General features: G+C 72.7%; 106 protein-coding genes (2 of these 106 cut by a window edge). 65 read left to right on the top strand and 41 right to left on the bottom strand.

Going from position 1 to position 112,188, the window contains the following annotated elements:
- Both AC3A3L_RS03555 and AC3A3L_RS03550 read right to left on the bottom strand, forming a co-directional pair.
- Positions 1–614, bottom strand: the 5' end (the start) of a protein-coding gene (locus AC3A3L_RS03555; protein ID WP_487638660.1) for a citrate synthase. The gene continues 691 nt to the left of window position 1, outside the view; only the first 614 of its 1,305 coding nucleotides appear in the window; the start codon lies at positions 612–614; its stop codon lies beyond the left edge, outside the window.
- A gap of 112 nt (positions 615–726) precedes the next feature.
- On the bottom strand, positions 727–2,052 hold the full coding sequence (locus AC3A3L_RS03550) for an NAD(P)/FAD-dependent oxidoreductase (protein WP_487638659.1): 1,326 nt from the start codon (positions 2,050–2,052) through the stop codon (positions 727–729).
- A gap of 237 nt (positions 2,053–2,289) precedes the next feature.
- Here AC3A3L_RS03550 and rplM point away from each other — a divergent pair, with 237 nt between their 5' ends.
- From rplM to AC3A3L_RS03530, 4 genes are all read left to right on the top strand, one after another.
- On the top strand, positions 2,290–2,733 hold the full coding sequence (gene rplM / locus AC3A3L_RS03545) for a 50S ribosomal protein L13 (protein WP_172258237.1): 444 nt from the start codon (positions 2,290–2,292) through the stop codon (positions 2,731–2,733).
- Between the two features lie 17 nt (positions 2,734–2,750).
- Positions 2,751–3,251: a 30S ribosomal protein S9 gene (rpsI, locus tag AC3A3L_RS03540; RefSeq protein ID WP_268109967.1), complete on the top strand. Its 501-nt coding sequence runs from the start codon at positions 2,751–2,753 to the stop codon at positions 3,249–3,251.
- Between the two features lie 119 nt (positions 3,252–3,370).
- A complete protein-coding gene (gene glmM / locus AC3A3L_RS03535) occupies positions 3,371–4,720 on the top strand; it encodes a phosphoglucosamine mutase (protein ID WP_487638658.1) in 1,350 nt (449 codons plus the stop codon).
- A complete protein-coding gene (locus tag AC3A3L_RS03530) occupies positions 4,717–5,250 on the top strand; it encodes a hypothetical protein (protein WP_487638657.1) in 534 nt (177 codons plus the stop codon). The genes glmM and AC3A3L_RS03530 overlap by 4 nt, the downstream gene beginning before the upstream one ends.
- Here AC3A3L_RS03530 and AC3A3L_RS03525 read toward each other — a convergent pair.
- Positions 5,247–5,597: a GatB/YqeY domain-containing protein gene (locus AC3A3L_RS03525; RefSeq protein WP_487638656.1), complete on the bottom strand. Its 351-nt coding sequence runs from the start codon at positions 5,595–5,597 to the stop codon at positions 5,247–5,249. The genes AC3A3L_RS03530 and AC3A3L_RS03525 overlap by 4 nt on opposite strands.
- 85 nt (positions 5,598–5,682) lie before the next feature.
- Between AC3A3L_RS03525 and AC3A3L_RS03520 the strand changes: the two genes are divergently transcribed.
- Positions 5,683–6,681: a GNAT family N-acetyltransferase gene (locus AC3A3L_RS03520; RefSeq protein WP_487638655.1), complete on the top strand. Its 999-nt coding sequence runs from the start codon at positions 5,683–5,685 to the stop codon at positions 6,679–6,681.
- Positions 6,682–7,124: 443 nt separating this feature from the next.
- Positions 7,125–7,892: a hypothetical protein gene (locus tag AC3A3L_RS03515; protein ID WP_487638654.1), complete on the top strand. Its 768-nt coding sequence runs from the start codon at positions 7,125–7,127 to the stop codon at positions 7,890–7,892.
- Between the two features lie 119 nt (positions 7,893–8,011).
- On the opposite strand, the gene coaA is transcribed toward AC3A3L_RS03515, so the two are convergent.
- Positions 8,012–9,004: a type I pantothenate kinase gene (coaA, locus tag AC3A3L_RS03510; protein ID WP_487638653.1), complete on the bottom strand. Its 993-nt coding sequence runs from the start codon at positions 9,002–9,004 to the stop codon at positions 8,012–8,014.
- A gap of 65 nt (positions 9,005–9,069) precedes the next feature.
- Here coaA and glmS point away from each other — a divergent pair, with 65 nt between their 5' ends.
- The 9 genes from glmS to tsaD are packed head-to-tail and all read left to right on the top strand — an operon-like array spanning position 9,070 to position 17,961.
- Positions 9,070–10,914, top strand: coding sequence for a glutamine--fructose-6-phosphate transaminase (isomerizing) (gene glmS / locus AC3A3L_RS03505; RefSeq protein WP_487638652.1), 1,845 nt, complete (start codon positions 9,070–9,072; stop codon positions 10,912–10,914).
- Between the two features lie 14 nt (positions 10,915–10,928).
- A complete protein-coding gene (locus tag AC3A3L_RS03500) occupies positions 10,929–11,282 on the top strand; it encodes a holo-ACP synthase (RefSeq protein WP_487638651.1) in 354 nt (117 codons plus the stop codon).
- Positions 11,283–11,291: 9 nt separating this feature from the next.
- Positions 11,292–12,692 carry an NAD(P)H-hydrate dehydratase gene (locus AC3A3L_RS03495; RefSeq protein WP_487638650.1) on the top strand — a complete coding sequence of 467 codons (1,401 nt, stop codon included), beginning with the start codon at positions 11,292–11,294 and terminating at the stop codon, positions 12,690–12,692.
- Positions 12,693–12,700: 8 nt separating this feature from the next.
- Positions 12,701–13,870 carry an alanine racemase gene (gene alr, locus AC3A3L_RS03490; protein ID WP_487638649.1) on the top strand — a complete coding sequence of 390 codons (1,170 nt, stop codon included), beginning with the start codon at positions 12,701–12,703 and terminating at the stop codon, positions 13,868–13,870.
- Complete coding sequence (locus AC3A3L_RS03485) at positions 13,867–14,934, top strand: alpha/beta fold hydrolase (RefSeq protein WP_487638648.1); 1,068 nt, start codon at positions 13,867–13,869, stop codon at positions 14,932–14,934. The genes alr and AC3A3L_RS03485 overlap by 4 nt, the downstream gene beginning before the upstream one ends.
- Positions 14,931–15,821: a tRNA (adenosine(37)-N6)-threonylcarbamoyltransferase complex ATPase subunit type 1 TsaE gene (tsaE, locus tag AC3A3L_RS03480; RefSeq protein ID WP_487638647.1), complete on the top strand. Its 891-nt coding sequence runs from the start codon at positions 14,931–14,933 to the stop codon at positions 15,819–15,821. The genes AC3A3L_RS03485 and tsaE overlap by 4 nt, the downstream gene beginning before the upstream one ends.
- Positions 15,822–15,831: 10 nt before the next feature.
- On the top strand, positions 15,832–16,470 hold the full coding sequence (gene tsaB / locus AC3A3L_RS03475) for a tRNA (adenosine(37)-N6)-threonylcarbamoyltransferase complex dimerization subunit type 1 TsaB (RefSeq protein WP_487638646.1): 639 nt from the start codon (positions 15,832–15,834) through the stop codon (positions 16,468–16,470).
- Positions 16,467–16,922, top strand: coding sequence for a GNAT family N-acetyltransferase (locus AC3A3L_RS03470; protein ID WP_487638645.1), 456 nt, complete (start codon positions 16,467–16,469; stop codon positions 16,920–16,922). Before tsaB ends, AC3A3L_RS03470 begins: the two co-directional genes overlap by 4 nt.
- The gene (tsaD, locus tag AC3A3L_RS03465; RefSeq protein ID WP_487638644.1) at positions 16,915–17,961 is read left to right on the top strand and encodes a tRNA (adenosine(37)-N6)-threonylcarbamoyltransferase complex transferase subunit TsaD; all 1,047 of its coding nucleotides are present in this window, start codon (positions 16,915–16,917) and stop codon (positions 17,959–17,961) included. The genes AC3A3L_RS03470 and tsaD overlap by 8 nt, the downstream gene beginning before the upstream one ends.
- 61 nt (positions 17,962–18,022) lie before the next feature.
- On the opposite strand, the gene AC3A3L_RS03460 is transcribed toward tsaD, so the two are convergent.
- A complete protein-coding gene (locus tag AC3A3L_RS03460) occupies positions 18,023–19,507 on the bottom strand; it encodes a hypothetical protein (protein ID WP_487638643.1) in 1,485 nt (494 codons plus the stop codon).
- A complete protein-coding gene (locus AC3A3L_RS03455) occupies positions 19,507–19,953 on the bottom strand; it encodes a hypothetical protein (protein WP_487638642.1) in 447 nt (148 codons plus the stop codon). The genes AC3A3L_RS03460 and AC3A3L_RS03455 overlap by 1 nt, the downstream gene beginning before the upstream one ends.
- 117 nt (positions 19,954–20,070) lie before the next feature.
- Here AC3A3L_RS03455 and AC3A3L_RS03450 point away from each other — a divergent pair, with 117 nt between their 5' ends.
- The gene (locus AC3A3L_RS03450; RefSeq protein ID WP_487638641.1) at positions 20,071–20,733 is read left to right on the top strand and encodes a hypothetical protein; all 663 of its coding nucleotides are present in this window, start codon (positions 20,071–20,073) and stop codon (positions 20,731–20,733) included.
- 19 nt (positions 20,734–20,752) lie between these two features.
- On the opposite strand, the gene AC3A3L_RS03445 is transcribed toward AC3A3L_RS03450, so the two are convergent.
- Together AC3A3L_RS03445 and AC3A3L_RS03440 are read right to left on the bottom strand one after the other, a co-directional pair.
- Positions 20,753–21,997 (bottom strand): hypothetical protein, encoded by a 1,245-nt coding sequence (locus tag AC3A3L_RS03445; protein ID WP_487638640.1) that lies wholly within the window; start codon positions 21,995–21,997, stop codon positions 20,753–20,755.
- Positions 21,994–22,551 (bottom strand): SigE family RNA polymerase sigma factor, encoded by a 558-nt coding sequence (locus AC3A3L_RS03440; protein WP_487638639.1) that lies wholly within the window; start codon positions 22,549–22,551, stop codon positions 21,994–21,996. The genes AC3A3L_RS03445 and AC3A3L_RS03440 overlap by 4 nt, the downstream gene beginning before the upstream one ends.
- Before the next feature lie 135 nt (positions 22,552–22,686).
- On the opposite strand from AC3A3L_RS03440, the gene AC3A3L_RS03435 reads away from it, so the two are divergent.
- Both AC3A3L_RS03435 and AC3A3L_RS03430 read left to right on the top strand, forming a co-directional pair.
- Positions 22,687–23,817 (top strand): S-(hydroxymethyl)mycothiol dehydrogenase, encoded by a 1,131-nt coding sequence (locus AC3A3L_RS03435; protein ID WP_487638638.1) that lies wholly within the window; start codon positions 22,687–22,689, stop codon positions 23,815–23,817.
- A complete protein-coding gene (locus AC3A3L_RS03430; RefSeq protein WP_487638637.1) occupies positions 23,817–24,452 on the top strand; it encodes an MBL fold metallo-hydrolase in 636 nt (211 codons plus the stop codon). Before AC3A3L_RS03435 ends, AC3A3L_RS03430 begins: the two co-directional genes overlap by 1 nt.
- A gap of 15 nt (positions 24,453–24,467) precedes the next feature.
- Here the strand turns inward: AC3A3L_RS03430 and AC3A3L_RS03425 are convergent, their stop codons facing one another.
- On the bottom strand, positions 24,468–25,067 hold the full coding sequence (locus AC3A3L_RS03425) for a helix-turn-helix domain-containing protein (protein ID WP_487638636.1): 600 nt from the start codon (positions 25,065–25,067) through the stop codon (positions 24,468–24,470).
- Between the two features lie 268 nt (positions 25,068–25,335).
- Here AC3A3L_RS03425 and AC3A3L_RS03420 point away from each other — a divergent pair, with 268 nt between their 5' ends.
- Positions 25,336–25,794 carry a GNAT family N-acetyltransferase gene (locus tag AC3A3L_RS03420; RefSeq protein WP_487638635.1) on the top strand — a complete coding sequence of 153 codons (459 nt, stop codon included), beginning with the start codon at positions 25,336–25,338 and terminating at the stop codon, positions 25,792–25,794.
- 2 nt (positions 25,795–25,796) lie between these two features.
- On the opposite strand, the gene AC3A3L_RS03415 is transcribed toward AC3A3L_RS03420, so the two are convergent.
- Positions 25,797–27,299 (bottom strand): ATP-binding cassette domain-containing protein, encoded by a 1,503-nt coding sequence (locus AC3A3L_RS03415; RefSeq protein WP_487638634.1) that lies wholly within the window; start codon positions 27,297–27,299, stop codon positions 25,797–25,799.
- 230 nt (positions 27,300–27,529) lie between these two features.
- Here AC3A3L_RS03415 and AC3A3L_RS03410 point away from each other — a divergent pair, with 230 nt between their 5' ends.
- Positions 27,530–29,335 carry a glycoside hydrolase family 3 N-terminal domain-containing protein gene (locus AC3A3L_RS03410; RefSeq protein ID WP_487638633.1) on the top strand — a complete coding sequence of 602 codons (1,806 nt, stop codon included), beginning with the start codon at positions 27,530–27,532 and terminating at the stop codon, positions 29,333–29,335.
- A 13-nt stretch (positions 29,336–29,348) separates the two neighbouring features.
- On the opposite strand, the gene AC3A3L_RS03405 is transcribed toward AC3A3L_RS03410, so the two are convergent.
- On the bottom strand, positions 29,349–30,533 hold the full coding sequence (locus AC3A3L_RS03405) for a class I SAM-dependent methyltransferase (RefSeq protein WP_487639820.1): 1,185 nt from the start codon (positions 30,531–30,533) through the stop codon (positions 29,349–29,351).
- Between the two features lie 195 nt (positions 30,534–30,728).
- Here AC3A3L_RS03405 and groES point away from each other — a divergent pair, with 195 nt between their 5' ends.
- Both groES and groL read left to right on the top strand, forming a co-directional pair.
- A complete protein-coding gene (gene groES / locus AC3A3L_RS03400; protein ID WP_056605525.1) occupies positions 30,729–31,022 on the top strand; it encodes a co-chaperone GroES in 294 nt (97 codons plus the stop codon).
- A 100-nt stretch (positions 31,023–31,122) separates the two neighbouring features.
- Positions 31,123–32,745 carry a chaperonin GroEL gene (gene groL, locus AC3A3L_RS03395; RefSeq protein ID WP_487638632.1) on the top strand — a complete coding sequence of 541 codons (1,623 nt, stop codon included), beginning with the start codon at positions 31,123–31,125 and terminating at the stop codon, positions 32,743–32,745.
- Between the two features lie 81 nt (positions 32,746–32,826).
- Here groL and AC3A3L_RS03390 read toward each other — a convergent pair whose 3' ends face one another.
- The gene (locus AC3A3L_RS03390) at positions 32,827–34,359 is read right to left on the bottom strand and encodes a hypothetical protein (RefSeq protein WP_487638631.1); all 1,533 of its coding nucleotides are present in this window, start codon (positions 34,357–34,359) and stop codon (positions 32,827–32,829) included.
- A gap of 47 nt (positions 34,360–34,406) precedes the next feature.
- On the opposite strand from AC3A3L_RS03390, the gene guaB reads away from it, so the two are divergent.
- Together guaB and AC3A3L_RS03380 are read left to right on the top strand one after the other, a co-directional pair.
- Entirely contained in the window at positions 34,407–35,909 is a 1,503-nt protein-coding gene (gene guaB, locus AC3A3L_RS03385) for an IMP dehydrogenase (protein ID WP_487638630.1), read from the top strand.
- Positions 35,910–36,041: 132 nt separating this feature from the next.
- A complete protein-coding gene (locus AC3A3L_RS03380; RefSeq protein WP_487638629.1) occupies positions 36,042–38,039 on the top strand; it encodes a DVUA0089 family protein in 1,998 nt (665 codons plus the stop codon).
- Positions 38,040–38,046: 7 nt separating this feature from the next.
- Here the strand turns inward: AC3A3L_RS03380 and AC3A3L_RS03375 are convergent, their stop codons facing one another.
- On the bottom strand, positions 38,047–39,684 hold the full coding sequence (locus AC3A3L_RS03375; protein WP_487638628.1) for a CHAP domain-containing protein: 1,638 nt from the start codon (positions 39,682–39,684) through the stop codon (positions 38,047–38,049).
- Positions 39,685–39,831: 147 nt separating this feature from the next.
- Positions 39,832–41,052: a GAF domain-containing protein gene (locus AC3A3L_RS03370; RefSeq protein WP_487638627.1), complete on the bottom strand. Its 1,221-nt coding sequence runs from the start codon at positions 41,050–41,052 to the stop codon at positions 39,832–39,834.
- 111 nt (positions 41,053–41,163) lie between these two features.
- Between AC3A3L_RS03370 and AC3A3L_RS03365 the strand changes: the two genes are divergently transcribed.
- The 5 genes from AC3A3L_RS03365 to AC3A3L_RS03345 all read left to right on the top strand — a co-directional run bounded on the left by AC3A3L_RS03365 (position 41,164) and on the right by AC3A3L_RS03345 (position 47,657).
- Positions 41,164–43,005: a flavin-containing monooxygenase gene (locus AC3A3L_RS03365; protein ID WP_487638626.1), complete on the top strand. Its 1,842-nt coding sequence runs from the start codon at positions 41,164–41,166 to the stop codon at positions 43,003–43,005.
- A 74-nt stretch (positions 43,006–43,079) separates the two neighbouring features.
- On the top strand, positions 43,080–44,003 hold the full coding sequence (locus tag AC3A3L_RS03360) for an L-lactate dehydrogenase (RefSeq protein ID WP_487638625.1): 924 nt from the start codon (positions 43,080–43,082) through the stop codon (positions 44,001–44,003).
- Between the two features lie 21 nt (positions 44,004–44,024).
- Complete coding sequence (locus AC3A3L_RS03355) at positions 44,025–44,708, top strand: TetR/AcrR family transcriptional regulator (RefSeq protein WP_487638624.1); 684 nt, start codon at positions 44,025–44,027, stop codon at positions 44,706–44,708.
- Positions 44,709–44,802: 94 nt separating this feature from the next.
- On the top strand, positions 44,803–45,912 hold the full coding sequence (locus AC3A3L_RS03350) for a GuaB3 family IMP dehydrogenase-related protein (protein WP_487638623.1): 1,110 nt from the start codon (positions 44,803–44,805) through the stop codon (positions 45,910–45,912).
- A gap of 32 nt (positions 45,913–45,944) precedes the next feature.
- Entirely contained in the window at positions 45,945–47,657 is a 1,713-nt protein-coding gene (locus AC3A3L_RS03345) for a glycerol-3-phosphate dehydrogenase/oxidase (protein ID WP_487638622.1), read from the top strand.
- On the opposite strand, the gene AC3A3L_RS03340 is transcribed toward AC3A3L_RS03345, so the two are convergent.
- Positions 47,654–48,178, bottom strand: coding sequence for a hypothetical protein (locus tag AC3A3L_RS03340; protein ID WP_487638621.1), 525 nt, complete (start codon positions 48,176–48,178; stop codon positions 47,654–47,656). The genes AC3A3L_RS03345 and AC3A3L_RS03340 overlap by 4 nt on opposite strands.
- Before the next feature lie 122 nt (positions 48,179–48,300).
- Between AC3A3L_RS03340 and AC3A3L_RS03335 the strand changes: the two genes are divergently transcribed.
- From AC3A3L_RS03335 to guaA, 3 genes are all read left to right on the top strand, one after another.
- The gene (locus AC3A3L_RS03335) at positions 48,301–49,917 is read left to right on the top strand and encodes a succinic semialdehyde dehydrogenase (RefSeq protein WP_487638620.1); all 1,617 of its coding nucleotides are present in this window, start codon (positions 48,301–48,303) and stop codon (positions 49,915–49,917) included.
- Between the two features lies 1 nt (position 49,918).
- Complete coding sequence (locus tag AC3A3L_RS03330) at positions 49,919–51,628, top strand: GMC oxidoreductase (RefSeq protein ID WP_487638619.1); 1,710 nt, start codon at positions 49,919–49,921, stop codon at positions 51,626–51,628.
- Positions 51,629–51,873: 245 nt separating this feature from the next.
- Positions 51,874–53,451: a glutamine-hydrolyzing GMP synthase gene (guaA, locus tag AC3A3L_RS03325; RefSeq protein WP_487638618.1), complete on the top strand. Its 1,578-nt coding sequence runs from the start codon at positions 51,874–51,876 to the stop codon at positions 53,449–53,451.
- A 1-nt stretch (position 53,452) separates the two neighbouring features.
- Here guaA and AC3A3L_RS03320 read toward each other — a convergent pair whose 3' ends face one another.
- Entirely contained in the window at positions 53,453–53,809 is a 357-nt protein-coding gene (locus AC3A3L_RS03320) for a hypothetical protein (protein ID WP_487638617.1), read from the bottom strand.
- 26 nt (positions 53,810–53,835) lie between these two features.
- A complete protein-coding gene (locus tag AC3A3L_RS03315; protein WP_487638616.1) occupies positions 53,836–54,453 on the bottom strand; it encodes a pyridoxamine 5'-phosphate oxidase family protein in 618 nt (205 codons plus the stop codon).
- 70 nt (positions 54,454–54,523) lie between these two features.
- Between AC3A3L_RS03315 and AC3A3L_RS03310 the strand changes: the two genes are divergently transcribed.
- From AC3A3L_RS03310 to AC3A3L_RS03250, 13 genes are all read left to right on the top strand, one after another.
- Positions 54,524–54,907, top strand: coding sequence for a VOC family protein (locus AC3A3L_RS03310; protein WP_487638615.1), 384 nt, complete (start codon positions 54,524–54,526; stop codon positions 54,905–54,907).
- A gap of 99 nt (positions 54,908–55,006) precedes the next feature.
- Entirely contained in the window at positions 55,007–56,722 is a 1,716-nt protein-coding gene (locus AC3A3L_RS03305; RefSeq protein WP_487638614.1) for a sodium:solute symporter family protein, read from the top strand.
- Positions 56,723–56,735: 13 nt separating this feature from the next.
- Complete coding sequence (locus AC3A3L_RS03300; RefSeq protein WP_487638613.1) at positions 56,736–57,065, top strand: hypothetical protein; 330 nt, start codon at positions 56,736–56,738, stop codon at positions 57,063–57,065.
- Between the two features lie 22 nt (positions 57,066–57,087).
- Entirely contained in the window at positions 57,088–58,347 is a 1,260-nt protein-coding gene (locus AC3A3L_RS03295) for a DUF6986 family protein (RefSeq protein WP_487638612.1), read from the top strand.
- Positions 58,348–58,355: 8 nt separating this feature from the next.
- Positions 58,356–59,204: a factor-independent urate hydroxylase gene (gene pucL / locus AC3A3L_RS03290; RefSeq protein ID WP_487638611.1), complete on the top strand. Its 849-nt coding sequence runs from the start codon at positions 58,356–58,358 to the stop codon at positions 59,202–59,204.
- Positions 59,201–59,719 (top strand): 2-oxo-4-hydroxy-4-carboxy-5-ureidoimidazoline decarboxylase, encoded by a 519-nt coding sequence (uraD, locus tag AC3A3L_RS03285; protein ID WP_487638610.1) that lies wholly within the window; start codon positions 59,201–59,203, stop codon positions 59,717–59,719. Before pucL ends, uraD begins: the two co-directional genes overlap by 4 nt.
- A complete protein-coding gene (gene uraH / locus AC3A3L_RS03280) occupies positions 59,719–60,039 on the top strand; it encodes a hydroxyisourate hydrolase (RefSeq protein ID WP_487638609.1) in 321 nt (106 codons plus the stop codon). The genes uraD and uraH overlap by 1 nt, the downstream gene beginning before the upstream one ends.
- Positions 60,029–61,366: an allantoinase AllB gene (gene allB, locus AC3A3L_RS03275; protein ID WP_487638608.1), complete on the top strand. Its 1,338-nt coding sequence runs from the start codon at positions 60,029–60,031 to the stop codon at positions 61,364–61,366. Before uraH ends, allB begins: the two co-directional genes overlap by 11 nt.
- Entirely contained in the window at positions 61,363–62,208 is an 846-nt protein-coding gene (locus tag AC3A3L_RS03270; protein ID WP_487638607.1) for a bifunctional allantoicase/(S)-ureidoglycine aminohydrolase, read from the top strand. The genes allB and AC3A3L_RS03270 overlap by 4 nt, the downstream gene beginning before the upstream one ends.
- Positions 62,209–62,339: 131 nt before the next feature.
- A complete protein-coding gene (locus AC3A3L_RS03265; protein WP_487638606.1) occupies positions 62,340–63,740 on the top strand; it encodes a xanthine dehydrogenase small subunit in 1,401 nt (466 codons plus the stop codon).
- On the top strand, positions 63,737–66,124 hold the full coding sequence (locus AC3A3L_RS03260; protein ID WP_487638605.1) for a xanthine dehydrogenase molybdopterin binding subunit: 2,388 nt from the start codon (positions 63,737–63,739) through the stop codon (positions 66,122–66,124). Before AC3A3L_RS03265 ends, AC3A3L_RS03260 begins: the two co-directional genes overlap by 4 nt.
- A 1-nt stretch (position 66,125) precedes the next feature.
- Positions 66,126–66,953: a xanthine dehydrogenase accessory protein XdhC gene (gene xdhC / locus AC3A3L_RS03255; protein ID WP_487638604.1), complete on the top strand. Its 828-nt coding sequence runs from the start codon at positions 66,126–66,128 to the stop codon at positions 66,951–66,953.
- Positions 66,954–67,017: 64 nt separating this feature from the next.
- A complete protein-coding gene (locus AC3A3L_RS03250) occupies positions 67,018–68,409 on the top strand; it encodes a guanine deaminase (RefSeq protein ID WP_487638603.1) in 1,392 nt (463 codons plus the stop codon).
- Here AC3A3L_RS03250 and aceB read toward each other — a convergent pair.
- Positions 68,366–69,946, bottom strand: a complete 1,581-nt coding sequence (aceB, locus tag AC3A3L_RS03245) for a malate synthase A (RefSeq protein ID WP_487638602.1) — start codon at positions 69,944–69,946, stop codon at positions 68,366–68,368. The genes AC3A3L_RS03250 and aceB overlap by 44 nt on opposite strands.
- Positions 69,947–70,149: 203 nt before the next feature.
- Here aceB and AC3A3L_RS03240 point away from each other — a divergent pair, with 203 nt between their 5' ends.
- From AC3A3L_RS03240 to map, 6 genes are all read left to right on the top strand, one after another.
- Entirely contained in the window at positions 70,150–71,250 is a 1,101-nt protein-coding gene (locus AC3A3L_RS03240) for a sugar ABC transporter substrate-binding protein (protein WP_487638601.1), read from the top strand.
- Between the two features lie 113 nt (positions 71,251–71,363).
- Entirely contained in the window at positions 71,364–72,140 is a 777-nt protein-coding gene (locus AC3A3L_RS03235) for an ATP-binding cassette domain-containing protein (RefSeq protein ID WP_487638600.1), read from the top strand.
- 20 nt (positions 72,141–72,160) lie between these two features.
- A complete protein-coding gene (locus tag AC3A3L_RS03230) occupies positions 72,161–73,456 on the top strand; it encodes a sugar ABC transporter permease (protein ID WP_487638599.1) in 1,296 nt (431 codons plus the stop codon).
- An 8-nt stretch (positions 73,457–73,464) separates the two neighbouring features.
- The gene (locus AC3A3L_RS03225) at positions 73,465–74,697 is read left to right on the top strand and encodes an ROK family protein (RefSeq protein ID WP_487638598.1); all 1,233 of its coding nucleotides are present in this window, start codon (positions 73,465–73,467) and stop codon (positions 74,695–74,697) included.
- Positions 74,698–74,748: 51 nt separating this feature from the next.
- Positions 74,749–75,438, top strand: coding sequence for a hypothetical protein (locus AC3A3L_RS03220; RefSeq protein ID WP_487638597.1), 690 nt, complete (start codon positions 74,749–74,751; stop codon positions 75,436–75,438).
- 10 nt (positions 75,439–75,448) lie between these two features.
- Positions 75,449–76,219 carry a type I methionyl aminopeptidase gene (gene map / locus AC3A3L_RS03215; protein ID WP_487638596.1) on the top strand — a complete coding sequence of 257 codons (771 nt, stop codon included), beginning with the start codon at positions 75,449–75,451 and terminating at the stop codon, positions 76,217–76,219.
- A 3-nt stretch (positions 76,220–76,222) separates the two neighbouring features.
- On the opposite strand, the gene AC3A3L_RS03210 is transcribed toward map, so the two are convergent.
- The 4 genes from AC3A3L_RS03210 to AC3A3L_RS03195 form a co-directional block, all read right to left on the bottom strand.
- Entirely contained in the window at positions 76,223–78,373 is a 2,151-nt protein-coding gene (locus tag AC3A3L_RS03210; protein ID WP_487638595.1) for an MMPL family transporter, read from the bottom strand.
- A 91-nt stretch (positions 78,374–78,464) separates the two neighbouring features.
- Entirely contained in the window at positions 78,465–79,577 is a 1,113-nt protein-coding gene (locus AC3A3L_RS03205; protein ID WP_487638594.1) for a hypothetical protein, read from the bottom strand.
- Complete coding sequence (locus AC3A3L_RS03200) at positions 79,574–80,503, bottom strand: glycerophosphodiester phosphodiesterase family protein (RefSeq protein ID WP_487638593.1); 930 nt, start codon at positions 80,501–80,503, stop codon at positions 79,574–79,576. The genes AC3A3L_RS03205 and AC3A3L_RS03200 overlap by 4 nt, the downstream gene beginning before the upstream one ends.
- A complete protein-coding gene (locus tag AC3A3L_RS03195) occupies positions 80,500–82,356 on the bottom strand; it encodes an AMP-dependent synthetase/ligase (RefSeq protein WP_487638592.1) in 1,857 nt (618 codons plus the stop codon). The genes AC3A3L_RS03200 and AC3A3L_RS03195 overlap by 4 nt, the downstream gene beginning before the upstream one ends.
- 159 nt (positions 82,357–82,515) lie before the next feature.
- Here AC3A3L_RS03195 and AC3A3L_RS03190 point away from each other — a divergent pair, with 159 nt between their 5' ends.
- The gene (locus tag AC3A3L_RS03190) at positions 82,516–82,644 is read left to right on the top strand and encodes a hypothetical protein (protein WP_487638591.1); all 129 of its coding nucleotides are present in this window, start codon (positions 82,516–82,518) and stop codon (positions 82,642–82,644) included.
- A 49-nt stretch (positions 82,645–82,693) separates the two neighbouring features.
- On the top strand, positions 82,694–83,230 hold the full coding sequence (locus AC3A3L_RS03185; RefSeq protein ID WP_487638590.1) for a DUF2243 domain-containing protein: 537 nt from the start codon (positions 82,694–82,696) through the stop codon (positions 83,228–83,230).
- Here AC3A3L_RS03185 and AC3A3L_RS03180 read toward each other — a convergent pair.
- A complete protein-coding gene (locus AC3A3L_RS03180) occupies positions 83,190–83,699 on the bottom strand; it encodes a metallophosphoesterase family protein (RefSeq protein ID WP_487638589.1) in 510 nt (169 codons plus the stop codon). The two genes, AC3A3L_RS03185 and AC3A3L_RS03180, sit on opposite strands and share 41 nt — an antisense overlap.
- Positions 83,700–83,732: 33 nt before the next feature.
- On the opposite strand from AC3A3L_RS03180, the gene AC3A3L_RS03175 reads away from it, so the two are divergent.
- A complete protein-coding gene (locus tag AC3A3L_RS03175; RefSeq protein WP_487638588.1) occupies positions 83,733–84,014 on the top strand; it encodes a hypothetical protein in 282 nt (93 codons plus the stop codon).
- Between the two features lie 212 nt (positions 84,015–84,226).
- Positions 84,227–85,414 carry a hypothetical protein gene (locus tag AC3A3L_RS03170; protein ID WP_487638587.1) on the top strand — a complete coding sequence of 396 codons (1,188 nt, stop codon included), beginning with the start codon at positions 84,227–84,229 and terminating at the stop codon, positions 85,412–85,414.
- On the opposite strand, the gene AC3A3L_RS03165 is transcribed toward AC3A3L_RS03170, so the two are convergent.
- Both AC3A3L_RS03165 and AC3A3L_RS03160 read right to left on the bottom strand, forming a co-directional pair.
- Complete coding sequence (locus tag AC3A3L_RS03165) at positions 85,332–85,748, bottom strand: HNH endonuclease (protein WP_487638586.1); 417 nt, start codon at positions 85,746–85,748, stop codon at positions 85,332–85,334. The genes AC3A3L_RS03170 and AC3A3L_RS03165 overlap by 83 nt on opposite strands.
- 37 nt (positions 85,749–85,785) lie before the next feature.
- Positions 85,786–86,400: a maleylpyruvate isomerase N-terminal domain-containing protein gene (locus AC3A3L_RS03160; protein WP_487638585.1), complete on the bottom strand. Its 615-nt coding sequence runs from the start codon at positions 86,398–86,400 to the stop codon at positions 85,786–85,788.
- A gap of 53 nt (positions 86,401–86,453) precedes the next feature.
- On the opposite strand from AC3A3L_RS03160, the gene AC3A3L_RS03155 reads away from it, so the two are divergent.
- Both AC3A3L_RS03155 and AC3A3L_RS03150 read left to right on the top strand, forming a co-directional pair.
- Positions 86,454–86,771, top strand: a complete 318-nt coding sequence (locus AC3A3L_RS03155; protein ID WP_487638584.1) for a hypothetical protein — start codon at positions 86,454–86,456, stop codon at positions 86,769–86,771.
- 73 nt (positions 86,772–86,844) lie between these two features.
- Positions 86,845–87,561, top strand: coding sequence for a hypothetical protein (locus tag AC3A3L_RS03150; RefSeq protein ID WP_487638583.1), 717 nt, complete (start codon positions 86,845–86,847; stop codon positions 87,559–87,561).
- Between the two features lie 3 nt (positions 87,562–87,564).
- On the opposite strand, the gene AC3A3L_RS03145 is transcribed toward AC3A3L_RS03150, so the two are convergent.
- Both AC3A3L_RS03145 and AC3A3L_RS03140 read right to left on the bottom strand, forming a co-directional pair.
- Positions 87,565–88,191 carry a CG0192-related protein gene (locus AC3A3L_RS03145; RefSeq protein ID WP_487638582.1) on the bottom strand — a complete coding sequence of 209 codons (627 nt, stop codon included), beginning with the start codon at positions 88,189–88,191 and terminating at the stop codon, positions 87,565–87,567.
- A 159-nt stretch (positions 88,192–88,350) separates the two neighbouring features.
- Positions 88,351–89,625: a hypothetical protein gene (locus AC3A3L_RS03140; RefSeq protein WP_487638581.1), complete on the bottom strand. Its 1,275-nt coding sequence runs from the start codon at positions 89,623–89,625 to the stop codon at positions 88,351–88,353.
- 263 nt (positions 89,626–89,888) lie between these two features.
- On the opposite strand from AC3A3L_RS03140, the gene AC3A3L_RS03135 reads away from it, so the two are divergent.
- The gene (locus AC3A3L_RS03135) at positions 89,889–92,357 is read left to right on the top strand and encodes a purple acid phosphatase family protein (protein WP_487638580.1); all 2,469 of its coding nucleotides are present in this window, start codon (positions 89,889–89,891) and stop codon (positions 92,355–92,357) included.
- Positions 92,358–92,466: 109 nt separating this feature from the next.
- Positions 92,467–93,408, top strand: coding sequence for an NAD(P)/FAD-dependent oxidoreductase (locus AC3A3L_RS03130; RefSeq protein ID WP_487638579.1), 942 nt, complete (start codon positions 92,467–92,469; stop codon positions 93,406–93,408).
- Here AC3A3L_RS03130 and AC3A3L_RS03125 read toward each other — a convergent pair.
- Genes AC3A3L_RS03125 through AC3A3L_RS03115 form a run of 3 tightly spaced genes read right to left on the bottom strand, consistent with a single transcriptional unit; the run spans position 93,401 to position 96,287 of the window.
- The gene (locus tag AC3A3L_RS03125; protein WP_487638578.1) at positions 93,401–95,038 is read right to left on the bottom strand and encodes a RecQ family ATP-dependent DNA helicase; all 1,638 of its coding nucleotides are present in this window, start codon (positions 95,036–95,038) and stop codon (positions 93,401–93,403) included. The genes AC3A3L_RS03130 and AC3A3L_RS03125 overlap by 8 nt on opposite strands.
- A 57-nt stretch (positions 95,039–95,095) precedes the next feature.
- Positions 95,096–95,467, bottom strand: coding sequence for a hypothetical protein (locus AC3A3L_RS03120; RefSeq protein ID WP_487638577.1), 372 nt, complete (start codon positions 95,465–95,467; stop codon positions 95,096–95,098).
- 22 nt (positions 95,468–95,489) lie between these two features.
- A complete protein-coding gene (locus tag AC3A3L_RS03115; RefSeq protein WP_487638576.1) occupies positions 95,490–96,287 on the bottom strand; it encodes a DinB family protein in 798 nt (265 codons plus the stop codon).
- Positions 96,288–96,342: 55 nt separating this feature from the next.
- Between AC3A3L_RS03115 and AC3A3L_RS03110 the strand changes: the two genes are divergently transcribed.
- Both AC3A3L_RS03110 and AC3A3L_RS03105 read left to right on the top strand, forming a co-directional pair.
- Entirely contained in the window at positions 96,343–97,227 is an 885-nt protein-coding gene (locus AC3A3L_RS03110; protein WP_487638575.1) for an alpha/beta fold hydrolase, read from the top strand.
- Positions 97,228–97,276: 49 nt separating this feature from the next.
- Positions 97,277–98,104: an NADPH-dependent oxidoreductase gene (locus tag AC3A3L_RS03105; protein WP_487638574.1), complete on the top strand. Its 828-nt coding sequence runs from the start codon at positions 97,277–97,279 to the stop codon at positions 98,102–98,104.
- An 18-nt stretch (positions 98,105–98,122) separates the two neighbouring features.
- On the opposite strand, the gene AC3A3L_RS03100 is transcribed toward AC3A3L_RS03105, so the two are convergent.
- Positions 98,123–98,338, bottom strand: coding sequence for an amphi-Trp domain-containing protein (locus tag AC3A3L_RS03100; protein WP_487638573.1), 216 nt, complete (start codon positions 98,336–98,338; stop codon positions 98,123–98,125).
- 32 nt (positions 98,339–98,370) lie between these two features.
- Positions 98,371–99,519 (bottom strand): acyl-CoA dehydrogenase family protein, encoded by a 1,149-nt coding sequence (locus AC3A3L_RS03095; RefSeq protein WP_487638572.1) that lies wholly within the window; start codon positions 99,517–99,519, stop codon positions 98,371–98,373.
- Positions 99,520–99,607: 88 nt separating this feature from the next.
- On the opposite strand from AC3A3L_RS03095, the gene AC3A3L_RS03090 reads away from it, so the two are divergent.
- Positions 99,608–100,129: a hypothetical protein gene (locus AC3A3L_RS03090; protein WP_487638571.1), complete on the top strand. Its 522-nt coding sequence runs from the start codon at positions 99,608–99,610 to the stop codon at positions 100,127–100,129.
- 20 nt (positions 100,130–100,149) lie between these two features.
- Here the strand turns inward: AC3A3L_RS03090 and AC3A3L_RS03085 are convergent, their stop codons facing one another.
- The 7 genes from AC3A3L_RS03085 to AC3A3L_RS03055 form a co-directional block, all read right to left on the bottom strand.
- A complete protein-coding gene (locus AC3A3L_RS03085; protein WP_487638570.1) occupies positions 100,150–101,037 on the bottom strand; it encodes an oxygenase MpaB family protein in 888 nt (295 codons plus the stop codon).
- Positions 101,025–102,065 (bottom strand): LLM class F420-dependent oxidoreductase, encoded by a 1,041-nt coding sequence (locus AC3A3L_RS03080; RefSeq protein WP_487638569.1) that lies wholly within the window; start codon positions 102,063–102,065, stop codon positions 101,025–101,027. Before AC3A3L_RS03080 ends, AC3A3L_RS03085 begins: the two co-directional genes overlap by 13 nt.
- A gap of 42 nt (positions 102,066–102,107) precedes the next feature.
- Positions 102,108–103,856, bottom strand: coding sequence for an ABC transporter ATP-binding protein (locus tag AC3A3L_RS03075; protein WP_487638568.1), 1,749 nt, complete (start codon positions 103,854–103,856; stop codon positions 102,108–102,110).
- Positions 103,853–105,595 (bottom strand): ABC transporter ATP-binding protein, encoded by a 1,743-nt coding sequence (locus AC3A3L_RS03070; protein WP_487638567.1) that lies wholly within the window; start codon positions 105,593–105,595, stop codon positions 103,853–103,855. Before AC3A3L_RS03070 ends, AC3A3L_RS03075 begins: the two co-directional genes overlap by 4 nt.
- Before the next feature lie 58 nt (positions 105,596–105,653).
- Positions 105,654–106,325 (bottom strand): alpha/beta hydrolase, encoded by a 672-nt coding sequence (locus AC3A3L_RS03065; protein WP_487638566.1) that lies wholly within the window; start codon positions 106,323–106,325, stop codon positions 105,654–105,656.
- The gene (locus AC3A3L_RS03060; RefSeq protein WP_487638565.1) at positions 106,322–106,903 is read right to left on the bottom strand and encodes a hypothetical protein; all 582 of its coding nucleotides are present in this window, start codon (positions 106,901–106,903) and stop codon (positions 106,322–106,324) included. Before AC3A3L_RS03060 ends, AC3A3L_RS03065 begins: the two co-directional genes overlap by 4 nt.
- 76 nt (positions 106,904–106,979) lie before the next feature.
- Positions 106,980–107,522 carry a YbaK/EbsC family protein gene (locus tag AC3A3L_RS03055; RefSeq protein ID WP_487638564.1) on the bottom strand — a complete coding sequence of 181 codons (543 nt, stop codon included), beginning with the start codon at positions 107,520–107,522 and terminating at the stop codon, positions 106,980–106,982.
- Positions 107,523–107,599: 77 nt separating this feature from the next.
- On the opposite strand from AC3A3L_RS03055, the gene AC3A3L_RS03050 reads away from it, so the two are divergent.
- Together AC3A3L_RS03050 and AC3A3L_RS03045 are read left to right on the top strand one after the other, a co-directional pair.
- Positions 107,600–108,628 (top strand): glycerophosphodiester phosphodiesterase family protein, encoded by a 1,029-nt coding sequence (locus AC3A3L_RS03050; RefSeq protein WP_487638563.1) that lies wholly within the window; start codon positions 107,600–107,602, stop codon positions 108,626–108,628.
- Complete coding sequence (locus AC3A3L_RS03045) at positions 108,625–110,391, top strand: aminotransferase class V-fold PLP-dependent enzyme (RefSeq protein ID WP_487638562.1); 1,767 nt, start codon at positions 108,625–108,627, stop codon at positions 110,389–110,391. The genes AC3A3L_RS03050 and AC3A3L_RS03045 overlap by 4 nt, the downstream gene beginning before the upstream one ends.
- Here AC3A3L_RS03045 and AC3A3L_RS03040 read toward each other — a convergent pair.
- On the bottom strand, positions 110,383–110,694 hold the full coding sequence (locus AC3A3L_RS03040) for a hypothetical protein (RefSeq protein WP_487638561.1): 312 nt from the start codon (positions 110,692–110,694) through the stop codon (positions 110,383–110,385). The two genes, AC3A3L_RS03045 and AC3A3L_RS03040, sit on opposite strands and share 9 nt — an antisense overlap.
- Before the next feature lie 11 nt (positions 110,695–110,705).
- A complete protein-coding gene (locus AC3A3L_RS03035; RefSeq protein ID WP_487638560.1) occupies positions 110,706–111,992 on the bottom strand; it encodes a PspC domain-containing protein in 1,287 nt (428 codons plus the stop codon).
- 143 nt (positions 111,993–112,135) lie between these two features.
- Between AC3A3L_RS03035 and AC3A3L_RS03030 the strand changes: the two genes are divergently transcribed.
- Positions 112,136–112,188: the start of a PspC domain-containing protein gene (locus AC3A3L_RS03030; RefSeq protein WP_487638559.1), read on the top strand. The gene runs 1,306 nt beyond the window's last position; only the first 53 of its 1,359 coding nucleotides appear in the window; it begins with the start codon at positions 112,136–112,138; its stop codon lies beyond the right edge, outside the window.

Below are 112,188 nucleotides of genomic sequence, written 5' to 3'. Positions count from 1 at the left end.
AAGTTGGCGGTGTAGCCCAGGTCGTTGTCCGGGTAGACGTAGGGCTTGCCCTGGGCGTGGCGGAACGACCAGGCGCCGAGGGTCGGCATCTTCGCGATCATGCGCACGATCTGCATGTGCCGGTTGTCGGCGTCGCTGATGTTGCGGGCGTCGGGGTAGAACGTCGACAGGGCGCCGACGGAGGCCATCAGCATGCCCATCGGGTGGGCGTCGTAGCGGAAGCCCTGCATGAACGACTTCACGTTCTCGTGCACGAACGTGTGGTAGGTGATCTCGTGCACCCACGCGTCGTACTGCTCCTTGGTGGGCAGCTCGCCGTGGACGAGCAGGTAGGCCACCTCGAGGAAGTTGGACTTCTCCGCGAGCTGCTCGATGGGGTACCCGCGGTACTCCAGGATGCCCTTGTCGCCGTCGATGTAGGTCACCGACGAGCGGCACGAGGCGGTGTTGACGAACCCGGGGTCGTAGGTCGCGAGGCCGGGCTGCTCGTCATCGAGGCGGATCTGCCCGAGGTCCTTGGCTGCGATCGTGTTGTCGGTGATCGCGATGTCGTACGTCTGACCGGTCCGGTTGTCGGTGACAGTCAGGGAATCCTTGGCCGCAACGTCGGTCACGTCGGCTCCTGTTCATACGTCTATGTACGTGTCTGTGGGGTCCCCTCAACCTAGTCCGGTGTCCGCGAGGACCGCGAATCAGGTGTCCAGCCCTGAGATCCGGACCACGGAATCAGCGGCCCGCCACCCGGTTCGCCAGCCGGGCGACGCGGCTGGTGCGTGGGAGGCCCGCGTCCTCGCGCCGGTCGGCCGCGCGGTAGAGCCGGTACAGCGCGTGCACGCCGGCCCACCTCAGCGGCTCCGGCTCCCACCTCCGGACCCGGTGCCCGGTCCACGGCAGGCGGGTCAGGTCGGTGTCCTGCCCGAGCACGAGGTCGCGCAGCGTGCGGCCGGCGAGGTTGGTCGCGGTGAGGCCCGAGCCGACGTAGCCGCCGGCGTGGCCTAGGCCGGTCGCCGGGTCGTACGACACGCTGGCGCTCCAGTCGCGCGGGACGCCCAGCACGCCGCACCAGGCGTGGTCGAGCCGGACGCCCGAAAGCGACGGGAACAGGCTCGTCAGGGTGGCGCGCAGCTGCTCGACGGTGCGGTCCTGGGTGCGTCCGTCGACGTCGGTGCGCGAGCCGAAGCGATAGGGGACGCCCCGGCCGCCCATCGCGATGCGACCGTCGGCGGTGCGCTGGGCGTAGCAGTAGGCGTGCGCCTCGTCGCCGAGCAGCTCCTGACCGTCCCACCCGATCACCCGCCACTGCGCGTCAGTGAGCGGCGCGGTCACGACGATCGCGGAGTTCATCGGCAGCCAGTCACGGCGGTGGCCGGTGAGCCCGGCGGTGAAGCCCTCCAGGCAACGCAGCACCACTGGGGACCGCACCGTCCCGCGGTCGGTCTCCACCGTGCCCGGGGAGATCGCGGTGACGCGGGTGCCCTCGTGGATGCGTACGCCCCGCTCCCGCACGACGCGTGCGACGCCGCCCACGAGCTTGGCCGGGTGCACGCGGGCGCAGTCGGGGTCGAGGTGGCCGGACACGGCGCCGGCCACCTGGATGCGGTCGGCCACCTGCGCTGCGGTGAGCTCGCCGCCGAGTCGCTGCCGCTGCGCCTCCGAGCGGGCGACGGTCAGGACGCCGCTGCGCACGATGTCGGCCTCCACACCCTCGCGGGCGGTCACCCCGATGACCTCGTCGACCGTCGCGCGCAGGGCGTCTCGCAGCCGCTGGACGCCCTCGACGCCGGCCACGGCGGCGTACGTCCGCTCCGAGCCGGCGAGCTCGCTGGACAGCCAGCCGCCGTTGCGCCCCGAGGCGCCGAAGCCGGCGAACTCGGCCTCGAGCACCCGGACGTCGAGGGTGGGGTCGGCCTCGTGCAGGTAGTACGCCGTCCAGAGGCCGGTGAGGCCACCCCCGACGATCGCGATGTCGCAGGTCGTGTCACCCTCGAGGACGTCGGAGGGGGAGGGGATCCCGACCTGCTGCCACCAGAAGGACACGCCGCCGTTGCGCACCCGCCCATTGTGGCGCCCCGCCGTTTTGACCCTCCCGCTCGGCGCGCCGTAACCTTGCTGGTCGCGACTCCTGCCGCGTCCACCCTCTCCGGGGGTGGGTGCAGATCCGGACGTCATCCCCAGTCTCCGCCGAGCGGAGCCGGGGAGCGAACCGGGCCGTGTTCGTCAGAAGCCGCAGCAGCACCAGCCGGCCCTCGTCCGGGGGCCGGGACCAACGAACCAGAACGGGATACCGCCGTGCGCACGTACAGCCCCAAGCCCGCTGACATCCAGCGTGAGTGGCTCGTCATCGACGCCACCGACGTGGTCCTGGGCCGCCTCGCCGTCCAGACCGCCAACCTCCTCCGCGGCAAGCACAAGCCGACCTTCGCTCCTCACATGGACATGGGCGACTTCGTGATCATCGTGAACGCCTCCCAGGTGTCGCTGTCGGGGACCAAGAAGACCACCAAGATGGCCTACCGCCACTCCGGCTACCCGGGCGGCCTCTCGGCCACCCCGTTCGGTGAGCTCCTCGAGAAGGACGCCCGCAAGGCCATCGAGAAGGCCGTGTGGGGCATGCTCCCGAAGAACAAGCTCGGTCGCCAGATGCTGAAGAAGCTCAAGGTCTACGCCGGCCCCGACCACCCGCACGCGGCCCAGAAGGCCATCCCGTTCGAGATCTCCCAGATCTCCCAGTGACGACTGAGGACGCACACATGACTGAGAACACCACCGAGGTCGAGGAGACCTTCGAGACCGGCGCCGACGGCGTGGCCTACACCTCCGAGAGCGACGCCTCGGCCGACACCCCGGCCCGCCCGGCCACCATCGCGCCCGCCGGCGCCACCGGCCGCCGCAAGGAGGCCGTCGCCCGCGTCCGGATCGTCCCGGGCACCGGCGAGTGGACCATCAACGGTCGTTCGATGGACAGCTACTTCCCGAACAAGCTGCACCAGCAGATCGCCAACGAGCCGTTCGTCGAGCTGCAGCTCGAGGGCCGCTTCGACGTGATCGCCCGCATCCACGGCGGCGGCATCGCCGGCCAGGCCGGCGCCCTGCGCCTCGGCGTGGCCCGCGCGCTCAACGCCGTCGACGTCGAGGCCAACCGCCCGGCGCTGAAGAAGGCCGGTCTGCTCACCCGCGACGCCCGCGTCGTGGAGCGCAAGAAGGCCGGTCTCAAGAAGGCCCGCAAGGCCTCGCAGTTCAGCAAGCGCTGACCCCGCCTGCACCTCGAGGCCCGCACCGTCGTCCGACGGTGCGGGCCTCGTCGCATGTCGGGTCGCGCGTCCGCCCTCATTTCTGCGCCGGACGCGCCCGACCCGTAGGCTCCCGGGCCATGACGCGACTCTTCGGAACCGACGGCGTGCGCGGCCTGGCCAACGCCGACCTCACCGCCGAGCTCGCCCTCGAGCTCTCGGTGTGCGCCGCTCACGTCCTCGCCGACCGCGGCGAGTTCGAGGGCCACCGCCCCCTCGCGGTGGTCGGCCGGGACACCCGCATCTCCGGGCAGTTCCTCGAGGGCGCGGTCGTCGCCGGCCTCGCCTCGGCCGGTGTCGACGTGCTCCTCCTTGGTGTGCTGCCGACGCCCGGGGTGGCCTACATGACCGACAAGCTCGACGCCGACCTCGGCGTGATGCTGTCGGCGTCCCACAACCCGATGCCCGACAACGGCATCAAGTTCCTCGCCCGGGGCGGCCACAAGCTGGACGACGCGATCGAGATCGCCATCGAGCGCCGCATGGGCGAGCCGTGGGAGCGACCCACCGGAGGCGCCGTCGGCCGCGTCCAGGTGTACGACACCGCGGTGGAGGAGTACGCCGCCCACCTCGAGAGCACGATCAGCCACCCGCTCGTGGGGCTGAAGGTCGTCCTCGACTGCGCCGAGGGCGCCGCCCACGCCGCCGGCCCGCGCGCGCTCGAGGACGCCGGTGCGACCGTGGTCGCGATCCACGCCGACCCCGACGGCATCAACATCAACGACAACTGCGGCTCGACGCACCTCGGTGACCTGCAGAAGGCCGTCATCGAGCACGGCGCCGACGCCGGCTTCGCCCTCGACGGCGACGCCGACCGCTGCCTGGCGGTCGACGCGGAGGGCAACGTCGTCGACGGCGACCAGATCCTCGCGATCCTGTCGCTCTCGCTGCTCGAGCAGGGGCGGCTGGCGAAGGACACCGTCGTCGCCACCGTGATGAGCAACCTCGGCTTCGTGCAGGCCATGCGCGCCGGCGGCGTCGGCGTGCGCCAGACCAAGGTCGGCGACCGCTACGTCCTCGAGGCGATGAAGGTCTCCGGCTACAACCTCGGCGGCGAGCAGTCCGGCCACGTCATCCTCAGCGACCATGCCACCACCGGCGACGGCATCCTGACAGCGCTCCACGTCATGGAGCGGATGGCGACGACCGGCCGGTCGCTGGTCGACCTCGCCTCGGTGATGTCCCGGCTCCCGCAGGTGCTGCTCAACGTCTCGGGCGTCGACAAGTCGCGCGCCGACGAGGACGCCGTGCTGGCCGCGGCCGTCGCCGAGGAGGAGGCCGTGCTGGGCGAGCGCGGTCGCATCCTGCTCCGCCCGTCGGGCACCGAGCCGATCGTGCGCGTGATGGTCGAGGCGCCCACCGAGGACGAGGCCCAGGGCGTCGCCTCGCGGCTCGCCGACGTCGTACGACGTCAGCTGGCCCTCACGTGACCACCGACCTACGGCCGGGCTTCGAGGAGCACGAGCCACCGCACCGCCCCCCGTGGATGTCGCCGGGCGACGTCGCCCTCGGGATCGGGATGGGCCTGGTGCTCGCCGTGGTGCTGGTGGTCCTGATGCCCGGCACGCGCACCCACCTGCTGGGCGGCACCGAGGAGCGCGAGACGACGGTCGTCGCCGTGCGCGAGGGCCACCGATCGGGGGACCTCGACCAGGAGCTCACGTCCTACGACCTGCGCTGGTCCGAGGGCGAGGGCGTGCAGACCGCGACCCTGCGGCGGTCGGGACCCCCGCAGCGCGAGGTCGGCGACACGTGGACGCTGTGGGTCTCACCCGACGGCTCCTCCGTCGAGACCTCGTCGCCGCTGTCGACCTGGCTCTGGCTGGGGATCGGCATGCCCGCCTTCGTCCTCGTGATCGGAGCGCTCGTGCGATGGCGGGGGCGCGTGATGGCGCGCTCGGCCGTGCGCGAGGCCGAGCGGATCGAGGCGGCGCGGCGACGCCGAGCCGCTCGCTCCTAGGCCTCCCGCAGCGCGTCGAGACGGCGTGCGGCCTCGCGGGCCGCGGCCGCCCGCTCGGGGACCGAGCCGGCATAGGCCCGGCCGGCCTCCTCCAGCGAGGCGATCTCCGCGTCGAGGACCGCGAGCTCGTCGGCGTCGCTGAGCACGCGACGCTCGGCCTCGGCCGACCCGGCGCCGACGGGTGAGTCCTCCAGCGCACCGGCGCGGGCGCCGGTCGGCACGGCCTCGGCGTTCTCCAGCGCGGCGAGCGCGGTCCGCAGGGTCGACACGGTCGCGGCGTCCCTGGCCCGGCGGGCCTCCAGGAGGGCGGCGCGCAGCCGGGTGCGCAGCGGTGAGTCGGTCGTCATGCCACGACCCTGCCGCAGCGGCGACGTCGTACGCACCCTGTTATCCCGGTGCGGGTCGTGGTGCCGGGCCACTAGCGTCACGGGGGTGGGCGTCGACATCGAGCAGTTCAACCCGCACAACCAGACCGCGCTCCGCGCCTGGTGGGAGGTCGGGCACGCCGCCACCGCCGACCGTCCCGGCAGGCCGTGGCCGCTGTGGGAGCAGAGCTGGGTCGCGCTGCCGACCCCCAACCCGGAGCGGGGCGTCACCCTGGTGGTTGCGATCGACCGCCGCGAGATGGTCGGGGCGGGGCTCGTGGTCCGCCCGCTGAAGGAGAACCTGCACACCGCCATGGTGTTCGCGTACGTCCGGCCCGACCGCACCCGCGAGGGAATCGGTCGCCGGCTGGTGGAGGAGCTCGAGGTGATCGCGGCGGGCGACCGGCGTACGACGTTGCAGAGCGAGGCCTACCTCCCGCCCGGCGGGTCCGGCACCGGGCCCGAGCTGTTCGCGCGGGCGATGGGCTACGACGTGGCCAGCCGGGAGTCGATGAAGGAGCTCGCCCTGGCCGACTTCGTCGCCCGCCGCGACGCGCTCGCGGCGTCGGCGCCGGTCCCGGACGGCTACCGCGTCATCACCTTCGACACCGTGTGCCCCGAGGAGCACCTGGCGTCGTTCGGGCGCCTGCTGGGCCTGCTGCTGTCGGAGGTGCCGCTCGGCGAGCTCGACCTCGAGGACTCCGAGTGGTCCCCGGAGCGCATCCGCGGGGCCGAGGAGCGGCAGGTGTCGGTGGGCCGGCACGTGCTCACGGCGATGGCGATCGCCCCGGACGGCTCCGTGGCCGGCGTGTCCGACGTGCGCGTCGACGACAACGACCCGGAGCACGGCCTGGTCGGCATCACGATCGTCGACCCCGCCCACCGCGGCAGGCGGCTCGGGCTGGTGCTGAAGACCGCGACCCACGACCTGGTGGTCGCCGGCTGGCCCGCCCTCGTCACCGTCGACACCTCCAACGCCGAGGTCAACACCTGGATGAACGCCGTCAACGAGGCGCTGGGCTACCGCACGATCGAGACGCTGCTGGAGCTGCAGAAGAAGCTGTGACCAGCGGACGTCGTGAGAACGCGGAGGACGTCATGGCGAGCGGTTGCTCTGGCGACCGTCTGCCATGACGTCCTACGACAGCGTCATGGCGGTTGGTCGCCTGAATGACGTCACGCCATGACGTCACGGTCGTACGTCGGCGGCACCCCGTCGCGAGCGAAGCCACGAGGCTTCCACAGGACTGCTGTGGTCGGTCTTGTCCACAGGCTCGAGACGCGCACGTCGTCCGCTCGCGTTCGTACGACGACGCTGACGGCATGCAGCCAGTCGCGAGAAGGCACGGTCCGCAGGAGCGGCAACGCATCCGAGCGCGCCTGTCGACGCTGGCAGACAGCCAGGGCGGCGTCGTGTCACGGGCTCAGGCCTTTGAAGCCGGCCTCACCCGCGGCGAGCTGAGGGCCCAGGTCAAGGCACGGCGCTGGCAGCGGGTGTGGACGCGTTCCGTGTGCCTTCACACGGGGCCGGTCTCCGTCCTCGGTCGCCAGTGGGCCGCCGTCTTCGAGGGCGGCGACCGCGCGATGCTCGACGGCGAGGCGAGCCTGGTCGCGTCCGGACTCGCGAACTACCAGTCGTCGGTCCTCCGTGTGTCCGTGCCTCGCGGTGTGAAGCCGCTGACGGGGGCCGGGCTGGACATCCGGCGGACGCGACGCTGGTCTGCTCTCGACCGCGTCGCGACCGGCGTGCCCCGGACGCGAGTGCCTGTGGCTGCGGTGCGTGCCGCGATGTGGGCGAGGAGTGACAAGCAAGCCGCACTCGTGTTGACGATGCCGGTCCAGCAAGGGCTGGCCACCGCCGAGCAGGTCGGCCGCGCACTGCTCGCCGTCCGACGCGATCGGCGCCGTGAGCTGATGCACGCGGTCGTCACCGACCTGCTCGGTGGCGTGCGGTCCTTGGGCGAGCTCGACTTCGCCCGCGAGTGTCGCCGGCGCGGGCTCCCGGAGCCCGACCGCCAGCGGATCCGTCGGGGGAAGGACGGGCGCTACTACCTCGACGTGAGCTGGGACGACTTCCACCTGGTGGTCGAGATCGAGGGAATCCATCACTCCTGGGCGACGTCGGTCGTCCCCGACGCGCTGCGCCAGAACGAGGTCAGCCTCGGCAGGTCCACCGTCCTGCGCCTTCCGCTCCTCGGGCTGCGGGTCGCCGCCGACGACTTCTTCGACCAGGTCGAGCGGGGGTTGCGCAGCGGTGGGTGGATGGCCGCGACCTGAGCGCACTCGACGTACGTCATGGCGAGCCGTCGTCCCCACCGCCGGCCTCCATGACGTCATCGGACGACGTCATGGCGAGTGGTCGTCCCAGCCGCCATCGCCCATGACGTGCGGGCGGGTCAGAGCTTGCGCAGCCGCACGTAGCGGACGGAGTGGTCGGCGTCCTTGCGGAGGACGAGGTTGGCGCGGGAGCGGGTGGGGGCGACGTTCTGGACGAGGTTGGGCTCGTTGATGGAGTCCCAGATGCGGGTGGCCTGGTCGACGGCCTCGTCGTGGGAGAGGGCGGCGTACTTGCGGAAGTAGGACGCCGGGTCGCGGAAGGCGGTCTCGCGGAGGCGGAGGAAGCGGTCGACGTACCAGCGCTTGATGTCGGTCAGCGCGGCGTCGACGTAGACGGAGAAGTCGAAGAAGTCGCTCACCGCGAGGCCGGTGCGACCGTCGTCGCGCACCCGCGCCGGCTGCAGGACGTTGAGGCCCTCGATGATGACGATGTCGGGGCGCTTCACCACGACCTTCTCGTCGGGCAGGACGTCGTAGACGAGGTGGGAGTAGATCGGCGCCTCGACCTCGTCGCGGCCGGACTTGATGTCGATGACGAACTTCAGCAGCGCCCGGCGGTCGTAGGACTCCGGGAAGCCCTTGCGGTGGAGGATGCCCCGGCGCTCGAGCTCGGCGTTGGGCAGCAGGAAGCCGTCGGTCGTGACCAGCGCGACGTTGGGGTGCTCGGGCCAGTGGGCGAGCATCTGCTGCAGCACGCGGGCGGTCGTCGACTTGCCGACCGCCACCGAGCCCGCGAGCCCGATCACGAACGGCGTACGCGGTGGGGTGACGCGGTGCAGGAACTCCTCCTGCTCGCGGTGGAGCCGGGAGTTGGCGGCGACGTAGAGGCTCAGCAGGCGCGACAGCGGGAGGTAGACCTGCTCGATCTCGCGCAGGTCGAGCTGGTCGCCGAGGCCGCGGAGCCGGGCCACCTCCTCGCGCGTCAGCGTCGTCTCGGCGGTGCCGGCCAGCTCCGCCCACGCCGCCCGCTCGAGCTCGACGTAGGGAGAGGTCTCGCTGCCCGACGAGGTGCCGGAGGTCGTGCCGGGGGAGGGCGGTGCGACCTCGGACATGGGTGCGATTGTGGCACCGCACGGGGGCGCAGCCGTGCAGCGGCCTGCCGATAGACTCCCCGGCCATGTGCGGAATCGTCGGGTACGTAGGGGCCAAGCCGGCTGAGGACGTCGTGATCGAGGGCCTGAGGCGACTGGAGTACCGGGGCTACGACTCGGCCGGGATCGCCCTCGTCGACGGCGGCACGATCGTGTCCGACAAGCGCGCCGGCAAGCTGGCCAACCTCGAGAAGGCGATCGCCGACTCCCCGCTCCCACAGGTCACCACCGGCATCGGCCACACCCGCTGGGCCACCCACGGCCCGCCGACCGACCGCAACGCCCACCCGCACCTCGGGCGCGAGCGCCGCGTCGCGCTGGTCCACAACGGGATCATCGAGAACTTCGCCGAGCTGCGCCAGCGCCTGGAGTCCGAGGGCGTCGAGATGGCCTCCGACACCGACACCGAGGTGGCCGCCCACCTGCTGGAGGAGCAGCTCGAGACGGGCGTCGACCTGACGGTCGCCATGCAGAACGTCTGCCGCGGCCTCGAGGGCGCCTTCACCCTCGTCGCCGTCGACTCCCAGGACCCCGACCGTGTCGTCGCGGCCCGCCGCAACAGCCCCCTCGTGGTCGGCATCGGGGAGGGCGAGAACTTCCTCGGCTCCGACGTCGCGGCGTTCATCGAGCACACCCGCGAGGCGATGGAGCTCGGCCAGGACCAGGTCGTCACCATCACCCGTGACGGCGTGAGCGTGTCCGGCTTCGACGGCACGCCCGCCGAGGGCACGCGCTACCACGTCGACTGGGACCTGTCGGCCGCCGAGAAGGACGGCCACGACTGGTTCATGCGCAAGGAGATCTTCGAGCAGCCGCGCGCGGTCGCCGACTCGCTCCTCGGCCGGCGCGGGACCGACGGGCTGCTCCAGCTCGACGAGATGCGCCTGTCCGACCAGGACCTGCGCGACATCGACAAGATCATCATCATCGCCGCCGGTACGTCGTTCTACGCCGGCATGGTCGCCAAGTACGCCATCGAGCACTGGTGCCGCATCCCCGTCGAGGTCGAGCTCGCCAGCGAGTTCCGCTACCGCGACCCGATCCTCACCGCCTCCACGCTCGTCGTGGCCATCAGCCAGTCCGGCGAGACCGCCGACACCCTGCAGGCGATCCGCCACGCGCGCGTGCAGCGCTCGAAGGTGCTCGCCATCTGCAACACCAACGGCTCGACGATCCCGCGCGAGTCCGACGGCGTCATCTACACCCACGCCGGCCCCGAGATCGGCGTCGCGTCGACCAAGGGGTTCCTCACCCAGCTGGTCGCCTGCTACCTCCTCGCGCTCTACCTCGCGCAGGTCAAGGGCACCCGGTACGGCGACGAGATCGCCCAGGTCATGGACCAGCTCGAGGAGATGCCCGACCACATCGAGACGGTGCTCGCGAAGGCCGAGGAGGTCTACGCCCTGGCCCGCGACCACGTCGACAACCGCTCGGTGCTGTTCCTCGGTCGCCACGCCGGCTACCCGGTGGCCCTCGAGGGGGCGCTCAAGCTCAAGGAGATCGCCTACCTCCACGCCGAGGGCTTCGCCGCGGGCGAGCTCAAGCACGGTCCGATCGCGCTCGTCGAGGAGGGCCTGCCGATCCTGTGCGTGGTGCCGCCCCGCGGCCGCGACCAGCTGCACGACAAGATGATCAGCGGCATCCAGGAGGTCCGGGCCCGCGGCGCCCGGACGCTCTGCCTGGCGGAGGAGGGCGACACCACGATCACGCCGTACGCCGACGTGCTGATCACGCTGCCCCAGGTGCCGGTGCTGCTCCAGCCGCTCGTCGCCGTGGTGCCGCTGCAGCTGTTCGCGTGCGAGCTGGCCACCCAGCTCGGCCACGACGTCGACCAGCCCCGCAACCTCGCCAAGTCCGTCACGGTCGAGTAAGGCAGGGGACTCGGGTGCCGGTCATCGGCGTGGGCATCGACGTGGTCGACATCGACCGCTTCGTGCAGTCGCTCGAGCGCACTCCCTCGCTGCGCGGCCGGTTGTTCACCGACGCCGAGGCGTCGCGACCACCGGCCTCGCTGGCCGCGCGGTTCGCGGCCAAGGAGGCGATCGCCAAGGCACTCGGCGCTCCCGTCGGGATGGCGTGGCACGACGCCGAGATCGTCTCGGAGGAGACCGGGCGCCCGCGCTTCGAGATCCGCGGCACCGTCGCCGCCCGGGCCGAGGCCATGGGGGTCGCCCACGTCCACGTCTCGCTGTCCCACGACGCCGGGATCGCCTCGGCCGTCGTGGTGCTGGAGAGCTGAGGAGCTGACGTGCTGCGCGCCCACCTCGTCGACGACGTACGCCGTGCGGAGGCGGCCGCGATGGCACGCCTGCCCGACGGAGCACTGATGCAGCGCGCCGCCGCGGGCCTGGCCGCGGCGGTCCTCGACCTGCTCGGCGGTGGCTACGGCCGGCGCGTGCTGCTGCTGGTGGGCCCCGGGGACAACGGTGGCGACGCGCTCTGGGCCGGAGCTCGGCTCGCGGCGCGGGGCGCCGCGGTGGAGGCACTCCTCCTGGCCGACAGCGTGCACGACGCGGGGCTCGCGGGCCTGCGGGCCTCTGGCGGCCGCGCGACCCGCGACCTCGACGCGCTCGACCCGGCCCCCGACGTGCTGGTCGACGGAATCGTCGGCATCGGCGGTCGGCCCGGTCTCCGCCCCGGCGCGGTGGCGGCGCTCGAGCGCTTCGCCGCGGTGCCCGTCGTCGCGGTCGACGTGCCCTCCGGTGTGGACGTCGACGGCGGCACACTCGACGGGCCGCACGTCCGCGCCGACCTGACCGTCACCTTCGGCACCCACAAGGTCGCCCACCTCGTCGACCCCGCCTGCCTCGCCAGCGGTGCCGTCCACCTCGTCGACCTCGGCCTCGACGCCACTGACCTCGGCCCGCCGGCCGTCGAGGCGCTCCAGCCCGACGACGTACGTGCCCTGCTGCCCCGGCCCGGCTTGGACGCACAGAAGTACACCCGCGGCGTCGTCGGCGTGCGCGCCGGCTCGGGCACCTACCCGGGTGCCGCCCTGCTCGCCGTCGCCGGCGCCAGCTGCGGCCTGGTCGGCATGGTCCGCTACGTCGGCCCCCGCGCGATCGCCGACACGGTGCGCAGCACGCACCCCGAGGTCGTCGGCGACGGTCGGGTCCAGGCCTGGGTCGTAGGCCCGGGTGGCGGTGACGACGCCGGCTCGATGCTCGCCGAGGCCCGCGCCGACGACGTACCAGTGGTGGTCGACGCCGACGCCCTGCGGCACGTGGGCGGGACGATGACGGGCTGCGTGCTCACCCCGCACGCCGGAGAGCTGGCCGCGATGCTCGACGTCGACCGCGAGGAGGTCGAGGCCGCGCCGCTGGAGCACGCCCGCACCGCGGCGACCCGCTTCGGCTGCGTGGTGCTCCTCAAGGGGCACCACACGCTCGTCGCGCACCCCGACGGGCGCGTCCGCGTGACCACCACCGGCGTGCCGTGGCTCGCCACCGCCGGCGCCGGCGACGTCCTCTCCGGGCTGGTCGGGTCGTTGCTCGCGGCAGGACTCGAGCCGTACGACGCCGCGTCCGTCGGCTCGTGGGTGCACGGCGCCGCCGCGACGAGCGCGTCCGCCGGCGGACCGCTGACCGCGAGCCGGGTCGCGGTCCAGATCCCGCGGCTGGTGCGCGACACGCTCGCGGGTTTGGGATGATCGCGACCATGACCGATCCCGTGCCGCATCGCGCCGAGATCGTGGTGGACCTCGCCGCCGTCCGGCACAACGTCCGCATCCTCAAGGACCTGGTGAGCGTCGACGGTCCCGTGCAGCTGATGGCGGTCGTCAAGGCCGACGGCTACGGCCACGGCATGGTCGAGGTGGCCGCCGCCGCCCGCGACGCCGGCGCCGACTGGCTCGGGGTGGCGACCATCGACGAGGCGCTCGCGCTGCGCGCCGCCGGTGACCACGGCCCCCTCCTGTGCTGGCTCAGCGCACCGGGGGACGACTTCGCGGCCGCGGTGGCGGCCGGGGTCGAGGTGACGGCCTACTCGGTCGCCGAGCTCGAGGAGGTCGCGGCGGCCGGCCCCGCGCGGGTGCAGCTCAAGGTCGACACCGGCCTCTCGCGCGGCGGCGCGCCGCGGTCGGAGTGGCAGCACCTCTTCGCGACGGCCAGCGACCTCGAGCGGAAGGGGCGGATCACCGTCACCGGCATCTGGTCGCACTTCGCCGCGAGCGACGAGCCCGCCCACCCCGCCAACGACGCCCAGGAGGCGGCCTTCCGCGAGGCGCTCGCGCTGGCGGACGCGGCCGGCCTCGACCCGGACGTCACCCACCTCGCCAACTCGGCCGCGACGATCCTGCGCCCCTCGTCCCACTTCGACCTGGTCCGGTGCGGCATCGCGACCTACGGCCTCGACCCCGCGCCCGGCGTCACCCCGCGGCTCGGCCTCCGTCCCGCCATGACCGTGCGCGCCCGCCTCGTGATGAGCAAGGTGGTCCACGCCGGTGAGGGCGTCTCCTACGGGCACACCTGGCACGCCGACGAGGACACCACCGTCGGTGTCGTGCCGGCCGGCTACGGCGAGGGCGTGCCGCGAGCCGCCGGCAACACCGCGCACGTGTGGGTCGAGGACTCGCAACGTCCGATCCGCGGGCGCGTGTGCATGGACCAGCTCGTCGTCGAGCTCCACGGCGAGCTGCCGCCCGCCGGGACCGAGGTCGTCCTCTTCGGTCCGGGCGACCTCGGCGAGCCCACCGCCCAGGACTGGGCGGACGCCGTCGACACGATCAGCTACGAGATCGTGACCCGCGTCGGCGGCCGGCTGACCCGCAGGCACGTCGACACGGACGCAGGATCAGACGCAGTGGACACCGGAAGGACCACCCGTTGAGCATCAAGGGCCGCATCTTCGGCACCGTCGTGGGCGCAGCCGGTCTCGCGGCTGCCGCCGGAGCCGTGGGCATCGCCCGCCAGAACCGCATCATCGGCAACCGCGCGGCCGGGGAGGAGGTGGCCTTCGGTGAGCTGCACAGCCCGCCGCGGGTGGTCGTCGCCGACGACGCGGTCGACCTCCACGTCGAGATCGACGAGCCGGAGGACTTCGGCGGCGAGCCCGCCACCGACGACGACCTGACGGTCGTCTTCGTGCACGGCTACTCGCTCAACCTGGACTCCTGGCACTTCCAGCGCGCCGCCTACCGCGGCCAGGTGCGCACGGTCTTCTACGACCAGCGCAGCCACGGGCGGTCGGCCCGCTCCGAGGAGGAGCACTGCACGATCGAGCAGCTCGGCCACGACCTGCGCCGCGTCATCGAGCACACCGTCCCGGGACGGTGCGTCGTCGTCGGCCACTCGATGGGCGGGATGAGCGTCATCTCGCTCGCCGAGCAGCATCCCGACCTCTTCGGCGACAAGGTCGTCGGGGCCGCCCTGATCTCGACCACGGCGGGGGGTCTCGACGCGGGCCGCATCCTGTTCCCGATGCTGCCCCTCGGCCTCGGCGGCCGCTTCCTCGGCAGGGCCGTGCGCACCCTCGACCGCGGCCACAGGATCGTCGACCGCGCGCGCACCTGGGGCCACGCCGTCGCCGACGTCGTCACCGACCGCTACGCCTTCGGCACCGACCCCGTCCCCGCCTCGTACGTCGAGTTCGTCTTCTCGATGCTCAACGCGACGCCGTTCGCCGTGGTCGCGGACTTCTACCCCGCCTTCGCGACCCTCGACCACTTCGAGCACCTCGAGCCGCTGAGCCGGGTGCCGACGTCGATCATCTGCGGCACCGAGGACAAGATCACCTCCATCGGGCACAGCCGCAAGCTGCACAGCCGCATCCCGGGTTCCAGCCTGCTGGAGTGCGAGGGCGCCGGTCACATGGTGCTGCTCGAGCAGCACAAGCAGGTCACCGCCGAGCTCGACGACCTCATCTCGCTGGCCCAGGGGGAGGGCCTGCTGTGAGCGTCGCCGTACGCCGGGTGGGCCCGGAGGCGGCCGCCGACGTCCTCGCGGTCGTGCAGGAGGCCTTCGGGGCGCGTCCGGCCCTCGACCCGCCGGCGGACGCGCTCGGCGAGGACCTCGACTCCGTCCGGCGTCTCCTAGCCCGGCGGGGCGGCCTGCTGGCCCTGCTCGACGACCGTCCCGTGGGCTGCGTCGTCCTCGACCCCGGTCCCGACGGGCTCGTGCTGCGCCGCTTCGGCGTGACGCCCGCCGCGCAGGGCAGGGGAGTGGCGTCGGCGCTGGTCGAGGCCGCGGTCGAGGTGGCCGTGGGCCGCTCCGCGGTGCGGGTGGTCGCCCGCGAGGAGCTGCCGGGCACCGTCGCCTTCTGGGAGGCCCACGACTTCGTCGTCACCGGCGGGACGAGCCCCTACGTCGAGCTCGCCCGGTGGCTCGGCACTACCTTCGACGCCCCTGATGCGGAGACGATGCGCGAGCTCGGTGAGCGCGTCGGAGCCGGTCTGGCCGCCGGCGACCTCGTGGTGCTGACCGGCGAGCTGGGCGCGGGCAAGACCACCTTCACCCAAGGCCTCGGCGAGGGGCTCGGCGTCCGCGGCGGCGTCACGTCGCCGACGTTCGTGATCGCCCGCGTGCACCCGTCCCTGGTCGACGGGCCCGACCTGGTCCACGTCGACGCCTACCGCCTCGGCGGGCTGGACGAGCTCGACGACCTCGACCTCGACGCGTCGCTCGACTCGGCCGTGACCGTCGTGGAGTGGGGCGCCGGGCTGGCCGAGGGACTGGCCGACTCGCGCCTCGAGGTCGTGATCGAGCGGACCGTCGGTGCCGCGCCCGTCGGCGACGAGCTCGATCCCCGCCGGGTTTCGCTGCGCTGGATCGTCGGACAGTAGCCTCGACGCCGTGCTCCTCGCCTTCGACACCGCGACCCCGCTGGTCTCCGTCGCCCTCCACGACGGCGAGCGTGTCGTGGTCGAGCACTCCTCCGAGGTCCCGATGAAGCACGGCGAGCACCTCGCCCCGCTCATCGAGCGCTGCATGGACGAGGCGGGCGTCGTACGACAGGACCTCACCGCCGTCGCCGTGGGGGTCGGCCCCGGCCCCTTCACCGGCCTCCGCGTCGGGGTCGTGACGGCACGCACCCTCGGCTTCGTGCTCGACATCCCGGTCTACGGTGTCTGCTCCCTCGACGCCGTCGCACTGGAGGTCGTCGGGACCGGGACCGCCCACGACGGCTTCCTCGTCGCCACCGACGCCCGGCGCAAGGAGGTCTACCTGGCCTCGTACGACGCCGACGGCCGGCGCCTCGAGGGCCCGGTGGTGACCCGCCCCGCCGAGGTCGCCACCGACGCGCCGGTGGCGGGCGCCGGTCCCGAGCTCTACCCCGACTCGTTCCCTCGCGCGATCGCGCCTGCGCGCCCGAGCGCCGGCTGGCTGGCTGCGGGCGTCGTGTCCGAGCTCGTAGGATTGCTGGACCCCGAGCCCCTCTACCTGCGCCGCCCCGACGCGGTCGCCGGCGCACCCAGAAAGCCCGTCTCGTGATCCGTCCCGCCACCCTCGCCGACCTGCCGGCGCTCCGTGCCCTCGAGCAGGAGCTGTTCGGGCCCGACGCCTGGAGCGAGGACCTGATCCGCCAGGAGATCGAGGGCCTCGGGCGGCGGTTCGTCGTGGCCGACGACCTCTCCGGCTACGCCGTGACGATGACCGCGGGCGACATCGTCGACCTGCTGCGGATCGGCGTCCGCCCCGACGCGCGCCGCACCGGCATCGCCTCCCGCCTGCTCGACGAGCTCCTGGTCGACACCGAGGGCGCGTCGCGGATGCTGCTCGAGGTGAGCGTCACCAACGCGTCCGCGCTCGGGTTCTACGTGGCCCGGCAGTTCAGCGTCATCGACGTGCGGCCGCACTACTACCGCGACGGGTCCGAGGCGCTGGTGATGTGCCGCTGGCTCCCCGGCGCCGCCCGCGAGCACACGGCGACGGCCCATGACTGACGAGCCCCTGGTCCTCGGGATCGAGACTTCCTGCGACGAGACAGGGGTCGGCATCGTCCGCGGCCACACCCTCCTGGCCGACACGGTCGCCAGCAGCGTCGAGGAGCACGCCCGCTTCGGCGGCGTGGTGCCCGAGGTCGCCAGCCGCGCCCACCTCGAGGCGATGGTCCCCACCATCGAGCGGGCCGCCGAGACGGCCGGCGTCGCGCTCAGCGACATCGACGCCGTGGCCGTCACGAGCGGTCCCGGCCTGGCCGGTGCGCTGCTGGTCGGCGTGGCCAGCGCGAAGGCGCTGGCGCTCGGCCTCGGCAAGCCCATCTACGGCGTCAACCACCTCGCCGCCCACGTCGCGGTCGACCAGCTCGAGCACGGACCCCTGCCCGAGCCGTGTCTGGCCATGCTGGTCTCCGGCGGCCACTCCAGCCTGCTCGAGGTCACCGACGTCACCGTCGGGGTCGAGCCGATGGGCTCGACCATCGACGACGCGGCGGGGGAGGCCTTCGACAAGGTCGCCCGGCTGCTGGGGTTGCCGTTCCCCGGCGGGCCCCACATCGACAAGCAGGCGCGCAGCGGCAACAGCGTCGCGATCGACTTCCCGCGCGGTCTCACGAGCCGTCGCGACCTCGAGCGGCACCGCTTCGACTTCTCGTTCTCCGGCCTCAAGACCGCCGTGGCCCGGTGGGTCGAGACCCAGCAGCGCGAGGGCGCGACCATCGACGTCGCCGACGTCGCCGCCTCCTTCCAGGAGGCCGTGTGCGACGTGCTGACCCGCAAGGCGATCGACGCGGCCACCAGCCGCGGGATCGAGGACATCCTCATCGGCGGTGGCGTGGCCGCCAACAGCCGGCTGCGCGCGATGGCCGAGGAGCGTGCGGCGGCGCAGGGCATCCGGGTGCGCGTGCCGCGTCCGGGCCTGTGCACGGACAACGGCGCCATGGTCGCGGCCCTCGGGGCCGAGCTCGTCGCCCGCGGCCGTACGCCGTCGCTGCTCGACCTGCCGGCCGACTCCTCGCAGCCGATCACGACCGTCGTCGCCTGATGACGAAGGTCCCCGCCCGAGAGCGGGGACCTGCATCACGAACACTCGAACGAGGTGGACCTCAGTCGAGGACTCCGGGTGCGACGTCGTCGTCGCCGAGCCAGTCCTGCTCGTAGACGAGGCTGTCGCGCTGGGCGGCCTCGTCGCGATCGCCCTTGCGGCCGCCGCGTCCGTTGGCGCTGCCTGCAGCGCCGCGGGCGCCGCTCGACCCGCGTCCACCGGACCGTGAGCCGGAGCCGGAGGCCGAGCCGCGGCCACCCGCCGACCCGGCGCCACGACCACCGGCCGAGCCGGCGCCACGAGCGCCGGCGGAGCCGGCGCCACGAGCGGCGGACGATCCGGCTGCTCCGCGGGAGGCGGGGCTGCCGGCCGATCCGGCTCGAGCCGCAGCCGAACCGGGAGCGCCGGCCGCTCGGGAGAGCGCACCCGCGCTGGCGCTGCGCCCGGTCGCGCCGATCGCGCGGGCGGGAGCGCTGCCTGCCGACGCAGGCGCTGCGCCCGCCCGGATGCCACCCGCCATGCCGCTGGCACCGCCGGCGGCACCTGCGGCGCCCATCGCGGCGGCGTTCATGCCTCCGCCGACCGACCCCCCGGCGCTCGCGCCGGCCGGGGCCTGGCCCGCCGTCGGGTTGTAGGTGACGCCGTTCTGCGACGAGCCCGTCACGGTGCTGGTCTCACCCGGCACGTGGTGGGTCGGGTGGCCCGGGTCGGTGATCGGGTCGCGCGGCGGCTGCGGGTGGACCGGGTCGGGCTTGTCCGGGTCGACCGGGTCCGGCTTGTCCGGGTCGACGGGGTCGGGCCGGTCCGGCTTGTCGGGCTTGTCCGGCTTGTCGTCGTCCTTGTCGTCGTCGCGGTCCTTGTCCGGGTCCCTCGGGTCGGTCGGTTCGGGGGTGCCGGGGGTGCCGGGAGTGCGTGGTCCGGTCGGCGGCAGGGACGGGCTGCTCGGGCTGGTGGGCACCGACGGCGGCGGCTCGGTCGGGTCGGGCTGCCCGTGGATCGCCTTCATCGGCGGGATCGCCCCGAGGAAGGCGGCGTCGAGCTTCTGCGTCCACTGCGCGGCAGCGGCCTCCTGCTGGGCGCGGGCGGTGTTGTAGGCCGCGCGCTCCTGGTTGGCAGCCTGGCGCTTGTTGCCCTCGGCCTGGATCTGCTCCGGCGTCGGGGTGTAGCCCGGGTCGTAGGTGGGTGGGGTGTAGGCGGCGGGCTGGTTCAGGTCGGCCATGCTGGCCTCCGCAGCCTGGGCCTTGCTCATGACCTGCGCCGTGTCGCGGAGGGTGTCGCCGGCCGTGATGAGCCGGGTGCCCTTCTCCTGCATCGACTCGGCGGACGCCTGGAAGGCGGCAAGGACGGCGTCAGCAGTCACGCCGGACAGCCCGCCCTTCTTCCCGTCGCCCTCACGGACCTTCGTGGCGCCCTTGCGGAGGGCGGCTGCCGTCTCGTCCAGGATCTCGCCGCACGTGCGCCAGTTCAGGCCGGCGGAGTCGGTGGCCTCGTGCTTGGCGCCGGAGAGGTAGGAGCGCAGCCGGGCGCGCTCGGGACCGTCGGTCATCAGGAGCCTTCCTCGTTGGCCGGGGGCTCGGTGTACTGGCCGTCGCCCATGGTGCTGCTCGAGGACTGGTCGCGCGCGTCGTCGAGCGTGGTGTTGACCTGCGACAGTGCTGCGGCGCGCATGGTCATCTCGGCGTTGGTGGTGGCGTCGACGTCGCGGACCTCGTCGGCCCACAGACGGATCGCCTCGCCGTAGGCGCGCAGCGAGTCGGCGAGCTTCTGGAACTCCTGCTCGGCCTCCTGGTGCGCCATCTGCGCGTTGACCCCGATGCGGTGCCCGGTCGTCGACCCGCCGAACCAGTCCGGCGCCACAGCAGTCACCGACGTGCCGTTCAGGCCCTCGGAGTTGCTGTTGAGCAGCGCCACGATCTCGGCGATGAGGTCCTCGTCCGCGTTGATGCCCTTCAACACGGTCGTCACGAGTCCTACGTCTGCAGCGGTCAGCATGCGTCCCCCATTCCCGCCGCCCCGCGCGGCGAAACCACTTGTTGCCACCATTTTCACAGACCCGGTCGCAACGATGCGAAACGCGATGCGCGCTGCAGGGTCCGCTACGGTCTGGGCGTGCGACGACGACTCGGGGGTACGACGATGGGCGGGCGCGGAGCCGCGGTGGGGGCGATCTCGCTGGCCGCGGTGCTGGTGCTCGGCGGGTGCGGCAGCGACGAGGCGGCCGGCGAGGACGAGCCCTCCGGTGCCGAGACGTCCAGCGCCACCACCGGCGACCCGACGGACACGTCGACGGACACGCAGACGGAGACCGAGAGCCCAACCGAGGACCCGGAGCCGACGGTCGAGCCGGCGTCAGGACCGGAGCTCGAGGTCAGCGGCTTCCGGGTCAACGCGCCGAAGGGCTGGCAGCAGACCTTCTCGTCGGTCTTCGTCGACACCGCCCTCGGGCGCGTCGACCACCAGAGCGGCGGGCTGATGCTGAGCGTGGCGTCCCTGGGTGGGGACTCCCTGACCCCTCGGCAGGCCGAGCGCTACTTCTGGAACCCCGGCGACAAGCCGCCCAACTACGAGCGCCAGGAACCGGTCGTCATGGGGGGCAACAGGGCCGGCTACTACACCTCGCGCGACCGGTTCGACGACATCCACTCCGTCACGCTCTGGGACGGCAACCACGTCGTCAAGGTGGAGGTGTCGTTCGGCCAGAAGGTCGCCGAAGCCACGCAGCAGGAGCTGCTCGACTCCGTCATCGCGAGCTACTCGAGCCCGCCGGCCTGACCGTTCCCGGCCCGGCTGCTCATCTCTGGAGGACGCCCGGGGCGGAGAACACGAGCGCCACGTCTCCCGGCCGGGTGTCGACCCCCTCGCCACCGACCCGCTGAACCGTGCCGTCGAGGCCGAGGCGGACGACGTACTGACGGTTGCCGGTCACGAGCGTGGCCACGAAGGTGTCGTCGTCCTCCCACGCGACCTCGGGGTTGATCCCGACCACGCCGGTGCGTGAGCCGACCAGCTCGAAGTCGAGCAGGCGCTCGCCGGTCGCCGCGTCGAGGACCGCCAGCGTCGGCGAACCGTCAGGGGTGAGGTAGTCGGTGAAGCCGAGCACGTAGCGCCCGTCGGGGCTGAAGCCCAGCAGCGAGTAGTCGCACGTCCGCCAGACCTCGGCGCCGCCCGTGCCGGCGTCACGCACCTGCCAGCACGAGCCGTCACCGGTGAACCTCGTCTGGACGGAGTAGAGCCCGCTCACCTCCGACGACGAGCCCACGCGCAGGGAGCCGGGGAGGGGCGAGGTGGTCCCGTCGGGGCCGACGACGAGCGCCGACTCGCGTCCGGTGACCGGGTCGGTCGTGGCCGCCAGGAGCGCCTCGCCGGGGAGGAAGCCGACCGGGCGGACGCGGGCGTCCTCGGGCCCGGGAGGCAGCGCGGTCCAGCGCTCCTCGCTCGCTCCCTCGCGGTCGAGCTCGACGAGGGTCCAGTGGTCGCCGTCGTACCAGGCGTATGCGATCCGGGTGCCGTCCGCCGACGCGGCCAGGTGGCTCGACGGCGCGACGGCGTCGATCACCTCGAAGTCGGGGCCGAGCACCTCGACCCCCAGGGCGCCCTCGTCCTTCGGGTCGACGAACGTGATGCCGAGCCAGCCGTCCATGTAGGGCGTCAGCTGGTCGTACAGGCGGGGGAGGTCGACGGTCTCGCCGTCGACGGTCAGGGTCTCGTCGTCGACGTTGAGGAGGGGGACGGCGAGGTCGGCGCCGACCGGTGCGGTGAGCGGGTCGATGCGGACCGTCCCGGTGATCCGGGGTGCGGGCGGCTCGGTCGCCGGCGGGACGTCGCTGCGCGGGGACGGTCCGACAACGCTGGCGCCGAGCGGGACGGCGATCGCCAGGACGGCAGCGACCGCGGCGCCGGCCACCGCCGTACGACGCCGCTGGATCCGCCGGGCGCGCGAGCGGACGTCGGTGACCGTGAACGGGGCGCGGTGCAGCGGGTCGGCGGTGTGGTGCAGCGCGTCGTGCACCTGGTCCTCGAGGGGAGTGGGGCTCATCGTGCATCGTCTCCGGACGCGTGGGGGTTGAGGGAGTGCGGGGCACGGGCTCGCAGCGCGGCCAGCGCGCGGCTCGCCTGCGACTTGACGGTGCCGACGGAGATCCCGAGGACGTCGGCGATCTCGGCCTCGCTCAGCTGCTCGTAGTAGCGCAGCACGACGACCGAGCGTTGCTTGGGTGGCAGGGTCTGCACGAACGACCAGAGCGCCCCACCCATGCCGTCGTCGTACGTGTCGACCGCGCCCGTCTCGGGCATCGTGTCGGTCGAGTGCTCGCGGCGCTTCCAGGCCCGCCGCCACAGCGAGTTGTTCTCGTTGACCATGATCCGCCGGACGTAGCCGTCGAGCGCCTCCCGGTCGCGGATCCGGTCCCAGGAGAGGTAGAGCTTGGCGAACGCGACTTGGAGGAGGTCCTCGGCCCCGGCGTGGTCGCCGGCGAGGAGGTACGCGGTCCGGTAGAGCGCCGCCTGGCGAGCCGACATGTACGCCGAGAAGTCGGCGTCCTTGTCGGCCTGCCGGTCGTGCGCGCCCATGTCGACGAGTGTCGCGCTCATCGTCCACCTCCTGTTCGTCCGCGTGGTCTTCCGTGTGGCGTGTCGGGGTGAGGACGCGACTCGTCGGCAGGTGGTTGCATCTGTTTGGCTTGCGTTGCAAGGCTCTCGTCGACCCGATCCACAGGAGGCACACCGATGCAGCAGGTCCAGGCCGTCGTCGCGCTCGCGAAGGGCGAGCCGGTGCAGCTCACCACGATCAACGTCCCCGACCCGGGCCCGGGCGAGGCGGTGGTGAAGATCCAGGCCTGCGGGGTCTGCCACACCGACCTGCACTACCGCGAGGGCGGGATCAACGACGACTTCCCGTTCCTCCTCGGTCACGAGGCAGCCGGCGTGGTCGAGTCGGTCGGTCCGGACGTGACCGGGCTCGAGCCGGGCGACTTCGTGGTCCTCAACTGGCGCGCGGTGTGCGGCGACTGCCGCGCCTGCAACCGCGGCGAGCCGTGGTACTGCTTCGCGACCTTCAACGCCACCCAGAAGATGACGCTCGCCGAGGGCGACCTCGCGGGCACCGAGCTGTCGCCCGCCCTCGGGATCGGGGCCTTCGCGGAGAAGACGCTGGTCGCCGCTGGTCAGTGCACGAAGGTCGACCCGTCGGCCCGCGCGGCCGCCGTCGGTCTCCTCGGGTGCGGCGTGATGGCCGGCCTCGGCGCGGCGATCAACACCGGCAACGTCGGGCGTGGCTCCACCGTGGCCGTCATCGGCTGCGGTGGCGTCGGTGCGGCCGCGATCGCCGGTGCGGCGCTGGCCGGAGCGGCGCGGATCATCGCCGTCGACATCGACGACCGCAAGCTCGAGCGGGCGCGCTCGATGGGCGCGACGCACACGGTGAACTCGAAGGAGGTGGACCCGGTCGAGGCGATCAGGTCGCTGACGCCTCCGCCGGACGGCACGGGCCACGAGGGCGGTGCGGACGTGGTGATCGACGCCGTCGGTCGCCCCGAGACGTGGAAGCAGGCGTTCTACGCGCGCGACCTCGCCGGGACCGTGGTCCTGGTCGGCGTGCCCACGCCGGACATGACGGTGCCCGAGATCCCGCTCATCGACGTCTTCGGCCGCGGGGGGTCGCTCAAGTCCTCCTGGTACGGCGACTGCCTGCCCTCGCGTGACTTCCCGATGCTGGTCGACCTCTACCAGCAGGGCCGGCTCGACCTCGACGCCTTCGTGACCGAGGAGATCGGCATCGGCGACGTCGAGGCCGCCTTCGAGAAGATGCACGGCGGTCCTGACTCGGAGACGGTGCTGCGTTCGGTGGTGGTCCTCTGATGGCCGGTTCCTCAGTCCGGGTCGACCACGCCGTCGTCTCCGGCACCTTCTCCCTCGACGGGGAGACCCACCAGGTCGACAACAACGTCTGGGTGATCGGCGACGACGAGCAGTGCCTGGTCGTCGACGCACCCCACGACGTCGACGCGATCCTCGAGGTCGTCGCCGGTCGCACCGTGAAGGCGATCGTGTGCACCCACGCCCACGACGACCACGTGCGCGTCGCACCGGCGCTGCGGGTGGCGACCGGGGCGCCGATCCTGCTGCACCCCGACGACAGGCCGCTGTGGGAGCTGACCCACGGTGGCGACGAGGAGGGGGCCGAGCTGTGGGACGTCGACCTGGCCGACGACCAGAAGCTCACGATCGGAGGCGCCGCCGTCAAGGTGATCCACACGCCGGGTCATGCGCCCGGCGCGGTGTGCCTCTACGTCCACGACCTCGGCTGCGTCTTCACCGGCGACACCCTGTTCCAGGGTGGTCCGGGTGCGACGGGCCGCTCCTACAGCGACGCCGACGTGATCGAGGACTCGATCCGGCGACGCCTCTTCGAGCTCCCGGACGAGACGGTCGTGCACACCGGTCACGGCCCCGACACGACGATCGGCGCTGAGCGCGAGGGCCTGGCCGGCTGAGCGGCGACTGAGGCGCTACGCCGCCCGGCGCTGTCCGAGCCGGGCGGCCCGCACCTCGTCGAGGTGCACGGCCTCCGCCACCAGCTGGTGCGGGGCCGGGTGGTCGACGGGCGTGCCGAACACGAGTCGCTGCAGCCGCCGCAGGTAGCGGGACGTGTGGTGCCGCACGCGCGGTTCCTCCAGCTCGCGTGAGCGCCGACGCCACCTGGCGGGCTCAGCAGTGCACTCGAGGCCACGCGGGACGTACCACCCGGTCACCGTCAGGTCGACGTGCGCCGGGTAGCGCCGGTCCGCGCGGTCGCGAGCGCCGTCGTCGCGCATCGGCTCGACCACCTCGCCGGTCTCGGCGTCGTGCACCGCGGCCCGGAGGCCGGCGAGCCTGAAGAGCAGTTGCACCATGCTCACCCGCGGGCTGGTCCGGCCCGTCTCCCACCGCGCCACGACGGACTGCGACACCCCGATGAGCGCCGCGAGCCCGCGCTGGGACACGTCGAGGATCCGCCTGATGCGGCGTACGAGCCCGGGCACGCCTCCCTCGAACGGCCCCATCAGGTACCACTGGACCTCCTCCGCGCTCCACTCGCACGCGGGATCCCACTCGTCGTCCGTCCTCATCCGCTGCTCCGTTCTCTCGTCGATGTCGTCCCGTCCGACCAGTGCAGCCGCAGGCACCGACAACCGCGGCGGCTTCTCCACAGGCCCGCTCCCGCCCCCCACCGCCACCGATCCATCCGCTGGCACCTGAGTCGCTCGGAGACTCAGGTGCCAGCGGAGCAATGGGGGGGCCGCTCGGCCCTGTTGGACGGCTGAGTCGCTCGGAGACTCAGGTGCCAGTGGGGGAAAGGGCGGGCGCGCGGCGGCGTGTCGGGGCTACGGTCGCCGGATGACGACGACCGAGTTCGTGCCCCAAGACTTCGAGCCGCCGACGTCGCTGGTGGGGGACGGCTTCGTGCTGGAGCCCCTGGGGCCGCAGCACAACGAGTCGGACCACGCCGCGTGGTCGGGCAGCATCGAGCACATCCGCGGGACGCCGGGCTTCCGGGACGGCTCGTGGCCGCCCGTCGGCGGGATGTCGCTCGAGGACAACCTCGGCGACCTCACCCGCCACGCGGCGGACTTCGAGTCACGAGGCGGGTTCACCTTCACCGTGCTCGAGCCGGGCAGCCGGGACGTGATCGGGTGCGTCTACCTCTACCCGAGCCGGTCGGAGGAGCACGACGTCGACGTCCGGTCGTGGGTCCGCGCCGACCGGGCCGGGCTCGACCGGCCGCTCGCGGACGCCGTGGCCACCTGGCTCGAGGAGGACTGGCCCTGGGAGCGCCCGGACCGCCACGGACGGTGAAGTCATCCCGCCGACAGGTCGAGGCGTGGCCAGTCGGCAAGGTCGGCGAGGAGCTGCCGGTCGTGGGTCGCGACGACGACGGCGGCGGGCGTACGACGCACCGCGCGCGTGAGCTCGTCGACCAGCGTGGCGGACAGGTGGTTGGTCGGCTCGTCGAGGAGCAGGACGTCGGGTCGCCGCCGCAGGAGCGCTGCGAGCACCCGGCGCCGCGCCTGTCCGGGGGAGAGGTGCCCGTCCGGTTCGTCCTCCTGGCGCAGCAGCCCGACCTCGGCGCCGGGCTGGATGTGCACGGCGCCCGAGACGGGGGAGAGGTGGCGCGCCAGCACTGCCAGGAGCGTCGACTTGCCGGCCCCGTTGGCACCGGTGACCACCAGGCGTTCGCCCCCGGCCAGCGCCACGGAGACAGGGACGGGGAGCCGTCCCCGGACCGACACGCCGTCGGCGCGGAGCAGCGGGGCACCTCTGCGGGTGTCGGGCTCGGGCCAGTGCCACGCGGCCGGTGGGGGCGGGGTGGTGACGCGGGCCGCCTCGAGCAGCTCCTCCCGGCGGCGTACCGCCTGGACGACGCCGGGGGCGTGGGACTGCCGTTGGTGCCTGCCGGTGCCCTTGCCGGGGCGCCAGCCGGTGCTGAGCCGTGATCGGGCCTCGTCGGCCGCCCGCGCCAGCCGGTCCCGGTCGGCGACCTGGTCGGCATGGACCTGGCGCCAGCGTTCGAGCTCGCGTCGCCGGCCCTCCTGCCAGGCGGCGTAGCCGCCAGCATGGAGACGGGGACGCCCGTCGTGCGTGGGATCGAGGTCGAGGTACTCCGTGCCGACGTCGCGGAGCAGGGCCCGGTCGTGCGACACGACGAGGTAGCCCCCGGCCCGTTCCTGGAGCGCCCGGGTGAGGAACGAGAGGCTGCTCGCGTCGAGGTGGTTCGTGGGCTCGTCGAGCAGCAGCAGGTCGTCCGACCCGCCGAGGACGGTCGCCAGGCGCACCCGGTAGCGCTGCCCGACCGACAGCGTCGCGAGCCGACGTCCACGGTCGGTGCACGCGTCGAGGCCGGCGAGCGCGACGTCGACCCGGCGTTCGACGTCCCAGGCGTCGAGGCGGGTGGCCAGGTCGAGGGCGTCGGCGTACGCCAGGTCGGCGCCCGGCTCGTCACACGCCAGGGCAGCAGTCGCGGCGTCGAGGGCGGCGAGCGCGGCCCGGGCGTCGGCGGTCGCGGCGGCCACGAGCGAGCCGACCGTCGCTCGGCCGCCCGCCGGCATCGACTGCTCGGCCGTCGCGAGGGTCCCGTCGCGCTCGACGCTGCCCTCGTCGGGTTCGAGGGAGCCGGCGAGCACGCGCAGCAGCGTGGTCTTGCCGCGGCCGTTCTCGCCGACGACGGCGAGGCGCGAGCGTGGGGTGAGTGTCACCGACACGTCGGTGAGGACGCGTCGGCCGCCGAGGACGACACCCACGTCCCGGGCGCGGACGGACGGCAGGGCGGACGGGGTCGGTGAAGAAGCGTTGAACGTGGGCACGGGGTAGCTCCGTAGGTCGCTGGGGCGACCGGGCAGCACGCGGAGGGGTCACCGGGCTGCCCGGCCGAGGGGCCGGGGGACGGACCCGGACGCGGCGACGGCCGGCGTCGGGTCTCCGTCAGCGGAGGCGGAGCAGCAAGGTCCCGGAGTGCACGACCACAGGCTAGAGGGGCAGTGCATCCCGGGTCATCCGAATTCTCCGGTGCTGCACCGCGTGCCACCATGGCGTGATGCGCCCCCGCTCCGTCTCGCCCCTGGTGGGACTGGGGGCGTCGCTGGTGCTCGTCGCGTCGCTCGCTGCGTGCGACGGGCAGGACGCGGGTGGCGACGGGGAGCGGCCGGCGGAGACCGCACCGGCAACGAGCACGCCCACCGTCCCGCCGACGCCGTCGGAGGCGCTCGGGCTTGCCGAGGGGTGGGGTCCCACACGCGCCGAGCTGGACCGGGCCGCACGGGTCGTCGACCGGATGAGGCTGCCCGACCTCGCCGGACAGGTCATCGTCGCCGACTGGCAGGGGACCGCCGCGCCCGTGCGGATGGTCCGTGACCTGCACCTCGGCGGGGTCATCGCCTTCAGCGCCAACGTCTCCTCGGCCGAGCAGGTCAGGGCCGTCAACCGGGCCCTGACCCGCCAGGTCCCCCGGAAGTGGCCGCTCTTCCTCGGCGTCGACCAGGAGGGCGGCGTCGTCGAGCGACTGCGCGGCGCGGCAACCCGGTTCCCGGCCTTCATGAGCACGGGCGCCGCCGGCGACCCGGGGCTGACGCAGGAGGCGTACGCCGCCGGCGCCGCGGAGATGCGCGGGCTCGGCTTCACCGTCGACTTCGCCCCCGACGCGGACGTCACCTCGGGCCCGGGCGACCCGACGATCGGGTCACGGTCCGCCTCGTCGCGACCGGAGGCGGCCGCGGAGCAGGTCGTCGCCGCCGCGACCGGCTTCAGCACCTCGGGGGTGATGCCGGTCGTCAAGCACTTCCCGGGCCACGGGTCCGTACCGGCCGACAGCCACCTGACGCTTCCGGTCCAGGACAGGACCAGGGCGGAGCTCGAGGCGTCCGACCTCGTGCCGTTCGCCCGCGGCATCGAGGCCGGCCTGCCGGCGGTGATGGTCGGGCACCTCGACGTGCGCGCCGTCGATCCCCGCGTGCCGTCGTCGCTGTCGCGCAAGGTGGTCACCGGCCTGCTCCGCGACGAGCTCGGCTTCGGCGGCCTCGTGGTGACGGACTCGCTCGAGATGGCCGCCGTCACCCGCGGCCGCGACCCCGGCCGCACGGCCGTGCAGGCCCTCCGTGCCGGCGCCGACGTCCTGCTCATGCCGCCCTCGCCCGCCGTCGCCAGGGCCGCGGTGGTGCGCGCCGTGCGCGGCGGCACCCTGCCCCGCCGGCGCCTGGAGCAGGCGGCCGCGCGACAGATCGCCCTGCTCACCCACCTCGCCGCGCAGGGGACGAAGCCGTCGGCGAAGGCGGCGGGCACGGCGGCGGACGCCTCCCGCCGGCTCTCAGCCGCCGCGGTGACCGTCACGGACGGCGCCTGCACGGGCCGACTGGTCGGCGACGTCGTGCACGCCTACGGCGACCCGGGTGCGGTCGCGACGTTCACCCCGGCGGCCCGGGCCGCAGGGATCACCGTGCTGGCGCGCCGCTCGCCCCCGGCCGCGCTCACGACGGCGGAGCAGCGGCCGGAGCGGAAGAAGAAGGAGCGCAAGCGCGCCTACCAGCGGCGCGTCAAGGCGTGGCAGAAGGCGGAGGCCCGCCGCGAGCGTCGCCTCGCCACGTGGCAGGCGGCCGAGGACGCGCGGCTCGCAGCAGGGACGCAGGTCGGGTTCACCGGGTTCCGGGACGCCCCCGTCGACGGCGAGGTCGCGGTGGCCACGGACACGCCCTGGGTGCTCGGTCAGGTGGCGGCGCCGACGCGGATCGCCACCTTCGGTGACACGCCCGCGGCGATGCAGGTGCTGGTCGAGGTGCTCACCGGGCAGGCGACGGCGCCGGGCCGGCTGCCGGTCACCGTCCGGGGAGTGGCCCGACCGGGCTGCTGAACGCGCGCGTCGTTCAGAAGGGCTCGACGAGCAGGGCGGTGCCCTGCCCGGCGACCCGGGTGAGCACGAGCGTCGCCTCGCGGTCGCCACGCAGGGCCAACCGCTTGCGCAGCTCCTCGGGCACGACCTGCACCCCGCGCTTCTTGATCGCGAGCCGGCCGATCCCGCGCTCGTGCAGGGCCGCGCGCAGCTGCTTCTCGCGGTAGGGCAGGTGCTCGACGACCCGGTAGCCACGCGCGAAGGGCGTGCGGAACGAGGCGTCGCTCGTGACGTAGGCGATGTGGGGGTCGACCAGCCCACCACCGACGCCGGAGGCGACCGCGGTGACCAGTCCGGCACGGATCACGGCGCCGTCGGGCTCGTAGAGGAAGGCCCCCACCTCGCGGGCCTCGGTCCCGGGCTCGCCGTCGGCGGGGGAGTCCTCGTCGGTGAGGGTGGCCAGGCCGTGCTCGCCGATCACGGTGGCCCGGCGGTCGGTGGTGGCGAGCGCCGGCGACCAGAGCACGGCCTCCTTGACCTCCCCGCCGTCGCTGACCCACTCCGCCTCGACGCCCTGCGGCACCAGGTCGTGACCGATGCCCGGGGCGACCTTCACCACCGCGCGGCGGGCGAGCAGGTCGAGCACCCACGGCCACGGCGGAGTCCACCCCTCGACGTCGAACACCCGGCCCCGGCCGCCCCGGCGGGCCGGGTCGGCGAAGGCGACGTCGAAGGCGGCCGGGTCGATCGTGGTGGCGTCACCCACCTGCACGGCTCCGGCGAGACCGAGCTCCTCGAGGTTCGCGCGCGCCATCGACACCCGCACGGGGTCGAGGTCGACGCCGGCCGCGACGAGCCCGGCCCGCGCGAAGGCGAGGAGGTCGCCGCCGATGCCGCAGCCGAGGTCGATGACGCTGCCGCCGGGGAAGGCGGCGGCCACCCGGGCGGCGCGGTGGTCGGCCACCCGCAGCCGCGTCGACTGCTCGAGCGCGTCGGGGGTGAAGTACATCCGGTGCGCGGCCTCGCCGAACTTCGCGACGGCCCTCGCGCGCAGCTGGGCCTGTGTGGTCGCGGCCGCTGCCTTCTCCGCGTCGGGCTCGAGACGTCGTACGACGGCCGCGACCCGCACCGGGTCGCCGGCGTGGTCCACCCAGGCGGCGGCTGCATCGGCCACCAGCCGGGCGCCCTCGGCGGTGCGCAGCCAGTCCAGGGTCTCCATCTCCACGCCGTCATCCTGTCAGCGGCGACACCGGCTAGCACTCGATTGGGCAGAGTGCTAGCGTCTGCTCTGGCACTCTCGCCCCGAGAATGCCAACGCTCGTGAGCCTGGCACGACCCCCGCGACGGCGTGCCGCCGGACCGCGAGCCCACGTCCTGAAGATCTCTTGTTTGAGAAAGTGGAGGTTGATCCGAAGTGTCGGTCAACATCAAGCCCCTCGAGGACCGCATCGTCGTCCAGACGCTCGAAGCCGAGCAGACCACCGCCTCCGGCCTGGTCATCCCGGACACCGCCAAGGAGAAGCCCCAGGAGGGCGAGGTCGTGGCGATCGGTCCCGGTCGCATCGACGACAACGGCAACCGCGTCCCGCTCGACGTCGCCGTGGGTGACAAGGTCATCTACAGCAAGTACGGCGGCACCGAGGTCAAGTACGCCGGCCAGGAGTACCTGATCCTCTCCGCGCGCGACATCCTCGCCGTCGTCTCCTGATTCCCCTTTCGCCCGGAACGTCATGGCCCCGGGTCGCTCGCGCGACCTCCGGCCATGACGTCCGGGCGAATCCCTTTGACCTGTTCCTAGGAGCTCACTGATGCCCAAGATCCTGGAGTTTGACGAGAACGCCCGCCGCGCCCTCGAGCGCGGCGTCGACGCCCTCGCCAACGCCGTCAAGGTGACGCTCGGCCCCAAGGGCCGCTACGTCGTCCTCGACAAGAAGTGGGGCGCCCCCACGATCACCAACGACGGTGTGACCGTCGCTCGCGAGGTCGAGCTCGACGACCCGTTCGAGAACCTCGGTGCCCAGCTCACCAAGGAGGTGGCCACCAAGACCAACGACGTCGCCGGTGACGGCACCACCACCGCCACCGTCCTGGCCCAGGCCATGGTCCACGAGGGCCTGCGCGCCGTCGCGGCCGGCGCCAACCCGATGGGGCTCAAGCGCGGCATGGACGCAGCGGCCGAGGCCGTCGGCGACGCCCTGCGCGAGGCGGCCCGCGAGGTCGAGTCCCGCGAGGACATGGCGTCCGTCGCGACGATCTCCAGCCGCGACAGCCACATCGGCGACCTGCTCGCCGAGGCCTTCGACAAGGTCGGCAAGGACGGCGTGATCACGGTCGAGGAGTCCAACACCATGGGCACCGAGCTCGAGTTCACCGAGGGCATGCAGTTCGACAAGGGCTACATCTCGGCCTACTTCGTCACCGACCCGGAGTCGATGGAGGCCGTCCTCGACGACCCCTACATCCTCCTCCACCAGGGCAAGATCTCCTCGATCCAGGAGCTGCTCCCGGTGCTCGAGAAGGTCATCGCCACCGGCAAGCCGCTCTTCATCCTCGCCGAGGACGTGGACGGCGAGGCGCTGTCGACGCTGGTCGTCAACAAGATCCGCGGCACCTTCAACGTCGCCGCGGTGAAGAGCCCGGCCTTCGGTGACCGCCGCAAGGCGATGATGCAGGACCTCGCCATCCTGACCGGCGGCCAGGTCGTCGCCCCCGAGGTCGGCCTCAAGCTCGACCAGGTGGGCCTCGAGGTGCTCGGCCAGGCGCGTCGCGTGGTCATCACCAAGGACAACACCACGATCGTCGAGGGTGCGGGCGACGCCTCCGCCGTCGAGGGCCGCGTCAACCAGATCAAGGCCGAGATCGAGAACACCGACTCCGACTGGGACCGCGAGAAGCTCCAGGAGCGCCTCGCCAAGCTCGCCGGTGGCGTCTGCGTGATCAAGGTCGGCGCCGCCACCGAGGTGGAGCTTAAGGAGAAGAAGCACCGCATCGAGGACGCCGTCTCCGCGACGCGCGCCGCGATCGAGGAGGGCATCGTCCCCGGCGGTGGCTCCGCGCTCATCCACGCCGTGTCGGTGCTCGAGGACAGCCTCGGCCTCACCGGCGACGAGGCCGCCGGTGTCCGCGTGGTCCGCAAGGCGGCCGACGAGCCGCTGCGCTGGATCGCCGAGAACGGTGGCGAGAACGGCTACGTCGTGACGTCCAAGGTCCGTGACCTCGGCGTCGGCAACGGCTACAACGCCGCGACCGGCGAGTACGGCGACCTGGTCGCCCAGGGCGTGCTCGACCCGGTCAAGGTCACCCGCTCGGCGCTCGTCAACGCGACCTCGATCGCCGCGATGCTGCTCACGACCGAGACCCTCGTCGTGGACAAGCCCGAGGAGGAGGAGCCGGCGGCCGCCGCCGGCCACGGTCACGGCCACGGCCACTGATCGACACGCCTCTCGCACGGCCCGCTCCGCCACTTGGCGGGGCGGGCCGTCGGCATTTCTCGAGCAGGTCGACCGCCGCCGTCAGCGTCCCCAGATCGTCCGGAACGGCGTCGAGCAATCGACGTCGACCTCCACCGGATCGACGGTGTTGAGGTGGTAGATCCTGTAGCGCCGGCACGCGGTCTGGACGAACTCGTACTTGCGGATCAGCGAGCCCTGGATCGGGACGGTGCCGAGCTCGCTCCAGGTGTTGATGTAGGTCGCCTCGACGAACCACGTCGGCGGGTTGCTCCCCGTCAGCACCTCCTCGAGGTCCTCCAGGCCCGGGTCGAGGGTGCGCATCGGCAGCGACCAGAGATAGGGGTACGGCGACTGGGTGCCGGTCGCCCACTGGATGTCGGCGCGCCCGCCGTAGACCAGCACCCGGTCGCCGGGCCACGCGGCCGCCGCGATCGCCTCCCCGGTGCGTACCTCGACGGGGACCCGGCCCTTCACCCACGCGCCCGTCCAGCCGGCCATCGCGACGATGCTCGAGAGCACCACGAAGCCGACGGCGAGCGGGGTGACCCGGTGCCGGACGCGGTCGAGGTGGTCGTGCGCCACCAGCACGGCCAGCGCGAGCGCGAGGCCGGGGAGCAGCACGAACAGGTACGGCGACCAGAAGCTCCCGCTCAGCGCGACCCCGAGCAGGTCGAGCCCGAGCATCACGGCGATCGCGACCACCGGCACGGGGTCGTGCCGCAGGAGGCCGCGGAGCCGGACGGCGAAGAGGGCCCCGACGAGGAACATGCCGGTGCCGACGAAGATCAGCAGCAGCACCGAGATCCGCTCGGTCGCAGCCGTGGACGGCTGGGACGCGAGGACGTGGTTGGCGTCGGAGCGGAAGGCGACGACGTCGTACCACAGCGTCTGCAGGCGTACGCCGGCCCCGACCGCCCAGGCCACGACGACCACCACCGGCACGGCGGCCCCGGCGGCAGCGGCCCCGGCGCAGCGGAGGCCGTCGCGCGGTCCGACCTGTCGCGCGACGACCGACCCGGCCAGCAGGACGGCGCCGAAGACGAGGCCGCCGACGATGCTCTGCTTCATCCCCACCGCGAGCATCGCCAGCAGGCCGGCGAGGAACGCGTCCGGGGGTGACACGCGGCGCACGGCCCGCAGCGCGAGCCAGCACGAGGCCATCACGAGCGGGATGCCGAACAGCTCGCCCTTGGCGCCGACGGGGTCGATCTCGGCGTTGGTGACCAGCGCGGCGGTCGCCACCGCGACCCACCCCGCCAGGCGGCGGACCGCGGCGGGGTCGAGCACGCCGGCCCGGACCGCCACCTCCCGCGCGGCTGCGGCAGCGGCCAGCACCAGCAGCGAGCACGCGAGCCCGCCGACCAGGCGGTGGGCGTACGGCCCCCCGAGCCTGTCGGTGGCCTGCACCAGCCAGATGATCGGCGGCGGCCGGTCGACCCAGTAGCGCCCGTAGAGCGAGTCGGGCTCCGGCTGCCAGCTGCGGGCGACCATCAGGAAGCCTGCCTCGTCGGGTCGCAGCGGCCACAGCAGGGACGGGAAGCGCGCGAGGAACGCCACGGCCGCCGCTGCCCAGACCATCCGTCCCGCCCCCACCCTTGCCACTGTCCCAGAGCGCTCCGAACCGCCCGTAGAATGGCGGCGTGGAGATCCCGGAGAAGTTCGCTGCGCTCGGCCTCACCTACGACGACGTGCTCCTGCTGCCGGGGGAGTCGGACCTCGCGCCCAGCGACATCGACACGACCACGCGCCTCACGCGCGAGATCTCGATCCGCGTGCCGCTGATCAGCGCGGCGATGGACACCGTCACCGAGGCGCGGATGGCGATCGCGATGGCGCGCGAGGGCGGCATCGGCGTGCTGCACCGCAACCTGTCCATCGAGGACCAGGCCCGCCAGGTCGACCTGGTCAAGCGGACGCAGACCGGCATCATCTCCAACCCGGTCACCATCGGCCCCGACGCGACGCTCGAGGAGCTCGACCGGCTGTGCGGCGAGTACCGCGTCTCCGGCCTCCCGGTCGTCGACCTCGACAACCACCTGCTCGGCATCATCACCAACCGCGACCTGCGCTTCACCCCGGTCGCGGAGTGGGCCACCACCAAGGTCAACGAGGTGATGACCAGCGAGGGCCTGATCACCGGCGACATCGGCATCTCGCGCGACGACGCCACCTCGCTCCTCCGGGCCCACAAGCGCGAGCGGCTCCCGCTCGTCGACGGCGAGGGGCGCCTCGGTGGCCTCATCACGGTCAAGGACTTCGTCAAGGGCGAGCAGTTCCCCCACGCGTCGTACGACGGCGACGGCCGGCTTCTGGTCGGCGCCGCCATCGGCTACTTCGGCGACGCCTGGGAGCGGGCCACCACCCTGGTCGAGGCAGGCGTCGACGTGCTCGTCGCCGACACCGCGCACGGCCACGTCCACCTCCTGCTCGACATGGTCCGCCGGCTCAAGACCGACCCGGCCACCAAGCACGTGCAGGTCATCGGCGGCAACGTCGCCACCCGCGAGGGCGCCCAGGCGTTCGTCGACGCGGGCGCCGACGCGGTCAAGGTCGGCGTCGGGCCGGGCTCGATCTGCACCACCCGCGTGGTCACCGGGGTGGGCGTGCCGCAGGTCACCGCCGTCTACGAGGCGTCGCTGGCCACCAAGCCGGCCGGCGTCCCGCTGATCGCCGACGGCGGCATGAAGCACTCCGGCGAGATCGCCAAGGCCCTCGTCGCCGGCGCGGACGCGGTGATGGTGGGCTCGATGCTCGCCGGCTGCGAGGAGTCGCCCGGTGACGTCGTCTTCGTCAACGGCAAGCAGTTCAAGTCCTACCGCGGCATGGGCTCGCTCGCCGCGATGAGCAGCCGCGGCAAGAAGTCCTACTCCAAGGACCGCTACTTCCAGGCCGAGGTCGCCAGCGACGACAAGATCGTGCCCGAGGGCATCGAGGGCCAGGTCGCCTACCGCGGGCCGCTGTCCGCGGTCGCCCACCAGCTCGTCGGCGGCCTCAACCAGTCGATGTTCTACGTCGGCGCGCGGACCATCCCCGAGCTGCAGGACAAGGGCCGGTTCGTCCGGATCACCTCGGCCTCGCTGAAGGAGAGCCACCCGCACGGCGTGCAGATGACGGTCGAGGCTCCCAACTACAGCGGCTCGTGATCGCGACCTAAGTAGCATTCCCGGCCGGGCCGGGTGGGCCTACCTTGACGAGAGTCAGGGGATCGGGCCCCGCGACGACTGATCATCGGCACGTGGTGCTCGATCCCGTTCTATCTCGGGAGGAGCGCTCAAGTGCGCAGAAATTTCGTGGTCGCGACCGGATGTGCCGGTCTGCTGGCCGTCGTCACCCCAGCCCTGTCCGTCGCCGCACCGGCCGGTGACGACGGGGTCAGCCCGGCCCAGCAGGAGGCCCTGGGCCTGGGCATCCAGGTGGCCCCCAAGGAGACCGACGCCGCCCTGACGGCTCGGACCAACCCGAACCCCTACCTCGCCAACCTGCCGGACATCGCCGACGCGAACTACTTCGCCTGGAACAAGCGGATGCACGAGCAGGCGGCGCGTCGCGCCGACTCCGCCAGGCTCGTGGCCAACCGTCGTACCGCCTTCGGCGCCGACGGGCGGGGTGTGAACGCCCGCGGCGTGCTGACGCCGTTCGTCCACGACGAGGAGGAGCCCGCCGGGACCCGGGGGTCCAACGACTCCCACCTGGACGCCGAGCCGATCCCCGGGTTCGGCACGGCCGCGGCTCGCATGCCCGCCGTCCGCATCCTGGGTGAGCTGGCCGCCCCGCCGGGAGCACCGCGCACGGTGACCACCACCGAGGACCAGGGCGCGATCCCGTTGGCGACGTCCACCGGCATCACCGCCGCCGGTGGCTCCTCGGTGACGAGCTCCGTGCTCGGCGACGGGCCGCACGGTCCGGTCGCCTCCGGCGGCGACGGCACCAACGACTTCGACTTCTTCTCCGTCGAGGTCGGGGCCGGCCAGACGCTGACGGCGGACACCGAGGGCAGCGCCGCCGGCACCGACACGATCCTCGTCGTCTGGGACGCGGCGGGCGAGCCCGTGGCCGCCGACGACGACAGCGGGACGGGGGTCCTGAGCTCGCTCAGCTACACGCCCGAGGCTCCGGGCACCTACTACGTGATGGTCGGCGGCTATGCCCTCGACCCGCTGCCGGACGACCCGTTCGACTCCGGCAGCGGCGCCGGGGGCGCCGACACCGGCGCCTACCGCGTCTCCATCGCGAGCCGGGTCCTCGACACCGACTACTACTCCGTGCGCCTGCGCCCCGGTGACGTCGTCGGTGCCGGTGCGGAGGGCTCGGCGACCGGCCTCACGGTGCGGACCCCTTCGGGCGAGCAGCGGGTGGGCGGCGTCGGCACCGACGCCTCCTCGCTCTACCCGCCCACCTCGCCGCTCATCGGCGGCGGCAACACCGCCATCGCCTACGTCGCCGAGGAGGCCGGCTGGTACACCGTGCAGGTGACCGGCGGCAGCGGTGCGTACGACGTGACGGTCGAGGGCTACCGCCCCGGCACCCAGGGGGACCGCGGCCGGCGGCAGACCGTGCTGCTCGACTTCGCCCCCGGTCGGGTCAACACCGCCACCTGGGGCGGTCCCGGCCAGCGCAACGTCTCGCCGTTCGCAGCGTTCGTGCCGCAGTGGGGCATCGCCCGCACCGAGGCCCGCCGGATGGAGAACCGCATCCTCAACCAGGTGCGACGCAACCTGCAGGCCGAGATCGCCGGCACCAACCCGGCGGTCACCGTCGACGTCCTCAACGCGCGTGACAACCAGGACCTGATCGGGCAGGAGAACGTCTCGCGCATCTACGTCGCCGGCACGATCGCCGAGACGGGCATCAGCACCATCGGCATCGCGCAGTACATCGACCCGGGCAACTTCGGCCACCAGGACGAGGCGATCGTGCTGCTCGACGTGCTGAGCGCGCCCGCGGGCCCGGCGTCGTCGCTCAACACCTACATCAACGCGAGCAGCGACAGGATCGCGTTCGTCACCGCGGCGGTGGCCAACGTGACGGCACACGAGGTCGGCCACACCATCGGCAGCTACCACACCGACAACGCCGACGAGATCCACAACATGATGGACTCCGGCGGCGCCAACTTCGGTCAGAACCTCTACGGGGTCGGTCCGGACGACGTGGGCGGCACCGCCGACGACGAGAACATCGAGTTCGAGACCGACACCTATGCGCCCGTCGAAGGGTTCACCGGCCTCGAGGACACCGAGAACGTGACCTCCTGGGCCTACGCCGGGCGCTGAGGCGCAGTCAGGGACGGAAACCCGGTCGCGCCGGACGGAGGTCGTCGACCCGCGGCGCGGCCGGGCGTGCGACGAGGCGCGACCCGGTGCGCGCCACGACGACGAGTCCTCGGGTGCGGCGGGTGACCAGTCCGGGCGACCGGGTGGGGTCGCCCGCCGGCCCGAGGCGTCGTGACGGTCGTCCGGGCACGGCGCTGACGACCACGACTTCGCCGGCCCGGTCGGTCGCGGCCACCTGCAGGCCACCGGCGGCCTCCGCGACGGCGGGCGAGGCGTACGGCGACCACTGGCCCGGCAGCGTCGTCGTACGACTCCACCGGCGACCGTCGAGCGTGCGTGTGCCGAGCCGGCCCGTCGCGTCGACCTGGTGCAGCCAGGTCGTCCCGGACGCGGTGGTCAGCGCGGGAGTCGAGGTGGGCGACGCGGCCGGGCCGAGCAGCCGCACGAGACGACCGCGCTCGAGGGACTGGGCGTACGTCGCGCCGCGCGCCCCGACGGCCACGAGCCACGTGCGGCCGGTGGCGTCGTTGCCCAGCACCGGCGCGGCGTGGGTGGACCACGACGCCGGCCTGCCGACACGGGCGGGAGCAGTCCAGCGTCCCTCGCGGATGAGTCGCCTGGTGACCAGCGTGCCCTCGCTCGTGATCGCTGCGAGCACGGGGCGCCGGGTCCGCGACTGGGCGAGCGCGGGGCTCGCGGTGGGGGCGGAGGTGCCGACGTCGCGGAGGACCACGCGCCCGCGTCGCGTCGTACCGGCCAGGACGCGTCCGTCGCGTGCGGTCGCGGCCACCCAGGGCCGACCGTGGTGGTCGAGGCTCAGCGCGGGTGCCACCACGGGGGTGAAGGCGCCCCGGCGACCGACCTCCCGCGTCGGTCGGCCGGGGGCGGTCAGGAGCAGGGTGCCGCGGTCGTCGACGCGCGCGGTCCACGACCCGCCGAGGCCGTCGGCCACCGACACGACGGGCCGGTCCGAGCCCACGAGCGGGGAGGGCGCGACGTCGGCGAGGTGCAGGTAGCGGAAGTCGCCGACGGGGACGGTGCGGGTGCCGTAGCCACCCGGGGTGCCGTAGTTGTACTCCTCGACCGTCACCGTGCCGGGGCCGATGTCGCTGACCCACGCGACGTGGCCGACCCGTCCCGCATCGGTCTGGGCGACGGCGCCGATGGCGGGCACCGAGTCGACCCGGTAGCCGAGCCGGCGCGCGACGTCGTCCCAGTTGGCGGCGTTGCCCCAGTGGCGGCTCCCGAAGTGGTTGCCGAATCCCGCCAGGCCGTTGCGCTCGTGGAGGCGCCAGGAGACGAAGCTCGTGCAGTTGCGGAGCACGAAGCCCCACGAGTCGCCGATCGAGCCGTTGATCGACCACACGTGGCGGGCGCAGGTCGGCCGCGGGCCGCGCGGGTCGTAGAGGTGGCCGGACACCGGGTCGAGGACCGGCGGCGGTGGCGGCGGCGGAGGCGGCGTCTCGACAGCGGGTGTCTGCCCGGGCTGCCCGGGCTGCCCGGGCTGTCCCGGCCCGGGTGCGGGCGGGGGAGCAGGAACGGGAGCCGGGTCGGGCTCCTCGATCGGTGCCTGCGGCACGATCGGGCACTGGCCCTGCCACGCCCACGGATAGTCGTCGGCCGCGTGCGCTGCCGCGCCGCCCACACCCAGCACCCCACTCGCCAGGCAGGTCGCCGCGACAGCGCGCGCGAGCCTTCTGCTCCCTCGTCCCCCCACCCGATCGACGGTAGGCAGCGCGTGAGGGGCACGTGACCGGCTTTGCCGAGCTGTGCACGAGCCGTTGCCGAACGCTCACGCGCCGGTGCGCCAGCGACGTACGACCGGGGCGGACGAGCGAGGCAGCGCGGACGCGCGATCCCCGCGGGCCTCGGTGGCCAGGCCGGGCGCCAGCCGGTAGGGGCCGGAGAGCAGCAGGCTGCCCGCAAGCCGCCGCAGGCGGGACATCTCGGCGCGCACGGTCACGGTGCGACCCGGGTCGGCGAAGAGGTCCTCGGAGAGCTGGCCGGCCGTGCGGCCCGCATGGCCGGCCTCGAGGAGGGAGAGCAGGATCTCGGCGTGGCGGGGCGAGAGGGCGCGCGACCACGACCCGCTCGGACCGGAGACCACCAGCCGGGACTCGCCGTCGAGCTCGAGCACCAGCGTGGACGTCGCGGCGTCCGTGGTCTCGCCGGACTCCAGGCGCAGCAGCCAACCGCCGTCCAGCGGCTCGGCGGTCGCGTGGCCGAGCGTCGGCAGCCAGACCCGGCCGGCGGTGAGCCGGTCGGGGAGCGCCACCCGCTCGGGGCTGCGGCTGCCGATGGCGGCGGCGAGGTGGCCGGCGTGGTCGATCGCGAGCGCGTCCCCGCTCAGCCCGGCGAGGAGCGGCGCGGCCCGGGCGCGGAGCCGGTCGAGGGCCGCGCGGTGCCGGGCCACGATCTCCGACATCGTCATCCGTGCGGCGAGCTGGACGAGCGCGAGCTCGGCCGGGTGCATGCCGCGGCTCGGGCCGCTGACGTCGAGCACGCCGAGCGTCCGCCCGGTCCACGGGTCGACCAGCGGCGCCGCGGCGCACCCCCAGCGGGTGTGCGACTCCACGAAGTGCTCCGGTCCCTGCACGTGCACGGCCGTCCCGAGCACGAGAGCGGTGCCGATCGCGTTGGTGCCGACGTTGGCCTCGGTCCACGCCGAGCCGCCCACGAAGCCGAGGTCGTCCGCCAGGCGTCGTACGCCGCTGCTACCGAGACGCCACAGCACCCGGCCCTCGGCGTCGGCGACGACGACCAGCTGGCCGGCGTCGACGACCGGCGCCAGCGACTCCGCCAGCCGCGGCACCACGTCGGCCAGCCCGCTATCGACCCGTCGTCGTTCGAGCCCGGCTGCGTCGATCGGCGGGATGTCGGCACCTGATCCCGGGTCGAGCCCGGTGGCCGCCACCCGCCGCCACGAGGCTGCGATCTCGGTGCGGGGGAGGGGAGCCCGCCCGCCACCGGCGAGCGCGGCCTCACGGCTGCGGTGCAGCTCGCGGTCGGTCATGCAGTTCCCTCGGGGTCCTCCGGCCGAGCGGTTGCAACCTCTCGCAACCCTGTCGGAGCCCGGCTCCGGCGGTGTGTGCTCGGTCACACCAGCGTAGTTGAAGGAGAACCGATGACCCAGACCCTGGATCCCGCGACCGGCGCCGACCCGACCACCCCGGACCCGCAGGCGCGCGTGGACTCGTGGCTCGCCCGCTTCGAGGCGGCCCTCGCCGCCGGTGACGCGACCGCAGCCGCCGACCTGTTCGCGACGGAGTGCTACTGGCGCGACCTGGTGGCGTTCACCTGGAACCTCAAGACCGTCGAGGGCCGTGACGGCGTCGCCGACCTCGTCGGCGCCGCCGGTGCCCGCTCGGGTGCGGAGGGATTCGGGACCAGCGAGCCGCCCGACGAGGCCGACGGCGTGGTGACGGCATGGATCACCTTCGAGACCGGCACCGGCCGCGGCAACGGGCTGCTCCGGCTGAAGGAGGACGACGGGGAGGACCGCGCGTGGACGCTGCTCACCGCGCTCTACGAGCTGAAGGGCCACGAGGAGCCGCGCGGCACTCACCGGCCGATGGGCACCCAGCACGGCGCCTTCAAGGACCGGGTCACGTGGAAGGAGCAACGCCAGCAGGAGGCGGAGAGCCTCGGCTCGACCACGCAGCCGTACGTCCTGGTCATCGGCGGCGGGCAGGGCGGCATCGCCCTCGGCTCGCGCCTGCGCCAGCTCGGCGTGCCCAGCCTGGTGATCGACAAGCACCCGCGCCCTGGCGACCAGTGGCGCAACCGCTACAAGTCGCTCTGCCTGCACGACCCGGTCTGGTACGACCACCTGCCCTACCTGAAGTTCCCGGACAACTGGCCGGTCTTCGCGCCCAAGGACAAGGTCGGCGACTGGCTCGAGTCCTACGTGAAGATCATGGAGGTGCCCTACTGGTCGAGCACCACTGCCACCAGCGCCACCTGGTCGGAGGAGACCCAGGAGTGGACCGTCGAGGTCGAGCGCGAGGGCAAGCCGCTGACGCTGCGGCCCCAGCAGCTGGTCTTCGCCACCGGCATGAGCGGCAAGCCGCGGATCCCGGACCTGCCGGGCACGGACGTGTTCCGCGGCGACGTGCACCACTCGTCCGCGCACCCCGGCCCCGATGCGTACGCCGGCAAGAAGGCGGTCGTCATCGGCAGCAACAACTCCTCCTTCGACATCTGCGGCGCGCTCTGGGAGCACGACGCCGACGTGACGATGGTGCAGCGCTCGTCGACCCACATCGTCAGGAGCAGCAGCCTGATGGAGATCGGGCTGGGTGATCTCTACTCCGAGCGGGCGCTCGCCGCCGGCGTGACGACCGAGAAGGCCGACCTGATCTTCGCCTCGCTGCCCTACCGGATCCTGCACACCTTCCAGATCCCCGCCTACGAGGCGATGGCGGAGCAGGACAAGGACTTCTACGACCGGCTGGAGAAGTCGGGCTTCCGGCACGACTGGGGCGACGACGGGTCGGGCCTGTTCATGAAGTACCTCCGGCGCGGGTCCGGCTACTACATCGACGTCGGTGCCGCCGAGCTGGTGGCCAACGGCGACGTGAAGCTGGTGCAGGGGCAGATCGACCACCTCACCGAGGACGCCGTCGTGCTCGAGGACGGCACGACGCTGCCTGCCGACCTCGTGGTGCTCGCCACCGGCTACAACTCGATGAACGGCTGGGTCGCCGACCTGATCGACCAGGAGACCGCCGATCGCCTCGGCAAGTGCTGGGGCCTGGGCTCGGAGACCACCAAGGACCCCGGCCCGTGGGAGGGCGAGCAGCGCAACATGTGGAAGCCGACGCAGGTCGACCACCTCTGGATGCACGGCGGAAACCTCCACCAGTCGCGGCACTACTCGCTCTACCTCGCGCTCCAGCTCAAGGCGCGGCACGAGGGGATCGAGACGCCGGTCTACGGCCTGCAGGAGGTGCACCACACCGGCTGAGCCGGGCGGAGCCCGACAGGGGCCGGACCCCGACGGCCCCTGTCCCCCGAGGGCGCCGGCTGCCACGATGAGGCGTGTCCTCCGCGAAGATCGCCATCGTCGGCGCCGGCGCCGTCGGCTCCACGCTCGCCTACGCCTGCCTGGTCCGCGGCGTCGCCACCACCGTCGCGCTGCACGACGTCGACGCGGCGAAGGTGCGGGCCGAGGAGCTCGACCTCCGCCAAGGCCTCCAGTTCCTGCCGACCGCCCACGTCGAGGGGTCGGCCGACGTCTCCGTGTGCGCCGGGGCGCAGGTCGTCGCGGTGACGGCAGGCGCCAAGCAGCAGCCCGGGCAGACCCGTCTCGACCTCGCGGCCTCGACCACCAGCATGCTGCGCTCCCTGATGCCGGCCCTGGTGGAGGCGGCCCCGGACGCCCGCTTCGTGATGGTCACCAACCCCGTCGACGTGGTGACGTACGCCGCCCAGAAGCTGACCGGTCTCGGCACCGAGCAGCTCTTCGGCTCGGGCACCGTGCTCGACTCGGCGCGGCTGCGCGGGCTGGTGGCGGCACGCTGCGGCGTCGCGGTCCAGAACGTCCACGCCTACGTCGTCGGCGAGCACGGCGACAGCGAGATCCCGCTGTGGAGCAGCGCGAGCATCGGCGGCGTGCCCGTCACCGACCTGGTGGCGGCCGACGAGCGGGACGCGATGGCGGCCGAGGTGGTGGGCGCGGCCTACGAGATCATCAAGGGCAAGGGCGCCACCAACTACGCCATCGGCGTCTCCGGCAGCCGGATCATCGAGGCGGTGCTGCGCGACGAGAAGCGGGTGCTGCCGGTCTCCACGCTGCTGGCCGACTACCACGGCATCAGCGACGTCTGCCTCTCCGTGCCGACGGTGGTCGGATCGGGCGGTGCCGAGCGGCGGCTCGAGGTCCCGATGGTCGGTGCCGAGCTCGCGGGGCTGCGCGAGAGCGCCGACCGCATCCGTGCCACCGCCCGCGACCTCGGCTTCTGAGGCGTCGCCTAGGCTCGCGCCGTGGAGCAGGACAGCGGGCCCGAGCGCCGCTCGTACGACGCCAGCGGGCGCCGCGCGGCCGCCGAGCGACGGCGGCTCCAGGTCGCGGAGGTGGCGGCGCGGCTGTTCGCCGAGCACGGCTGGAACGGCACGACCCTCGCCCTGGTCGCGGCCGAGTCGGGCGTCTCGGTCGAGCTGGTGACCAAGACCTTCGGCGGCAAGGCCGGCGTGTTCATGGCGGCCTTCCGGTCCGCCGGGTTCGGACGCCGCGGGGGGCTGCTGGAGGCCTTCACCGACCTGCGGCTCGGCGACGAGCCCGACCTCGAGGTGCGGCTCGACCGGTTCGTCGAGTTCACCTGCAGCATCGTCGTACCGATGGGTCCGCTGGTGTCGGTGCTGGCGCACGGCGCCGAGCAGGACCCCACCCTGCGCGAGCTCGTCCGCAGTGCGCACCTCGGCCACGCCGCGCTGTGCGACGACGTCGCGCGCCTGCTCGCGCACGGGGAGCCGGCGCCGGACGCCGTCGACGAGGTCTACCTGCTGACGCGCGCGGAGACCTACGTGACCCTCGCGCAGCACCGCGGCTGGACCGTCGAGAGGTACGCCGCGTGGTTGCGCCGGTCGCTGCTCGCGGCCGTCGACGGGCCGCCGGCGAGCCATCACTCCGGAATGGCACCACTCGCTCCGGAATTGGGTACTATCTGACCGGATCCAAACGTGGGGTATGGATTCCGGGTACAGAAGGTCCGGTCGGGTGGGGGCCCGGCCGGACCTGCTGCTCGCCGATAGGCTTCCCGGCATGAGCGAGATCGAGATCGGCCGCGCCAAGCGCGGTCGCCGCGCGTACTCCTTCGACGACATCGCGATCGTGCCCTCGCGGCGCACCCGCGACCCCGAGGAGGTCAGCACCGCCTGGCAGATCGACGCCTACCGCTTCGACATCCCGGTGCTCGCCGCGCCCATGGACTCGGTCATGTCGCCCTCCACCGCGATCGCGCTGGGGCAGATGGGCGGCCTCGGGGTGCTCAACCTCGAGGGTCTCTGGACGCGCTACGACGACCCGACCGGTCTCCTGGAGGAGGTCGCCGGGCTGTCCGGGCACGAGGCCACCCGACGGATGCAGGAGATCTACACCGAGCCGATCAAGCCCGAGCTCATCACCGAGCGCCTCGAGGAGGTGCGCGCCGCCGGCGTCACCGTCGCGGGCTCGCTCTCGCCGCAGCGCACGAAGGACCACGTCAAGGCCGTCGTCGACGCCGGCGTCGACATGTTCGTCATCCGCGGCACCACGGTCTCGGCCGAGCACGTGAGCAGCCAGGCCGAGCCGCTCAACCTCAAGGAGTTCATCTACGAGCTCGACGTGCCGGTCATCGTCGGCGGGTGCGCGACCTACCAGGCCGCGCTCCACCTGATGCGCACCGGCGCGGCCGGCGTCCTCGTCGGCTTCGGCGGGGGGGCCGCCCACACCACGCGCACGGTCCTCGGCGTCGCCGTCCCGATGGCGAGCGCCGTCGCCGACGTCGCCGCCGCCCGCCGCGACTACCTCGACGAGTCCGGCGGCCGCTACGTGCACGTCATCGCCGACGGCTCCATCGGCAGCTCCGGCGACATCGCCAAGGCCGTCGCCTGCGGCGCCGACGCGGTGATGATCGGCTCGCCCCTCGCCCGTGCCGTCGAGGCACCCGGCCGCGGCTTCCACTGGGGGAGCGAGGCGACGCACGCCCAGCTGCCCCGCGGCGAGCGCGTCGGCTTCGAGCCGGTCGGGTCGCTCGAGGAGATCATGTTCGGCCCGTCCCGCGTCGCCGACGGCACGATGAACCTCATCGGCGCGCTCCGCCGCGCGATGGCCACCACCGGCTACACCGAGCTCAAGGAGTTCCAGCGCATCGAGGTCGTCGTCCAGCACTGAGCGCGGCTGGCACCGCCTGAGAGACTCTCTGCATGACGCTCGCCAAGGCCCTCGACGCCGACCAGCGCGCGGACGCGCTCGAGCAGCTCGGGTCGGGTGAGCTCGACGTGCTGGTCGTCGGTGGCGGGATCGTCGGCGTGGGGGCGGCGCTCGACGCGGTGACGCGCGGGCTGAAGGTCGGCCTGGTCGAGCAGCGCGACCTGGCCTCGGGGACGTCGTCGCGCTCGTCCAAGCTGGTGCACGGGGGGCTGCGCTACCTCGAGATGTTCGACTTCGCCCTGGTCAAGGAGGCGCTGGAGGAGCGCGGGCTGCTGCTGACCCGGCTCGCCCCGCACCTGGTCCGCCCGGTGCCGTTCCTCTACCCGCTCGAGCACGCGTGGGAGCGCCCCTACGTCGGTGCCGGGGTCGCGCTCTACGACACCATGGCGATGACCGGCAGGTACGACATGGGTGTGCCGAAGCACAAGCACGTCTTCCGCAAGCAGCTCGCCCGGATGGCCCCCGACATCCGGACCGAGGGCATGCACGGGGCGATCCGCTACTACGACTGCCAGGTCGACGACGCGCGGCTGGTGATGACCATCGCCCGCACGGCCGCCAACAACGGCGCCCACGTCGCGACCCGCACCCAGGTGACCGGCTTCCTGAGGGACGGCGACCGCGTCGTCGGCGTACGCGCCCGCGACCTCGAGGGCCAGCGCGACCTCGAGATCCGCGCGCGCGTGGTCATCAACGCGGCCGGGGTCTGGACCGACGTGGTGCAGGAACTCCTGGGCGGCGAGGCCCAGCTCGACGTCGACGCCAGCAAGGGCATCCACGTCGTCGTGCCCAAGGACCGGATCCGGTCCGAGTGCGGGTTCATCACCAAGACCGAGAAGTCGGTGCTGTTCGTGATCCCGTGGGGCGAGTTCTGGATCATCGGCACCACCGACACCGCGTGGGACCTCGACCTCGCCCACCCCGCCGCCAGCAGGACCGACATCGACTACGTCCTCGAGCACGCCAACCGGCTCCTCAAGGACCCGCTGGACCACCGCGACGTCGTCGGGGTGTACGCCGGGCTCCGGCCGCTGCTCAAGCCGACGCGCAAGGAGGGCGAGATGGGGGAGACCACCAAGCTCTCCCGCGAGCACACGGTGGCCAACCCCGTGCCCGGCCTGGTGCTCGTCGCCGGCGGCAAGCTGACGACGTACCGCGTGATGGCGCGCGACGCCGTCGACCACGCGATCCGGGACTTCGACGCCACCCCCTCCTCGATCACGGACCGGGTGCCGCTCATGGGTGCATGGGGCCACGAGGCCCGGACCAACCAGCGGGTCGCGCTCAGCCGCGCCTCGGGCCTCGAGATCGGGGTGGTCGACCACCTGCTCGGGCGCTACGGCGGGCTCGTCGACGAGCTGCTGGCCCTCATCCACCGGCGCCCCGAGCTGGGTCAGCCGCTGCCGGGGGCCGAGCACTACCTGCGGGCCGAGGTGCTCTACGCCGTCACCCACGAGGGTGCCCGCCACCTCGACGACGTGCTGGCGCGGCGCACGCGCGTGTCGATCGAGACCTTCGACCGCGGGATCGCGGCCGCGCGGCCGGCCGCCGAGCTGATGGCGGAGGCGCTGGGCTGGGACGACGCCCAGCTCGAGGACGAGGTCGACCACTACCTGCGCCGGGTCGAGGCGGAGCGGCAGAGCCAGCTCATGCCGACCGACCAGGAGGCCGACGAGGCGCGGGTCAAGGCGCCTGACATCGTCTAGAGCCGCTGGACGGGTCCCGGCGCCGCCCCGAACGCCTCGCGCAGGCCGGACGGCTTGCCGCCGGCCTCGAGCGCCTCGGCCACCTTGCCCACCGACCGGGCGCCGGGCCAGACGTGCACGACCATCAGCACGAGCGAGACGACCGCGCCGCCGAGGTAGGTGAGGATGCTGCCGTCGGGGAGCACGAACGCGGCGGCGACCGAGGCGATGGCGACGAACTCCGCGACGGCGAAGCGCATGATCATCAGTGCCTGCCAGCGGGTGCGGGCCTGGGCTGCCGCGTCGTCGTCGCTGAGGGAGGTGGACAGGGCCGGGGTCCGGTAGCCGACCGCCTCCAGCAGCACGTGCGCCACGACCCCCGCCAGCACCTGCACCAGCAGGGGCGCCAGCGGGAACGAGTCCGGGGCCGGCAGCACGACCGACAGCGCGACGCCGATGACGACCAGGGCACCCATGAGCGACCCGGCCAGGATGCGGGTGGACAGCGCGAAGGGCGCGGACGTGGGCATCGGCGTCGACATGCGGCGAGCCTAAGACGCCGCGGTCCGGCCCGACCGTTGGACAAATTCGGCTGATATGTCGAATGCTGGGATGAAGTGACCAACCAGTAGCAACGGCGTCGGCAGCGACCTACGCTGCAGGGATGAGTGAGCAGACCCCCGCCTCGGGCCCCGTCACCGACGGCCCCGCGGACCCCGAGCACGACGCCACGGCGGCCTACGGCCTCGACCGCTCGTACGTCGCCAGCCTGACGCGGCGCCTCGTCAGCACCACCGGGGAGACGGTCGCCGTCTCCTCGCCGATCGGCGGCACGCCGCTCGCCCACGTCCCGCAGTCCAGCCCCGCCGACGTGGCCGAGGCGTTCGCCCGAGCGCGCCGGGCGCAGGCGTCGTGGGCGGCCACCTCCGTGGACGACCGGGCGGCGGCGCTCCTGCGGCTGCACGACCTGCTGCTCGACCGGCAGGAGGAGCTCATCGACCTCGTCGTGTGGGAGTCGGGCAAGGCCCGCAAGGACGCCTACCTCGAGGTCGCCCACCTCGCGCTGACCGCGCGCTACTACGCCCGCACCGCTCACGAGCACCTCGACACCCGCCGCGTCAGCGGCATGTTCCCGGTGCTCACCCGGGCCGAGGTCAACCGCGTGCCGAAGGGCGTCGTCGGCATCATCTCGCCCTGGAACTACCCGCTCACGATGGCGCTCTGCGACGGCATCCCGGCACTCCTGGCCGGCAACGCGGTGGTGTCCAAGCCCGACGCGCAGACGGTGCTGACGGCGCTGCTGGCCGCCCAGCTGCTGGAGGAGGCGGGCTTCCCGCCGGAGACCTGGCAGGTCGTCGCCGGTCCCGGTCCCGAGGTGGGCGGCGCCATCGTCGCGAACGCCGACTACGTCTGCTTCACCGGCTCCACCGCCACCGGCCGGGTCATCGCGCGAGGGTGTGCCGAGCGGCTGATCGGCTGCTCGCTCGAGCTCGGCGGCAAGAACCCGATGCTCGTCCTCCGCGACGCCGACGTCCACCGGGCCGCCGAGGGTGCGACCCGAGCGGTCTTCTCCAACGCCGGGCAGCTGTGCGTGTCGATGGAGCGCCTCTTCGTCGCCGACCAGGTCTACGACCGCTTCGTCGACGCCTTCGTCTCGCGCACACAGGCGATGACCCTCGGCGCGAGCCAGGACTGGTCGGTCGACATCGGGTCGCTGATCTCGCAGGCCCAGCTCGACACCGTCACCCGCCACGTCGAGGACGCCGTCGCCAAGGGCGCCCGCGTGCTGACCGGTGGCAAGCACCGGCCCGACCTCGGCCCTTTCGTCTTCGAGCCCACCATCCTCGAAGGTGTCTCGGCCGACATGGAGTGCTTCGGCAAGGAGACCTTCGGTCCGGTCGTCTCGCTCTACCGCTTCCACAGCGAGGACGAGGCGGTCGAGCGCGCCAACGACGGCCTCTACGGCCTCAACGCCTCGGTCTGGACCCGCGACACCGCGCGCGGTCGCGCGCTGGCCCGTCGCATCGCGTGCGGCACGGTCAACGTCAACGAGGCCTACGGGGCCACCTTCGGCTCGCTGGGCGCGCCGATGGGCGGGATGCGCGAGTCGGGCCTCGGCCGTCGGCAGGGGGCGGAGGGCATCCACCGCTACACCGAGGCGCAGTCGGTGGCGGTCCAGCGGCTGGTCCCGATCGCGCCGATGTTCGGGATGTCGGAGGAGACCAACGCGAAGGTGATGACCGGGGCGCTGCGCCTGCTCAACAAGCTGGGCATGGCGTGAGGTGACGGTCCACTACGACGTCCTCGTCATCGGGTCGGGCTTCGGCGGCTCGGTCACGGCCCTGCGGCTGACGGAGAAGGGCTACACCGTCGGCGTGCTCGAGGCGGGCGCCCGGTTCGCCGACGACGAGCTGCCCGAGCACGGCGGTGACGTGAAGAAGTTCCTCTTCCGACCGGAGGTCGGCCTCTACGGCATCCAGCGCATCGACATCGTCCACGACTGCTTCATCCTCGCCGGCGCCGGTGTGGGAGGTGGCTCCCTCAACTACGCGAACACCCTCTACGAGCCCCCGGAGCCCTTCTACCAGGACCGGCAGTGGTCGCACATCACGGACTGGCGGTCCGAGCTCGCGCCCTACTTCGACCAGGCCAAGCGGATGCTGGGCGTCACGACGTACGCCAGGACCACGCCCGCCGACGTGGCGATGAAGAAGGTCGCCGACGAGATGGGGGTCGGCCACACGTTCGTGCCGACGCCCGTGGGCGTCTTCTTCGGAGAGCCCGGCCAGGCCGAGGGCGAGACGGTGCCCGACCCGTTCTTCGGCGGAGCCGGGCCGGACCGGTCCACCTGCATCAACTGCGGCTCGTGCATGACCGGCTGCCGGCACAACGCGAAGAACACCCTGGTCAAGAACTACCTCCACCTCGCGGAGGCCAACGGAGCCGTCGTGCACCCGCTGACCACCGTCACCGACGTACGACCCCGCGCCGAGGGCGGGTACGAGGTCACGGCCCGCTGGACCAAGGCCAAGCTGTCGCGCAGGCGAGCTGTCAGGACCTTCACCGCCGACCACGTCGTCTTCTCGGCCGCCGCGATCGGCACGCAGCGCCTGCTGCACCGGCTCAAGGCCGAGGGCTCGCTGCCCGGGATCTCCGACCGGCTCGGCGTCCTGACGCGCACCAACTCCGAAGCCATCCTCTGGGCCACCGCCAACGACGACGCCGTCGACTGGACGGAGGGCGTCGCGATCACCTCGAGCTTCCACCCCGACGAGCACACGCACGTCGAGCCCGTCCGCTACGGCCGCGGCCGCAACGTGATGCCGCTGATGGCCACCGTGCTCGTCGACGAGGTGCTCGGCGAGAAGCGGTGGCGCACCTGGGGCAAGGAGCTCTGGCGCCAGCGCGACGGGCTGCGCGACCTCTACTCGCTCGACACGTGGTCGCGTCGCACGGTGGTCGCGCTCGTCATGCAGACGCTCGACAACTCGATCACCACCGTGTGGCGCAAGCGCGGCGGTGTCGGCTACCTGTCGTCGACCCAGGGCCACGGTGCCCCCAACCCGACCTACATCGCGTCGGCGTACGACGCCGTACGCCGGCTGGCGCGCGTCATGGGCGCCCGCCGGGCCTACGGCGCGATCGGCGAGCCCCTCGGGATGCCGTTGACCGCGCACTTCATCGGGGGCTGCGCCATCGGTGACTCGTCCGCCACCGGTGTCGTGGACCCCTACCAGCGCCTCTACGGCTACGACGGCCTGCACGTGGTCGACGGGTCGGCGGTGTCGGCCAACCTCGGGGTGAACCCCTCGCTCACCATCACCGCGCAGGCCGAGCGCGCGATGGCGTTCTGGCCCAACAAGGGCGAGGCCGACCCGCGCCCGGCGCTCGGGTCGGCCTACCGCCGCCTCGCTCCGGTGGCGCCCAAGAACCCGGTCGTGCCGGAGGCCGCACCCGGGGCGCTGCGGCTGCCGATCGTCGGCGTCGGCTGAGCGACGCAGCTGCGGCGGACCCGGACCGGAAGTTGGTCCAGACCGGACCGTAACCACCCCTCGCAGAGGTCGTTGGGCCGGGTAGAGGGGCCCGGCAGTCATGCTCCCTCCCAAGGGCCGGGTCTCTCGTCTCGGCAGCTGTTCGCAGTGGCTGGGAGCCAAGCCCCAGGGCCTGATCACCCTCCCTCCCCGATCGGGCCCTGGGGCGACTCCTGCACGAGGTCCTGCGTCGATAGACTCGCCGCGTGACGCAGCCTGGAGAGCACGACCTGGTCCTCGTCGTCGACTTCGGGGCGCAGTACGCCCAGCTGATCGCGAGGCGGGTGCGCGAGGCGCGGGTCTACTCCGAGATCGTGCCGCACACGATGCCGGTGGCCGAGATGCTGGCGCGCAAGCCCAAGGCGATCATCCTGTCCGGCGGCCCCTCGAGCGTCTACGCCGAGGACGCCCCCGGCATCGACGACCACGTCTTCACGGCCGGGGTCCCGGTGTTCGGGATGTGCTACGGCTTCCAGCTCATGGCCAAGGGCCTCGGCGGCGAGGTCGCCCACACCGGCGCGCGCGAGTACGGACGTACGCCCGTCTCCGTCTCCGAGCCGGGCACCCTCCTCGAGGGCATCCCGGCCGAGCACAAGGTCTGGATGTCCCACGGCGACTCCGTCGCGCGGGCGCCCGAGGGCTTCACCGTGCTCGCCTCCACCGAGGACACCCCGGTCGCCGCGTTCGAGGACGTCGGCCGCGGTCTCGCCGGTGTCCAGTGGCACCCCGAGGTGCTGCACTCCGAGCACGGCCAGAAGGTGCTCGAGCACTTCCTCCACCACATCGCCGGCGCGCGCCAGACGTGGACCATGCTCAACATCGCGGAGGAGCAGATCGAGCGCGTCCGCGAGCAGATCGGCGACACGGGCCTGGCCATCTGCGGCCTGTCCGGCGGCGTCGACTCCGCCGTCGCCGCGGCCATCGTGCAGCGCGCCATCGGCGACCGGCTGCACTGCGTCTTCGTCGACCACGGCCTGCTCCGCGAGGGCGAGGCCGAGCAGGTCGAGCGCGACTTCGTCGCCGCGACCGGCGTCAACCTCCACGTGTACGACGCCCGCGAGACCTTCCTCGCCGCCCTCGCCGGGGTCACCGACCCGGAGGAGAAGCGCAAGATCATCGGCCGCGAGTTCATCCGCGCCTTCGAGGCCGCCGAGGTGCAGGTGCTCGGCGAGGCCGCCGAGCACGGCGACAAGGTCGGGTTCCTCGTGCAGGGCACGCTCTACCCGGACGTCGTCGAGTCCGGCGGCGGTGCCGGCACCTCCAACATCAAGTCGCACCACAACGTCGGCGGCCTGCCGGAGGACCTCGAGTTCGCGCTCGTCGAGCCGCTGCGCACCCTCTTCAAGGACGAGGTCCGCCTCGTCGGCGAGCAGCTCGGCCTGCCGGCCGAGATGGTGTGGCGCCAGCCCTTCCCGGGTCCGGGCCTCGGGATCCGCATCATCGGCGAGGTCACCGCCGACCGTCTCGACATCCTCCGCCGCGCCGACGCGATCGCGCGCCAGGAGCTCACCCGCGCCGGCCTCGACCGCGACATCTGGCAGATGCCCGTCGTGCTGCTCGCCGACGTCCGCTCCGTCGGCGTGCAGGGCGACGGCCGCACCTACGGACACCCCGTCGTCATCCGTCCGGTCACCTCCGAGGACGCGATGACCGCCGACTGGGCCCGCCTGCCCTACGAGGTGATGGAGCGCATCTCCACCCGCATCACCAACGAGGTGGCGGAGGTCAACCGGGTCACCCTCGACATCACCTCGAAGCCGCCGGGCACCATCGAGTGGGAGTGAGCTAGCCCGACTCCTCGAGGCAGGTCGACCGGTCGACGTCGCGCGGGCAGCCGCGGAGGTCCGAGCCGATGACCACGCCGGTCACGAGCGAGGTCACCAGCGCGAGAGTGAGCGCCCCGAGCGCCAGGCCGCCGCTGCGTCGGACGAGCGCGTAGGTCGCCAGCGGCAGGGCCGCCGCCAGGCCGGTCACGGCCAGCAGCACGAGGGTCGAGTCCGGGTCGGTGGACACGCCGAAACCGCCGCCGGAGCAGCCGGAGACCCCGCAGATCGTGATCGCGGACAAGATGGCGGGGGCGATCGCCAGCGCGAGGCCGAGCACGACGAGGACAGCTGCCACGCGTCCCGAGACACGGTTCATCCCGCCACCCTGCCAGAGCGTCCGGGTCAGAAGCGGGGAATCGAGGGGGCGCTCGGGTTCGTCCCGTCCAGTGCCGGGTCGCCCGCGGGCAGAGTGCCCTCGAACCACTCGTCCAGCTTCCAGTCCGGCACCGGCGGCTGCACTCCCTCGACCGGCACGAAGACGGACCGTCGCGTCGGGCCGTGCGTGTGGACGTACCTCCGGCAGTTGGGGAACACGGCGCGGGCGCGGACCCGGACGACGAGCCTGGCGCCGGGGAAGGTCGCGACGAGCGGGTCGGCGGGATCGACCGTCGCCTCGCCGTTGACACGCAGGCGGGACCCGTTCTCGAAGTCGATGAAGAGCAGTCCGACGAGGTGGTTCTCGGTGACGTTGCCGACGGTGAGGAACATGCCGTTGCCGTCGTAGACCGGGAACGCGATCGTGTGCTTGTCGACAACCCGGACGAAGCCCGGGTCGCCGCCCTTGTAGGAGCTCTGCGGCTGCCCGTCGGCGTCGGAGGTCGCGATGAAGAACATGTCGCGCGCCTCGATGAACTCCCGGAATCCCGAGACGTCGTCGCCCGCGACGCTGGCGAGGCGGTCGGCGAGCCGGCGCGTGTCGAAGGTGTCCTGCAGGGCGCGGTGCGAGTCTCGGTAGTCCATGGCGGTGCCTCTCCAGATCGAGGATCGCACCACCGCCACCTGCGAGGAAGGCTGGTCTAGGTTGGCGTCCATGCCGCGCGCGCTGCACCACCTCGACCTCTGGGTCGCCGACGTCGAGGTCGCCGAGGGCGAGTGGGGCTGGCTGCTCGTCGCGTGCGACTGGCAGCGCACGGAGGGCGCCCTGTCGTGGCTGCACCCGGACGGGACGTACGTGTTCATGGAGCACTCGCCCGACCAGCACGGTGAGCACGACCGACTGCGACCGGGCGTCAACCACCTCGCGCTCACCGTCGACACCCGCGGCGAGCTCGACCGGATGCGGGCCGAGTCCACCGAGCACGGCTGGCACGAGCTGTACGCCGACCGCTACCCGCACGCCGGCGGCGAGCAGCACGTCGCGCTCTACCTCGAGAGCTCCGAGGGCTTCGAGGTGGAGGTCGTCGTCGGCGAGTAGCACCTCACACGCCGGACCGACCCACCACGGGGTGGTCGCGCGGGGGAGGGGAGGGGTCTAGGTTGCTGGATGGCCCACACATGAATCTTGGGAGGTGACATGTCGTCCGACACCCTGATCGACGCGACCTGGCTGGACTACCTGCTGGTCGCGATCTACTTCGGCTTCGTGCTCGGCATCGGGGTGATGGCCCGGCGGTCGGTGTCGGACTCGATCGACTTCTTCCTGTCCGGTCGTTCGCTGCCGGCGTGGGTGACGGGCCTGGCGTTCATCTCCGCCAACCTCGGTGCGGTCGAGATCATGGGCATGTCCGCCAACGGTGCGGAGATCGGGCTGCCGACGGTCCACTACTTCTGGGTCGGCGCGGTGCCGGCGATGCTGTTCCTCGGCGTCGTGATGATGCCGTTCTACTACGGCTCGAAGGTCCGCTCGGTCCCCGAGTTCATGTTCCGGCGTTTCGGCACGGGCGCCCACCTGGTCAACGCGCTGAGCTTCGCCGTCGCCCAGCTGCTGATCGCGGGCGTCAACCTCGCGCTGCTCGCGGGCATCCTCCACGCGCTGCTCGGCTGGCCGATCTGGATCGCCCTCGTGGTCGCCGGCGCGATCGTGCTGTCCTACATCACGCTCGGCGGCCTGAGCGCGGCGATCTACAACGAGGTGCTGCAGTTCTTCGTCATCGTCGCCTCCCTGCTGCCGCTGACCCTCATCGGCCTGAACCGCGTCGGGGGGTGGGACGGCCTCACCGACAAGATCACCGCCGCGGCCAACGGTGCACCGGCCGACGCGGCCGTCGCCCCCGCCAGCCAGCAGCTCGAGTCGTGGCCCGGGCAGGCCCTGTCGGGCTTCGACTCCCCGTTCTTCTCGGTCGTCGGCATCGTGTTCGGCCTCGGGTTCGTGCTGTCCTTCGGCTACTGGACGACCAACTTCGTCGAGGTGCAGCGGGCGATGGCGTCCAACTCGATCTCCGCGGCCCGCAAGACGCCGATCATCGGGTCCTTCCCGAAGATGTTCATCCCCTTCATCGTGATCGTTCCGGGCATGATCTCGGCGGTCCTGGTGCAGGAGATGATCGACCTCAAGAACGGCGGCAGTCCCGAGGGCGGGGCGAGCGGGGAGGGAGTCGCCTACAACGACGCGCTCCTGCTGCTGATGCGCGACGTGCTGCCCAACGGCCTGCTCGGCCTGGCGATCGCCGGACTCCTGGCGGCGTTCATGGCGGGCATGGCGGCCAACATCTCGGCGTTCAACACCGTCTTCTCCTACGACCTCTGGCAGCGCTACATCCGCAAGGACCACTCCGACGACTACTACCTGCGGATCGGGCGACTCGCCACTGTCGCGGCGACGATCATCGCGGTGTTCACCGCCCGGATCGCGATGGGCTACGACAACGTCATGGACTACCTCCAGACGCTGTTCGGGTTCTTCAACGCACCGCTGTTCGCGACGTTCATCCTCGGCATGTTCTGGAAGCGGATGACGCCGACCGCGGCGTGGGTCGGCCTGGTCGCCGGCACGCTGTCGGCGGTCGCCGTCGACCGCCTGGCCGCCGCCGGTGTCATCGACCTGCCGGGACAGGGCGCGGCCTTCCTCGCCGCGTCGACGGCCTTCGTCGTCGACTTCGTGCTCAGCATCGTCGTCTCCCTCGTGACCAGGCCCAAGCCGGCCTCCGAGCTCAAGGGCCTCGTCTACTCCGAGACGCCGAGGGAGGACCGCATCGATCCCGAGGAGGCGTCCTACCCGTGGTACCGCCGCACGGTCCCGCTCGCCGCCATCTCCCTGGCGATGGTCATCGTCCTCAACATCGCCTTCTGAGAGAGGGGCCACCATGTCCGACACGACTGACACGTCCGGGAAGTCCGGCAGCACCGGCGCTCCGCACAAGGCCGGTGCCTTCGACATCCGCAACATCATCGGCCTGCTCATGGGCCTCTACGGCATCATCCTGGTGCTCGCCGGGATCTTCGCCGACCCGGAGCTGGAGAAGACCGGGGGCGTCAACGCCAACCTGTGGACCGGGCTGGCGCTGATCGCGGTCGCAGCGGTCTTCATCGGCTGGGCGCGCCTGCGACCCATCGTCGTGCCGGAGCACTTCGACCGGCCCGACGACGACCCGACCCGCCCGGCGCCGCAGCGGAAGCGCCCCCCGGCGCACTGACGCGGGTCTAGGGTCTCTCCCCATGGAGAGCCTCGACCACCTCGTCGGTGGTCTGACGAGCGAGCTCGACACGCGACTGGCGATCGTCGACGCGCAGCTCGCGGCGCGCTACCCGGGCGAGCGCGCGGGGCGCCAGCCCGTGCACACGGTGTACGTCCCGGCCGACCGCTTCCACGCCGACCTCCTCCCGGACCACGGTGCCGCTGCCCTCGCCGCGGTGGCCGAGCACGGCGACCGGCTGCTCGGGCTCGTCGACGGCGACCGCGACCTCGTCGAGCGGGTGCGCGCCAAGCTGGCGAGCGAGCCCGTCGAGGACCTGCGCATCGACTTCGAGGACGGCTACGGCACCCGCTCCGACGAGGAGGAGGACGGCGACGTACGACGTGCGGCGAAGGACCTGCGCGCCGCGCTCGACGCCGGGACCGCGGCCCCCTTCACCGGCATCCGGTTCAAGGGATTCGAGGCACCCACCCGCAGCCGTGGGCTCCGCACCCTCGCGCTGTTCGTGGCGGGGCTGGTCGAGGACGGCCCGTTGCCCGGCACCTTCGTCGTGACGCTCCCCAAGGTCACCGCGGTGGAGCAGGTCGAGGCGCTGGTCCACGTGGCTGCGCGGCTGGAGTCCGGGCTCGGTCTCGCGGACGGCGCGCTGCGCTTCGAGATCCAGGTCGAGACACCGCAGTCGATCCTCGGCCCGGACGGCAGCGCCCTCGTCGCCCGCATGGTGCACGCCTCTGGCGGCCGCTGCACCGGCCTGCACTACGGCACCTACGACTACTCGGCCTTCTGCGGCATCGCGGCCGCGCACCAGAGCCTCGAGCACCCCGTCGCCGACCACGCCAAGGCCGTCATGCAGGCCGCGGCGGCCGGCACCGGCGTACGCCTCTCCGACGGGTCGACCAACGTGCTGCCGGTCGGCGGGGCGGACGAGGTGGCTGCCGCATGGGCCAACCACCTGCGGCTCGTCCGCCGCTCGCTGGAGCGCGGCTACTACCAGGGGTGGGACCTCCACCCCGCCCAGCTGCCGACGCGGTTCGCGGCGACGTTCGGGTTCTACCGCGACGGGCTCGCGGCCGCGGTGGGCCGGCTGCGGACCTATGTCGGGCGCCGGGAGTCCGGCGTCCTCGACGAGCCGGCGACGGCCCGCGCGCTCGCCGACTTCCTGCTGCGCGGGATCGACTGCGGCGCCGTGTCGCAGGACGAGGTGACGGAGGGGAGCGGGCTGGACGCACGCCGGCTCGCCGGGCTGGCGCACCGCGCCACGGAGACGGGAGGACGAGAGTGACAGGCATCGTGCTGGGACCGAACCGCTACGGCAAGGCGGAGTCGCGCGTCGTACGCATCGTGCGCGACACGGCGCGCCACGAGATCCGCGACCTCAACGTGTCGACGTCGCTCCACGGCGACTTCGCCGCTGCGCACACCGACGGCGACCAGTCGCAGGTGCTGCCGACCGACACCCAGAAGAACACGGCGTTCGCGTTCGCCAAGCGGCACGGCATCGCCTCGCCCGAGGACTACGCGATCGCGCTCGGCACCCGCCTGCTCGAGGCCACGCCGGCGGCGGAGGGAGCCGTGGTGCGGGTCGAGGAGTACGCGTGGGACCGGATCCCGGTCAACGGCTTCGGCCACGACCACGCGTTCGTGCGCCGCGGCGGCGAGGTCCGGACCACATCGGTGGAGGTGACGTCCGCGGGCGCCGCGGTCTCATCCGGGCTCGAGGACCTGGTGGTGCTGAAGTCCACCGGCTCGGAGTTCAAGGGCTTCCTCCGCGACGAGTACACGACGCTCCCCGACGCCGACGACCGCATCCTCGCGACCGCGCTCCGGGCGCAGTGGCACTACCGGGCCGGCGCGCAGCCCGACTGGAGCACGACGTACGAGTCGGTGCGGGCGCTGCTGCTGGAGACGTTCGCGACGACCTACAGCAGGGCCCTGCAGGAGACGCTCTACGCGATGGGCCGGGCCGTGCTCGCCGTCCATCCGGACATCACCCGCATCGCGTTCGCGGCTCCCAACAAGCACCACTTCCTGGTGGACCTCGAGCCGTTCGGCCTGGACAACCCCGGCGAGGTCTTCATCGCGGCCGACCGCCCCTACGGGCTGATCGAGGCCGAGGTGCTCCGGGAGGGGACGCCGTGAACGTCGCGGGCTTCAACGCGGCCGCCGACGACGACGGCCGCCGGCTGCTGCTCACCTGCCTCGACGCGCCGCAGTGGGCCGACCGGGTGCTGGCCGGGCGGCCCTACGACACCGTCGGCCAGGTCGAGGCAGGCATGGTCGCGGCGTCGGCGACCATCTCCGACGACGAGCTCGAGCAGGCGCTCGCACGGCACCCGCGCATCGGGGAGCGTGCCGACGCGGACCGGCACGACGCCGCCCACTCCACCCGCGAGCAGTCCGGCGTCGACCGGGACGACGCCGACCTGGCCCGGCGCCTCGAGGAGGGCAACCGGGCCTACGAGGACCGCTTCGGCCGGGTGTTCATCGTCCGGGCCGCGGGCCGCAGTGGCGAGGACATCCTCGAGCACCTGCACCAGCGCCTCGACAACAGCGACGAGCTCGAGCGCGCCGCGACGATCGACCAGCTGACCCAGATCGCGGTGCTCCGGATGAGGCAGCTGGTGGAGGAGACGGAGCAGGAGGGAGCGTCCTGATGGCGTCGCTCAGCACCCACGTCCTGGACACCTCGACCGGGCGTCCGGCCGCCGGGGTCCGGGTCAGCCTCGAAGCCGCGGACGGCACGGTCCTCGCCACCGGTGTGACCGACGCCGATGGCCGGGTCGGCGACCTCGCCGCCGACCTGCCGCGCGGCGACCACCGCCTTCGCTTCGACACCGGCTCCTGGTTCGCGGCCGCGGGCGTCACCGCGTTCTACCCCGAGGTCGTCGTCGCCTTCACCGTCGCCGCGGACGAGCACCACCACGTGCCGCTGCTGCTCAATCCCTACGGCTACTCGACCTACCGTGGCAGCTGACCTCGTCGTCCGCGCCCGGCGTGCCGTCGTCGGTGGCACCGAGCGAGCCGTCGCCGTCGAGGTGACGGACGGGGTCGTCACCGCCCTCCACGAGCGCGACGCCGAGGTGGAGGCCGCCGCCGTCCACGAGCTCGCCGACGACGAGGTGCTGCTGCCGGGCCTCGTCGACACCCACGTGCACGTCAACGAGCCGGGCCGCACCGACTGGGAGGGCTTCGCCAGCGCGACCCGCGCGGCCGCAGCAGGCGGGGTGACGACGATCGTCGACATGCCGCTGAACAGCATCCCGCCGACCACGACGGTCGCCGCGCTGGAGGTGAAGCGCGAGGTCGCGAGCGGCCAGGCGTGGGTCGACGTCGGCTTCTGGGGTGGCGCGGTCCCGGGCAACGTCGCCGACCTCGCGCCGCTGCACGACGCCGGGGTCTTCGGCTTCAAGTGCTTCCTCCTCGACTCGGGCGTCGAGGAGTTCCCCCACCTCTCACCTGTGGAGCTCGCCGACGCCATGACCGAGGTGGCGCGGATCGGCTCGCTGATGGTCGTCCACGCCGAGGACGCCGCCGAGGTCGCCGAGTGCGCCCACGGGACGGCGTACCGCGGCTTCCTGGACAGCCGGCCCGACGCCGCCGAGGAGCGGGCGATCGCGCTGGTCGTCGAGACGGCCCGGCGCACGGGTGCTCGTGCCCACGTCGTGCACCTCAGCGCCTCCGGTGCCGTGCCCGCGCTGCGGGCCGCCCGCGCCGACGGGGTCGACGTCTCCGTCGAGACGTGCCCGCACTACCTCCACTTCGACGCCGCGGCGATCGCCGACGGGGCGACCGAGCTCAAGTGCTGCCCGCCCATCCGCGGCGCGGCGAACCGCGACGCGCTGTGGCAGGCGCTCGTCGAGGACGACATCGACCTCGTCGTCACCGACCACTCGCCGTGCACCGCCGACCTCAAGCTCCGCGACACCGGCGACTTCGCCGACGCGTGGGGCGGCATCGCCTCGCTCCAGCTCGGCCTCCCGGTCGTCTGGACGGGAGCCCGCGAACGAGGGGTGCCCCTCGCCGACGTGGTGCGCTGGATGGCCACGGCACCTGCCCGCCGGGTGGGGCTGGCCGGCAAGGGCGAGATCGCCGTGGGCGGTGATGCGGACCTCTGCGTCTTCGCGCCCGAGGAGGAGTGGGTCGTCGACGCGGCGGCGCTGCACCACAAGAACCCGGTCACCCCCTACGCCGGGCGTACGCTCACCGGCACCGTGCGCCGGACCTGGCTGCGAGGGGCGTCGATCGACCTGATGGGCCCGCCCCGCGGCCAGCTGCTGAGAAGAGGAGTGCCGCTGCGATGACGTACTGGGTCCCGAGGGGCGGCCTGCCGCCGCAGGCCGACCTCACCACCGGCCAGTCCGGTCGCGCGGTCTTCACCGAGGCCTACGCCGTGCTGCCGCGCGGCACGATGACCGACATCGTCGCCAGCCGCCTGCCGCACTGGGACGACACCCGGCTCTGGGTCATCGCCCGACCGCTGTCCGGCTTCGCCGAGACCTTCTCCTGGTACGTCGTCGAGGTGGCGCCGGGCGGCGGGAGCGAACGACCCGACGACGACCCTGACGCGGAGTCCGTGCTGTTCGTCGTGGGCGGGCGGGCGACGCTGACCCTCGGTGACGAGACGCACTCGCTCGCGCCGGGCAGCTACGCCTTCCTGCCACCGGCGACGGCCTGGGCGCTGCGCAACAGCGGCGTCGGCGACGAACCACTGGCCCTCCACTGGATCCGCAAGGCCTACGAGCGGGTGGACGGCGTCGAGGTCCCGGGGCCGTTCGTCGTCCACGAGGACGACGTCGCCGTCGAGCCGATGCCCGACACCGACGGCGCCTGGGGCACCCAGCGCTTCGTGGACCCGCTCGACGTGCGGCACGACATGCACGTCAACATCGTGTCCTTCGAGCCCGGGGGAGCGATCCCGTTCCCGGAGACCCACGTGATGGAGCACGGCCTCTACGTCCTGGAGGGCAAGGCGGTCTACCTGCTCAACCAGGACTGGGTCGAGGTCGAGGCCGGCGACTTCATGTGGCTGCGCGCGTTCTGCCCGCAGGCCTGCTACGCCGGCGGCCCGGGCCGGTTCCGCTACCTGCTCTACAAGGACGTCAACCGGCACCCGCGCCTCCACCCGAGGTCCACCCCGGCGTGAGAGCGATGTGACTGACGATGTGACCCGGGTCACGTAGGATGGCTGCTGGCAGGTCGTCGTTCGGCATGGACAACCGGCGGCCCGTGACTCCCTGAACCATGCAACGTTCGGCTTGCCCGAGGGGAGAGCACGTGCCGGATCCGCAGGTCACCGTCAACGGGCAGCCGCGCCCGCTCGCCGGCACGCCCACCCACACCAACGCCCTCGACTTCCTGCGCGGGATCGGGCTCACCGGCGCCAAGGAGGGCTGCGCGGAGGGGGAGTGCGGCGCCTGCGCGGTGATGGTCGCCCGACCCGAGGGTGCCGGCAGCCGCTGGACCCCGGTCAACTCCTGCCTGGTGCCGGCCCTCGCGCTCGACGGCCAGGAGGTGGTCACCGCGGAGGGCCTCGGCACGCCGGAGCAGCTGCACCCCGTCCAGGCCGGGCTGGCGGCCGCCGGCGGCTCCCAGTGCGGCTACTGCACGCCCGGCTTCGCCTGCGCGATGGCCGCGGAGTACTACCGGCCCGACGCAGGGGTCGAGGGTTTCGACCTGCACGCGATCGCCGGCAACCTCTGCCGCTGCACCGGCTACCGCCCGATCCGCGACGCTGCTCGCGCCCTCGGCAGCCCCGCACCCGGGGACCTCCTGGCCGAGCGGCAGGGGCGTCCCGCGCCCGCGGCGGTGCCGACCCGGGTCGAGGGGTTCGCCCGTCCCGCCGACCTCCCCGAGGCCCTGTCTCTGCTGGCGGAGCACCCGGGCGCCGTGGTGGTCGCCGGGTCGACCGACTGGGGGGTGGAGGCCAACCTGCGCGGTCGCCGCGCGTCGTACCTCGTCGCGGTCGACCGGCTGCCCGAGCTGCGCGGGCTCTCTATAGACGGCACGGTCGAGATCGGTGCCGCGCTGACCCTCAGCGAGGTGGAGGCCGCGCTGGGCGACACGGTGCCGCTGCTCGCGGAGGTCTGGCCGCTCTTCGCCTCGCCGCTGATCCGCAACGGCGCCACCGTCGGCGGCAACCTCGCGACGGCGTCGCCGATCGGTGACCTCGCCCCCGTCCTGCTCGCCCTCGACGCGACGCTGGTGCTCGCCTCGGCCTCCGGCGACCGGGAGGTCGCCCTGGCCGACTTCTTCACCGGCTACCGCGAGACGGTCATGCGGGCCGACGAGCTGATCCGGGCGGTGCGGGTGCCGACGCCCCTCGCCGCGCACACCACGTTCCGCAAGATCGCCAAGCGGCGCTACGACGACATCTCCAGCGTTGCCGTCGCTGCCGCCCTCGACGTCGTCGACGGGACGGTCGCGAGGGCGTGCATCGGCCTCGGCGGGGTGGCCGCGACGCCCCTGCGCGCCCGTGCCACCGAGGCCGCCCTGGAGGGACGGCCGTGGACGGCGGACACGGTCGAGGCGGCGTCGCGCGTGCTGGCGGGGGAGGGCACGCCGATCGACGACCAGCGGGCCAGCGCCGCCTACCGCTCGGCGATGCTGGGCAACGCGCTCAGGGCCTGGTGGGACGAGGAGTGGTACGAGGAGTGGGACGAGGAGCAGTCCCGGTGAGCCACCTGTCCGAGCGCCCCGACGACGCGGTCGTCGGCCTCGCCCTGCCGCACGAGAGCGCCGCCCTCCACGTCACCGGCCGCGCGCTCTACACCGACGACCTGGTGCACCGCACGCCGCACGTGCTGCACGCCCACCCGGTCTGCTCGCCCCACCCGCACGCCCGGGTCACCCGCGTCGACGCGACGGCGGCGCTCGCCGTGCCCGGGGTCGTCCGGGTGCTGACGGCCGAGGACGTGCCCGGCATCAACGACGCCGGGGTCAAGCACGACGAGCCGCTCTTCCCCGACGTCGTGATGTTCGTCGGGCACGCCGTCTGCTGGGTGCTCGGCGACACCCTCGAGGCCGCACGCCGTGGCGCCGCTGCGGTCGAGGTCGACTACGAGCCTCTCCCCGCGATCGTGTCGCTGGCCGAGGCGATCGAGGCCGAGCACTTCCAGGGAGGTCGGCCGGTCGTCGCACGTGGTGACGTCGAGGCCGGACTGGCGGGCGCGACCCACGTCTTCAGCGGCGTCACCGAGATGGCCGGGCAGGAGCACTTCTACCTCGAGACGCACGCCTCGCTCGCGCTCGTCGACGAGGGCGGCCAGGTGTTCGTGCAGAGCAGCACGCAGCACCCGAGCGAGACGCAGGAGATCGTCGCGCACGTGCTCGGCCTCGACAGCCACCACGTGACCGTGCAGTGCCTGCGGATGGGTGGCGGCTTCGGGGGCAAGGAGATGCAGCCCCACGGGTTCGCCGCCGTCGCCGCGCTCGGCGCCGTCCTCACCGGCCGGCCCGTGCGGCTGCGGCTGAGCCGCACCCACGACATGACGATGACCGGCAAGCGCCACGGCTTCCACGCCCAGTGGCGGGTCGGATTCGACGGCGACGGACGGCTGACCGCGCTCGAGGCGACCCTCACCTCCGACGGCGGCTGGAGCCTCGACCTCAGCGAGCCGGTGCTGGCGCGGGCGCTGTGCCACGTCGACAACGCCTACTGGATCCCGCACGTGCTCCTCCACGGCCGGGTGGCGCGCACCCACAAGACCTCCCAGACCGCGTTCCGCGGCTTCGGCGGGCCGCAGGGGATGCTGGTGGTCGAGGACGTCCTGGGCCGCTGCGCCCCGCTGCTCGGGATCGACCCCGTCGACCTGCGCCGACGCAACTTCTACGTCGAGGGCCAGGCCACCCCCTACGGGCAGGTGGTCCGCCACCCCGAACGGGCCGTGGCTGCGTGGGAGCAGGTGCTCGCCAGCGGGGACGTCGTACGCCGTCGCGCGGAGGTGGCGGCCTTCAACGCGGCGAACCCCCACCGCAAGCGCGGCCTCGCGGTGACGCCGGTGAAGTTCGGCATCTCCTTCAACTTCACGGCCTTCAACCAGGCCGGCGCGCTGGTGCACGTCTACAAGGACGGCTCGGTGCTGATCAACCACGGCGGCACCGAGATGGGCCAGGGCCTGCACACGAAGATGCTCCAGGTCGCGGCGACCACCCTCGGGGTTCCCCTCGCCAGGGTCCGCGTGGCGCCCACCCGCACCGACAAGGTCCCCAACACCTCCGCGACCGCGGCGAGCTCGAGCGCCGACCTCAACGGCGGTGCGGTCAAGGACGCCTGCGAGCAGGTCCTGGCGCGCCTGCGCGAGGTCGACGCGGGACGCGGCCTGGCCTGGGAGGAGCTGGTCCGCGAGGCCTACTTCAGCCGGGTGCAGCTGTGGGCGGCCGGCTTCTACCGGACCGAGGGGATCCACTGGGACTCCACGCAGATGAGCGGCCACCCGTTCAAGTACTTCGCCTACGGCGTCGCCGCGGCGGAGGTGGAGGTCGACGGCTTCACCGGTGCCCACCGCACGCTGCGGGTCGACATCGTGCACGATGTCGGCGACAGCCTGTCCCCGCTCGTCGACCTCGGCCAGGTCGAGGGCGGCTTCGTGCAGGGGGTGGGCTGGCTGACGATGGAGGACCTGCGGTGGGACGAGTCCGACGGTCCCGGGCGCGGGCGGCTCACCACGCAGTCCGCCAGCACCTACAAGCTCCCCAGCCTCGGCGAGCTGCCCGACGAGCTCCACGTCGCGCTGCTCGAGCAGGCGCACGAGGACGGCGTGGTCTACGGGTCGAAGGCGGTCGGCGAGCCGCCGCTCATGCTGGCGTTCGCCGTCCGTGAGGCGCTGCGCGAGGCGGTCGCGGCGTTCGGGCCGGAGGGCACGAGCGTCGACCTCGCCTCCCCGGCCACGCCCGAGGCGGTCTTCTGGGCGGCGGAGCGCGCCCGCGCCGCGGCCCCCGCCCACGCTCCCGGGGGTGTCGTCGAGGGCCTGCCGGGAGCGGTGCCCGACCGACCCGACCCGGCGGCGCCGGCGCTGCACCCGGAGTCCGAGCGGGCGGCCCACGCGGCGGGGGAGGCCTGACGTGCACTGGCTGGGAGCAGTCGAGCGGCTGCGGGAGCAGCGGCTCCCCGGCGTGCTGGTCACGATCGCGGACGTGCGCGGGCACGCCCCACGCGACGCCGGCGCCAAGATGGTCGTCGCGGCGGAGGGGGCGTGGGGCAGCGTCGGCGGCGGCAACCTCGAGGAGACCGCCCTCGTCCGCGCCCGGACGATGATCGACGAGGGGACCGACGCGCCCGAGCAGATCGTGCTCGGCCTGACCGACAAGGCCCGTACCGACCACGGTCGCCAGTGCTGCGGTGGCGAGGTCACCCTGCTGCTCGAGCCGCTGCCGGTGGTGGGGTCCGTGGCGATCTTCGGGGTCGGCCACGTCGGTCTCCAGCTCGCCCGGATCCTCGCCGCCCACGACCTCGACCTCCACCTCGTCGACTCACGCTCCGGCCTGCTCACCGAGGAGCGCCTGGCGCTGCCGACGGATGGCGAGGCGCGGGTGCGGGTGCACCACTCGCCGGTCCCGGAGCTCGCGCTCGGAGCGGTCCCGCCCGGCACCCACGTCCTGGTGATGACCCACGACCACGCCGAGGACTTCGCGTTGTGCGACGCCGCGCTGCGCTGCACCCACCTCGGGTCGGTCGGGCTGATCGGCTCGACCGCGAAGTGGGCCCGGTTCCGCAGCGGCCTCGCGGTCGAGGGGCACGACGACGCGACCATCGACCGGATCCGCTGCCCGATCGGGCTGGCCACCACCCCCTCGTCGGCCACCAGCAAGGTGCCGGCCGTGATCGCGGTCTCCGTCGTCGCCGAGCTGATGGACCTCCTGGCCGCCGACCGCGCCCGGACCACCGCATGAGGACCACCCCACGGCGTTCTTCTCCGCCGCTTCGCTCCCCCGAACAACACCGCGGGGACCCCGGATGAGCGGGGCCGGGGTCGTCTACCGGGCCCGCGCCTACGACGCCCCCGACGACCCGTTCACCACGAGCGGCCCGGCCTTCCGCTACGACGACGACCTCGGGCTCGCCGTCGCCGACGACGGGGTGATCACCGACCGGGGCGCCTTCGCCGCGGTGGCGGCCGCACGCCCCGACGCGCCCGTCATCGACCTCCGCTCGGGCCTGCTGCTGCCCGGGCTGGTCGACACCCACGTCCACTTCCCCCAGGTGCGGGTGATCGGCGCGCTTGGCATGCCGCTGCTCGAGTGGCTCGAGCGGTGCGCCCTGCCGGAGGAGGAGCGCCTCGCCTCGACGTCGTACGCCGCCACGGTGGCCGCCGAGCTCGTCGCCGGCCTCATCGCCGCAGGGACGACGACGTCGCTCGTCTTCGGGTCCCACTTCGCGCCCGCGGTCGACGCGCTCTTCGCCGAGGCCGAGCGCTACGGACTGCGGATGACCAGCGGACTCGTGGTCAGCGACCGCGTCCTGCCCGAGCCGCTGCTGACGACGCCCGAGCGCTCCCACGACGAGTCCGTCCGGCTCGCGGCTGACTGGCACGACCGGGAGCGTCTCCGCTACGCCGTCACGCCGCGCTTCGCGCTCTCGGCCTCCGACGCGATCCTCGCCGCGTGCGCCGACGTCCTCGCCGTGGTCGACGGCGCCTGCTTCACCTCCCACGTCAACGAGAACAATGCCGAGGTCGCGACCGTCGCCGACCAGTTCCCGCACCGCGACCACTACGTCGACACCTACGACCACCACGGGTTGCTCGGTGGCTGCTCGGTGCTGGCCCACAACGTGCACCCCACCGACGCCGAGCTCGACGTGCTCGCGGCCCGCGGGACGGCGGTGGCCTACTGCCCGACGAGCAACGCGGCGCTCGGCTCGGGGATGTTCTCGCTGCGGCGCCACGTCGCGGCCGGCGTGCGCGTCGCGCTGGGCAGCGACGTCGGCGCGGGCACCGGCTTCTCGATCTTCAAGGAGGGGCTGCAGGCCTACTTCCTGCAGCACCTGCTCGGCGCCGACGGGCTGCCGCTGGCCGCGGGCCACCTCCTGCACCTCAGCACAGCGGCGGGTGCTGCGGCGCTCGGGCTCGGCGACGTCACCGGCGACCTGAGCCCCGGCAAGCAGTTCGACGCGATCTGCGTGCGGCCGCCGGTCGGCACCGCGCTCGACATCGGTTTGCGACACGCCGGGTCGCCGGAGGAGGCCCTCGGCAAGGTGTTCGCCCTCGCGGGTGACGCCGACGTCGCCGACGTGTGGGTCGGCGGCGACCAGGTGGCCTCCGGCGGGTTCGTCCGTCCGGTCAGTCGCCCGGTCGGTCGCCCGGTCAGTCGCCCCGCGCCAGCAGGACGTCGTACGCCTGCAGGGTGAGGAAGTCGGGGAAGTCGTCGCCCAGGGCACAGTCGACGAAGAGCCGACGGGCGTCGTCGTCGACCGCACCGCCGAGGGCGTCGTGCTCCTCGGCCACCAGCCGCTCGACGAGCTCGCGCGTGACCACCTCGCCCGTGTCGAGGGTCGCCTCGTTGAAGACCCACTGCCACACCTGGGAGCGGGAGATCTCGGCGGTCGCCGCGTCCTCCATCAGGTTGTCGATGCCGGCGGCGCCGTTGCCGGACAGCCACGCGTGGAGGTACTGCATGCCGATCCGCACGTTGCCGCGCAGCCCCGCCTCGGTGCGCTCGCCGGGCGTCTCGCCGACCGCGAGCAGGTCGGTCGCGGAGACCGACACGTCGTCCCGGAGCACGTCGAGCTGGTTGTCGCGCCCGTCGAGCACGCCGTCGAAGACCTCCTGGCACAGCGGCACGAGGTCGGGGTGGGCCACCCACGAGCCGTCGAAGCCGGCCCGGGCCTCGCGGGTCTTGTCCTCGCGCACCTTGGCGAAGGCGCGCTCGTTGACCTCGGGGTCGCGCCGGCTCGGGATGAACGCCGCCATCCCGCCGATCGCGAAGGCGCCGCGTCGGTGGCACGTCCGCACGAGGAGGTCGCTGTAGGCGGTCATCATCGGGGCGGCCATGGTCACCGCGTTGCGGTCCGGGAGCGTGAAGCCGGGCCCGGCGTCGCGGAAGTTCTTGATGATGCTGAACAGGTAGTCCCAGCGGCCGGCATTGAGTCCCGCCGCGTGGTCGCGCAGCTCGTGGAGGATCTCGTCCATCTCGAAGGCGGCGGTGATGGTCTCGATCAGGACGGTCGCCCGCACCGAGCCGTGCGGCACCCCGAGCGCTGCCTCGGCGTGGGTGAAGACGTCGTCCCACAGGCGCGCCTCGAGGTGCGACTCCATCTTGGGCAGGTAGTAGTAGGGACCGCTGCCGGCGGCCAGGAGCTCGCGCGCGTTGTGGAAGAAGTGCAGGCCGAAGTCGACGAGGGCGGCGACCACGGGCCGGCCGGCAGCGGTCAGGTGGGCCTCGTCGAAGTGCCAGCCGCGGGGGCGGGGGAGGACCACCGGCGAGCTCGCGGGGTCGGCGACGGCGTACTGCTTGCCCTCGGGCGAGGTGAACGCGAGGCGTCCGCGGACCGCGTCGCGCAGGGTCAGCTGGCCGCCCACGACGTTGCGCCAGTGTGGGGTGTTGGCGTCCTCGAGGTCGGCGAGCCAGACCCGCGCGCCCGAGTTGAGGGCGTTGATCGCCATCTTCGGGTCGGTCGGGCCGGTGATCTCGACGCGCCGGTCGCGCAGGTCCGCGGGCACGGGCGCCACCGTCCACTCGGAGTCGCGCACGTGGGCCGTCTGGGGCAGGAAGTCGAGGCGGCCGGTCCGGGCGATCTCCAGGCGCCTGCTCCGGCGCGCCGCCAGCAGCTCGTCGCGACGCTCGTGGAAGCGGGCGTCGAGGTCGGCCACGAAGGCCAGCGCCTCGGGGGTGAGCACCTCCTCGGACCGCGGGACGGGCGGGGCGGACACGTCGAGGCCGGTCATGGGCTCACGCTAGTCGCCGGGGTGCGCGGGTGGTCCAGTCCAGAGCGGCCTGCAACGCCCGGTTTGGTAACGAACCGGCAACAGCGGCGGCGGCGATCTGGACGTGACGGTGGTCACTCCATATGTTGCGTGGGACAACATATGTACGCGCCTCCGCGGTGAGCGGCAGCCGACGTACGACAGATCGCTAGGAGGCGGTTCGCGTGAAGCGGAAGCACAGTTTGGTCCTCGTCCCCCTGCTCGGCCTGTCGATGGCACTGACTGCCTGTGGCAGCGACGACAGTGACAGCGGCAGCGACAGCGGCAGCAGCGACAGCGGCAGCTCGGAGAGCAGCGGCAAGATCGGCGTGATCCTGCCGGACACCGAGTCCTCGGTGCGGTGGGAGAGCGCGGACCGTCCGGCCCTCGAAGCGGCCTTCGACGAGGCAGGCGTCGACTACGACATCCAGAACGCCGAGGGCGACGCCGAGCGGATGACCCAGATCGCCGACACCATGATCGGCAACGGCGTCACCGTCCTCGCGATCGTCAACCTGGACTCCGAGTCCGGCGCGGCCATCCAGGAGAAGGCCAAGTCCCAGGGCGTCGCGACCATCGACTACGACCGCCTCACCCTCGGTGGCTCGGCGGAGTACTACGTCTCCTTCGACAACACCGTCGTCGGCGAGCTGCAGGGCCAGGGCCTCGCGGACTGCCTCGGCGACAAGAAGGCGAACATCGTCTACCTCAACGGCTCGCCCACCGACAACAACGCCACCCTCTTCGCCGAGGGCGCGCACAGCGTGCTCGACGGGATGAGCAACTACACCGTCGTCGGTGAGCAGGCGGTCCCGGACTGGGACAACGAGGAGGCGGCCACGATCTTCCAGCAGCTCTACACCGCTGCGGACGGCAAGGTCGACGGTGTCCTCGCCGCCAACGACGGTCTCGGTGGCGCGGCCATCAGCATCCTGGAGGGCAACGGCCAGGCCGGCAAGGTCCCGGTCACCGGCCAGGACGCCACCGTCGAGGGCCTTCAGAACGTGCTCGCCGGCACCCAGTGCATGACGGTCTACAAGTCCGCCACGCAGGAGGCCGGTGCGCTGGCCGACGCCGCCATCGCGCTGGTGAACGGCGACGAGGCCGAGACCACCGGCACCACGGTCGACTCCTCCGACGACAGCGAGGTCCCCTCGATCCTGCTGGAGCCGCAGGCCATCACCAAGGACAACGTCGGCGACGTGATCGACGACGGTGGCCAGAAGGCCGAGGACGTGTGCACCGGCAAGTTCGCCGACCTGTGCACCGAGGCCGGGATCTCCTGATCCCGACCCCGACCGCCTGACCTCGGCGGTGACGACGCCCGGGCCGGACCACCGGCCTGGGCGTCGTCCCCCGTCCTCTCGTACAACAAATTCTGCTGATCGGAAGTGGGACCATGGTTCAACCGCTGCTCGAGCTGCGCGGCGTCAACAAGAGCTTCGGCGTGGTGCACGTGCTCCACGACGTCGACTTCGCCGTCTACCCCGGACAGGTGACCGCCCTGGTCGGCGACAACGGCGCCGGCAAGTCGACGCTCGTCAAGATCATCGCCGGCATCTACGGCCGCGACAGCGGTGACTACTTCTTCGACGGCAACAAGGTCGAGGTGCACGGCCCGCGTGACGTGGCCGGCCTCGGCGTCGAGGTCGTCTACCAGGACCTCGCCCTCTGCGACAACCTCGACATCGTCCAGAACATGTTCCTCGGCCGCGAGGAGAAGAAGGGCGTCGGTCTCGACGAGATCACCATGGAGTCACGCGCCCGCGAGACCCTCTCGTCCCTGTCGGTGCGCACTGTGAAGTCCGTGCGACAGAGCGTCGCCAGCCTCTCCGGCGGCCAGCGCCAGACGGTCGCGATCGCGAAGGCTGTCCTCTGGAACTCCAAGGTCGTCCTCCTCGACGAGCCCACCGCCGCCCTCGGCGTCGCCCAGACGCGGCAGGTGCTCGACCTCGTGCGCCGCCTGGCCGACCGCGGACTCGGCGTCGTGCTGATCTCGCACAACATGGGCGACGTCTTCGAGGTCGCCGACCGGATCACCGCGCTCTACCTCGGCCGCGTGGCCGCCGACGTCCCCGCGAAGGACGTCAACCACAGCCAGGTCGTCGAGCTGATCACCGCCGGGCGCTCCGGCGACCTCGGCATCTCCGAGAACCCCGCGACCGCGTCCGTCTGAGAAGGACTGGAGACCTCACCATGACTGATTCAGGCACCGCCACCAGCACGGGTCCCTCGGACGCCGGATCCCCGGCCCCCGCCGGCTTCGACAACGACAACGCGCAGGCCGCGACCATCAGGGACTCGGCGCGCGACTACCTCGACCGCCTGCGCGGCGGCGACATGGGCTCCCTGCCCGCCATCCTCGGCCTCGTCTTCCTGTTCATCGTCTTCAGCTCGCTGCACGACCGCTTCCTGACGACGTACAACATGGCCAACCTGGTCATCCAGGCCGGCTCGATCATCGTGCTCGCGATGGGCATCGTCTTCGTCCTGCTGCTGGGCGAGATCGACCTGTCGGCCGGTGTGGCCGGTGGCGCCTGCGCCACGATCATCGCGCTGATGCTCATCGACTACGACTGGACGTGGTGGGCAGCGACCCTGGCCGGCGTCGCCGCCGGAGCGCTGATCGGACTAGCGATCGGCTCCCTGGTCGCCTTCCTGGGGATCCCGTCCTTCGTCGTGACGCTCGCGTTCTTCCTCGCCCTGCAGGCCATCCCGCTGAAGCTCATCGGCTCGGGCGGCTCGCTGCGCTTCAACGACGAGGTGCTGCGCGGCCTCTCGATCAAGAACGTCCCGGTGACCGCGGGCTGGATCGCGGCGATCCTGATCGTCGTCGGCTATGCCGCGCTCTCGCTGTGGAGCTACCGCACCCTGTCCTCGAAGGGCCTCGTCCACCGACCGCTGGGCCTGGTGATCATCCGGATCGTCGTGCTCGGCGCGGTCGTGCTCGGTGTCACCGCCCTGCTCAGCGCCAACCGCGCGCCCAACCCGGCGCTGTTCAACATCAGCGGCATCCCGTGGGTGCTCCCGGTCGTGGTCGTGCTGCTGCTGTTCTGGACCTTCGTGCTCGGCCGCACCCGCTTCGGCCGGCACCTCTACGCCGTCGGCGGCAACGCCGAGGCCGCTCGCCGGGCCGGCATCAACGTCAACCGCGTCAAGATCGCCGGCTTCATCATCTGCTCGTCGATGGCAGCCCTCAGCGGCCTGCTCGCGGCGTCGTACACCGGCAAGGTGTCGCCGGGCTCCGGTGGCGGCAACGAGCTGCTGTACGCCGTCGGTGCGGCCGTCATCGGCGGCACCAGCCTCTTCGGTGGCCGGGGTCGGGCGATCGACGCGGTGATCGGCGGCCTGGTGATCGCGACGATCCCCAACGGCCTCGGGCTGCTCAACCAGGCGAGCTACATCAACTTCCTGGTCACGGGTGGGGTCCTCCTGCTCGCCGCGAGCGTCGACGCCATCTCGCGCCGCCGCCGCTCCTCGGCCGGCGTGTAGGGAACGACGTGGTCACCCGCCGACGCGCGGGCCTGGGGACCAACCAGGAGCTCGCGCGTCGCCACAACCTCGGGACCGTCCTGCGGCACGTCCACGGAGCCGGTCAGATCTCGCGCGCCGAGCTGACCGGCCTCATGGGCCTCAACCGCAGCACCATCGCCGCGCTCGTCAACGAGCTGGAGGCGCTGGGCATCACCGAGCGGGTGCTCCCGGCCGAGGGGGCGCCGCGCCAGGGCGCCGGCCGTCCCTCGGCCGGCGTCCGCATCGCCGCGCAGGGCCCGTTCGTCATCGCGGTCGACCTCGGCGTGGACCGGGCGGTCGTGGCGCGGATCGGACTGGGTGGTCGCGTGCTCCAGCGCGCGCAGGCGCCGGTGCGCAGCGACGGCGAGGCGTGGCAGGTGGGCGCGGCCGTCGCCGGGCTGATCCGCTGCGTGGTCGAGGACGTGCCCGACGCCGCGCAGCTGGTCGGCATCGGGATCAGCGTCCCCGGCCTGGTGCGCAGCAGCGACGGCCTGATCCGGCTCGCGCCCAACCTCGAGTGGCACGACGTCTCCTTCGGGGGCATCGTCCTGGCAGCGCTCGGCCTGGACGTGCCGGTGTCGATCGCCAACGACGCCGACCTCGGCGCGCTCGCCGAGCACGTCCGCGGGGTGGCCGTCGGCGTGGACGACCTGATCTACGTCTCGGGCAACGTCGGCGTCGGTGCGGGTGTCATCACCGCGGGCGTCCGGCTCGAGGGCGCCGGGGGGTACGCCGGCGAGGTGGGCCACCTCCGCTTCAACCCGGCGGGGCGCGAGTGCCACTGCGGCAACCGGGGGTGCTGGGAGACCGAGGTCGGCGCGCACGCCATCGCCGAGGCCATCCACTGCCCGGTCGACAAGGTCGCCCAGCTCGACGAGGTGCTCGCCGGCTTCGGCGAGCCGTCACCGGCCCTGCGCGCCACCGGGACTGCGCTGGGGCACGGGCTCGCCAGCATCGTCAACGTGTTCAACCCCCGCCAGGTGGTGCTCGGGGGCTACTTCCGCTCCCTCTACGCGCTCGTCGGACCCGAGGTCGAGGCCGGTCTCGCCGACCGGGCGCTGCCCGCCCCGCTCGAGTCGGTGACCCTGACCCTGCCGGGGCTCGGGTCGGACTCGTCCTTGCTCGGGGCCGCGGAGATCGCGCTCGAGCCGCTCTTCGTGGACCCGGTCGCCGCCCTCGGCACGGCGCTCGTCGGCGTCGGCGCGCGGCTCGCCGGATGACAGGGGCCGCCGACGCCGTGACGGCGGCGACGAGCCGATAGCCTCCTCGGGATGTTCCGCGCACGACTCCTCACCGCCGCCCTCCTCGTCGCCCCGCTGATGTCGGGCTGTGTCGGCGACGAACCCACGGTCGCGGTCCTCGTGGCCGACGGCACCGACGCCTCGTCCCGCGCGGTCGACGTCGACCGGCTCACCGACCGCGTGGAGTCGACCTGCGACGAGTGCCGCGTGCGGGTGTACGACGCCGAGGGCGACGCCGCCACCCAGAAGAGCCAGGCCCGGCAGGCGCAGGCCGACTCGGCCGACGTGGTCGTCGTGGTGCCGGTCGACCCCGACGACCTCAGCACCCTGACCAGCGGCGAGCTCCCCGTCGTCTCGCTCGGCGAGGTCGTCCCGGGCTCGGACCGTTTCGTCGGCCTCGAGAGCGGTCCGGTGCCGAGCCGGACGGGCTCGGACGTGGAGGCGGCCCGCGACGTGGTCCGCGGTGACGAGAAGTCGATGACCTACGTCCCGACGGGACCGATGAGCGACCGTGCCGCCGACCTGGCCGTCGCCTTCCTCGCCGACGAGCCGGTCGAGGGCGGCGTCGACGTCGACGGCGTGGAGTCCTGGCTCTACCAGGATCGCGAGGTCACCGTCGACTCCCTCACCTCGGTGCTGGTGGCGGAGGGGATCCTCACCCTCGACGACCTGTGCGACGGTGACACGCGCCGGCAGTGCGGGAGGCTGGGCCTGCGATGATGGTTCGACGATGATCGAGATCCTCACCCCGGCCCAGGTCGACCGAGCCCGCCGGACCGGCGCCCTCGTGGCCCACATCCTCCAGACGCTGCGCTCGCGCAGCGCGGTCGGCACGAACCTGCTCGACCTCGACCGCTGGACGGCCGAGATGATCCGCGAGGCCGGCGCCGAGTCCTGCTACGTCGACTACGCCCCGTCCTTCGGCCGGGGACCGTTCGGTCACTACGTCTGCACGGCCGTCAACGACGCCGTGCTCCACGGACGCCCGCGCGACCAGCGGCTGGCGGACGGCGACCTCCTGACCCTCGACCTCGCGGTCCGCCTCGACGGCGTCGCCGCCGACTCCGCCATCAGCTTCGTGGTGGGGGAGAGCCGCCCGGCGGGGAGCGTCGAGCTGATCGAGACCACCCAGCGGGCACTGGCGGCCGGCATCGCCGCTGCCGGTCCGGGAGCCCGGATCGGTGACCTGTCCCACGCGATCGGCACGGTCCTCGGCGACGCGGGCTACCCCATCAACATGCAGTTCGGCGGCCACGGCATCGGCACGACGATGCACCAGGACCCGCACGTGTCCAACGACGGGCGACCGGGCCGCGGCTACAAGCTCCGCCCGGGCCTGCTGCTGGCGCTCGAGCCGTGGATCATGGCCGACACCGACGAGCTGGTCACCGACGAGGACGGCTGGACGCTGCGCAGCGCCACCGGTTGCCTCACCGCGCACAGCGAGCACACGATCGCCATCACCGAGGACGGCGCGGAGGTCCTGACGCTGGCGCAGTGACCGCTAGTGCACGGTCTCCAGCGGCGCTTCCGCCTCGCTCTCGGTGAGCGGGGTGTCGGCCGAGTCGAGCTTGCTCGGCCACCAGATCTTGCCGCCCAGGTCGAGGTTGATCGCCGTGACGAGGACGGACCTGACGACCAGCGTGTCCAGCATGACGCCGAGCGCGACGGCCACGCCCAGCTCGGCGAGGAACACCAGCGGCAGCGATCCCAGCACCAGGAATGTGGCGGCCAGGACGATGCCGGCGGACGTGATCACGCCTCCGGTGGAGGCCAGGCCGATGAGCGAGCCCTTGCGGGTGCCGTAGGTGACGGTCTCCTCCCGCACCCGCGTCATCAGGAAGATGTTGTAGTCGATGCCCAGCGCCACGAGGAACACGAAGGCGAACAGCGGGAACCCGGGATCGGACCCGGCGAAGCCGAAGACGTACTCGAAGAGCAGTGCCGAGATGCCGAGGGCGGCGCCGAACGACAGCACGACGGTCGCGATGAGGATCAGCGGCGCGACCACCGCCCGCAGGAGCCCGATCAGGATCAGGAGCACCACGCCCAGGACCAGCGGCATGATGACCTTGCTGTCGCGCTCGGAGGCGATCTTGGTGTCGAGGTAGAACGCGGCACCGCCTCCGACGAGTGCGTCGGCGCCCTCCACCCCGTGGACGGCCTCGCGGCTGGACTCCACGATGTCGGCCGCGGTGCTGGAGGAGATGTCGGCGTCGATGGTCGCCTCGAACCACACCCGGCCGCCGGAGATCGGCTGCACCTCGCCCGGGGCGCCGAGACCCTCGACGTCCTCGAGCGACGCCGCGACGTCGGCGGCCTGGTCGGCGTTGGTGACGACCTGGATCGTGTTGGAGTTGTCGGCCAGGCCGTGGTCGGCGAGCAGCGCCTGGCCCTTGATGGAGTCGAACTCCTTGGTGTAGGTGTCCTCGGTGGAGAGCCCGGACGCGTCGAGCCGGAACAGGCCGAGGCAGGCGAGCAGCAGGAGACCGGTGGTCGTGAGCCAGACCCGGCGCGGGCGGTGGCTGATCGTGCGACCGACGCGGGCCCAGAATCCGTTGGCGGTGGGCTCGGCGCTGCGGTAGGCGGGGCGCTTGGGCCAGAAGACCCAGCGGCCGCAGATCACGAGCAGCGCCGGCAGCAGCGTGATCATCACCAGCATGGTCACGGCGACGCCGATGGCCAGGACCGGGCCGAGGCCGGCGGTGGAGTTCAGGTCGGCGAACGACAGGCACAGCATGCCCACGGCGACGGTCGCCGCGCTGGCGAAGATCGCCGGTGCGGCGCGGTGCAGCGCGAACGCCATCGCATCGTGTCGGTCCTCGTGACGGCGGAGCTCTTCCCGGTAGCGGGCGACGAGCAGCAACGCGTAGTCGGTGCCGGCCCCGATCACCAGGATGCTGAGGATGGCCTGGCTCTGGCCGTTGACCGTGAGGTCGGCGTACTTGGCGAGGAGGTAGACCAGACCGGTCGCGATGAAGTTGGCCGACACCGCGCAGAGGATCGGGAGCAGCCAGAGGATCGGGCTGCGGTAGGTGAACAGCAGGATCACGATCACGACGGCGAGCGTGGCGAAGATGAGGTTGGTGTCGATGCCCTCGAAGGCCTCGGCGGAGTCGGCGGCCTGGCCGCCGTAGCCCGCGAGGTGGACCTCGCCACCGTCGAGCGTGGCGATGTCACGGATCTGGTCGGCTGCCTCGGGGATGTCGTTCCAGCCGTTGGCCCCGAAGTTGAGCACGAAGTAGAGGTAGGCCACCTCCCCGTCCTCGGAGACCAGCGTCGGCACGGGCGCTCCCTGGGCGGCGGCCGCCTCCGCGGCCGCAGGCGTCAGCACGCCCTGGTCGGTGATGCCGTCGATCTTCGCGATCTCCGGGCCGTCGGCCTCGACCTGGGCGAGGTCGTCCTCCGTCAGCCCGCCGTCACGGTGGTAGACCACCAGCGTCGGGATGTCGTTGGGGTCGACCGTCTCCGACAGCTCCTCGAGGACCTGGGTCGACTCCGCGGACTCCGGCAGCCACGAGGAGGCCTCGTTGTTCTGGACCGAGGTGAGCTTGGCCGAGAAGGTCGCCATGATCCCGGTGAGCGCCAGGACCGCCACCAGGACGACCCACTTCGTCACACGGCCGGTCAGGGCGCCTGCGATCTGTCGGTGCATGCCTTCCAGTGGAGCAGGGTGGTCCGACATCGTGCATCGGTAATAGCCCTGAGGTCTAGACAGGGTCCGGCCCGCGACGACCCCCCGGGAGTCAGCGGGTCTGCAGCTGGAACGGTGCCCGCAGGTCCATCGTCCCGCGACGCGGCGCGACGGCGTACTCCATGGAGCCGTCGTCGACTCCGAGCCGGACGACCGCCCACCGGTCGGCCTGGTAGGTCACGACGAGCACGTGGCCGGCGTCCTCCCAGACCTCGTCGAAGTACGTCGCCGAGCGGCCGTTGCGGGCGGAGGTGAAGGACCGGGCCACCGAGCCGTCGGCGGTCGAGAGGACGTCGAGGACGTTCGGGCCGAAGCCGTCGGCGTACGCCGGGGTGCCGAGGACGTGGCGGTTGTCCGGGCTGATGTCGGACAGCTGGTTGTCGCAGGTCCGCCACCTCACCTTCCAGCTGCGGAGCATCGCGCTGCACGAGCCGAAGTCGCTGAGCGAGGTGATGCCGCCGACCCACCGCCCACGGCCGGTCGAGGTGAGCCGCAACCGCGGCACGCGGTCGACGATGCCGTGCGAGGACGTGTAGTAGGCGCGGTGGGGGCCGTTGACGTAGACCGCGCAGCCGTTGCTGGTCGAGCTCTCCTTGCAGTCCTCGCCGAACAGCGCGACCGCCCGTCCCTTCCCGGTGATCGGGACGGGGTTGAAGCGCAGCACGCGGTCGCCGGACTCGTCGATGGACCAGACCCGGCCGCCCTTGCCCGCGAAGGCCACGGCCTTGCCCCGGGCCGAGACCGCCAGGCCGTGTCCCGTCCGCCACGATCGCTCGCCCCTGGTGCCGTCGGCACCGAGCCAGCGGGTCGTCGAGCCGCCGGCGCCGATCGTCTGGATCACGTAGCCCGAGCCCATCGGCGCGAGCTGGTCGAGACGGTTGGGCGCCGGGGTCGTGGCGCCGCCGGTGCCGTGGATCACCGTGCGCCCGCCCCGGCGCTCGCTCCAGCGGACCGCCGGGGGATCTCCCTGCTCGAGGCCGCGGGCGTCGAGGACGGTGGTGGGAGCCGAGCGGCTGGTGGTGGCCGCGTCGGTGTTGGTGGAGGTCGCCGAGGTCACGGGGGACGCCGGGGACGCCGGGGACGCCAGGGACAACGCGGCGACGAGGCCGAGTGCTGCGGTGGCGACCGGGGTGGCGCGGGACGCCGCGCGGCGGGAGGTGGTCATGTCGGGGAGACGCTCCTGACGGGTGGGAGGTTGCCTGCGCCGCCGGGAAATGCGGGCGGGAGCTCGCCGCCCTCTCCGGCGAGCACGTCGCGGAGCCGGTCGGGGCGGTTGGTGATCAACCCGTCGACGCCGAGGCGGACGAGGTGGCGCTGGGTGTCCTCGTCGTCGACGACGTAGGGGACGACCGCCAGCCCCGCGGCGTGGGCCGCGTCGACCAGCGCCTCCGTCGTGAAGGGGCGGTACGCCGGGTCGGCCACGCCCGAGCGGAACGGCGACCCGTGGATCGGCGAGATCGCCGTGAAGCCCTGCCGGGCGGCGGTGACGACGAAGTCCTCGTCGACCGCGAGGCCGTCGAACCACGGCGACTGGGCGCCGTCGGCACCCCGGAGGTACTTCGGCGACACCAGCAGGTTGCGCGAGATGGCCGGCTCGGCCTCGCCGACCCGGTCCAGCACGCCCCAGTCGAAGCACTGGATGCTCGTGCGGGGGACGAGGCCGTCGACGCGCAGGGCGTCGACGACCCGCTCGACGAACGCCTCGCGGGTGGTGAGGCCGCTGGCGTCGAGGGCGTCGTACTTGATCTCGAGGTTGACCCGCACCGGGTCGGCGCCGCGCTCGTCGAGGAGCGCGGCGACCTGCCGCAACAGCGGCATGGTGGGCGGCAGGTCGGCCCGGGTGAGCTCGCGGATCCGCCTGGCGTCGGCGAGGCCGCCGTGGACGGTCGGGTCGTGGTGGACCACGACGTCGTCCTCCGCGGTGAGGTGGACGTCGAGCTCGAGCGTGGAGACCCCGAGCGCGAGGGCCCGGCCGAAGGCCTCGAGCGTGTTCTCCGGCCAGAGGCCCGCACCGCCGCGGTGGGCCTCGACGTCGAAGACGTGCAGGGGTCGAGCGTCGAAGACGTGCAGGGGTCGAGCGTCGGAGGTCACGTGTAGAGCTTGTCCACCACGTCGGCGTACTTCGTCTTCACGACGCGGCGCTTGAGCTTGAGCGTTGGCGTGAGCTCCTCGGACTCCGCGGTCCACTCGTCGGGCAGCAGCTCCCAGGCCTTGACCTGCTCGGGACGTGAGAGCCGCTCGTTGGCCTTGTCGACCGCCGCCTGCGCCATGGCGCGGATCTCCGGCTTGGTCGACAGGTCGGCGAGGTCGGTGTAGTCCACGCCCATCTTCGCCGCGACCAGCGGGGCGATCTCGCCGTCGAGGGTCAGGATCGCGACGACGTAGGAGCGGTCGTCGCCGAGCGCCATGGCGTGGCCGACGATCGGCGACTCCTTGAGGTAGTTCTCGATGTTGGAGGGTGCGATGTTCTTGCCGGCCGAGGTGATGATCAGCTCCTTCTTGCGGTCGACGACCGAGTAGAAGCCGTCCTCGTCGACCGTGCCGATGTCGCCGGTGCGGACCCAGCCGTCCTCGTCGAGCAGGTTGCGGGTCGCGGCCTCCTGCTTGTAGTAGCCGGGCGTGTTCACCGGGCCGCGGCACAGGATCTCGCCGTCCTCGGCGAGCCGCACCTCGATGCCGGGGTTGGGCCGGCCGACGGTGCCGAGCTTGAAGCCGTCGGGTCCGTTGGAGGTGAAGGCCCCGGTCGTCTCGGTCATGCCGTAGACGTCGTAGACCCGCAGGCCGAGGCCACCCATGAACTTCGCGACCTCCAGCGGCATGGGCGCGGCGGCGCTGGCGGCCCACTGCACCTGGTCGAGGCCGAGCAGGAGGCGCAGGAAGCCCAGGATCGCCTCGTCGGCCTTCGCGAAGGCTTCCTCGACCTCGGGCGTCATCTCGTTGCCGTGCTCGTGGGCCTGCGTCCACGCCAGGCCGGCCGCCATCGCGTCGGTGACCAGCTTCTGGTTGGCGGGGTCGGGGTCCTCGGCGAGCTTGGCCGAGATGCCGGTCTTGATCTTCTCCCACACGCGCGGGACGCCGAAGAACGCGGTCGGGTGCACCTCGCCCAGTGCGCCGAGGAGGCCGGCCGGGTCGGGGATGGCGTGCACGTGGCTGCCCAGGAACGGGGGAGCGTACGTCGCCAGGATCCGCTCGGCGATGTGGGCGAGCGGCAGGTAGCTGATCGTGCGCTGCGGACCGTGGAGGCCGCCCGCGTCGAGGGTGGAGACCGCCTCGTACATGACGTTGTGGTGGGTGAGGACGACGCCCTTGGGGTTGCCCGTCGTGCCGGAGGTGTAGAGGAAGGTCGCCGGGAGGTCGGGGGTGATCCGCTCCATGCGCTCGTCGACCCCGCTGGTGTCCTCGCCGCGGGCGAGGAGGTCGGCCCAGGTCATGACGCGCGCGTCGTCGACGCGGTCGGCGTCGGAGAGCATGACGAGATGGCGGATGGAGTCGACCTCGTCGAGCGCCCGCTCCCAGCGCTGGTAGCGGTCGTGGTCCTCGAGCACCACCACGACCGGGCGCGACTCGCCCGCGATGAAGGCGACCTGGTCCTGCGCGAGGGTGTTGTAGATCGACATCGGCACGGCGGCCGCGGTCATCGCGCCGTAGTCGGCGAGGGTGTGCGCGGTGCGGTTGGCGGCCATGATCGCCACGGGATCGCCCGGCTCGACGCCGAGGTCGATGAGGGCGGCGGCGACCCGACGGGTGAGGCCCCACGTCTCGGTCCAGGAGATCGTCGACCACGTCTCGCCCTCGGGCACGTCGAACCGGTCGGAGAAGGCCGGTGCGTCGCCGTAGGTCTCCGCGGCCTGCCGCACGGTGGCCGGCATGTGCAGCCCGAGGATGCGTGCCTCGTACTCCTCCCGCACTGCCAGGACGTCGGGGGCGGTCTCGGTCGCGGTCATCTCCGGCTCCTCGGGTGGGTCGATGCGTGTGGCGGGGGTCACATCATCGTGGGATGCGGCTCGGCTGGCTAGGGTCGAAGGATGTACTCCGACCACGCGCCCTGTTCCGTGTGCGGTTCCGAGGTCCGGCTCCGCCCACGCCCGGGAGCGTCCACGACGGTGGCCGCCCAGGAGGGCCCCGCGGGCCCGGTGGACGGGGTCGTCGGTGGGGGCGACCCCACTGTCGACGTGCGCGAGTGCACCAACGAGGCCTGCCCGACCCGCGATCCGGACGGCCCCGACGCCTGACCCTGTCCGAGGGGGCCGTTGGGCCTCGGTCGCGTGGGTACGGGGATGGATGTCGACCGCCGTAGGAGACCGTCCGTCCGCTGCTGCGAGCCTGATGTACGGCGTCGGGCTGGGCGGCTTCGTCGACGGGATCGTCCTGCACCAGGTGCTGCAGTGGCACCACATGCTCAGTGCCACGGCTGACCACCCGGTCACGACCGTGGCGGGGCTGGAGGTCAACACCCTGGCCGACGGCTTCTTCCACCTCGTCACGTGGTTCGTCGTGGTCGGCGCGTCAGTCGTCACCCTCGCGCAGTGGCGGCAGGGACGGCTGCCGCCGAGCTGGCGGTTCCACCTCGGCGGGGTGCTGGCCGGCTGGGGCGGTTTCAACCTGGTCGAGGGCCTCGTCGACCACCAGCTGCTCGGAGTGCACCACGTGCGCGACGACCTGGGCGGCCCGCTCGCGTGGGACCTGGGCTTCCTCGCGTTCGGTGCCGCGCTCGTGGCGCTGGGCTGGGCGGTGGCGCGGTCGGGCTCGCGGTCGCTCGACGACCGGGGGTGGGCGCCTATGCCCGTGGCGGGAGCCGGTGCAGGACGACGTCCGTGAGGCGGCCGTCCCCGGCCGTCGCCGTCAGGTACGTGCCGTGGGGCTGTCGGCGCCGGTCGGTGGGGGAGCCGGGGTTGAGCAGCCGGAGGCCGCTGGGGGTGACGGTGTCCCACGGGATGTGGCTGTGGCCGAAGACGAGCACGTCGAGGTCGTCGTACGTCGCCTGCATGCGCTCCTCGCGGCCCTTCGCCTGCCCGGTCTCGTGGACCACGCCGAGGCGCACGCCCTCGACCTCGACCCGCGCGACCTCGGGCAGCCGCTCGCGCAGCTCGCCGTGGTCGTTGTTGCCCCAGCACGCGACGAGCCGGGCCGAGCGCGCCTCGAGCTCGTCGAGGAGGCGTACGTCGACCCAGTCGCCGGCGTGGACGACCAGGTCGGCCGCCTCCACCGCCCGCCACACCTCGGCCGGCAGGTCGCGGGCGCGCTTCGGGACGTGGGTGTCCGCCAGGAGCAGGAGTCGGGTGGCCATGGGCCCAGTCAACTGGATGGGTACCGTCGACGCATGACGCCCGATCAGTCCACCACCGACGACATGGTCGCCGAGTCCGCGCTGCAGCTGTGGTCGGCGGCCCAGACCGACTTCGACCCCTTCGAGGTCGACTCGTCCGACTGGCCGGAGACGGCCGTGCCGGTCCGCGACGCCGACATCGCCGTCGACACCCGCATCGAGGTGGACGACGTACGCGCCGCCCTGGAGAGGCTCGACGGGGTGAAGGTCGTGGTGGGCCGCGAGGCCGGGACCCTCAGCGTGCTCCGGGTGGTGCCGGAGGACACGCCCCTGTAGCCGCTGGACCAGACCGCGCAGCGTTCAGGCGCGCGGAAGCGCGATTCGCCGTACCCTGAGGAGTCGAAGCCGCTCTCACTGGAGAAGCCATGAACCGTGGCCGTCGACCGCTCTTCACCAAGGTGACAGTGCTTCTCGCTGTGCTCCTTGCGCTGACCGTCGCCCCCGCCGGGAGTGCCCAGGCGGACGGTCCCGGTGCGGCGACAGGCAGGGTGACCGACTCGGACGGGAATCCGCTCGCGGGGATCCAGGTCTCCTTCTACGACCACGGGCAGGTCCTCCGTCAGGACGAGACCGATGCTGACGGCGTCTACGAGATCGGCCAGCTCCCGCCTGACGCGTTCGGCTACTACGTCCAGTACTACGACCCAGAGGGTGACTTCGCGACCGAGTGGTACCTGAACCGCAACCTCGCCACGCTCCCCACGCCTGTTCCCATCAAGGCTGACACCACCACCACCCTGGTGGACGTCGAGCTCGAGGCCGCAGCGACCATCACCGGACAGCTGACCACGGCGACGGGGGAGCCACTGGCGGGCGGGAAGGTGTCGATGTGGGTCGTCGCGGGCGGTGGTGCCACGGGCTGGCCGACCGTCTACACGACCGATGCGCTCGGTCACTACGAGATCGACCGCCTGAAGGCGGACACGTACGTCGTCGAGTTCTACGACCCGGCGACCGGACTGCAGGAGTTCTGGGACGACGCGTCCGGCCTCTGGTCGGCAGACCCCTTCGTCCTGCAGAGCGGTGACCACGTCGAGGCGGACGCGATGCTCGGGGGCACCATCACCAACGAGGAGCCGCCGACGATCAGCGGATCCCCCCAGGTCGGTCGCACGCTGACTGCCTCTCCCGGCACCTGGTCACCGTCGGGCATCGACCTCACCTACCGGTGGGTCGTGGGGGACGACAGCTCACCTGCCGACGACCCGACCGGAACGACCTACGTGCCGACCGCCGCCGACGTCGGCAAGGTCGTGCGCGTCCGGGTCACCGGGACGGCGTCCGGGTGGATCACCGGGTCGGCGCTGTCGGGCCCCACCGCACCCGTCACGGTGGCGCCTGCACCTGCACCTGTCGTCGTGCCGCCGCCCGCGCCTGTCGTCGTGCCGCCGTCCGGCGAGGCCGAGGTGGTCAACCTGGTCCGGCCCCGCATCAAGGGCGTCACGAAGGTGGGACGCACGCTCTGGGTCTCACGCGGCCGATGGGACCCGGAGGACGTCGAGCGCTCCTACCGGTGGTTCGTCGGCGGCAGGGCCGTGCCCGGCGCAACCCTGCGACGGCTCGTGCTCAAGCCCGCGCACGTGGGCAAGCGGGTCACCGTGCGCGTTCGGGCCGAGGCTCCGGGACTCGACCCGGAGACGGTGCGGACCCGACCGACGGCCCGGGTGGGTCGCTGACCACGACCTCGAGGATCGCCGCGTTGCGGACCAGGAAGGCGCGCTCGTCGAGCCGCTTGCGGCGCAGCCAGCCCGTCACCTCGTCGTTGCACTTGCTCGCGTTGCAGGACGCGCAGGCCGGGACGACGTTGAGGAGCGTGTAGCGACCGCCGCGCGAGATGGGGAGCACGCAGTCCTTCTGCAGGGGTCCGCCCGCCGCACCGCAGTAGGCGCACCCGCCCCACGCCTCCTGCAGCGCCGTCCACTCCGCCGGGCTCAGGTCGTGCTCGACACTCGCCATCCGCCGCTGGCGCTTGCGGGCTGCTCGCGCGCGGCGGGTGCGGGACGCTGGCATGGGGTCAGCGTAGGTGCCGCATCCGTCCTGGCGGCGGTCACAGCACCGAGAAACCGGCCGGAAGTCCCTCCCGCCCGGTGGTCGCTCGCAGCAGCAGCCCGGCCCGGCCCTCGTCGATGGCCAGGCGGGCGACGAGTGCGAGCGCCTGCTGCCCCGGGACCGCGGGCGGCTCGGACGGCACGCCGATCGCCGCCGCGAGGTCGGCGGTGTGCACGACGAGCTCGAAGGTACGGGTCGGCAGGTAGTCGCTCAGCCGCATGCCGCCGGCGATCGTGGTGACCAGCTCGGTGCCGTCGCAGTCCCCGACCAGCTCGACGACGCGCTCCCGGATCTCGGCGACGGCAGCGGCCGGGTCCGCCCCCAGCGCCTGTCCCGCCTCCCTGCCCCGCTCCGCGACGCCCGGACCGGCAGCAGCTGCCCTGGTCGCGCGGTAGTAGTCGGCGGTCGAAGGGACCTCCACTCCTTCTGCGGGGCGGGCGAGGTAGGTCTCCACCGTCAGCAGCGATCTGCTGGTGTGGCCGACGAGGCTGCGGACGTCCCACTCGCCCAGGCCGGGGCCGTCCCACCGGCCGTCGACCAGCGCTGTGGTGGCGACGAACCACTGCGAAGCCTCGGCGAACGCCTGTCGCGAGGTGGTCCAGCGGGAGTCCATCCCGGGAGCGTACGACGCTGGCACCGGGTCCGGCAGCCGCGCACAATCGACTCATGGTCATGATCGAGGCCGTCATCGTGGTCGGCCTGGCAGGACTCCTGGTCTTCTGGGCGGTGTCGTTCCTCCTGCGTCCCGCTGGCGAGGGCGCCCGGGTCATGCCCGCGGGCACCTGGTGCGTCGCGCACTACGACGTCGAGGGGGAGACGCGCGTCGTGCTGCAGAAGGTCCGTGAGGGGGAGACCCGGGTCCTCGACGAGCACGTGATCGCCTCGATCCGCTCGGACGACCCCGAGTACGACGACAGGTTCCTCGCCGCGATGGACGCTGCGCGCCAGCGCCAGGCCCTCTTCGAGTCCGAGGACGGTGCCTGACGGCTTCCCGGTCCCCGAAGTGGAGTACGTCCGGGTGGGGCCCCTGATCGGCCGCCGTCGGACGGGGAGAGTGGTGGTCGACTCCGGGAGGTACGACGTGCGGTGGCTCGTGCGAGTGGTGGTGGCCGTCCTGCTCGCGCTTGCGGGCGCGTTGTGGGTGGCTGCGGCTGCCGAGCGCTGGTGGCCGGCGTGCGAGCGCGGGGACTTCGACGCGGCCGCCTGCATCAGGCTCCAGGACCACCTGTACGACTACGTGGCACCGACCGCCCCATGGGCACCTGTCGGCAACGCTGCCGAGCTCGCCGGGGCTGCCATGGTCGTGCTCGCCTTCGCGGTGGCGGTGCTGCCCTGGCTGTGGCAGCCCGTGCGCCCGCTCGTGTGCCTGGCAGTGGCCGTACCGGCCGTGGCGGTGCTGCTGACCGGTGCCTGGACGTGGCGTGCTGGACGAGCTCATGAGGTGGTGAGCGGGGACCCCGTCCCAGCGATCCTCTTCTGGTCCTTCGTCCTGCCGCTGGCGCTGGGAACGGCTGCGGCCGCCAGCCGCGACGACCGGACTCCTCACCGAACGAGACGCTGGCGGGTCGTGATCGCCGTTCTCGTCGGCCTCGCGACCCCGCTGGCGGAGGTCATGTTCGGCCCGCTGCTCGTCGGATACATGTCGCACGACTCCACGCCCTGGACGGGAGCCGTGACAGGAGCACTCCTCGTTGCGGCAGCCTGCGTCGTGTGGCCGGCGACGTCGCGATCCCGGGAGCCCAGCGCGGCTGCCCAAGGTGTCGCGGCTCGGTGAAGCTCAGTGCCGTCGCAGCACCACGAGCACGGTCGTCTCGTCGCTGTCGCCGACGCTCCCGTTGAGGTGCGGGCCATCGCCCAGCGGCACACCGACGACGCGGGCGACCGCGATCTCCAGCTCGTCGGCGGAGACGACCGTGACGGCGCCGTCGTCCGTCACCTCGTCGATGCTGATGGTCCGGGGGACGCTGGCGTCGCTGCCGCTGCCGCGGACCTGCATCCGGGGAGGTACGTCGACGCGCCGGCCGTCCTGCTCGATGAACATCTGGGCCTGCCGGCCTCCCGTCTCGATCGTGTCGACCAGGGTGGCGGCCCACACCGGGTCGCCGCACCCGTCGTACACCCAGCGCTTGCCGAGCACCGAGTGGTCCGTGGTGCCGACGAGGTGCGCGTCGGCACCGTCGAGGGGGGCGGCCCGGTAGGTGAGCGGCGTCTGGAGGACGGCGCCGTCGTCGGTGCGCCACAGGATCGTCTCCACGCCCACCTCGCCCTCGGGGTCGTCGAAGCGGTACTCCGCGACCTTGCCGGCGATCCGGTGTCCCTCGGCCCACGGCCGGCTCGGGAGCCACGCCTCGACGAGCTCCTGCTTGGTGGGCGACAGCGTGGCGGTGTGGTGGACGATTCCCATCCGGGGAGCGTAAGCCTGTCACCGGGGCGCGGGCAGGACGGTCAGCTGGTGCGTTCCTGTCCGTGCGACACGCGCGGCGACGTAGTCTCCGGCGCATGGACGTGGTCGGGCTGTTGATCTTCGTGGTGCCCATGTGGGCCGTCGCCGGATTCGTCGCCCTCAACCTCCGGGCGTGACCTCTCTCCACCGACGGCCGTCGCGGGACAGCGCAATCGTCCGCATCCCGGTGCGCGCGACGATCCAGCCGCCAGATGAACGGATGCCGACCGCCCAGAACGGGCCGAAGAGACGTGGAGCCCCGCGCAGCAGCCTCGGCGCGGCAGTGGGGGAGGCGAGGCGCCAGATGCGGCCGGGACGGTTGCACGTGAGCTGGTCGCAGTAGTGGTCGGAGCCTCCGACCTCAGCCAGGAGGAGCGCGCCGTCCGGCGTGAAGGCCATGCCGCCGAAGCGGAGTCGGTCCCAGGGCAGCCGGACCCGATGGAACGCGTCCTCGTCACCGGTCCACCACAGCTCCCACATGTACAGCGGCAGGTCCTCCCAGGCGTGTGACATCGCGATCGCCTGCAGGTGTCGTGGCCCGACGGCGTGCGTGGTGACGTCGGCGTACCACGCCAAGGTCTTGTGTCCCAGCGGCAGGGCCACGTCTGTGCGCTGCCACGAGCGCCCGCCGTCGGTCGACGTCTCGTGACGCCACACGCCGCCTCCGATGCCGCGCCGGTACTCCAGCACGTTCATCAACGTGCCCTCCCGGCCGGGGAGGTGCTGGAGCACGTAGCCGCTCGAGGCACCACCGATCGGGAAGACCTGCGCGGCCTCCACGTCGGCTGCCCACAGTCCCGTTGCCTGGTCTGAGCGCAATCCGTACAGGAGGTCGTAGACACCCACCCCGACCACGTCGGTGTCCACGTCGGGAGGCCGGGAGTCCACGACCCGCAGCGGCTTCACCTCGCCGTCGGGATAGAGGACGAACGGTGGGTACATCCGGGTCGGGAACTGGTCCCGCGCCTTGATGCCGATGGCGCCCCGGCCCAGCGGGACGTAGTCGACCAGGTCGGCGAGCTCGTCGGGGATGCGCAAGCGGACAGCGTGGCGCCAGTTGTCGTCGGTGGTGGCGATGATCGTCCCTCGGTCGATCCCGACCCGGGTGTCCACGAAGTAGGCGGCGGCGTCGGTGCGGGACGTGTAGTCCACGTCCCGCAGCTCGAAGCCGGGCGGGATGCGGTCCAGGTACTCCACCCCCTCGAGGAAGCGCTCCAGCTTGTCGAGCCGGTGCTGCGACATCGGGCGGGGCGAGGCGGGCGGGGAGGTGGCAGTGGACACCGCAGCCGCAGAGGGCGTGGACGACCCGGACGAGCTCGCCGGTCCGTCGCTGCAGCCGGCGACCAGAGCAGCGAGCAGAACCGCCACTGCGCGCAACGTCTCTCCGGTCCTCATCTCCTCAGGATGGGAGCCCGCCCCGCGCCGCGCACGGGGCGACAGTCCCGATCCGACCGGGAAGGTGGGGAAGACCCGGACCTTCGTCGCAGCGTCCCGTCATCCTTTGGTCCCTCTTTCGGACCGGTCCAGCAGGAGGTCGCGCGGGGGTCGCCGGGCGTTCACGGTCGCACCCCCTGCGGGACACGTGGCTGCACTCGGATGCGGGGCGGACGGCGTACTCCGTCTCCCGCGTCCGCGCGGGCCACCCGTGAAAGGGAATGATGAAGCAGACCGTGGCCACCTCAGGCCGACCACGACGCCTCGCCTCGCTCCTCGTGTCGACCGGCGTCGCGTCGGTGCTCCTCGCGAGCACCACCACCCTGATCGCCGACGCCCCGGCCGAAGCGGCCGTGTCGACCGACCCCCTGATCAGCACCGCCGACACGACGTGGCGCTACCTCGACGACAACACCGAGCCGCACCGCGGTGCCGAGGACGTCCTCGCGTGGACCGGGGCGTCGTACGACGCCTCCGGCTGGAAGTCGGCCACCGGCGCGTTCGGCGCCATCCGCGGCCAGCTCGGCTCGGTGAGCGGCTACACGCCGACGACCCTGTTGAACCAGTACGTCGACGGGACCTCCGCCCCGAACGTGCCGACGTTCTTCTTCCGCAGCACCTTCGACATCGACGCCGAGACGATCGACTCGATCGCCGGCCTCGGCGCCGAGGTGGTCTTCGACGACGCGCTCCGCGTCTACGTGAACGGCGACCGGGTCTACAACGCCGCCGACGAGCGGGCGACCGACACCTCGACGAACCTGCAGTACGCCGGCAATTCCGGCGGCGCGCCGGTCACCGGCACGTTCACCATCTCCCCGGAGGTGCTCGAGCCCGGCACCAACACGGTCGCCGTCGCGCTCTTCCAGGACCGCGAGACCAGCAGCGACATCTACTTCGACTTCAAGGAGCTGGTGCCCGTCCTCGAGTCGCCGGCCGCCCAGCCGCCGTCGCGGGTCATCCTGACCCCCACCGAGGACCCGACCCGGTCGCAGTCCTTCTCGTGGCAGGCCGGTGCCGAGGGCGAGACCGTCGGTCGCGTCCAGGTCCAGCCGGCCGCGGGCGGGCTCACCCGCACGCTCCGCGGCTACCCGCAGGGGGTCGTGAACAACAACCCCCTCGAGCACTTCTCCGCGACAGTCGGCGGCCTCCAGCAGGGCACCGAGTACCGCTACCGCGTCGGCAACGCCGCGGCGTGGAGCCCGTGGCACACCTTCACCACCGCCGACCCGGACGTCACCGACTTCTCCTACATCTACTACGGGGACGCTCAGATCGGCCTCGACACCACCTGGCCGGAGGTGGTCGACCAGTCCCTCGCGACCGCGCCCGACGCCATCGGCTCGGTGCACGCCGGCGACCTGATCGACACCGCCAGCAACGAGACCCAGTGGGTCAACTGGTTCAAGGGCATGGAGACCTCCGCCGCGACCAGGAACATCATGGCGGCGCCCGGCAACCACGAGTACTCCGGCGACCGCTACATGAAGGCGTGGAAGGCCAACTTCGAGTACCCCCTCAACCAGCCGACGGTCGAGACCATCGGCGACATGGCCGAGCTCGCGACAGGCGACGACGAGGTCGCCGCGCAGTACCGTGCGTACTTCGAGCACTGGTCGGAGTTCGCGGCCGAGACGGTCTACTTCACCGACTACCAGGGCGTGCGCTTCATCACCGTCAACGCCACCCGCGACACGACCTTCCTGACGCCTGAGAACCTGCCCGTCTGCCTCGCCACGACCTGCCCGTCCACGAAGGTCGGCGAGCTCTGGACCGAGTACCAGGCGAAGTGGCTCGACCACGTCCTGTCGACCACCGAGTCGAAGTGGAACGTCGTCACCTTCCACCAGCCGGTCTACTCGACCAGCGCGGGCCGCAACGAGCCCATCCTGCGCAAGTACTGGGTCCCGGTCTTCCAGGAGCACGACATCGACCTGGTGCAGATGGGCCACGACCACACCTACGCACGCGGCTACAACAACGACGACCTCACGGCCGACGCCGGCATCACCGACGGCCCGGTCTACATCGTGTCCAACTCGGGCGCCAAGCACTACGAGCTCGAGACCGACGAGAAGAACGTGTGGACGCTCAACGGCGCGACCCAGGTGCTCCGCGGCGCGGGCGTGACGACGTACCAGGTCATCGACGTCTCGGAGGACACGCTGGTCTACAAGTCCTACCTGGCCGAGAAGACCGCCGACGCCACCACCGACCTGCCGATCGGCGCGGTCTACGACGAGTTCACCGTGACCAAGACCGACGACGGCCGCAAGTGGGTCACCGAGGCCGGCGTCGACGCGCCGGTCCCCGCTCCCACTCCCGAGCCGACGCCTGCCCCGACGCCTGCCCCGACGACGGCGCCGACGCCGGTGCCGTCCACGTCACCGTCCCCGGCGCCCGCGATGTCGCAGACCGACGTCCGCCCGCGGGCCTCGAAGCTGCGGGTCGGCAAGAAGGCAGTCGTCCGCCTGAAGGCCACCGCGGCCGGCACCGTGCGGATCACCGCCGAACGGGGCAAGGTCACCGTGGTCCGGGTCGTCGAGGTCGACGGCGACACGCGCCGCTCGGTGCGACTGCCGCACAAGCTCACCAGGAAGGCGGGAAAGCTCGTCGTCCGCGTCGAGCTGACGCCGACCTCGAGCACGGACCTGCCCTCGCGCACCACCCTGCACACGGCGGTACGCCGCTGACGCGGGTCAGGCAGTCCTGAAGCACGTCGGGAGCCGGTCCACCGCGGGCCGGCTCCCGTCGCCCGCCGGCGCCGGGTGAGGCGTTGGCAGCCTGGCCTAGGGTCGCCGCATGGGAGCCGACGTGGTGGTCGTGGGCGCCGGGCTCTCCGGCGTGGCCTGCGCCCGCGAGCTGAGGACGGCCGGCCTCGACGTCCGCGTCCTCGAGCGGGGCCGGGTGCCCGGTGGGCGCATGGCGGCGCGCACGCTGTGGGGTCGTCGCGTCGACCTGGGCGCGTCCTACCTCACCGTCAGCGACCCCGGGTTCGCCGAGGTCGTCGACGACTGGGCCGCGCGCGGGCTGGCCCGCGAGTGGACCGACACGTTCCTCGCGCTGGGTGGACCCGCAGCCGGGAGCACCACCGGTCCGGTGCGCTGGGGCGCACCCGGCGGCCTCCGGTCGCTGGTCGAGGACCTGGCCGCCGACCTGGCCGTCGAGCGACGGGACCTGCGATCGCTCGACGAGCTCGACGCGGGCGCCGTCGTCCTCGCCATGCCGGACCCGCAGGCCAGTCGGCTCGTGGGTGACCATCCGGTCGGCCGCGAGCTGAGCCGTGAGTGGGAGCCGGTGATCGCCGTCGCCGCTCGCTGGACCCTGCGCACCTGGGACGGCACCGGCCCGACCGGCCGCTTCGACGGCGCCTTCGTCAACGACGACCCCGATGTCGCCTGGATCGCCGACGACGGCCGCCGTCGCGGCGACGACGCCCCGGTGCTCGTGGCCCACTCGACACCGGAGCTGGCCGCGCGCCACCTCGACGACCCAGCCGGGGCCGTGCCCGCCGTGCTGCACGCGGTGCAGCGGCTCCTCGGCGTCGGCGCGCCCGCGGACGTCGACGCCCACCGGTGGACCTTCGCCCGCCCCACGGGTCGGCGCGAGGAGCCCTACGCCCTCGTCGACGGCGACCGTCCGGTCGGCGTGTGCGGCGACGGGTGGGGCGAGACGCCCAAGGTCGAGACCGCCTGGCTCTCCGGCATACGCCTGGGGCGCGCGCTCGCCGCGCGCCTCACATGACCTCGAGCAGCCCCCGCTCCTCGAGGAGGTCGAGCGCGAGCGTGCGGTAGCCCTCGTCCTCGAAGAGGACCGTGATCCGGTCGTCCTCCACGTCGGTGACCGTGCCGAGGCCGAACTCCGCGTGCCGCACGGTGCTCTGGACGGCGTACGGCACACCCGGGTCGGCGGTCTCGTCGGGCGCGACGCCGGCCACGCAGTTGTCGCAGATCCCGCACCGGTCGCGCACCTCGGCGCCGAAGTAGCCGAGCATGAAGGCGCTGCGGCACCGCTCCGTCTCGGCGTACGCCCGCATCATCTCGACCCGCGAGCCCTCGAGCTTGCGCTGCGCCTCGGCCCGCTCCACGACGGCGTCCACCACCGTCTCCAGGTCGGCGTCGTCCGGCAGCTCGTCGGCCTCGCGCGCCAGGCGCACCAGGTTGACGAGGCGCCCGGCCTTGCGCTGACCGAAGTCGAGGTGCTCGCCCAGCTCGCGGGGTTCCTCGCTGCCGGTCTCCGCGACCGCCCTGACGACCGCGCGCACGTCGCGCCGCTTGGGCACCGGGGTGGTGAAGAAGCGTCCGAGCGACAGGTCCTCGGCGCGGTAGGCCAGCACGGCCGTCGCGGTGGCGCGGTCGCGCCCGGCGCGGCCGACCTCCTGCCAGTAGGTGTCCGGCGACTCGGGGACGTCGGCGTGGACGACGAAGCGGATGTCGGGCTTGTCGACGCCCATCCCGAAGGCCGAGGTCGCGGCGACCAGAGGCAGGTCGCCGGTCATGAACGCCTCGTGCACCTCGTCGCGTCGCTTCTGGGAGAGCCCGGCGTGGTAGGCCGCGGCGTCGTGTCCCCGCCCGGCGAGCGCGGCGGCGACGGACTCCGCGCCCTTGCGCGTGCGGCAGTAGACGACGCCGCTGCCGCTCCTGCCGCCCTGGTCACCGGAGAGCTCGTCGACGATGGCGAGCACGCGGGCGGCCTGCTCGTCGGCGTCGGCGAAGCGCTCGACGGCGAGCGCGATGTTGTCGCGCTCGAATCCGGTGAGGACCACGAGGGCGTCCTCCAGGGCGAGCCGGTCGACGATGTCCTGCTGCGTGGGGAGCGCGGCGGTCGCGGTCATGGCGATCACCCGGGGCGCTCCGAGCTGCTCGACGAGCTCACCGAGCCGGAGGTAGTCGGGGCGGAAGTCGTGGCCCCACGACGAGACGCAGTGCGCCTCGTCCACCGCCACGAGCGTCGGCTCGATCGCGGCCACCTCCGCCAGCACGTCCGGGTTGGCCAGCTGCTCGGGGGAGAGGAGCAGGAAGCGGAGGTCGCCGTCGCGGGCGGCGGCCAGCACCCGCTCGCGCTCCTCGTCCGTCTCCGAGGAGCTGAGCCTCGCGGCGCTGAGGCCGACCTCCTCCAGGGAGGCCACCTGGTCCTGCTGCAGCGCGAGCAGCGGGGACACGACGACCGTGCAGCCGTCGAGCAGCAGACCGGCGAGCTGGTAGGCCAGCGACTTGCCGGCACCGGTGGGGGCGACGAGCAGCACGTCGCGCCCCTCGAGGAGCGCCTGCACGGCCTCCTCCTGCCCGGGCAGCAGCTCGCGGTGCCCGAACGAGCGCTCGGCCGCCTCGCGCACCCGTGCGGACGAGGTCGATCGGGAGGAGGGGGACGTCACGCGGCAGGGGTACCCGCGGCGCGCGGCGCCTATGAGCAGGACGTCAGGAGAGGAGCGTCACCTCGGGCGGAAGCCGGAGCACATCACGCGCAGGTGCTCGATCGCGTCGGTGCCGCGGTAGTAGGCCTGCTGCTCGGCAACGTACGACCCACCCGGCGTGAGGAGGTCGAAGCGGTAGCTGACGTGGGAGGTGTCGGCGACGTCGTCGCGCTCGGAGACGTCCAGGACCCGCTCGATCTCGTCGTCCGGCTCGAACCACGAGCCGAACACGGTCTCCACGACGGCGTCGGGCCCGGTGCCCTCCCACGACCGACCGGGGGTCAGCCCGCGGAAGTCGACGTCGTCGGCCAGCACGGCGCGCAGCGCCGCCTCGTCCTTCGCGGCGATCGCGTGGGCGAGCCGTGCGCCCAGGGAAGCGGTGTCACTCACGCGCCCAGTGTGCTCCAGCGGGTCAGCGCGACGCCAGCACCGCCAGGTCGCGCTCGGCGTAGAGCCGGTGCTCCCACTCCTCGTTGAGGACGACCCGCAGGCAGTCGGCGACGGTCAGCCCGGTGGCGTCGGCGAGGAAGGGCGTGGCCGACGAGACCGGCCGGCCCAGTCCGGCGTCGGTCAGGCCGTCGAGCACCTCTGCGACCGTCGCGCGCCGCTGCCGGCGCAGCGCCATGACCTCGTGCAGCTCGGGCCGCGCACGCCGCTCCCACGGCACGCCCTCGTGCACGGGCGCCTCGTCCCACGGCAGGTCGAGCGGGTGCCAGGGCGAGGGGTCGGCGAGCACGACGCCGCCGACCCAGCACGCGTGCGCGAACCCCAGGTGGCGCAGGGTCTCGATGAACGACCACTCGCCGTCCACCTGCTCGTGCAGCCGCTCGGTGGGCACGGCCCGGGCGTGGCCCATCGTCTCGCCCCACAGGCGGTCGAGGACGGCGAACGCCTCCTGGAAGCCCGCGACGTCGGTGGGCGACATCAGCGCGCGCTCGGGCATCCGCCGGTTGAGCTCGGCCTCCACGAGCGGGACGACGTCGACCCCGTTGACCACGAGTCGCAGCACCTCGCCGCTGATCTCCATGTCCGGGACCTCGACCCCGGTCATCCGCACGCCGTCGAAGTACGCCGCCCGCACGCGGGTGCGGCTCAGGTCGACCTCGCGGACGTCGAGCTCGCTCATGTCGGCGCCCCGGAACGTGCTGCGCGAGAGGTCCACCCGCTGGAAGCTCGACCCGGAGAGGTCCTGCTCGGTGAAGTCGGTCATCCGCGCAGACTAAAGGGCGATGCGGACGATCCGGGGCCGGTTCGATGATGGCGACATGACTGACGCAACCCGCACGCCCGGCACCGTCGCGGTCCCCGGCGCCGTCCTGTCCTTCGACGTCGTCGGCGACCTCGCCGACGCGACCCCCGACAGGCCGCCGCTGGTCCTGGCCGGCTCACCGATGGACAGCACCGGATTCGGCAGCCTCGTGGCCCGGCTGGAGGACCGGGTGCTCGTGCTGACCGACCCGCGCAACGTCGGGCGCAGCACGCGCGACGACGACACAGCGGCAGTGACGCCGGAGCAGCACGCCGAGGACCTGCACGCCCTCGTCGAGGCGCTGGGCGTGGGCCCGGTCGACCTGTTCGCGACGTCCGGCGCCGCCGTCAACGCCCTCTTCCTGGTCGCCGCGCACCCCGACGACGTACGAGTGCTGGTGGCGCACGAGCCGCCGATGGCGCCGCTGCTCCCGGACGGCGAGGCCATCGGCCGGGCGTGCGAGGAGCTGGTGGCGACCTACGACGCGTCGGGCATCGGCCCCGCGATGGCTCGCTTCATCGGCCTGGTGATGCACCGCGGCGAGTGGACCGGAGCCGAGCCCGTGCCGGACCCGGCGACGTTCGGCCTGCCCAGCGAGGACGACGGGTCGCGCAACGACGCACTGATGGCCAACATGCGCGGCGAGGGGTGCACCCGCGTCCCGGACCTCGCCGCCGTCCGGGACGCGTCGACCACGGTCGTCCTCGGCGTGGGGGAGGAGTCGGGTGGGCCCGAGGACGGCGAGATCGCCGGGCGGGCCGGCCACGCCGTCGCGCGCGAGCTCGGGGTCGAGCCGGCGGTGTTCCCCGGCGGCCACAACGGCTTCCTCGGTGGCGAGTACGGCCAGACCGGCAAGCCGGACGAGTTCGCGGCGCGGCTGGACGAGGTGCTGCGCGGCTAAATGGAGTAAGTCAACTAAGATGGTCGTCAATTGACGACGAGGAGTCACGATGACCATCACCGACCGCCCGCAGGACACCGGCTGGAACCAGCGCTACGGCGCGACCGTGGACCCCGATCGCACCGAGGTGCCCGACGTGGTCCGCCTCCAGCTGGCCCACCGCTCCGTGCGCCGGTTCCTGCCGGGTGAGGTCTCCGACGACGAGCTGCGGACGCTCGTCGCGGCGGCGCAGTCCGCCCCGACGTCGTCCAACCTCCAGCCGTGGAGCGTCGTCGCGGTGCGCGACCCGGGGCGCCGCCGTCGGCTCTCCACGCTGGCCGCGCGGCAGCAGTTCGTTGCTGAGGCCCCGCTCCTGCTGGTCTGGGTCGCCGACCTCGGCCGCGCCCGCCGCCTCGCCGAGCGTCGTGAGCACAAGCTCGAGGCCGCCGACTACCTCGAGACCGCGCTCATCGGTTTCATCGACGTCGCACTCGCCGCCCAGAACGCCGTCGTCGCCGCGGAGTCCCTCGGCCTCGGGAGCTGCTTCGTCGGGGCGATCCGCAACAACCCCGAGGACGTCGCCGCGGAGCTCGGGCTCCCGGCGCACGCCGTCGCCGCGTTCGGCCTCGCCGTCGGGCGTCCCGACCCCGCGGAGCACGCCGGCGTGAAGCCGCGGCTCCCGCAGGAGGCGGTGCTGCACCACGAGACGTACGACGCCGAGCGCGCCGACGCCCAGCTCATGGCCTACGACGAGCGGCTCGCCGACTACAACGAGCGGTACGGACTGGCGGGCGGCTGGACCGACCGCGTCCTCACCCGGCTCGCTGGACCGGAGTCGATGGCCGGGCGGCACCGCCTCCGCGAGGCGCTCGACAAGCTGGGGCTGCCGGTTCGTTGAGGCGGGCCGACGCGGCGGCTACCAGGTGAGCTCGATCTCGATCTCGTTGTCGTCGCCGAGCTCGACCTCGACCTTGAGCCGCACCTCGTCGGGCACGGCTACCGTGACGCGGCCACCCTCGCGGGAGAACTCCACCGAGTTGTGCTTGGCGAGCGAGTCGGCCAGCGTGCGCAGCCGGGCGGCGGCCTCCTCGCGGGTCATCGTCTGGGTCTCGTCCATCTCGAAAAGGTCCATGCCCAAGAACGTAGACGATCGCGACCAACCGGCTACAGGCCCAGCATCCGGCCGATGATCTCCTTCTGGATCTCGGTCGTGCCGCCGTAGATCGTCTGGATGCGCGAGTCGGTGTAGGCCTTGGAGATGGGGTACTCGTCCATGTAGCCGTAGCCGCCGTGCAGCTGGACGCCGGCGTCGACGACCCGCTTCTGCAGCTCCGTGGTCCACCACTTCGCCATCGACGCCAGCGCCGTGTCGACCTGTCCGGCGTTGAGACGGAGCACGCAGTCGTTGATGAACACCCGCGCGACGTGCGCCTCGGTGGCCATCTCGGCGAGCACGAAGCGGTTGTGCTGGAACGTCCCGATCGGCCTGCCGAAGGCCTCGCGCTCCTTGGCGTAGGCCAGGCAGAGGTCGAGGACGTGCTCGATGGCGGCGACGGCGATGCAGCCGATCGAGATGCGCTCCTGGGGGAGGTTCTCCATCAGTGAGACGAAGCCCGAGCCCTCGGCGCCGAGGAGATTCTCCTTCGGCACCCGTACGTCGGTGAAGGACAGCTCGGCGGTGTCCTGGGCGTGCAGCCCCATCTTGGCGAGGTTGCGGCCGCGCTCGAACCCCTCCATGCCGCGCTCGACGACGAGCAGCGAGATGCCCTGGTGGCCGGCGTCCGGGTTCGTCCGGCAGACCACGACGACCAGGTCGGACAGGATGCCGTTGGAGATGAAGGTCTTCGACCCGTTGAGCACGTAGTGGTCGCCGGCGTCGACCGCCGTCGTACGGATGCCCTGCAGGTCCGACCCGGCACCGGGCTCGGTCATCGCGATCGCGGTGACGATGTCGCCGGAGACGCAGCCGGGCAGCCACCGCTGCTTCTGCTCCTCCGTCCCGAGCGAGGAGATGTAGGGGACGATGATGTCGGTGTGCACGGCGAAGCCGGGCCCGGAGGCCCCGGCCCGCGCGGACTCCTCGGCGAGCACCATGTTGTAGCGGAAGTCCTTGATGCCCGGTCCGCCGTAGGCCTCGTCGACGTCGAAGCACAGCAGCCCGCGCTCGCCCGCACGGCGCCAGACCTCGCGGTCGACGATGCCCGCCTCCTCCCAGGCGGCGTGGTGCGGCGTCACCTCCTTCTCGAAGAAGGCGCGGGCCACGGCGCGGAAGTCCTCGTGCTCCTGCTCGAGGATGCTGGGGCGGTCAGGCATGGGTCCTCCGATGGTCCGGGTCGGCCGGGGTGGTGGTCCTCCCCGACGGGGTGAGGCGACGCCGTCCGGGCGTGCCTACGTTGGTGGGATGACGTTCCTCAGCACGGCCGTCCGCGCGACCCACCTCGTCACGAACGCTGCCTGGTTCGGCGGCTCGCTGATGGGGGCGGTCGGGCTGAACCAGGCCGCCCGCGAGCCGGACAGCGAGCGGGAGCGGGTCGAGGTCTCCGGCACCGGCTGGGAGCGGTGGGGTCCGGTGCAGGGCGCCGCGATCGGCCTGCACCTGCTGAGCGGGATCGCGATCCTCGCCGACAACCGCAACCGCGTCGTGTCGCACCCCCCGACGACCGCGTCGGTGCTGGCCAAGACGGCGCTCACCGGTGCCGCCGTCGCCTCGTCCGCGGCTGCGTACGTCTACGGGCAGCGCCTCGGCGACGCGAGCGGGGAGGACGGTCACCCCCGGCAGCCGGAGGTCGCCGAGGACGCGCGCGGCAGGCTCGCGTGGCTGCAGTGGGCGACGCCGGCCCTCACCGGCGCGCTCCTCGTGCTCGACGCCCAGCTCGGGGAGCAGCAGCGGGGCAAGGCCGGCCTGCTCGACCGGCCCTGGTGATCGCCGGGGTGAACCCCAATTCATGACGCCGCCCGGTTGAGCGCGTCGAGCATGGCGGTCGGACCGAGGTCCTCGAGCCGGTAGCCGTGCGGGTAGGTGCTCGGCCGGTGGACATGGGCCGTGCGGCGCGGGGGAGCGAGGCGCAGCAACCGTCCACGCGCCCGAAGCCCGCCGCGCACCGCCCGCACGAGCCACCGCGGCTGCCGCGGCAGACCGAGCGCCACGCGCAGCGGCTCGTCCATCACGGCGACGGTGACCCGGCGGACCAGCGGACGCAGCGGTGCCGGCGCGACGCCCTTCGCGATGCGGATCGACGCCTCCGCCAGCCGGGTGGCCTCGGCGGTGTGGGCGAAGTGCCGACGCTCGTAGTCGACCAGCAGGGTCAGGTAGCCGTCGTACGTCGTGGGCAGGCCCTTGAGGCCCATCAGCTCGCCGAAGCGGGTCGTCACCTTCGTGATCGCGGCGATCTCGTGGTCGTCGAGGCGGCGCCAGCCGTAGGCCTCGATCCAGCGCACCGGCCCGACGATGGTGGTGGCGAGGACGTAGGCGAGCTCGTGGTCGGGGATGTCGTAGTGGCCGTGGATGCGGTTGAGCCGGCGCAGCGCGGCGTGCGAGCGGGGTGAGTCGATGCCCTCCAGCGTCGCCTCGTCGCCGATGAGGATGGTGTCGTCGTAGCGCTTGGCACCGTGGTCCTCGAACTCGCGGGTGCGGTCGAGGAGGGCGGCGATCGAGGGGACGCCGTAGTCACGCATGAAGGCGACACCGGTGCCCTGCGAGTAGTCCCAGGGGAACTCGAAGCGGGCGGTCAGCCGCAGGATCTCGTCGTGGTCGACCTCCGGGTCCAGGGACCGGATCCGGCGGAGGTTCGCGTAGCGGCCCGGGGCGTGCACGCGGCTCAGGACACCCATTCCTTCACCTGGGCGACGGTCGCCGCCGGGTCCTCCGAGACGGGGTGGATGTTGAGGTCCGTGACGCCGGCCTCGCGGAAGGCGGCGATGCGCTCCTTGACGTACGACGCCGGGCCGACGAGGTTGGCCGCCTCCAGCCACTCGGTCGGCACGAGCGCGGCGGCGTCCCGCTTCCGGCCGGAGAGGTAGAGCTCCTGGATCTCCTCGGCCTCCTTCTCGTAGCCGTAGGCGCGGGCGACGTCGTTGTAGAAGTTCCTGCCCTTCGCGCCCATGCCGCCGACGTAGAGGGCGAACATCGGACGCGCGAAGTCGAGCAGGGACTTGGTGTCGGGGCCCTCGCCGATGGCCACCATGCCGCCGGCCATCACCTGCAGCGGGGCGAGGCCCTCCTGGCGCTTCGCGTTCCCGGCGGCCAGCGCGTCGCCCCAGACGAGGTGTGCCTTCTCCGGGTGGAAGAGGTGCGGGATCCAGCCGTCGGCGATCTCGGCGGTCTGCTCGACGTTCTTCGGGCCGAGCGCGGCGATCCAGATAGGGACGGTGTCGCGCTCAGGCCGGGTCAGCAGCTTGAGCGGCTTGCCGAGGCCGGTGACGGCGCCGTCGTCCTTGGTCAGCGGCAGGTGGAACTCCCCGTCGGCCGACAGCGCCTCGCGCCTGAGCCCGCGGCGGATGATGTCGACGACCTCGGCGGTGCGCGCCATCGGCTTGCGGTAGGGCACGCCGTGGAAGCCCTCGATCACCTGCGGCCCACTCACCCCGAGCCCGAGGATCGCGCGGCCCTGGCTGACGTTGTCGAGCCCGGCCGCGGTCTGGAGCAGCGCGCCCGGCGTGCGGGAGTAGATGTTGAGGATGCCCGAGCCGATCTGCACGGTCTCGGTCTTGGCGGCCAGGTAGCCCATCAGCGTGGGTGCGTCGAAGCCGTAGGCCTCCGCGACCCACACGCTGTCGAGGCCGGCGCGCTCCAGGGCGACCACCTCGTCGGCCGCCTTGCGCGGGTTGCCGTCGTACATCAGCAGGGTGGCGAGGCGCATGCCTCAACTGTGACAGTGGCACTGTCACGATGGCAAGGGCGGTCAGCCCCTCCCGTGCCAGGACTCCCAGAGCGCGGCGTACGACCCGCCGGCGGCGACGAGGTCGTCGTGCGGCCCCAGCTCGGAGATCACGCCGTCCTCGACGACCGCGACCCGGTCGGCGTCGTGGGCGGAGAAGAGCCGGTGCGCGATCGCGATGACCGTGCGCCCCTCCAGCACGGCCGCGAGCGAGCGCTCGAGGTGCCGCGCGGCGCGCGGGTCGATCAGTGAGGTGGCCTCGTCGAGGACGAGCGTGTGCGGGTCGGCGAGCACCAGCCGAGCGAGGGCGACCTGCTGGGCCTGGGCCGGGGTCAGCGAGCGGCCGCCGGACCCGACGACGGTGTCGAGTCCGTCGGGCAGCGCGTCGACCCACTCGAGCGCGTCGACCGCGGCGAGTGCGGATCGGATGTCCTCGAGCGAGGAGCCCGGGCGCGCCAGGACGACGTTCTCCCACACGGTGCCGACGAAGACGTGGTGCTCCTGGGTCACCAGCGCCACGTGTCCACGCAGGTCGTCGAGCGGCAGCTCGACCAGCCCGACGTCGCCGACGGTGACCCGGCCAGTTCGCGGCGGGTGGATGCCCGCGAGGAGCCGGCCGAGCGTCGACTTGCCGGCGCCCGACGGTCCGACCATGGCGATCCGCTCACCGACGCCCACGTCGAGGTCGATGCCGTGGAGGACGTCGCGGCCGTCGATGTAGGAGAAGCGCACGTCCTCGGCGTCGAGCTTCTCGCCGTCCGGCACGGCTCCGGAGACGGTGCGGTCGTCGGGCACCTGGCCGACGCCGAGCAGCCGGGCCAGGGACGCCGCACCGACCTGCAGCTCGTCGAGGATGGAGACGAGCCGGTCGACCGGGTCGATGAGCATCTGGACGTAGAGCGTCGCCGCGGTGACCTCGGCGAGCGACACCTGGCCGCGGGTGTAGAGCCAGCCGCCGAACAGCAGCGTGCCGACCACCGGGAGCAGGTAGGCGATCTCCATCGAGGGGAAGAACACCGTGCGCAGCCGCAGCGTGTAGCGCTCGGCGTCGTAGGAGTCGCCGCAGTCGGCGTCGCCGCGCGCGATCCGGTCGTCGCCGAGGCCGAGGGCCTCGACGGTGCGAGCGCCCTCGACCGTCTCGGCGAGGGTCGTCGTGATCTGGCTGTACGACGCCGACTCGCGCTCGTAGCCCGGACGGGCCCGGCTGAGGTACCACCGCAGCCCGGCGACGAGCGGCGGCAGGGCGAGCAGGCAGGGCAGGAACACCCACCAGCCGACCGACAGCGCGGCGGCGAAGGTGAGGACCGCGGTCACCACGGCGATCGTCCACTCCGGCAGCGCCCACCGCACCGACCAGCCGAGCTGGTCGACGTCGCGGCTCGTGCGGGTCAGCAGGTCGCCCGAGCCGGCCGACTCGACCGTCCCGACGGGGAGCGACAGCGCGTTCTGGACGAAGTCCTCGCGCAGCTCGGCCAGCACCTGCTCGCCGAGCACCTGCGAGAGGTAGCGCGCGTAGCGGGTGAGCACCGTCTGCAGGAGGAGGAAGCCGGCCAGCAGCATCGCGACCCGGTCGACGTGCGCGACCGTGGTGCCGTCCTCGACGGCCTGCACGAGGCCGCCGAGCAGGCGGGGCGCGGCGAGGCCGGCGGTGGCGGCGAGGACGTGGAGGGCGAGCGCGGACCAGAGCATCCGCGGATGGCGCCGGGCGAGGTCGCGCGCGTAGCGGCGTACGGACGCAGCGTCGGCGACGGGCAGCCGGGTGTCGATGCTCACGACGCTGCCACCCCCGTCGGCTCCGCATCGAGCTCCGGCTCCACCTCGCGGGTCACGATCGCGCGGTAGGCGGAGTGGGTCTCGAGCAGCTCGGTGTGCGTGCCGGTGGCGACCACCCGTCCGTCGAGGAGCAGGGCGACCTCGTCCACGGCGTCGAGCAGCAGCGGGCTGGCGGTGACGACGACCGTCGTCCGACCCGTGCGGTGCTCGTGGAGCCGCGACGCGATCCGTGCCTCCGTGTGGGCGTCGACGGCGGACGTCGGCTCGACCAGGACGAGCACCTCGGGGTCGCTGGTCAGGACCCGCGCGAGCACGAGCCGCTGCCGCTGCCCGCCCGAGAAGGAGCGGCCGCGCTCGGCGACCACGCTGTCGAGGCCGTCGGCGAGGCCGTCGAGGACGTCCTCCGCCGAGGCGGTGTGGAGCGCGGCCGCCACCCCTCCGCGGCCCCGCACGTCGAGCCCCGCGCCCAGGGGCCCGCTGAACAGCTGGCTCGCGGTGTCGGACACGACGATGCGGCGGCGGACCTCGTCGTGCGGCAGCGCGGTGAGGGGTACGCCGCCCAGCGTGACGTCGTCGTCCGGCGGCGCGGCGGCCAGGCCGAGGCGGTCGGCCAGGACGGCCGACTCGTCGGGTCGGTCGCTCACGACGGCGAGCATCCGGCCGGGCTCGACGCGCAGCCCGGTGCGGGCATCGGCCAGCACGCTGCCCGGGGGAGGTGCCGCCTGCGGTGAGACCGGGTCGGTGACGTCGGGCTCGAGCGCGAGCACGGCGCAGACACGTCGCGCGGCCACCAGGCCCCGGATGGTCTTGTTGGCGAACTCCGTGGCCGTGCGCAGCGGCACGAGCAGGAAGGCGGCGTAGCCGTAGAACGCCACCAGCTCGCCGGGGGAGATGGTGCCGCCGGCTGCGGCGCGGGCCCCGAGCCAGACGACCAGCACGACGAAGACGCCGGGCAGCAGGACCTGCAGCGCGTCGAGCACGGACTGCACGCGCGCCACCCGGACGCCGGCGGCCCGGGCCCCCTGCGACTCCCGCCGGTAACGGTCGAGGAACACCTGCTCGCCGCCGACGCCGCGCAGCACCCGCAGGCCACTGACGATGTCGCTGGCGGTGTTGGAGAGCGACCCCATGAGGTGGCGCTGGTGGGCGCTGCGCGCCTGCAGCGGCTTGAGCAGGGGGCCGATCGCCAGCACCAGCAGCGGGACGCCGAGCAGGACCACGAGGCCGAGGGTCACCGACGTGCGCAGCAGCAGGAGGGCGACGACGAGGAACGACACGATCGCGCCGGTGAAGCGCGCGGTGATGTCCATGACGCCGCCGAGGTGCGACAGGTCGCTGGTGCCGATGGCGACCACCTCGCCCGTCGACACCTTGCGCGGCAGCGTGCCCCCGAGCCGGACGGTCTGCCGGGTGACGAGCTGGACCGTGCGGTAGGCCGTGGTGAGCCAGTTGGTCACGGCGAAGCGGTGTCGCATGATCCCGCTGACCGCCTGCACGAGGCCGACGCCCAGCATGATCCCGGTCCACGTCACGAGCTCGGAGGTGTCCTTGGCGGCGACGCCGCGGTCGATGGCGCGCCCCAGCACGGCCGGCATCACCGCCAGCGAGGCGCCCCAGAGGATCCCCCAGAACATGCCTCCGGCGAGCGTCGGCAGCTGCTGGCGCGCCAGCCACCAGAGGAACCTGAGGGGCGTGCGGTGGTCCGCCACTCCTGGGTCGGGGACGGGGAGCGTGCGCACCGGCCGATCCTAGATTTCGCTGCTCGGGCGCGACGAATCCTTTTCCGCCAGGGGTGCGTCAGCCCTCGACGTACGTCGACCCGTCGAGCACCGCTGCGACCGCCTCGGAGCGGGGTGCGGTGCCGAGGAGCGTGGCGGTGACGAAGTCCGTGGCGTAGGACTCGAAGGCGCGTGCGTGCCGCAGCATCGCGTGCCGGCCGCCCGGGATGGTCACGTAGCCGACGGGGGTGGTGGTCTCCAGGCGCCGGGCGAGCTCGGCCGAGCGGGTCGGCAGGGCGATGCGGTCCTCGCCGCCGTGCACGACGAGGACCTGGGTGTCGCGCAGTCCGACCCGGTCGGTCGGCAGCACCCACGGGTTCAGCGCCACCACGCTGCGCACCTGCGGGTCGTGCCCGGCCAGGAGCGCGGCCCGACCGCCCAACGAGTGGCCGACCAGGGCCACCGGCAGGTCGCCGTGCTGCTCGGTGACCTGCTGGAGCGCCCATGCGACGTCCATGACCGGGGTGGTGCGGGAGTCCCAGCCCCGGTGGGTGTTGAGCAGGCGGTGCACCGCCAGCCGGGACCGACCGGCGACGGCGATCCGCTGGGCGAGGGGCACCATGCGCAGCACCGAGAGCTGGGCAGGACTGACCATCGCCCGGTCGCCCCGGCTGGCACCGCCGTGCAGGACGAGCACGATCCCCTTCGGGTCGCGCCCCCTGCGGACGGGGACCAGACGGGCTCCGGTCATCGGGACGAGCCGGGGAGCAGGTCGGCGACGCCGTCGAGCACGCCGTCGGCCACGCCTGCGACCAGGTTGGACGGACGCTGCTCCTCGCCGGCACGGGCGCTGACGACCACCAGGGCGCCGGTGAGGGCCGGGACGGCCCACTGGAGCAGGCGGAGCTTGCGCTGCGCCTCGGCGACGTCGCGCGGGGTCCGGGCGGACGGCTGCGTGCCCGACTCGGCCGGCACGTGGGTGTCGTCGGAGACCTGCCGCCCGAGCAAGCGGCTGTAGGCCGTGACGCCCAGTGCGGCCGCGGTGAGCGCCGTCTTCAGGACGACCGTCCGGGCCGACCCCTTCTGGGCCGCGAGGCGGCCGTGGTCGTTGCCGAGCATGCCGATGCTCCCGACGACGTGCGCACCGATGGCGGCCGCGTTGACGGGTGTCCACCGGTCCCAGCCGAGGTTGGCGACGGCACCCGTGCTCCGGGGTGACTCGGCCGCTCCGGCGGCCGCGTTGAGGGCCGTCGCGTTGGCCAGCGTCCCGCCGAACCAGGCGGCGAGGCCGAGGTCGTGGAGCGAGCGGGCGAGGGTGTGCGTGGACATGGAACCTCCGTCGATGGGGAGAGCCTGGCCCACATCCGTACCCGGAGGCAGGCGTCGCATTCGTGCGTGCCGGGGGTCACCGGCCGAGGTCGGCCACCACCTCGGCGCCCGGCAGGTCCGCGAGCACCCGGCCGGGCACCAGCAGCTTGGAGCGTCGTACGCCGCTGCCGAGCACGACGACGGGCTCGTCGAGCAGCGCCTCGTGGACCAGCACGCGCCATCCGTCGGGGAGCCCGACCGGGGTGATCCCTCCGTACTCCATGCCGGTCTCCGCGACCGCGCGCTCCATGGGGAGGAAGGACGCCTTGCGCACGTCGAGCATCTTGCGGACCAAGGTGTTGACGTCTGCCCGCGTGTCGGCGCGCACCACGCACGCGGCGACCCGCTCGTCCCCGGCCCGCGCGCCGGCCACCACCACGCAGTTGCCGCTCGCCGTCATCGGGATGTCGTACGCCTCGCCCATCGCGGCCGTGTCGGCGAGGTCGGGGTCGATCGCGACGACGGCCACCTCGGCCGCTCCCGCCCAGCCGGCGAGCGCGGCGGCGACGGGGGCGGCGACGAGGTCCGGGTGCTCGGTGGCGGGCAGGGACGTCAGGGACGGGAAGCTGGGGAGCGTCACGCGGTCATCATGCGGCATTCATCCTGACGTCACCCCGGTACCACCGTCCGGTCCCCGCGGCCGGGCAGCGTGGTGCCATGACGGTGACCCGCGAGGCGGTGCACAGGACCTCGTCGTTGGTCCCCACCCCCGCCGTGGTTGCGCACCGCGGCGCCAGCGGGCACCGTCCCGAGCACACGCTGGATGCCTATCGGACCGCCATCCGGATGGGCGCCGACGACATCGAGATCGACCTCGTCGCCACGCGCGACGGCGTCCTCGTGGCGCGCCACGACCTCGAGCTCAGCGCGACGACCGACGTCGCCGACCGCCCCGGGCTCGCCCACCTGCGCCGCACGATGGTGGTCGACGGGGTGGAGCAGCACGGCTGGTTCGCCCAGGACCTGACCCTGCCCGAGCTCAAGACGCTCGCCGCGCGGGAGCGGATGCCCGGCACCCGGCCCGGCAACACGGCGTACGACGGGGCGGAGGGAGTGCCGACGCTGACCGAGGTGCTGGCGATGGTCTCCGCGGAGTCGGTCCGCCGTGGCCGGCCGGTGGGCGTCGCGCTCGAGCTCAAGCACGCCGCCCACCACGACGCGGCCGGACTCCCGCTGGACGTCCCGCTGCTGCGCGAGCTCGCCCGCCAGGGCCTCGACCACCCGTGGGCGCGGGTCGCGCTCATGTCGTTCGAGGCGCCCGTCCTGCGGCGGCTGGCCGAGCGGACCCGGCTGCCCGTCGTGCAGCTCCTGGACGCCGGTCACCTGCCGACGTCGGACGAGCTGGACCGCATCGACGAGTACGCCGACGGCCTCGGCGCGCACACGTCCCTCGTGATGCCCCGCGACGCGCACGGAGTGACCGGCGCGCCGTCGTCCCTGGTCCGCGACGCGCACCGTCGCGGCCTCACCGTCCACGCCTGGACGGTCCGTGCCGAGAACCGCTTCCTGCCGACCGACCTGCGCCGGGGGACCGCGCCCGACGCGCCCGGCGACATGGCGGGGGAGGTACGGGCACTGCTCGCCGCGGGGATCGACGGGGTGATCACCGACCACCCCGAGGAGGCGCTGGCCGTCGTCCGGGAGGTGCAAGGCACAGCCTTGCACCGGCGTACGCTCACCTCGTGACACACGCCTCGTCGACCGCCCTGCTCGAGCGCATCCGCGCGGCCGTCATCGGCGACGACCAGGTGATGGAGGGCCCCTACGGCCCGCGCCGCGTCACCTACGCCGACTACACCGCGTCCGGTCGCAGCCTGACCTTCATCGAGGACTTCATCCGCCACGAGGTGCTCCCGGCGTACGCCAACACCCACACCGAGGCGAGCGGCACCGGCCTGCAGACGACCCGGCTCCGCGAGGACGCGCGGCGCGTCATCCGCGACGCGGTGGGCGGCGACGACGAGACGGTCGTCATCTTCTGCGGCGCCGGCAGCACCGCGGCGATCGACAAGCTCATCGGCATCCTCGGCCTCCGGATCCCGTGCGTGCTCGAGGACCGCCACCACCTCAGCGCCGCGATCCCTGCCGACCAGCGCCCGGTGGTCTTCATCGGCCCGTTCGAGCACCACTCCAACGAGGTGAGCTGGCGCGAGACCATCGCCGACGTCGTCACGATCCACGAGGACGCCGACGGGCGCGTGTCCCTCGACCACCTCCGCGAGGAGCTCGAGCGCCACGCCGACCGACCGCTCAGGATCGGCTCGTTCTCCGCGGCCTCCAACGTCACCGGCATCGTCACCGACACCGAGGGTGTCGCCGACGTGCTCCACGAGCACGGCGCCCTCAGCTTCTGGGACTTCGCCGCTTGCGCGCCCTACGTCGACATCGAGATGTACGGCCCCGGCAGCTCCCGCAAGGACGCGATCTTCATCAGCCCCCACAAGTTCATCGGCGGCCCGGGCACCCCGGGCGTCCTCGTGGTCCGCCGCGAGCTGCTCGCCAACCGGGTGCCCGTCGTGCCGGGCGGCGGGACCGTGATGTACGTCAACCCGACGGAGCACCGCTACCTCGACGACCCGGCCCACCGGGAGGAGGGCGGCACGCCGGCGATCGTCGAGTCGATCCGCGCCGGACTGGTCTTCCAGCTCAAGCAGGCCGTCGGCGTGGAGACGATCCAGGCGCACGAGGAGGAGCTGCTGCGCCGCGCGGTCGAGGCGTGGGTGGCCGAGCCGGGCATCCAGATCCTCGGCAACCTCGACTCCCAGCGCCTCTCGATCGTCTCCTTCGTCGTCAAGGCGCCCGACGGGACCTACCTGCACCACAACTTCGTGGTCGCGCTGCTCAACGACCTGTTCGGCATCCAGACACGCGGGGGCTGCTCGTGCGCCGGCCCCTACGGCCACCGGCTGCTCGACATCGACCTCGACCACAGCCACCGCTTCGAGGCGCAGATCGCCGGAGGCTGCGAGGGCATCAAGCCCGGCTGGGTGCGGGTGAACTTCAACTACTTCGTCGACGAGGAGGTCTTCACCTACGTCGTGGAGGCGGTGCGCCTCGTCGCGCGCGAGGGGTGGCGCCTGCTCGGCGACTACCGCTTCGACCCGCTCACCGGGCTGTGGCACCACCGGACCGGCCCGGTCGAGCCGCCGCTGCGCCTGACCGACGTCACCTACGCCGCCGACGGCTCGATGACCTACCCGCGCCACACGACGACGGCCCCCGTCTCGGTGCTCCGGGAGCACCTCGACGAGGGCCGCGCGATCATGGCCGCCGCCTCTCCTCCGGACTGGTCCGACACCGCCCACCTGGGGGCCGACTTCGACGACCTCCGGTGGTTCGCGCTCCCGGCCAGCTCAGTCACCCCACGACGTTCTTCTTCCCCCGCTGCGCTCCTCCAGAACAACGCCGCGGGGACCCCGACGCCTCGGACGACCGGCGGATCAGGCTGACCGGCGGCCCGGCCACACCGTCGCCGCGAGCCCGGCGGCACCGGCCGCCAGCCACGGGATCGGCATCAGCCAGCGGAGCTCGGAGGTGTCGACGACGTCGCCCTGCACGAGCGCCCACACCAGCACCATGCCGGCGAAGGCGACACCCATCACGAGGTGCCCGATGTTGACCGGGTGCAGGCCCGACGGCTTGTCCGGTGCGTCGAGCGGGCCGGTCATGGGCTCGTCGTACGTCGTGCCGTAGTCGTCGTAGCCCGAGTCGTAGCCGTAGAGGTCGGAGTAGTCGTTCCGGTCGTCAGTCATGGCAGTGCTCCTCAGGCCGCTTCGCGGACGACGATCTCGCCGCCGACCAGGTCGATGTTGATGGACATGTCCGGGACGTCGTTGCCGCCGTCGAGGGACCCGTCCTGGGTGATGTCGAATCCGTCGCTGCTCTGGTCGAAGACCTGGCTGCTGCCGCCGACGACCGAGGTCGTGACGTCGACGTCCATCCCGTCGGGGACGACGACCTCGATCTTCCCCCCGACGCCGTCGATCTGGATGTCGCGGCCGTCGAGCCCCTCGACGTCGGAGACGTCGGACAGGTCGAGGGTAAAGCGACCGCCGCCGAAGTCGTAGGACTGGCGGACCTCGCTGGCGCTGGTCGGGGCGTAGGAGCGGCTCTGGTCGCCGACGCTGCTGCCGATGGTCGCCGCGGCCGTGGCGAGGGCAGCCACGAAGCCCAGGAGGATCAGTCCACCGGCGCGGCCCCAGAAGGAGCCGACGACCAGCATCAGCGCGACGATGCCGAGCGCGAGGGCGGGGTAGGCGCTGTCCGCGACCGCCACCCCGGCGACGTCGACCACCCCGAGGACGCCCTCGGCGAGCGCGATCAGCGCGAGCGTGAACCAGAAGAGGATGGGGCCGCGCTTGCGCGGGTTGCGCGGGCGGCGCGGGCGGTCGTACGAGCCCCACGGCGCTGCCGGGGGATAGCCGGAGCCGGGTGCGTGGGCGGGGTCGTAGCCGGCGTCGTACGCGCTGCCGTAGCCGGGGTCGTAGGTGCCGGTGTAGCCGGCGGCGGCGCCCGTCGCGTTGGCGCCCTCGCCGTCGGTGGCCCCGTCGGGCACGAGCTGGTCGCCGTACGCCGGCGGCCGGGGCGCCGCGCCCGGGCCGGACCCCTGCTGCTTGCGGTGGAGGAACCACACGACGAGCGCGGCGCCGATGGCGAGCGGCCAGGGGAACCAGAAGGTGCCGGCCCAGTCGCCGAGCGCCGCGACCAGCGCGAGCACCCCGACGCCCGCGAGCGCGATGGTGCGGCTGCGCTGGTCGAGGCCGAGCGGCTCGTCGGCGGTGCCCTCCTCGGGCACGAGGATCCAGGCGGCGACGTAGACGAGCAGGCCGGCGCCACCGAAGAAGATCGACACCACGAGTGCGACGCGGACGATGATCGGGTCGACGTCGAGGTGGCGCGCGATGCCGCCGGCGACGCCGGCCACGTGCCGGTCGGTGACGCTGCGGCGCAGGCGGCCGAGGTCCTTGATCTCGTCGCGGGTGACCCGCGGCCCCGACGGTGGCGGGGTGCCCGGGGTGGGCTGCTCGGTGGAGGGGCTGGCGTTGTCCATGGCTCAACTCTCCTCGGCGTCGGGGCCCCGCACCATCGGGGACAGCCCTGATCCGGGTCGGGTCTGCCGGGGTCCGGGTCAGGGTCCGCTCGGGGTCAGTCCTCATGGTCGTGCCCGTGCGCGCCTGAGACGATGGAGCCACGATGACCCACCCCACGCCCCCCGCACACCCGGCTTCCCACCCGGCTGCTCGTCC

This window comes from Nocardioides sp. Soil_C_8, assembly GCF_057656315.1.
The sequence above is the reverse complement of the archived record's forward strand: the minus strand, read 5'-3'. Positions and strand labels throughout refer to the sequence as shown.

What these genes read in the sequence shown, in the direction of transcription:
- AC3A3L_RS03410 (WP_487638633.1), top strand. Translation starts at nt 27,530, where the DNA reads ATGCGCCCCCGCTCCGTCTCGCCCCTGGTGGGACTGGGGGCGTCGCTG.
- groL (WP_487638632.1), top strand. Translation starts at nt 31,123, where the DNA reads ATGCCCAAGATCCTGGAGTTTGACGAGAACGCCCGCCGCGCCCTCGAG.
- AC3A3L_RS03085 (WP_487638570.1), bottom strand. Translation starts at nt 101,037, where the DNA reads ATGGGTGTCCTGAGCCGCGTGCACGCCCCGGGCCGCTACGCGAACCTC.
- AC3A3L_RS03525 (WP_487638656.1), bottom strand. Translation starts at nt 5,597, where the DNA reads ATGACGACCGACTCACCGCTGCGCACCCGGCTGCGCGCCGCCCTCCTG.
- AC3A3L_RS03310 (WP_487638615.1), top strand. Translation starts at nt 54,524, where the DNA reads ATGCCGCGCGCGCTGCACCACCTCGACCTCTGGGTCGCCGACGTCGAG.
- AC3A3L_RS03110 (WP_487638575.1), top strand. Translation starts at nt 96,343, where the DNA reads ATGACTGACGCAACCCGCACGCCCGGCACCGTCGCGGTCCCCGGCGCC.
- AC3A3L_RS03455 (WP_487638642.1), bottom strand. Translation starts at nt 19,953, where the DNA reads ATGCTGACCGCTGCAGACGTAGGACTCGTGACGACCGTGTTGAAGGGC.
- AC3A3L_RS03145 (WP_487638582.1), bottom strand. Translation starts at nt 88,191, where the DNA reads ATGGGAATCGTCCACCACACCGCCACGCTGTCGCCCACCAAGCAGGAG.
- AC3A3L_RS03040 (WP_487638561.1), bottom strand. Translation starts at nt 110,694, where the DNA reads ATGACTGACGACCGGAACGACTACTCCGACCTCTACGGCTACGACTCG.
- AC3A3L_RS03140 (WP_487638581.1), bottom strand. Translation starts at nt 89,625, where the DNA reads ATGAGGACCGGAGAGACGTTGCGCGCAGTGGCGGTTCTGCTCGCTGCT.
- AC3A3L_RS03185 (WP_487638590.1), top strand. Translation starts at nt 82,694, where the DNA reads ATGTCGACCGCCGTAGGAGACCGTCCGTCCGCTGCTGCGAGCCTGATG.
- AC3A3L_RS03430 (WP_487638637.1), top strand. Translation starts at nt 23,817, where the DNA reads ATGGCCGGTTCCTCAGTCCGGGTCGACCACGCCGTCGTCTCCGGCACC.
- AC3A3L_RS03180 (WP_487638589.1), bottom strand. Translation starts at nt 83,699, where the DNA reads ATGGCCACCCGACTCCTGCTCCTGGCGGACACCCACGTCCCGAAGCGC.
- AC3A3L_RS03295 (WP_487638612.1), top strand. Translation starts at nt 57,088, where the DNA reads ATGGAGAGCCTCGACCACCTCGTCGGTGGTCTGACGAGCGAGCTCGAC.
- AC3A3L_RS03320 (WP_487638617.1), bottom strand. Translation starts at nt 53,809, where the DNA reads ATGAACCGTGTCTCGGGACGCGTGGCAGCTGTCCTCGTCGTGCTCGGC.
- AC3A3L_RS03130 (WP_487638579.1), top strand. Translation starts at nt 92,467, where the DNA reads ATGGGAGCCGACGTGGTGGTCGTGGGCGCCGGGCTCTCCGGCGTGGCC.
- AC3A3L_RS03065 (WP_487638566.1), bottom strand. Translation starts at nt 106,325, where the DNA reads ATGACCGGAGCCCGTCTGGTCCCCGTCCGCAGGGGGCGCGACCCGAAG.
- AC3A3L_RS03155 (WP_487638584.1), top strand. Translation starts at nt 86,454, where the DNA reads ATGGTCATGATCGAGGCCGTCATCGTGGTCGGCCTGGCAGGACTCCTG.
- AC3A3L_RS03335 (WP_487638620.1), top strand. Translation starts at nt 48,301, where the DNA reads ATGAGTGAGCAGACCCCCGCCTCGGGCCCCGTCACCGACGGCCCCGCG.
- AC3A3L_RS03205 (WP_487638594.1), bottom strand. Translation starts at nt 79,577, where the DNA reads ATGACCACCTCCCGCCGCGCGGCGTCCCGCGCCACCCCGGTCGCCACC.
- AC3A3L_RS03175 (WP_487638588.1), top strand. Translation starts at nt 83,733, where the DNA reads ATGACGCCCGATCAGTCCACCACCGACGACATGGTCGCCGAGTCCGCG.
- AC3A3L_RS03420 (WP_487638635.1), top strand. Translation starts at nt 25,336, where the DNA reads ATGACGACGACCGAGTTCGTGCCCCAAGACTTCGAGCCGCCGACGTCG.
- AC3A3L_RS03435 (WP_487638638.1), top strand. Translation starts at nt 22,687, where the DNA reads ATGCAGCAGGTCCAGGCCGTCGTCGCGCTCGCGAAGGGCGAGCCGGTG.
- AC3A3L_RS03235 (WP_487638600.1), top strand. Translation starts at nt 71,364, where the DNA reads ATGGTTCAACCGCTGCTCGAGCTGCGCGGCGTCAACAAGAGCTTCGGC.
- AC3A3L_RS03210 (WP_487638595.1), bottom strand. Translation starts at nt 78,373, where the DNA reads ATGCACCGACAGATCGCAGGCGCCCTGACCGGCCGTGTGACGAAGTGG.
- AC3A3L_RS03370 (WP_487638627.1), bottom strand. Translation starts at nt 41,052, where the DNA reads ATGACCGACCGCGAGCTGCACCGCAGCCGTGAGGCCGCGCTCGCCGGT.
- AC3A3L_RS03195 (WP_487638592.1), bottom strand. Translation starts at nt 82,356, where the DNA reads ATGACCGCGACCGAGACCGCCCCCGACGTCCTGGCAGTGCGGGAGGAG.
- AC3A3L_RS03135 (WP_487638580.1), top strand. Translation starts at nt 89,889, where the DNA reads ATGAAGCAGACCGTGGCCACCTCAGGCCGACCACGACGCCTCGCCTCG.
- map (WP_487638596.1), top strand. Translation starts at nt 75,449, where the DNA reads ATGATCGAGATCCTCACCCCGGCCCAGGTCGACCGAGCCCGCCGGACC.
- AC3A3L_RS03060 (WP_487638565.1), bottom strand. Translation starts at nt 106,903, where the DNA reads ATGTCCACGCACACCCTCGCCCGCTCGCTCCACGACCTCGGCCTCGCC.
- AC3A3L_RS03365 (WP_487638626.1), top strand. Translation starts at nt 41,164, where the DNA reads ATGACCCAGACCCTGGATCCCGCGACCGGCGCCGACCCGACCACCCCG.
- AC3A3L_RS03230 (WP_487638599.1), top strand. Translation starts at nt 72,161, where the DNA reads ATGACTGATTCAGGCACCGCCACCAGCACGGGTCCCTCGGACGCCGGA.
- rpsI (WP_268109967.1), top strand. Translation starts at nt 2,751, where the DNA reads ATGACTGAGAACACCACCGAGGTCGAGGAGACCTTCGAGACCGGCGCC.
- uraH (WP_487638609.1), top strand. Translation starts at nt 59,719, where the DNA reads ATGGCGTCGCTCAGCACCCACGTCCTGGACACCTCGACCGGGCGTCCG.
- AC3A3L_RS03090 (WP_487638571.1), top strand. Translation starts at nt 99,608, where the DNA reads ATGACGTTCCTCAGCACGGCCGTCCGCGCGACCCACCTCGTCACGAAC.
- AC3A3L_RS03100 (WP_487638573.1), bottom strand. Translation starts at nt 98,338, where the DNA reads ATGGACCTTTTCGAGATGGACGAGACCCAGACGATGACCCGCGAGGAG.
- AC3A3L_RS03445 (WP_487638640.1), bottom strand. Translation starts at nt 21,997, where the DNA reads ATGAGCCCCACTCCCCTCGAGGACCAGGTGCACGACGCGCTGCACCAC.
- AC3A3L_RS03220 (WP_487638597.1), top strand. Translation starts at nt 74,749, where the DNA reads ATGTTCCGCGCACGACTCCTCACCGCCGCCCTCCTCGTCGCCCCGCTG.
- AC3A3L_RS03160 (WP_487638585.1), bottom strand. Translation starts at nt 86,400, where the DNA reads ATGGACTCCCGCTGGACCACCTCGCGACAGGCGTTCGCCGAGGCTTCG.
- glmM (WP_487638658.1), top strand. Translation starts at nt 3,371, where the DNA reads ATGACGCGACTCTTCGGAACCGACGGCGTGCGCGGCCTGGCCAACGCC.
- AC3A3L_RS03440 (WP_487638639.1), bottom strand. Translation starts at nt 22,551, where the DNA reads ATGAGCGCGACACTCGTCGACATGGGCGCGCACGACCGGCAGGCCGAC.
- alr (WP_487638649.1), top strand. Translation starts at nt 12,701, where the DNA reads ATGACCGATCCCGTGCCGCATCGCGCCGAGATCGTGGTGGACCTCGCC.
- AC3A3L_RS03050 (WP_487638563.1), top strand. Translation starts at nt 107,600, where the DNA reads ATGACGGTGACCCGCGAGGCGGTGCACAGGACCTCGTCGTTGGTCCCC.
- AC3A3L_RS03035 (WP_487638560.1), bottom strand. Translation starts at nt 111,992, where the DNA reads ATGGACAACGCCAGCCCCTCCACCGAGCAGCCCACCCCGGGCACCCCG.
- coaA (WP_487638653.1), bottom strand. Translation starts at nt 9,004, where the DNA reads ATGTCCGAGGTCGCACCGCCCTCCCCCGGCACGACCTCCGGCACCTCG.
- AC3A3L_RS03315 (WP_487638616.1), bottom strand. Translation starts at nt 54,453, where the DNA reads ATGGACTACCGAGACTCGCACCGCGCCCTGCAGGACACCTTCGACACG.
- AC3A3L_RS03350 (WP_487638623.1), top strand. Translation starts at nt 44,803, where the DNA reads ATGAGCGAGATCGAGATCGGCCGCGCCAAGCGCGGTCGCCGCGCGTAC.
- AC3A3L_RS03115 (WP_487638576.1), bottom strand. Translation starts at nt 96,287, where the DNA reads ATGACCGACTTCACCGAGCAGGACCTCTCCGGGTCGAGCTTCCAGCGG.
- AC3A3L_RS03270 (WP_487638607.1), top strand. Translation starts at nt 61,363, where the DNA reads ATGACGTACTGGGTCCCGAGGGGCGGCCTGCCGCCGCAGGCCGACCTC.
- tsaD (WP_487638644.1), top strand. Translation starts at nt 16,915, where the DNA reads ATGACTGACGAGCCCCTGGTCCTCGGGATCGAGACTTCCTGCGACGAG.
- AC3A3L_RS03105 (WP_487638574.1), top strand. Translation starts at nt 97,277, where the DNA reads ATGACCATCACCGACCGCCCGCAGGACACCGGCTGGAACCAGCGCTAC.
- AC3A3L_RS03405 (WP_487639820.1), bottom strand. Translation starts at nt 30,533, where the DNA reads ATGGAGACCCTGGACTGGCTGCGCACCGCCGAGGGCGCCCGGCTGGTG.
- AC3A3L_RS03345 (WP_487638622.1), top strand. Translation starts at nt 45,945, where the DNA reads ATGACGCTCGCCAAGGCCCTCGACGCCGACCAGCGCGCGGACGCGCTC.
- AC3A3L_RS03250 (WP_487638603.1), top strand. Translation starts at nt 67,018, where the DNA reads ATGAGCGGGGCCGGGGTCGTCTACCGGGCCCGCGCCTACGACGCCCCC.
- AC3A3L_RS03425 (WP_487638636.1), bottom strand. Translation starts at nt 25,067, where the DNA reads ATGAGGACGGACGACGAGTGGGATCCCGCGTGCGAGTGGAGCGCGGAG.
- AC3A3L_RS03095 (WP_487638572.1), bottom strand. Translation starts at nt 99,519, where the DNA reads ATGCCTGACCGCCCCAGCATCCTCGAGCAGGAGCACGAGGACTTCCGC.
- AC3A3L_RS03080 (WP_487638569.1), bottom strand. Translation starts at nt 102,065, where the DNA reads ATGCGCCTCGCCACCCTGCTGATGTACGACGGCAACCCGCGCAAGGCG.
- AC3A3L_RS03460 (WP_487638643.1), bottom strand. Translation starts at nt 19,507, where the DNA reads ATGACCGACGGTCCCGAGCGCGCCCGGCTGCGCTCCTACCTCTCCGGC.
- AC3A3L_RS03165 (WP_487638586.1), bottom strand. Translation starts at nt 85,748, where the DNA reads ATGCCAGCGTCCCGCACCCGCCGCGCGCGAGCAGCCCGCAAGCGCCAG.
- glmS (WP_487638652.1), top strand. Translation starts at nt 9,070, where the DNA reads ATGTGCGGAATCGTCGGGTACGTAGGGGCCAAGCCGGCTGAGGACGTC.
- AC3A3L_RS03300 (WP_487638613.1), top strand. Translation starts at nt 56,736, where the DNA reads ATGTCCGACACGACTGACACGTCCGGGAAGTCCGGCAGCACCGGCGCT.
- AC3A3L_RS03305 (WP_487638614.1), top strand. Translation starts at nt 55,007, where the DNA reads ATGTCGTCCGACACCCTGATCGACGCGACCTGGCTGGACTACCTGCTG.
- aceB (WP_487638602.1), bottom strand. Translation starts at nt 69,946, where the DNA reads ATGACCGGCCTCGACGTGTCCGCCCCGCCCGTCCCGCGGTCCGAGGAG.
- AC3A3L_RS03340 (WP_487638621.1), bottom strand. Translation starts at nt 48,178, where the DNA reads ATGTCGACGCCGATGCCCACGTCCGCGCCCTTCGCGCTGTCCACCCGC.